Here is a 115,343-nt window from a genome sequence, read left to right as displayed (position 1 = left end):
CGAGTGCAGCGGTCAAACGCCAGCTCTCGATGCCACCGACAGGATGCTGTTCAAACCACCACGCAAAAAACGCGACCGAGGGAACCGCCGTGTACTGCACAAGGTGGACGAACGCGAACGCCCTTCCACGAAAGTGCGCCGGGACCAGCTCACTTACATAGGTATCGATCACGACGAGTTCGACACCAACGCCGATTCCCGCGATGAGCCGCCAGAGATTGATCGCCTGGGCGGAATCCTGAAACGCCATGACAAGCGTCGCCACCGAATACCATAGCAACGAAGCTGTAAATACAGTCCGGCGCCCGAACCGATCGGCAAGACCGGTCAACAGAAATGTTCCGACGAACAAACCTGCAAATGATGCCGCCACGAACGCGCCCAGCCCGGTGAAACCGAAAAACGACGCTGTAGTCACCGAATACATTCCGCTCTGGACCAGACCCGGTCCGACGTAGGCGGTCATGAAAAGGTCGTAAAACTCGAACCAGCCTCCGATCGAAACCAGCAGTACCAGCATCCACACGGGCCGCGTGGCGGGAAGCTGATCGAGACGCTGGTTGATCCGCGAAGCAGATTCGCCCGCATGGCCAGACCTCACCTGAGCGTCCGTCATTGCCTGAGACGATATTGCATGCATCAATGCTCCTCCTGGCGCTTTGGCATGGCGCCGAGTTTAGGGTGATCGTCACCCGGATTTGGTTTTGTAAGTGCAGTCGCGCGACGACGGCAACGCGTCGAGCCGACATCTGCTGTAACGATTCGTCGGATTACGCTGAAGCTATGCGCGATTCGCTGTTTATCGCTGCGCCCTGATTCGGACCGAGGCTTTCGGTCCAACCGCCCCAGCCAAGCAGTTCAGCATCTCCATTCCACTTGCCTACCAACTGGATGCCGAGTGGCAAACCATGACGGGACCGCCCGAAGGGAATATGCAAACATGGCCAACCGAGTACCGACCAGACCACGTTGAATGCAGCGGAACCCGTAGCCGCAAGTCCGAGCGGTGCTTCGCCCGGCACGCTAGGAGTGAGAATCAGATCGGCGTCGCCGAAGTGCATACTCCACGTATTTCTTAACGAAGACTGAAGGTCCTTCATCCCACGATACTGACTGCGTGAGATCGCAAGGCCCCGCCGAACACAAGTCAGCAATACTTCACTGAGCCCGCCGAGTGCCACGCTAGCGACTGGCGCCAGACTGCGCGCAAACTCGTACTGCATGATGGTTCGATGTGCTTGTGCCAACAGTGTGAATTCACGTGGAAAGGCAATCCGAGTACAGGTTGCACCGTGATCAATCAGCGCGCGTTCGGCGGTCACGAGTACCTCTCTTGCATCGACGTCCAGAGCATGCAGCGACGTGCCACATATCATCGCGACTCGCGGACGTCTCGTCGGCGATTGCAACACGCGCTCGTCAGACAGCAGCACGTCGGCAATAGCACCAATGTCGGTGACAGACGTTCCGTACCATCCGATCACATCCAGTGATTCGCACGACACCTTCATGCCGTCTCGCGGTACAACACCGAATGAAGGTTTGAAACCGGTCACGCCGCAGAATGCCGCGGGCCGGATGATGGAACCACCTGTCTGCGTGCCGATAGCCACTGGCACCATGCCGGCAGCAACCGCTGCGGCCGAACCACTGGACGAACCCCCCGGCGTGCGCTGGAGGTCGTGGGGGTTACGCGTCGGTCCCGGGTGTTTATAGGCAAATTCGGCTGTGACGGTCTTACCGATCGGCACTGCGCCTGCGGCACGCAACATGCCCACGCATGCGGCATCGAACTCCTCGGCGCGACGCTCGGAAAGCTGCGCACCGAACGCGGTTGGCATACCGGCAACATGTAGCACGTCCTTGACGCCGATGGGCACGCCGGCGAGCGGTGCTGTCGTATCTACTGCACTTGCTGCTTCAATTATGTTCGGACGTGGTGCGACGCAAGCCCACGCATGTATTTGCGAATCCAGCGCTTCGATCGATGACAACGACTGGCGAACAAAGGAGTCTCTCGGTATCTCTTTTCGTCGAACCTGTCCTACGATCTCCCGCACGCCTGGATGTCGGATTTCACCTTCCATGTTTCCGTTCCTAGGTTATCTCGCACCACCTCTTGTGATGCTGTCCCAAAGCGTATATAACCAATTATTCATAGTCCAATTCATAATGCAGACGCATTTATGTCGAAATTTGAATTAATGGCAGCGGGCGTCGACGCGAAACTCGTCGCGGCATTCTGCGTAGTGGCCGAGGAATTGCATTTCGCGCGGGCGGCGGAGCGCCTTTTTATGAGCCAGCCGGCACTGAGCCACCAGATCAGACGGCTCGAGGAAACCGTCGATGCGGAGTTGTTTATCCGTACCACGCGTTCGGTCCAACTGACGCCGGCAGGCGTCGTGATGCTCGAGCATGCAAGGGAGCTTCTGAGGGACATGGAACGCATGGTGCGTCGTGTCAGGCAAGCGGCGCGCGGAGAAACGGGTAGGCTATCGGTCGGACTGACACCTACAGCGGCATGCTCTCCGCTCGCGGAGGCACTGCATCAGTACCGACTGGCAAACCCAGGAATTGAACTGGACCTGCATGAGCTGAACTCCGTCGAGATGCAGAGTGCGTTGAGACTGAGAACAATCGACGTCGCGCTGATGCGGCCCACCGCAGTGGACGCAGACATGCGTGTCGAAGTGATCTATCGTGAGCCGTTGTATGTGGCGATGCGCTCTGACCATCCGTTGTCGGCAAAATCCCGTGTCGATCTGGCAGATATTGGTAGCTATCCGCTCGTCGGATACCGGGCCGATGCCTCGCCCTATTTCCGACATCTCATTCACTCGGCCTTCTCGATTGCACGCGTAATCCCTTCGTTTCTCCAGGATAGCGTATTGCCGACGTTGCTAACGCTAGTCGAAGCAGGCGTCGGCCTTGGCGTCGTGCCGGAGTCGGTCATCAGCGCGCGCGGCGGCAATCTGGTCTATCGCAAGTTGCCCAAGCGCGAAGAATTGACCGCGAAGATCGTGGTGACTGAATGCGAAGCGCAGCCGAATCCCGCAGCACGACCATTCATCCTTTCCATTGCAAATCGGACACACAAACCGATACCAAGGAAGAGCACACAAGTTGAATAATCAGGCGTTATGACGACCTCAGCGAATCTCCCGTATCGTGGACGGCAGAGCTGGGCCTTGCGCGTGCCTCCCTCGACGGGCTCACGTCGACATCCCGCTACATCGAGTCCACTCTCCACACACCCGTTGCTAGGGTTACCCCGATGAGAACGACCGCTTTAAGTTCGTCTTTGGCCGCTCGCGTCCCCTTTGTCGAGCGTCCCTTGATGGCCCAGACTGTGTCAAAACGCATTTTTGGAGCGTTAAAATTTTCCATCCGATAGCGGGGGGATGAGCAAGATGAAACGCTTCGTTCAAGGCGACAATCGTACGCAAAGCTTTCTCCTGCCAGAAGCGCTTGATGACTACGTGACGGACACGAATCCTGTGCGCGTAGTTGATGTCTTTGTAGATGAGCTTGATCTTCATAAACTCGGGTTTGAAGGTGTCGAACCAGCGTTGACCGGTCGGCCGTCGTATCACCCCGAGGTGATGCTTAAGATCTATATCTATGGTTACCTGAACCGTATTCAATCGAGCCGTCGCCTTGAACGCGAGGCTCAGCGCAACGTCGAACTGATGTGGCTCACGGGCCGCCTGGCGCCGGACTTCAAGACCATTGCGCGGTTCCGTAAAGACAACGGCAAAGCGATCCGCAGCGTCTGCCGTCAGTTCGTCGTGCTATGCCAGCGTCTGGACCTCTTCGCCGAAGCGCTCGTTGCGATCGACGGCAGCAAGTTCAAGGCGGTGAACCATCGCGACCGCAACTTCACCAGTGCCAAGCTCGAACGACGCATGCGCGACATCGAGTCAAGTATCGCTCGCTATCTCGCGGCGATGGACACAGCGGATCGTCAGGAGCCTGCAATCGCGAAGGTCAGGACAGAGCGACTGCAAGACAAGATTGCGGCCTTGAAGGAACAGATGCGAAGCCTCAAGCAGATCGAGGTCCAACTCACCGCGGCGCCTGACGCACAGGTATCGCTCACAGATTCGGATGCCCGTTCGATGAAGACACGAGGAACGGGAGTCGTCGGCTACAACGTCCAGACGGCGGTTGACGCGAAGCACCATCTGATCGTCGCGCACGTCGTTACCAATGACGGCATTGATCGTGATCAGTTGACATCGATGGCGAAGCTTGCCCATACAGAGATGGGTGTCGACAAGCTCACCGCAGTTGCAGATCGCGGCTACTACAAGAGCGAAGAGATACTCGCATGCCATGAGGCTGGAATCACCGTATTTGTACCGAAGACAGTGACATCAAGCGCGACAGCCCATGGCCGCTTCGGCAAGGACGATTTCATTTACGACCCACAGACGAACGAATATCGCTGTCCGGCAGGCGAGCGGCTCATCCGGCGATTCTCGACCGTTGAGCGCGGCCTGAAACTCAGTAAGTATTGGAGTTCGAATTGCCAGCAGTGCTCGTTAAAAGATGCCTGCACGCCAGGTCCTCAACGCCGGGTGACACGCTGGGAGCACGAAGCCGTACTCGAAGAGATGCAGGCGCGACTTGATCACGCCCCTGAGATGATGCGAATCCGGCGGCAGACTGTCGAGCATCCATTCGGCACGATCAAGGCATGGATGGGCGCAACCCATTTCTTGACAAGAACCATCGAGCGTGTGAGCACGGAGATGAGCTTGCACGTGCTCGCGTACAACATGAAGCGGGTGATCAAGCTACTCGGTTCAGAAACGCTTATGAAGGCGATGCGGGCGTAGCGCCCGCATCGGGTTGCTGAGCCTGGGAAAAATGCGTGGTTGTGATTTGACGTTTGTGTTCCCGCACTTCACCTGCCGCGACCTGCGCCGCGACAGACTTCGTCAATTCCCAGCGGCTAAGCGTTTTGACACAATCTGGGCCGATTGTGCTCGTTCAGGCTTTGCGCACCCGGGCCGTTCATCCTGCGCCAGGGAGGCGAACTGCAACAGCCACCGAACTCACATCGACCGCCATCTGGATAGTTCGATTCGGATACCAATACTGCCTGGACGGACGTGGCGAACAAAATAGTGGATGACAATGTAGCTCCCATCAACTTAATGGGAGTCTGTCATGGGAAGCAATCAAAGTCGTGAGCCCTGGAATAAAGACAAGTTGATCGGTCAGAAGCCGCCGCTGAAGCCGAAAGATGTCTGGGCGATCCGAATTCACCTTCAGAATGCGCACGCGATCCGCGATTTGGCGTTGTTCAATCTTGCGATCGACAGCAAGCTGCGCGGGTGCGACCTCGTCAACCTGCACGTTCACGACGTAACTCACGGCAATCAAGTACTGCCGCGCGCGCTGGTTATGCAGCGAAAGACCAAACGACCCGTGCAGTTCGAAGTTACAGAGCCCGCTCGTACTGCGGTCGCAGCATGGATCGAGACGGCCAAGCTAAGGTCCGATGCGTATCTCTTCCCGAGCCGTCTTTCTCGGTCACCGCACATCTCAACACGACAATACGCCCGAATGGTACATCGGTGGGTCGCCGCGATCGGCCTTGATCCGACAGCCTACGGAACACACACGATGCGCCGGACGAAGGCTACCTTGATTTATAAGCGGACGAAGAACCTCAGAGCGGTTCAACTGCTGCTTGGCCATAGCAAACTTGAAAGCACCGTTCGGTACCTTGGCATAGAGGTTGATGACGCGCTCGAGATCTCCGAGCAAACGGAGATCTAACAACAAGCTGCGGCCGTAGGACGGCAGTTTTTTCTGCGGCCGCATTCGCGCGTCGAGCGACACCGCCCCCTTTCGTTTAGGGTTGTTCAACGCCTGCCAGCGAAGCGCGGTGGCACATTCACATTCCTGCGGACCATGGCAGCCACCGAACGCCCCTAGACAGCCGTACGCGTTCGTACAAACCGCCGGAAAGCTGCCATTGAGAATTCCGATGGGCTCTCGGAGGCACCTTCATCGTACAGGTGCTATCGGCCAGTTCGAGACGTTCGAAGACAGTTTCCGATCGTCCGCTCCTAGGTGAACAGGTGACTCGTTAAAACGACCCGCCGTTATCCTCGTCGTTCTCAATCTGAGGATCATTGCTGTCGCGGTAAATTGCGAATTGAGGCTCACCTGCCGCGAGCGGCTGACTCCATGCGAGTCAGCCGCAGCGCCCAAGTGCTTACTTACACCCAAGCGACTGGAATGCGGCCGTCGTCGTGTACGAAATGGTGGGTAGATACGGACCTATAACAGTGGCTTCATCTCCCGGGGTTTTGGTGTTCTGGATGGCGTTTGAGAAATCCGCGCTAGCTAGCATGTTGCGCATGATTAAGAAACCGTCGTCTGTATGGCCCATCCCATCGCCGGCGTTCGACCACGCGATGAAACCGCGCCCGCACGCCGCTGTCGCGTTTGACGGCCGGTCGGCAGAGCGGCTCACAACGATCGTGTAGTTTCCGTTTGAGTCGACAGGAATCTGTTCGTCATACAGACAGGCAGTTCCCTTCTGGCTGTAGAACTCGTTTGTGCAGATCGACCAGTAACGCACCTGTCCAGTTGTCATGGTGGGGGCGTTATTGAACGTTTTCGGCGCATTGGGCACACGCCCCTGCAGAACAACAACTGCGCCGAAAGCACGATTGAGCAAGGCGGTAACGTACGCATTATCGAGGTTGGCGAAGAAAGAAACCTGGCGAACCGGATTGCCGCCGCATTTGCCTAGAAACATACACTGCAAGCCGTATTGGGTGTTGTACTGAGTCATCCAGACACCGGGATTAAAGGCCGGGAAGCCGGCCGGTTTGCCCGTCTGGTCGCGCAGAGACGTATAGGTTGCGGCTGGTATCAACGGCGAAGCAACCACGGTCTGCGACGGCGAGAGTGCATTGCACGCGTTTGCACCGGTGAGCACCGTGCCGTCCGCCTGCTGTACCTCCAACTCTGGAAGTCCAACGCCGCCCGTGGCATCGGCGCCTTTGTCCGGGACATAGACCCGATACCATACAGTGATTGTCTGGCCATAGTCGCTATCCGCATACAGCGTATTGGGCGCAGGAGTTCCGGCCTCGGACGTCGGTACTACCTCGACCGTAAAGTTGCGATTTGTCGCGTACCGGGCAGCGCCTCCGATGAACGGATTCGTTGAACCAGCATCAGGCGCTATCTGGTAGTCAGTCAACGCGACGGCCGGCGAATTGTCGGTTCGGTAGCTATTAAAGGAAACATACCGCGAATAGGTGAACTGCCCTTTCAGAAACACGCGTGCTCCTGATGGTATCTTGAACTGGGCAGCCCAGTATTGTGCACCGGCATCCGGATAGGCTTCGTTGACGTCCGTCGGCGCGGTGCCAACCGGTCCTTGCCACAAGCAGGTGGACATTGCGTGCGACGCGGAAAAGCTGGCGGGAAGCGGATGTGCGACATCGACACTATCGCCACCGCAACCTGACAGCAAGACGGTGCTGACCAGTATCGATCCACTAAGTACAACTGATTTTATCAGTGAAGATGCAGATGTTGTTTTTTCCATAGATTCTTGTCTCCCAGTTTGTTGTGCTAACTCCCGCTTTATCCGCGCTTGCTGCTGAAACGGATGCCACCCTCGATATAGTCGAGTAGATACCGGTCAAGCCGGTCGATACTTGTCGTTTCCAATGGCCAATAGGCCTCGAGTCCGACGTCGACGACCACATTCAGCGCGGTATTGAACGCAAACAGCGCTTTGACGCCAGCAGCCTCGCGCCCGTTTTCTGGCACTGCGCGAAACACCAGATCGTTCACGCGTTCCGCCACGCTGCGCCACTCGCGCGCAATTATTTCCTTTCCGCGCGGGCCGGACCCACCGATCATCCGGGCGAGAAACTGCAGACTGGCCATGCCATCGGGCGAGCTCGAGATGTGAACGATTGGACGCACGATTGCTTCCACCACGATCGACAGCGAAATCGGTTCGCTCTCTTCAGTTCCGGTTCGCGCGGCGTCGAGCAAAGTGCGCACACCGTCAAGGTACCGGTTGAGCGAATGCTGGATGGCGGCATCCACAAGGCCCCACATATCGCCGAAATAGTGATACACGGCGTTCTGGCTGCTTACCCCAGCGGCCTTGTTGAGCGTGCGAATGGACACCCCTTCAATACCGTGGTGCGCAAACAGTGGAATCGCCTCTTGCACCAGGCGGGCTTTCGGGCCGGCTTCCGGGTCAGCGCGCTGAGCGCGTGCGTCTTGTTTCGTCGTCATCCAAGGTCGATAAGGTGCGTGTCAGGGGGCAGTCTGGTACGTTTGTACGGGTACGATCGTACCAACAGCGACTACTCTTGACGCCAGGTACTTTCCCGATGGCGTGTTCGCCACGGATTTTGGGCCGCCGAGCGGCATTATTGAAGCAAAGCGCATTAACCGGGAGTCGAAGTGAGGGAACTGTCGAAAACTGACGCTGGAGATTTCCCGCGAAGTTAAATAACCGGTATCGTCTTAATCGAAAACGGCTTCACGAAGCTTGTCCGGGCACCCGGGGCACATAAAGCGCAATGTCCACGCCCGTTGCCCGTCGATGATGAAAGGCATGTCCGGCACGCTCATGCGACGCAACAGAACGATGACTACTGTCTGGAGCTTGAATGAATCGCCTTCCGCAAGTCTGGTCCTGTCTCACTATTTCCCTTGCGTTGTCAAGCACGTACGCGCTTGCAGCACCACCGACGTACAAGATGACCACGCCAATCCCGCCGGAAATCACCACACCCGACCGCGTTGAAACGCGGATTGGACAACTCGATTTTATCGACGGTGTGCCCACGCCGGAGACAGCGCAGAAGGTCTATGACAACCTCGACTTCACGCGCGGTGTCGAGGCGTTTCTCAACGGCATCCCCGGGGCGTCTCTCGTCGCGCTTCGAGCTGGCTTGAGGGAAGCCGGCGCAGTAGGCAACACGATCGGGGTGTTCGCGTCCCTGATGGACTCGAAATCGTTGTTTCTGACGGCAAACACCGAGACAGTCTATTTCTGGAACTGGATGGATTTGAAGGACGGTCCAGTTGTGGTCGAAACGCCTCCTAATATTCTGGGCGTCGTCGACGATTTCTGGTTCCGTTATGTCACTGACCTGGGCAATGCGGGGCCAGATAAGGGCAAGGGAGGCAAGTTCCTATTCGTGCCACCCGGCTACAAAGGCGAATTGCCAAAGAGTGGCTATTACATCATCAAGTCTCCGACCTTCGGCAATCTGCTATTTGGCAGAGCGTTCATGAAGAACGGCGATCCGGGTCCCGGCGTTGCCAGCCTGAAGGCACATCTACGTGTCTACCCGTTATCGCAAGCAAGCGCGCCCATGCCGACCAATTTTGTGAATCTTTCTGGCCGCGTGATGAACACGGTTCACGCCAACAACATCAAGTTCTACGACGAGGTTAACCAGATCATTCAGGAGGAGCCGGCGGGCGCATATGGTCCCGACATGACCGGACTCTTTGCCTCGATCGGAATGGAGAAGGGTAAAGCCTTTGCACCGGACGCGAGAATGACGAAGATTCTCACGGATGCCGTAGCCGTGGGTAACGCAACCGCACGCGCGATCGACTTTTCGAATCGCGACAAAGCGGTGCTGATCTATCCGGATCGCCACTGGAACACACCGTTCGTTGGCGGAAGTTATGAGTGGTTGAACCATGGCGCGCGCAACTTCGATGCGCGGACAATGTTCTTCTATGCAGCAACCGTTGATACCCCCGCAATGGCCGTTGCGATGCCGGGCATCGGCTCGCAATATGCCGCCGCCAATTTTGACGCAGCGGGCAAGCCGTTCGACGGAGGCAGGGACTACACCCTTCGCGTCCCCCCGAACGTGCCGGCGAAGGATTTCTGGTCCGTCGTCCTTTATGACACCCAGACGCGGTCCATGCTGCAAACCGACCAACAGTTTCCAAGTTTATCCAGTGAAAAAGGACTCCTGAAAAACTCGGACGGTTCAGTGGATTTGTATTTCGGTCCGAAAGCGCCGACCGGCAAAGAGAGCAATTGGGTTCAAACCATTCCAGGAAAAAGCTGGCTAACAATTTTCCGGCTTTATGGTCCGCTCGGTCCGTGGTTTGACAAGAGCTGGAAGCTCAACGACATCACCGAGACTTCGTATTAAGTTGGAAGGGGCGACTTGCTAAAGATTGCGAGTCGCCGCCATCGCTGCATGACGGCTCGATCCCAATAGACAAACAGACTATTCATGAAAAATGCACTGATTACCGCCTGCGTTGCGGGCGTTGTTCTCGCGGCTGTTGGCACTGCTCTGTCACAAACCGTCGCGGCTCAGCCATCAGGCGCGACGGTTCCAGTTACCGTGGACAACTTTGTTCGCGCGGAATCAGACATGTATGTCGTTGCATTGGCAAACAGGGGGGGGCTGGGAAAGCTGCTCCATCGCCGGGAGCCCGTATCGATCGAGCATCAGACTGTCATCAGGCTGAATCGTGACACGCTCTACTCGTCCGGTGTCTTCGACCTCGATGCCGGGCCAGTGACGATCAAGATGCCTGATCCAGGCAAGCGCTTCATGGCGATGCAGATCATCAACGAGGATCACTATGTACCGAACGTATTCTACGGTGAGGGAACGCATACGCTTACCCGAGAGAATGTAGGTACGCGTTACGTCGTCGTCGCGATACGAACGCTTGTCGATCCGAATAGCCCGGACGACGTCAAGCAGGTCCACACCCTTCAGGACGCGATCACGGTCAGCCAGAACGCGCCGGGCAAGCTGGAGATGCCCAACTGGGATGCTGCGAGCCAAAAGAAGGTTCGCGACGCGCTTCTGGTTCTTGCTTCCACGATTCCGGATTTCAAGCGAGCGTTCGGCACCAAGGAGGAGGTCGACCCTGTACGACGCCTGGTCGGCGCTGCGGCAGCATGGGGCGGCAACCCGGACAAGGACGCAACCTACCTCAACTTCACGCCGGCAAAGAACGACGGAAAGACCGTCTATCGGCTCTCGGTCAGGGACGTTCCCGTCGATGCCTTCTGGTCGGTGAGCGTCTACAACGCCAAAGGGTACTTTGAGAAAAACCCGGCAAACGCGTACTCGATCAACAACCTCACCGCGAAGAAAGGTAGCGACGGTTCGATTACGATGCAGTTTGGTGGCTGCGATGGACAGGTGGCCAATTGCCTGCCCGTTGTCGCCGGCTGGAACTACACGGTGCGACTGTACCGCCCACGCGCCGAAATTCTCAGCGGCGCCTGGACTTTTCCAGAGCCTCAGCCGGTCAATTGATCTAGCTAGGTGACCGCGGTGGCGGAGCGCATTCGGTTTAGACGCAAAAAGGCAGCGGCCGTACCCGTGCTCAACTTGCGCCGGCGGGTTCGTCCCGTCCGCAAGCCGTCAAATGAATAGTCTGTCGGTCGGTCGTGAGATTGGTGGCGGTGAGACCTCGCAACCGACGCATTGACTTCTCAGGATCTATCAGCCAGAACGCGGCAACGCTCGCTGCAAGAAGGATGGACCCAAGAATCAGGAAGCCGTGCTCAAAGCCGATTGCGCGGCCATGCGCGGCGCCGACAAAGCGGCCCATCAGCGCGGGTGCGATCAGACCGGCGAGGGTCGCGACTGAATTGTTGATTGCGAGCCATGCGCCGCGCTGCCGGGAAGGCGTGACTTCACCGATCATCAACGGGCCGAACAGAAAAATAAGTTGCCCAAGGCCAGCTCCAGTGGTTAGGCATACGATCTTCATCGTGGCACTCACATCAGTCGTCGTGCCGAGAAACGCAAGCCCCGTTAGCGCAATGGAACCACTCGCCATGAACCCGCGCGAGATGCGCGACGACACGCCTTTGCTGAAAAGGTATTGAGAAAACCACGACATCGCGAACGACGCCGGTATCGAAGCGCCGACGATAATTGAAAACAGCCAGCCAGCTTCGGTTGCCGAATAACCCAGGCCGAGCCGCAGGTAGGCGGGGAACCAGGTGAAGCAGAGCGAAAGGACAAGAAATCCGACGAACGAAAGAACGAATGTTCCTAGCAGCGTCCGATCCGCGATAAGCGTCCGATAGGGTACGCGTGAGCTGTCCAGCGCAGGCGCACCGGCGGATTGCTCAAGGGGATGCTCATCGACCGTGCCTTCGGCACCGAACACAAACCAGAAGACCGCCCAGATCACACCAACGACACCCAGCGCGAGGAACGCGCTATGCCAGTCATAGTGGATCATCAGCCACGTGAGGCAAGGTCCCGCCACGAGCATGCCGGTGTTGGCGCCTTGCTGAACGATGGCAGTCGGGATATTGCGCTTACTGTTACCAAACCACTTGTACGTAGCGTGAATGGCCAATGCGAAGGCCGGCCCTTCGCCAGCGCCCAGTACGATGCGGCACGCAATCAGTAGCGGAAACGACACGGTACCGACCAGTGGAAATTGCACCGCGGCCCATACGAGCGAAAGCAGCATCAGCAGCCATTTCGTTTTGATCCGGTTGGCAGCAAAGCCGAACAGGATGCCGGAGACCGAAAACAGAACAAAAAAGCTGCTGCCGACGAGGCCCAATTGTTCGGGCGACAGTCCCAGGTCATGCATCATCGGCACGGCCGCAAGGCCAATCACAGCCTTGTCGGCGAAATTGATCAGCATGAACAGGAACATCATGACGACCACGACCCATGCGCGCCATGGGCTTGTTGACTGGAACATGTCTCCTCCTTGGTTTTATTCCTGAACGCCGGTCCGGTCTCAACTCGCCATGCTGTTCTGGTCAGTGCCCGCGTCGCCTTCCTGAGGTTGCACGCGGCGAATCGGCGGATAGGGAAAACGTTGTTCGAGATGGGCTGCGCTCGGTATGTAGATACGAAGCATGATGTAAAAGAATCCGTTCGGCGCGGGTAGCCAGTTGGATTGCGTCGATGCGTCAGCCGGTGGCGTCGCCGATAAGCGCAATGACAGCCCATGCTGGTCGTAGCGCAATTGGGGTGAGCGGTCACCGATCGAATATCGGTCGATCATGTTGTCCACCAGCATGCATGATGCTTTGTCGTACATCGTAATCGACCAGAATGCCTGTGACTGCGGAAGTCCGTCAGGCGGGAACGACAGTTCGTACGTATAGCGTCCGTCGAGCGGCCGCCCTTCGCTGTCGCAGTCGGCAGCGACGTACATGGCTTCCTCCACGCCGAGCGCACCGATGTAGTTCCGGCTGACGCGCGCGCGCGTCAAGTAGTCGTCGCCGAACGAGGCGCGAACTTCCACCGGCAGGAACCATCCACCGCCGAGCGCCGACGGCTGTAGCACGCCCAGTTCACCGATCACCTGGTCGAGTGCGCTGCCGAGTGCTGCAAGCGTGGGCGCCTCCAGCGTCGCTGCGTCGATGTCCGCACCGATGCCGACAGCGGCATAGCGTGCAACTAAGGTAGATTCCGCTGCAGGCGGAGGATTGCGCGCGAGCGCTGCGTTGACTACGGCAGCATAAAGGCGCGGATCGCTGACAGCTGCCTGCCGCGCCACACCGACGTCGAAACGCCGCTGCGCGGGTTGGCCGCCGAGCGTCGACAACACGAAGCGGTCCTGCAGCGCGTGAACGGCCGCCAGATCGTCCGCTCCGTCGACCAGTATGCGACCTATCAGCCAGACGTCTGGCGTGGGACAGACGATGGGCGTGAGATCGTCGTCGGCGAGCGGCGCAACATCGCCGTAGTGCAAAAGAAAGCGCCGCGCGCCGTTGCCGGTCGTGCGCGTGCCAATGGATTCGAACGGGTTGGTGTAGAAGTCCAGCAGACCGAGCACGTAGTAGCGACCCGCCGTGTCGGGAATCTCCAGTACGAGCGGTTCGTCCCGGATGTCCAGCCACGTACTGAGGTATAGCGTGTCATTGTTGGGCGTCACGACCTGACGGTGCTGCGGACCCAGCAACTGGCGCCCGCGCACCAGCTGATTGACCCAGCCGATTGTCGAATCCGGACTGTCGCCGGCAAATTGGCCGCTGTCGTCGCGGCGCGGGCACATCGCAGCGCGCGCTCGCGCCATTTCGAATAGTGGCAGCGTATAGAGCACCGCATCGCGGGCGAGTGCGGTGATGTTTTCTGTTGCAGGACAAGACATGGATGCCGCTCCGGCTATGGACGGGAAGGAGTCGGGTCAAGCCTACCGGGACAGCCAGATAACGGAATTAGGGTTTCGCTATGTTAAACACAAGCGAGGCGCCCGCTGCCTATACTTTGCGCTCCGCAGGCTTGTAAAGGGATCCCGAAATCCCGCGCCTCCCCGTGCGCTCCCGCGCACGCAAGCAGATTCTCATGGAGTTTCTCGAATGACCATTGGCAATGCACAGCAGGAATGGGCTTACGTCGCAGGCGTTCAGGCATTCGTATACGGTTATCCACTTGTCGAGATCGTGCGCACGTGCGCGCTCATGACCGCAGTCGACGAGCCGCAGAACAATGGTCGCGCACCGATCAACCAGTTCTCGCATTGCTCGCGGCCGTGGACACACGAGGACCGCGATGTGGTCACGCCGGCCAATGATCTGCTCTACTCGATGGCCTGGCTGAATCTCGCTGACGGCCCCGTCATGCTGACGACGCCGGCGCAGACCGGGCGTTACTTCGTGATGGAATTCGTCGATGCATACAGCAATAACTTTCACAACCTCGGCCCACGTGTGATGGGGCCGTCGGCGGCGACCTTCGCGATCGTCGGGCCCAACTGGTCGAGATCGCTTCCTCCCGGCTCGGTCGAAATCCGCTGCCCGACCAACCTCGTGTGGGTGCTGGGACGCGTGCTGATCGACGGTGTCGAAGACATGGAGGAAGCGCGCGCTTTCCAGGCAGGCTTCACCCTCAGCGCGACGGCGCCATGCCGCTTGCCGCGTGCGGTTACAGGCTACCGGGCCTGGGCTGAGTCCGGCGTGGAGTTCTACGCGAACCTGGCGAGAGCGATGGCCGACAATCCAGCGCCTGCGGTGGACACGGGACTCGTCGCGCAGTTTTCGCGCATTGGCATCGCACCGCATCGGGAGTTCGACGCCGGTGCGCTCGGAGAGGCGCATGGGGCAGCCTTGCGAAGGGCGGTTGCGGCAGGTATCGAAATCGTCGAACGTCACACCCGTAGCCGTCGCGCCCGCCCATGGTCGATCAACTATGCGGGCGGCCGTTTGGGCACAGACTATCTGGCGCGAGCATGTACTGCGATGAAAGGTCTCGGCGCGCTCGCGAGCGAGGAGGCGCTCTATGCGCTGGGCGACTTCGACAGAAGCGGCGAGCAGCTCAACGGCGAGCATTGCTATGTCCTGCACTTTCCTGCTGGCAGGCTGCCCCCTGTGGATGCCTTCTGGTCAGTATCGATTTACGGCAGTGATTTCTGTTTCGTGGACAACCCGATCCGGCGCTATGCGATCGGTGATCGCTCGCGTGATTTGCGCTACGGCCCGGACGGCTCGCTCGACATCCTGATCCGGCACGCAGAGCCGCGGCAGGGTATTTCGAACTGGCTGCCTGCACCCACCGGCCGGTTCTATCTGATCCTGCGCCTATACCATCCGCGCGAAGCCATCCTGTCGAAGGACTATACGATTCCACCGGTAGAGCGGGTCGACGAGGATGCACACCGGTGATCTGAAATGCAGCCTGTCCGCCGGCGGGCAGGCTGCGCTGTCGAACGGCGCCGTTATGTCCGCCGCTACATCGTTATGCTGCTTCTTCATGCCCGGAGGTCGTTGCAGAAAGGTCGTCGCGAACGCCATCAGCGCGTGCGTGAAACTGCTGCAAACGGCGCACCGACCGTTCCGGATTAAGTAGCCAGATGCCGAGCAACCCGCACGGAACCAGGATGCAGCCCAGTACGGCGAAACCATGGCTGAAGCCCTCAGTGATACCCTGCGTGTCGCCGACGAAGTGCCCCATCAGCGCCGGCGTGATCAGGCCCGCTAGCGTACCGAGCGATGCATTGATGCCGAGCCAGGCGGCGCGCTGTCTGGTCGGTGTGACTTCGCCGATCATTAACGGACCGAAGAAAAAGATCAGCTGGCTCAGCACATTTGCCGCGCTCAGGCACAGTACCTTGAGTCCCGAACCGATCGGGAGCGTGGTGCCTAATAGGGCGAGACCTGCAAGCGCGACTGACACGCTTGTCATGACGCCGCGCGATAGACGCGAACTCACGCCTTTGCCCGCGAGCCATTGGGAAAAGAAAGACATCGCGAGTGTGGCCGGAATGCCGGTGCCGACAATCAGCGAGAAGATCCATCCCGCTTCGGCAGCCGGATAACCGAGCGCGAGCCGCAGGTAGGCCGGAAACCAGGTGAACCCTACCGACAGCACTGAATAGCCGACGAAGGTCAGCAGAATGCAGCCCACCAGCGTCGGATCGACGATAAGCCGCCGGTAGGGAACGTGTCGGTACGACTGCGGAGCCGGATCGGATGACGCTGGATCAACTCGCTCGTCGATCGTGCCTTCGGCGCCCAACATCAGCCACAGCACCGTCCACAGACATCCGGCGATGCCGAGTACGAGAAACGCCCGATGCCAGTCGTAGTGAATGATCAGAAAGGTCAGACTCGGTCCGGCCAGTAGCATGCCCGTATTGGCGCCTTGCAGCACGATCGCACTCGGTATGCTGCGCTTACTGTTATCGAACCATTTATAGGTCGCGTGAATGGCGAGCGGATAGGCCGGCCCCTCGCCCGCACCGAGCAGAATCCGGCAGACGATCAGCAAAGGAAACGAAACCGTGCCGACGAGCGGAAACTGCACTAACGCCCATGTGAGAGCGAGCACCGCCAAGAGCCATTTCGTCTTGATGCGGTTGGCGGCAAACCCAAACAGCACACCGGCCGTCGAGAACAGCAGAAAAAAGCTGCTGCCGACGAGGCCTAATTGCTGAGGCGTCAGCCCGAGATCATGCATCATCGGTACTGCGGCGAGACCGATGATGGCCTTGTCGGCGAAATTGATCATCATGAACAGGAACATCATGGCGACTACGATCCATGCGCGTGATCGAGTGCTTATGTGGAACATGTCTTCTCCCTGGATCTGATTGCTGCGAACACGCAGTGCAACGACCACGCGCCCGGATGGTGACCGGTTATCGGCTCCCTGCTTGAAGCGTAACCAGCGGACTCAGAATCGCTGCTGCAAAGCGAGGCGAACTCCGATCTGATGGTTCGTGGCAGACGGACTGAAGCCGCTGATCGAGGCGACTGCGGGTTGTCCGAGCGAGTCGCGGCCGCTGGCCCGCTGAAGCACGGTCAGCAGATAGACGCTGGTTCGTTTCGACAGGTTATAGATCGTGCCGAGGTCCAGCTGCAGATATTTGGCGCCGCCGTCTCCGTTCACCGAGTTGCGATCGGTGTAATGGATTGCGCTGGCGAGTAGAAGCGCAGGCGTGACCTGCGATCTCACGCTGAATTCCAGACTCGTGAATACCGCCGTGCCCGTATATTTCAACGGATTGGGGCCGGCCGCCGAGCCCAGATCTTCGAAACGTGTATTCGTTATCACAAAGCCGAGTGTGACCGGGCTGAACGCATACTGCACACCCGCTCCGGCGAGCTGGGTCGTTCTGGCCGACGCATAGCCGGCGTCAACAGGATAGGACTCAGGCGCGGTGGGCGAACCGAATGAGCCAATATTGTTCGAGGTGGCGGGACCTTTATTGGGCGTCGTGCCGTACAAGGAAAGATTTGGATCGCGCGCATTGAGATAGCCGGCTGCCAGCGACATGGAGCCTACGCTGTAGCTTGCGCCGAGCGACCACAACTGATTCTGTGTGACGCTTCCTGCAACGCCGCCGAGGCTGTACAGACCAGCGGCCGCGAAGCCGCGATAATCCGGCGTCCTGAATTTGATGGCGTTGTTAACCCGGCTTGTGTTCCCCAGGCTATCGACATCGTCGGGTTGCGCCCCCATGTAGCCCGCCCATTGCCCCCCCGCAGTCAATGGCTGCAAGAAATCGGTGTACGTATCGTATTGCCGGCCCAGCGTGAGTTTGCCGAAGCCGCCCGAGACGCCCACGTAGGCCTGCCGTCCGAACTCGGCGCCGCCCTGGGCCAAAGCTCCGTTATTCAGCGTGAAGCCGTTTTCAAGCACGAAGAGCGCTTGCAGACCGCCGCCGAGGTTCTCGACGCCGCGCAATCCCCAGCGGCTTCCGGCCACGCCGTTCGCACTGCCATCGCTCAGCGCGAACTGGGATGCACCGCGCGGGCCCGCTGCGGGTCGAGCGGTTTGCGCGTTGTTCACGTAGGTGAGTCCGACGTCGATGATACCGTATAGCGTGACGCTGCTCTGTGCACGCGCGCTGAGGACGAGGGTGCCCAGCACCCAGGCGAGATGACGAGTTTTCATTGACGAGTCTCCATGGTTCGATTTTGTGTTTGTGTGGGTGAAGCGAACCCGAACTGCACGGTGTCGCGCGTCTCACCGCATGCTGTGGCATGAAACCGGACGCGCGGTTCTTCCGCTCTAATCAGACCGTTCAGCTCGGCGATCGCGCGTATTGTTTGAGTACGCGTTGCGCAATGGCGGAGCGATGAACTTCGGACGCGCCGTCAAAGATGCGGAACGGGCGCACCTCGCGATACAGCACCGAGAGCACGCTGTCGCTGGAAATGCCGAATGCACCGGTCATCTGCACCGCGCGGTCGACCACCCGGCCAACGGCTTCGGACACGAAGACCTTCGCCATCGAAGACTCCTGTTTGACGGAGACGCCTGCATCCAAACGGGTCGCCACGTCGAAGGTCATGGTTCGGGCGGCGTACAGATCGATGTGCGAGTCGGCGATCAGCGTCTGCACATTCTGATGCTGGCCAAGCGGCTTGCCGAACGATTCGCGCTTGCTCACGTAGCGCTCTGCGATTTCGAGCGCCCGTCGAGCCGCGCCGATGAACCGCATGCAATGCGTCAGACGGGCGGGTTCAAGCCGAAATTGAGCATGTGCGAAGCCGTCGCCCACTTTGCCAAGCACTGCGTCGTCGCTAACCACGCAGGATTCGAAACTTAATTCGCAATGCGAGCTGAGGAAGCCGTCGAGTGCGTCGATGACGCGGACCATCCTGTATCCAGGCGTGTCCGTATCGACGATAAACATCGTGGGTCCCGAGTCGGTCTGCGCCATCACGATGGCGAAGCCCGCGCCGAGCGCGCCGCTGATGAACCATTTACGGCCGTCGATAACCCATTTGCCGTTGCGCCGCACGGCGCGGGTCTGCAGCATCGCTGGGTCCGATCCCGCGCCCGGCGGCGGCTCGGTCATCGCGAAACATGATCTGGTCGAACCTGCTGCCAGCGGCTCCAGATAACGCATCCGTTGAGCGCTGGAGCAAAGGCGGTCGAGCATGAGGATATTGGTTTCATCCGGTGGGCCAGCCTGTAATGCATGCGGACCAAGCACGCTGCGACCAGACTCTTCGAGAATGACTGCACGGTCGCGGAATGACAGCCCGAGTCCGCCGAGTTCGCGTGGGATTCCCGGCCCGAGTACACCCACCTCGCGCGCCTTTTTCCGTAACGTGTGGATGAGTTGGTTTTGCGCCGCGAAGTCGTGCGTGAGCGACGCGTCTTCGCGCGTGATCACTTCTTCGTTGATGAAAGCGCGAGTGCGCTGGCGGAGGGTTTCGAGCGTGGCAGAGGTCGCGTTCATGCGTGCGCCTCCAGATCGAGTGTTGCGGAAGCCCGACTGACCATGAGCGCATCGACCGCGCACGAAGCCTGGCCTTTGGGCCGCACGATGAACGGATTGATATCGATCGACTCTATGCTGGTGGTGTTGGCCGCGGCGAAGCGCGACAGCGTGGCCAGGGTTTCGGCGAGCGCGTCGATATCGACTGCGGGTTGGCCCCGTACGCCGCACAGCACCGGCCACGCGCGAATCTCGCGAATCATCCGGTGTGCCTCCGCGACGTCGAACGGGGCCTGCCTGAATGTCACGTCCTTGAGTACCTCGACGAGAATGCCACCCAGCCCGAACATGACGACCGGGCCGAACACGGGATCGCGTGTTACGCCGAGAATGCATTCGGCGCCGTCCTGGATCATCGGCGCGACGAGCACGCCTTCGATATGCGCGTCCGGCACGGTGCGCGACACGCTCTCCATGATGCGTGCGAATGCGGCCCGTACCGCCTGCGAATCGGCGAGCCGCAGCGCGACCCCGCCCACATCAGATTTGTGCGCGATGTCGGCGGACAACACCTTCAGCACCACCGGAAATCCGAGCGCGGCGGCCTCGCTTGCTGCTTCGTCAGCGGTCCTCGCCACGCGGCTCGACACGACCGGGATGCCGGCGTCGGCCAGCAGGTGGAGTGCATCGGCTTCGTCGAAAGGCAGACGGTCGGTGACGATAGGTTCAGGTAGCACGATCGGCGCCGCTTGCCGCTCGAAGTTCCGGCTAAAGGCGTGCAGCGCGGCGATCGCGCGCACGGCCACGGCGGGTTCTTCGAAGGTCAGACAGCGGTGCTTCTCGAGAAAATCGCGGTTCTGCTCGTCGAAGAGGGATACGACCGCAACGGTCAATGCCGGATGGGCGGCGCGCACACGTGCCCACAACTCAGTCACGAGCGGTCTGTGTTGCGGCGAAATGCCTGTGACGGCCTGGAACGACACCATCGCGCCGTAGTGGCCATGCTCCAGCATAGTGTCGACCGCGTCGCCTAGCAGCGCGGGCTCGTTGAGTATCTGGCCGGTGATATCGACCGGATTCACCGCGGACGCGAACGGTACGCGCTTGAGAATCGCCTGTCGTCCAGCTTCCGCCAGCGGGGGAACGCGGAGTCCGAGCCGGTCGGCTTCATCGACCATCAATACGCCGGCACCGCCGGAAATCGACACGATGCCGAGCGCGTCGGATTCGGGTAAGGGCGCGACTGAACACGCATAGCCGATGTCGAAAAGCTCGTGAATGTCTTGCGCACGATACACGCCGTATTGGCGCAGCACGGCGTCGTAGATTTCGTCGCAACCGGCAAGCGACGCGGTGTGCGACGCCGCGGCTGCGGCCCCTTGCGTAGTGCGGCCGACCTTGCACATCACGACAGGTTTGCGCCGGGCGCGCGCCAGTTCGAGCGCGGCGCATAGTTTCTGGCCGTCGCGCGCGCCTTCGAGGTAGCACAGGATCACCGATGTCGCGGGGTCGAGCGCCTGCCACGCGAGCGCATCGGCGAGTTCGATGTCCGCTTCATTGCCCGTCGATACGAAATGACTGATGCCGAGACCGCGACGCTGTGCAAGCATCAACGCGAAGATACCAAACGCACCGCTCTGACTGATCAGCCCGATATTGCCACGCAGCGGCGCGGCGATTTTCAGCGCGGGGGTGAACGTCGCGTACACGTTCTGATGATTGTTGACGAAGCCGAGGCAGTTCGGTCCAAGTAACCGGATCCCGCTTTCTTTGACGAGCGCGCGTAGATCGTTCTGCGCGCGCACACCGTCTGCGCCGGTCTCAGCGAAACCGGAGGAAAACATCACGATCGAACGTACACCGGCCGCCGCCGCGTCCTCTACGGCGGACATGACGCCCGATGCAGGCACCGCGCAGATGGCCATGTCGATCGGCGCGCCAATGTCGCGCAGCGTAGGATAAGCCTGCAGGCCCTGAATACACTCCTGCTTCGGGTTGACCGGATAAATCGCGCCGGGATATCGCTGGTTCAGCAGGTATTCGACCGGCAGGCCACCGATTTTGGCAGGATTCGACGAGGCACCGACGACGGCAATTGATTGGGGATTGAACAGCGGCCCGAGCGCCGCCTGCTGGCAAGATGATAAAGGCATTGATACCACTCCATTGGAACTTTAGGGGTGGGTCGAGCCTAACAACCTGACAAGATGCCGATACTAGGGTTTCGCTATGTTAAACACTCATGGAGGCCGGACGGCGAATGTGTTGCAATGGGTGCAAGCGCGCTTCGCGCGCATTTTCCGTGCGAAATGATGGCTCCGAGTCCAGTCCGTAATCCTCAGTTCGCCACGACCCTCGCTCATGGCCTCGCGTTGTTGAATAGCTTCAAGGTGGGCGATGCGATTCTCAGCAACAAAGACTTCGCCGAGCGCACTGGTCTCTCGAAGGCTACGGTGTCGCGGCTGACGTACACGCTCGCCATGCTCGGCTTTCTGCGCTATGACAACACCGTGCGCAAATATCGGCTGGGCTCTGCGGTCGTGTCGGTGGGTTATCCTTTTCTGCTGGGTCTGCGTATCCGCGAACTGGCGCGACCACTGATGAAGGAGCTTGCCGATGCGGCGCGCGGTTCGGTTTCGCTCGGCATTCGTGACCGCTCGCATATGGTGTATGTCGAGACTTCGCGCGGCCACGATTCGCCGGCGTTTCGTCCGGATACCGGTGCTTCGCTGCCCATTCTCGCTTCCGCGATGGGCCGGGCCTGGCTGGGCCACGCCGAGCCCGAGCAACGCGCTGCAGTGCTCGAACAGGTTCACGTCCGGGATCCAGCGCAATGGGACGCTTACCACGCCGGCCTGGAGGGTGGCCTGCGTACATTTAATGAGTGTGGCTTTGCTCTCAGCGAAGGCGATATCGAGCGTGAAATACATGCGGTCGCTGTACCGATGCGCGAACCGATCAATTCTGAAACTTTTGTTTTCAATTGCGGCGTGCCGCACCTGCAACTGACCAGCAGGACACTCGTCGACGAGATCGCTCCGCGCCTTGCGGCGATGGTGGACGCACTCGACCGGCAGCTTGCGTCGCAGCACGCGGTCGGTGACGAAGCACGAACCTCATTCAATCCGTCGGCTGAGCAGGCGTCCATGATCTCATTTCCCGACGACGACGATCGACAATTTGCGTTTACACTCGCGCGCGGTCTGGAAATCCTGCGCTGTTTTCTACCCGGTGAAACTGCGCTCGGCAACAAGGATTTTGTCGCGCGTACGGGTTTGTCGAAAGCAACAGTGTCCCGGCTTGCTTATACTCTGACCGAACTTGGCTACCTGCGTCATGACGAAGTGGCGCGCAACTATCGGCTCGGTGGCGGCGTGCTTTCGATGGGTTATCCGCTGCTCGCCAGCATGCGCATTCGCCAGATCGCGCGGCCGTTCATGCGCGAGCTTGCACTCCAGGTGCGCGGGTCCGTTTCGCTTGGCATGCGGGACCAGTCGAACATGGTCTACATCGAGTGTTGTCCGCGTGATAAGCGAATCCATGCGCGGCCCGACGTCGGTGCGGTGCGTCCGATTCTGCGGATGGCGATGGGACGGGCATGGCTCGCGGCTGTGGCGCCGCAGGAACGCGACGTGGCGCTGAACCGGCTACGCATAGCCGTGCCCGACCAGTGGCAACAGTACGGCGCGCAGGTGCAGCAGGCGCTTCACGATTACCATGAAACCGGCGTTTGCTTCTCCTATGGTGATATGCAGAAGAACGCCTACGGCGTCGCTGCGCCGTTGTGTGCGCCGGTCGACGCCGAGACGCTGGTGTTCAATTGCGCGGTGCCGGCACAATCCGCGCAGGGACGCCGGCTGATCGACGATATCGCGCCACGACTCGTGACGATGGTCTCAAACGTCGAGATCGCGGCTGGCCTGCGGTAGGGCATGCGGCGGGCGTCTGTTTATGCCGAAGGGAGCGCCACCGCGCCTCGGGCCGTTTTGCACCGGATGACCGCTTGCCGCGAACACCACTTCTGTTTGTCGAGTGAAGTTCGATCGCAGATTTCGCGCGAATTGCATTCGTGAGTGGCCGGTACCGACTTCCGAGCAGACCGTCATGGATGCTTGCCCATCGGCTCAATTGGGTCGCAAGTACGCATCCGCTTGCGGTGCGACCGGTCACTCGCGACCGCCGACCTGCGAATGTCAGGAAAGCGACCCGTAGCCGCCTGACCAACGCCGATAATCGAATGACGGCTCCGGCCGATAACACGACGAACAAGATCGTGGGCTGAACGTCCCTTAACGGAGGATACTGTTGAAAAAGTCGTAGCGCGTCGCCCGAACACCACGAGCGAAAAATTCGACCTCTCAGATCGCCCCACAAACCGCTCGCGAGCATCGGTTAAGGGTAAAGCGACCCATGAAAACCGGGTTAGAACGACCGTCACCGACTTTTTCAACAGTATCGGAGTGAAGCGGCCGTTCTAACGTCCGCCTCAGTATGCGGTCGACCGGCCGTTCATGGCCGGGTACTGCCTCATGCGATTGGCATGGACTGCTCGCATCTCATGTCGCCGCGATCGGCAGCACGCGACCCATTGCGGCCGGTCATGCTATTTTGGGGCCATCGGCAAGTAACTGAATAGTACGGTCATCCGTGCTGGCTTCCCGTCGACCGTTCGGCCGAAGCGCATGTGTTGAATGTTCATGGAACGGGACTGTGATTCGAGGAGCGACCAGTCCTATTGGATATCGGTAACACATGTGTCTGCAGCTACCAGTGTTCGCGACGATCCATCTCCTTTCGAATACGGCACCGGCGGCTGCACGGAGCCGCCGGTAGAGCCTGATTTATTTAAGCGCGTCAGCGATATCGGGCGATACCGGCTCGGGCGCTGCATGAGCCGTGCTGACGAGCGCGCTACCCGCGATCACGGCTTGCGACTGAATCGAGATGCTCTCCCGCAGCGTGCCACCCGCAGTGGCCACATGCGAAGAGGTGAAGGGATTGCCGCGCGCGATGTAGTCGTCGATATCAACTTCGATTGCAAATATGCCGCTTGCGCCATTGCTTTCGACAACCAGCCGGACAAAATTGACGGGGACGCCCTTGAGGTCATCGTCCAGTATCCGGTTGAGGATCTGGTCACGAACGATTGACGAGCTTGCGGGACTCTGGTCGGCCTGGATGGTATTGCGAATATGGACTATGGCAAGGCGGTCCGGTGTGTCGGCAAAGGCGATTCGATACTGAATCGCGCTTGGCCGGCCAGATTCGTCCGGATAGACGAGTTCCAGAAACGGCGTTTGATAAGGCATGCGAAACTCCACGAGAATGGTTCTACCGGTTCGGTCGAACGGGCAGAACCACCCTACGGATCGCATCTGGAAGTCAAGTTGCTAACGCACTTACCTCAATGGTTGCTCGCAGACGCGTGACCGTGCGCTGACTGGTCAGCCCGAGAAACCGGCTCACTTCTTCGTTGGTACGCCCGGCTAGGAGTAGGCGGCGCGCAAAGGTATTGCGCAGCACGCGCGGACTCATGTCAGGCGCAGTGAAACCGATCGCGTCGAGCGCGTCGCGCACGATGCCGCCCAGAAGAACATCGTTGATTGGTCTGTCGGTGGTGCGCGGTGCTGGAAAGAGCAGCGTTTCGTCCGGAGCTGGGTGATATCGCTGCCAGGCAAGCAGCGCCGGCGTGCTGAAATCGGGGAGCGCTACGATGCGATCGAGGCGGGGACCGCGCTTTGGAACACACAGATGCGGCCGCACGCCGTCGAGGGTTATGTGACTTGCGCGAGTAGCCCGCAGTTCCGCGGCGGTGATACCCACACCGAGCAGAAGGGCGACAACGGCCCGGTTCCGGGTCATGCGAGCGTCATCGCTCGCATCGGCCTGGACATACGACTGGAGCGCCGCGTCTGCGGCGGGATCGAGAAAGAGCGGTTGCGGTTCGTCATCCGGCCACGCAGCGGCCGCCAGGAAAATCGCCGCCGGGTTGCTCTCGCGTACGCCGACGACGGCAAGATGCCGGCACAGCCTGTCGATGAGTTTGGTGTAGCGCAGGCGCGTGGTGGTGCCGGGTGCGCAGCGATTGTCGACGTCGCTGAAGAACGACTCGAGGTGCTCTGCGCCGAACGTGGCCAGCGTCGTGTTCCGGAGGGAAAGGTGCCGCACAAAGCGGTCGAACATCGCCTTGTGCTGGACGATCGAGCGCCCGGAGAAGGGACGGCGGTCCGCCCCTGCGGCTTCGGTCGCCTGCCAGGCGAGATACGCAGCGTGCGGGTCGGTATTCCACCAGATCGGGATATCCATAAGCCTTGTACCTTATATACTGGATTGGCGTCCCCCCCAACCAGGCGAATCTGCGATTCGCCATCCTGTCTATAGGGAGAAGGGGTACTCCCGCTCCCGTAAACGCTCACCATCGCCTGCAGGCATTCTCTTGGTCCGCCTTGCACGATCCGCACGGCACACGACACCATGAGATTGACCGGAAGCTCGAAATCCTCAACGAGAGAGCCGCGCCCGCACACCGAACCCGCAGCTGTCCCGATTGACGGCACGCGATGGAGCAAGGGAGCAAGGGAGTCAGATGGTCGCGATAGCCCCAGATGTCTTTCCCAAGCGCCGCTGCGAAGCCAGTCTCAAAAGCGGTGCCGCAGTCCGGTTCGCCGGTGCCGCGAAAGTCGGCGACGTTTGCCATCACTACATCCGCACGCCGGATTGCCGCAAGATTCGCGCGATATATCCACCTCGCTTTCGCCACGGGCGACAATCCAACCGGCGCGACCGAGTCTAGCGGAAAAATGCCCTCGAAGCCAAAGCTGGCGCACAGGCGTTGCAACGAGCGACCGTATTCAGCTGCGTCAACCCTGAAAACATCGAAGCCCGCAAGGTAGATCCGCTTGCGGTCCGCCGCATTCGTACCCGCCGTCACTCTTTGATGCGGAAGAGTTCGAGGTCCTTGCCCTTCAACCACAGCGGTGCGCGGCCGCGGCCGCTCCAGGTGTCGCCCGTTTCCGGATTCCGGTACTTTGCTGCAATAGCCTGGCCGCTGCCTTTGCGTCGTTTGCCGAAGATGTCCTCCGGGGTGAAGCCGAAGTCAGCGACCGTCTTGCGCACGTCCTCCAGAGCGGCCGCTGCCTCAGCTCGTCGGGCCTCCTCGATCTGCTTTTCCAGCATGTGTTTCTGCGCCAGCAATTCCTTGTATCGGACCATCGTGCGAATCTCCGTTCGTGGGTAGTGGCCGGATTTTACCTGGCTTTGCATCATGTCAAGCCGGTACCGTCGTTAGCGGAAGATCTCTCTGCAACAGCGGCGCGCGTATTGGACGGTTGGCTAGTTGTCGGGCGCCACCATTCCTGAAAAGTCCACCCTTGAATTTAAGACGTTTTTTCGAGAAGAATGGCACCGGCGGATCAGCACATGCCACGGAACGTGAAATATCCCTCGAGCTCTGCCGCCTTAAATAAAAGAACCCAACGCACGCGAGCGAAATCCACAAGGCCTCGTTGTCGCAGATGGATTCGCTGTCAGACGGCCGCGACTGATCCCTTGTCGCCGGTCAGCGACAGGCAAAAATCGGCCAACTACGGCCGGTGGTTCATTGTGCTCGGACGACCGCTCGCATAGCAGCTTCGGACCGTGACGATCGGTTCGGAACTCCACTGATGCGTTCTTTGCACCAGCGAGATTGCCCGCAGCCTGTTCCTCGGGGCCGCCTTATTGTCGGGATCGCCCCCCCGGTTTTCGCGATCGGCGCAGCACGACTTGAAAAGCCGACCGCCAGCATCTAACGTTCTTCGCAGGCTCCCGAGGTGACGGCCATGGCAAGAATCGAAGCAAAGCTGGTGGAGATGGGACTGACGTTGCCGCAGACGCTACAGATGCCTGCAAACGTAAATATGTCATTACCATTTGCATGGGTGCGCGTGAGCGGCACACGGGCTTTTGTCTCAGGACACGTGCCGCTCAACCTCGATGGGACGATTGCGCAACCGGTCGGTAAGGTCGGAGCCGAAGTTTCTTCAGACGAAGGCTACGCAGCAGCACGCCTTGTGGCGCTTGCACAGTTGGCGAGTCTTCAGAAGGCGCTCGGGGATCTGGATCGCATTACGGCCTGGGTACGCGTCTTTGCAATGATCAACACAGCGCCCGGTTTCGACCAGATGCCACGGATCGCAAATGGCTTCTCGGATTTGATCCTTGAACTGTTCGGGCCGGATATCGGTATGCATGCTCGGTCAGCCGTCGGCGTCGCGCTCCCTCTAAACGTGCCCGTCGAATGCGAAGCGGAAGTTGAGATTGACGGACTGCGCCTGTAATCCAGGATTGCCGCCGAGAGCCGGTCTCATAAGCACGTGTAGGAACCATCGTCTCGGGTCGATCCAAGAACAGACAGTCAGGGACAGCATCTGGGTGACTCAGAAGGGTCGTTCAGCGACGGTCGCGCAGCCGGCCGAGTCCTCGCAGGAGGTGTCGGCCGCCCGGATTTTTTCACGAACTGTGTAAGTAGTTTTTCACTTACCTGGCACAGATTTCACTTTGTGTGGCACCCGGCATCAGCGGAGATGCGCACGGCCTATGCTTGTCGATGTGGCGCTCCGGGGCGCCGCGGAACGATTCCCGGCGGCGACGGGTATAGGGCGGTCCCTGGCGAAAGACATCCCCCGATGATCGCCCACGTCCTCAGACCGCCTTGCTCGCCGGTGGACTGCGACCAACCGAGTTGTTACGACTCGAAAGGCGGCGCCTCTTTGAGCCACTCCTTCAGTTCGACCCGCTCTGAAAACCTGGGAGCGGCAAGCCACGCCGTCAGTTCGACGCTCCAGTTTTCCCACGCGTTTTCGTCGAGTTCGAAGTCCTCGTCGAGCCGGTCGCCGCCGTCCTCCCGCAAATACAAGCCGACGACGTGGCGGCCATCCCAATAGGCGACCGCGAAATCGGTTAGCTCGGCAGTCGTGCCCCTCGGGAGGTCTCGGAGGAACATGCCTAACTGCGCCACGAACGTGTGATAGGTTGCTTGCGTCATATTTTCCTCCCTACATCAACGCACCGGCTCCACTTCTGCCTAAGCATACGTCCGGACCGCCACCTGGTCGCCCCTTTGCACCTGCTCGACGGCGGAGATCTAGGGGCTTCGACTAGCGTGCACCGCTGTGCCGTAGCATAGAACCTCGGATATGCCCCTTGCGATTTCCGTTGCATCGTAGCGCATGCCGACGATCGCGTTTGCGCCTAGAACCTCGGCCTCCGCTACCATGCGTTCGTAAGCGTCCCGCCTCGCCCGCTCGCACAGCGACGTGTACAGCGTGATATTGCCGCCGAATATAGTCTGAAGAGACGCGCCAACGGCCCCCACAACGGATCGCGACCGAACGACGATTCCCCGGACGATGCCAAATGAGCCTTCTATCCGGTACGACGGGATTTCCAGTGTAGTAGAAACCAGGTGCCGTTCAATCACCGCTTTCTCCTCGTCGGGCGTGTCTTTCCGTTCGCATGTCAGTCAACCTTGACGACTTCGAGCTCGTACTCTGGCATCCAGTCGGAGCCAGCGCCACCGTCGCTGGTCACGACGCCGTTATCGAGTTGGTCGCGGATCTGTTCCTCAAATTCTTCGAGCGAGGCGCAGTCCATTTCTTCGAGTTCCGCATCCGAAACTTCAATCCTGATGATCACGTGTCTCTCCTTTGCGCCGGACCCACCGGCTTTTCCTAGCTGTCCGACAAACACGCTCGATGGAACAACGCGCCTAAGCCGTTGAGTTCGATGAACCAAAAGTCGAAGCCGGCTCCCTTCGCGCCTTTGAACTCGTTATTCCACGGCTCGTTGGTGTACGAAGCGATGCCCAAAGACACCAAATGCTCAATGTAGGTGTACACCAAGTCGGGTTGCGCAAGTTCTTCGGGGCGAACAGCAACGGCTTCAAGGTGTTGCTTTTGATTATCCGACAGGCCCGAAGTGTTAATTAACGCTGCCCTCTCGTCTTTGAGCAGGACGGCTACGGCCTTCTGTGGCGGTCGCATGTAGGCCGATGTTTGAGCAGCGGCGATTTGCTGGATCAACACGGCTTCGTCTGGCGCGAGCTGGCTAACGATTTGTACGAATGCAGGATGAGCCTCGCCGACTCGCTCTCGATCCATCGCACGAGCCAGAAGGCTAACGAACATATCTCCGACGATGCTTTCCTCGTCGTGGAATCTAAGCTGCTCCGCAATCGGCAACGCCAGCGACTCAATCGGGGCGATTCGCCGATCTTCTGGTACGCGATCAATAGATTTGCGGAGATGTTTCGACAGCCTGTCTTGAAGGGCCGCAGTGTATTGCAGCGGGAAGAGCACTAAGCGAAGCGTCTTCACTAGGTCCTGGCCTATCTTTCCCGTTTCCTTCAAAGCGCCCGATACGGTGTCGTCATAGGCTGCCTTAGCGACCTCTGGCGGGATCGCCTTAATAAAGTCGAGTTCATCCATGTGTGTTCCTGTCGCTGTTTTCCATGCTGCGCGGCCGTAACCGCCTTTCCCTGTTACCTGCCATCGCGAGAAGGAAGACGTGTGACGCCGCGCAGCAGAAGACCGCCCCAAACGCCTGCGGCGATGCAAGCGAGGATCACGTACTTTGTTGGGAGACCATAGCGAAATTCCATCACTGGGTAGTACGCTCTACACCACGTACTGCCTGGCTCGTAGTCGCAGGGGAACGTGGGGATGTATAGCACCTCCATGAACCGGGTCCAGAAACCCAGATCACCGGACCAGCCGGCGGAAAAAAAGAACGCAGCTATGCCGAACACGAAAGCGCCCGCGATAACCCATGCTCCTACCTGCCTGTTCCGGTCCATGATTGCCCCTTAGTTACTCGTCGGCTTTTCCTAGCCAGTAGCGGCTCTTAGTGTCCGGTACGATTGTTTCTGTTAATCCGTGGCGGCCAGTTTCGCCGGACCCACAGAGGTCAGCGATTGGTAACGCTGGTCTTGTGTCATCGGCGGTTCATCTGGATGAGTCGCTTCTTCATCCGTGAAGAGGAACGTGCCCGAGAGAATATGACTCGCAATGTCATACGCGACCGTCTTGTCGCGAGTGTGCAGATATGTCGCTATTCCGGGGTAGTCACGATCGTACATGCCGACCAGATACGGCTTGTGATCCGAATGACTGATGAAGCTGCGTTCCATCATGAAACGCACCCGCAGATCGTTACTGCCGTGAAAACGCACGACCTTGGCGTAACGATGCAGGAGAGACGTACCGCCATGCTTGTGGCCAAAGTCGCCGTGCGTACGGAAATGCACAGCGTCATAGGTCGAACCCGATTCCAGCCGGTAGGTCAGCACACGTTCCCATTCCCGATAGCCCGTGTTGAGTATCGAGTTGTTGGAGCTATGTGCCAGTCCCAGCAGAATGCGACCGATCTCATCGACTCGGAGATCGGTCAACGAATCCCAAGGTTGGAACTCCAACCCCAAGCTTTCTTCGATAAAGTGTTCTTGCTTCGGGTACTTTTGATCAGGGATATTAGTCAAATCCATGGTTTTTCCTTTGAAATAAAATCGTCCCTCACAGTTCTACGACCTTGGCGAGACCACGCGCGGCACGAGCCCGCGGCCAAGGCTCCCACTTGAGGCTACGGAAGTCGATCGGCAGGTCGCTCGTCGACGCGTAACGCACCGGATTACTGCCACGCGGCGTCCACACGCCCGGCTTGTTCACTCTAGCGAAGCGCGTCACGCCGACGACGATGCGCTTTTCGTAACCAGGCTCCTGGAGCATGTAGATGCCTCCGCCGATTTCCCCGACGAAGAACGCTGCCCCGTGCTCCTCGTTCCCCTCGGGCGGATCTTGGTGATCGTTGCGATTGCGTGTGGCGATTACATATTTGCATCCACTCACTCGCCCGGCGTTGGCGACCCAGTATGCAACGCCTCCGCGGCGGACAATTTCGTTAATGGAGTTGGCGGTCAACACCACGAATGCATTTTCACTTGTCTTTGCCATCGTTTTCCTTGGTACGCGACTGGGGCCGCTTTTCCTGGTAGCCACCGGCCATCACCGCGCTCAGCAAAGCAGCGCACGTGAGGGGCAAGACCGTCAGACGCCATTTGCGTAGGCTGATGCCACATGCGCTCACCGCAATGAGGCCGACGACTTCAACGGCACGAATGATGTTCAAGGTGGTCGCAACCCTTTTCCTAGTCGGTCCGTTTGTTCAACCGCGAAACCAATTCAGCGATCATCGGATCTCGATCATCGATCGTCAGGTCGATGCCCTCAGACTCACCAACGGCACTAGACACCATGCGCAGAACCCGGCTGTGCGGCACGATCGCCAGAATAGGATTTCGAATGACGTGCCACGACTTCATGCGCTCATAGGCTGGCGGTATTCCAAGTTCACGCATAGCGAGCGACATCAGCAAAAGCTCCTGTACTTCGCTCAGGTTAAGCCTCGTGAGGCCTCCGCGTAAGTCCTGACAGATTGCTAGAGCGCGACCGACAACCTTGGACTGTGTGGCATTGTCCAGCTGGCCGAAGGTTAGCTTTGCAACCACAGCATTGTTCGCAGCCTTGATCGTCCTTCCCAAGCGAACATACCATCTCAAGACGCTGAGAATGGCGATAGCAACTAGAACGAAGATCAAGGTACGTATCTGCCAATCCTTTAAGTGTTGCGACTTTTCCTAGATGGGGTCATTGGGCAGCCACATCAGCGCTCCATCGCTCTCGTTGCCGGCGATGGTCGTCCAGGTGCGCCCTTGCTCGTCGACCGCTACACAGCCGGGTTGCCAGTGCTCCGGATTGCGCAGCTCGTTGACCCAGCTTTGCACCTTGCCATCAAACAGCACGATCACGCCACCTCGCCCGACATACCCGTTTTCCTCTCGCCAGCGGCGCGCTACTTCGATCAGTGTCATAGGGCTTTTCCGAATCCTTAATGAGCTTCCATTGTAGGATCACCATGATAGCTGCCTAGGAGCTTCGAATACTTCTTTGCCAATCCTTCTCTTTGGAGCAGAAGAAGGCCGACAAACATCCGCGCCGTCTGGTCCGTGATGACCTGAGCGCCGGTCGCGATGCGCTTCACGCTGACGTCCGACAAGCCCAGCGCGGCGGCTGTTTGGGCGTGGGTCCATCCCAAGTCTGCCTGGATTTCCTTGAACTGTGCTGGCGTCACTGACTACCTCAATCTATCGCGAGCTATGGGTATCATGATGATGCGGAAGATCGTTGCGAAAATCCACCGACGAAGTATCACAGTGATAACGACAGTCCCGGCTAATTCTTGAGGCCACACAACAGCTTGGCCCACACGCGGCACCTCCAGTAGCGTCTTTTCGAGATCGGAATGAGTGCGTTTTGCTGCCTGTTACGAGACGGTTTGTCGCTTACGAGGTTGAAACGGGTCGCAACGGGCCATGGTTCGGGCGTTCCTCGGAAAACGCGCCGCGCGTCGCGCCGCTTCTTTGGAGCGCTGACGCGCAACCTGAGGAGCATAGCTCTGCAGGGCCGAGCGGATCCCGTGGCACAGCCGACGCTTGCCCGCTCATTCTTCTACATGGGCGCGACTGCGGAGTCTCCGAGCAATCCCGCCAAGGTTTTTGCGTTGCGTTGTCCCTGGTCCTCGAAATTGTTGTTCAGCACCACGTGCGTGCGCGCCGCAAGCGCGGATATCCTGTTGATCTGATCGGCGAGTTCCGCAAGCTCCTCGTCGCTGTAGTCGTAATTGAAACGATCGCTCGCAGCGCTGGCGTCCTTGATGTTCCAGGTCTCGTGATTGCGGCCATGCAGTCGCACGAGCGCCAGTTGATCGTTCGTGACTTCCCACACGGACGGGATGCTGTTGCCAGAGCCTTGCGGCTCGTCGACGATCACGTTCACCAGACCGCGCTCGCGTTCAAAGGCGAGGGTGGACGCCGTGTGTTTTTCGTCGAACCAGGATTTATTGCGGAACTCGACGGCCATCGTGTAGCCGGCCATGACATCAGCGCAGTGCGCGACGTGCTCCATGTCCTTCGGCGCGCTCGTCACCCACGGGGCGAACTGGAAATGCACCGCGCCAAGCTTCCCCGCTGCACGTAGCGGCTGGATCGCTTCCAGATAGCGGCGCCACAGTTCGGCCCGAATGTCGTCGGGCACGTCCTTGTAATACAGGTTCTTCTTGCCGTTCTGGGGCAGTGCGGGCTGCATGTCCTTCGGGAACATGTCGCGGGCCGTCTGGTGGCCCGTGAAAAGACGAAAAGCTTTGATATTGAACACGAAGTCTGCGGGCGTGCGCTCGACCCACAGAACGGAGTTTGAACCGCTGGGCATCGCGTAATAGCTTGAGTCGACCTCGACTATCGGAAACTGGCTCGCGTAAAAGCGCAAGCGCGCCTCGGCGCTTGTGCATCCAGGCGGATAGAAGCGCTTGCTTTTGATCAGCGTCGGATCGGTCCAGCTGGCGGTGCCTACACGTATGTTCATGCCAGGTCTCCTCTAGCGGCTTCAGCAGAAGTTGCGGCTTACGGTGTGAAGTTCGCCCAACAGGTCAGATACATCAACCAACCGGTGAGCGACCAGGTGTCTGACCTCGCCCTGGCGTTGCCACACGCCATACACGGCGAGCAGCGACGCACCGAGAGCCTCGCGGCGGAATTTCTCAAGCACCGACTCCCACACGATGACATTCACCGAGCCGGTCTCGTCCTCGAGCGTCATGAACATCACCCCGTTCGCGGTACCGGGTCGCTGCCGCACGGTGACGATGCCGCAAGCACGCGCGAGCTGCCCATTACGATATCGCATCAGCGCGTCGGCCGGCACCAGACGATTTTCCAACAGCCGCGGTCGCAGGAGGGCGAGGGGATGGCGGTTGAGCGTCAGACCAGTGGACCGGTAATCACCGATGATATCTTCACCTTCGGTGGGCGTCGTGAGTTCCGCCGCCTCTTCCTCGCGCGCGGTACCGCGCAGAAGGTCGCGATCCGGCACGGCGGCCACAGCACTCCACAATGCCTGCCGGCGATTGCCCGCAAGCCCCGCTAGTGCGTTTGCGTCGGCGAGCACCTGCAGATCGTGCCGGTCGAGTTGCGCGCGATTTGCCAGATCGGTAACCGTGTCAAAAGCGCGGACAGCTCGTGCGACTTCAATGCGCGCGGCAGCCTCAGCCCGCATTCCACGTACAAGCGAAAGTCCGAGACGCACCGGTGCCATTGACTCATTGCCCTCGAGCGATGAGTCCCAGTTGCTCACCGTAACGTCGACGGGAAGCACGCGGACCTTATGCCGCTTTGCATCCTGCACCAGTTGCGATGGCGGATAGAAGCCCATCGGCTGGCTGTTGAGCATCGCACACAGGAAAGCTGCTGGCTCATGCCGTTTGAGCCACGAACTCGCGTATACGAGCAGCGCGAAACTCGCGGCATGACTCTCTGGAAACCCGTACTCACCGAAGCCTTGAATCTGCGCAAAGATCGACTCCGCGAACTCCCGATCGTAGCCGCGCTCGAGCATGCCGTTCACGATCCGGTCGTAGTAGTGCTGCAGACCGCCCTTGCGCTTCCAGGCGGCCATCGCGCGGCGCAACTGGTCGGCTTCGCCAGCGGAAAAGCCGGCAGCGAGCATGGCGACCTGCATGACCTGCTCCTGGAAAATCGGCACGCCGAGGGTACGGGCGAGCGCCTTCTCCACGTCCGGGCTCGGAAACGAGACGGGTTCGAGCCCCTGCCGCCGACGCAAATAAGGATGCACCATGCCACCCTGCACCGGGCCCGGCCGCACGATCGCGACCTCGATCACGAGGTCGTAGAAGACACGCGGCCGCAGTCGCGGCAGCATGCTCATCTGAGCACGCGATTCGATCTGGAATACGCCGACCGTGTCAGCACGGCAAATCATTTCATATGTCGCCGGATCTTCCGGCGGTATGTCCTGCAACTCGAAGGGTTCGCCTCGTTGCTGCGCGACAAGATCCAACGTTCGGCGGATCGCGGATAGCATACCGAGCGCGAGAATATCGATCTTCAGCAGCCCAAGCGCTTCGAGATCGTCCTTGTCCCACTGGATCACGCTTCGATCCGGCATCGACGCATTCTCAATCGGCACGAGGCGCGACAGCTTGCCTCGCGCGATCACGAAGCCTCCGCTGTGCTGCGACAGGTGCCTCGGAAAGCCGAGCAACTGCATGGCGAGCGTCGCCCATTGCTGAACCATCGACGTTTCCGGGTCCAAGCCGCTTTCGGCAAAACGCTTGAGCAGGTCCTGACTCGAATCGAACCAGTGATGCGCTTTTGCTACACGGTCGACGATATAGGGGTCGACACCTAGCGCCTTGCCCGATTCGCGGATCGCGCTGCGCGGCCGGTAGGTCGTGACGGCAGCTGCGATCGCCGCGCGCGTGCGCGTGTACTTCGCGTAGATGTACTGGATGACCTCCTCACGTCGCTGATGTTCGAAGTCGACGTCTATGTCCGGCGGCTCGCCGCGCTCTTTGCTGATGAATCGCTCAAACAGCATGCTGCTGCGCGCGGGATCGACTTCGGTTACCCCAAGGCAATAGCAGACTGCGGAGTTGGCGGCCGAGCCACGCCCCTGGCAAAGAATCCCCGCGTTGCGGGCGAAACGGACGATGTCGAAGACGGTGAGGAAGTACGGTTCGTACTTCAGGTCGGCGATCAGTGCGAGCTCATGCTCGATCTGTTCCTGCACGCTGTGCGGGACGCCTGCGGGGAAGCGCCGGTGCGCACCGACATACGTTTCCTGCCGCAGATAAGCGGTTGGCGTCGTTCCGTCCGGCACCAGCTCGTCCGGGTATTCGTATCGCAGTTCATCGAGCACAAAGGAACATCGACCCGCAACGTTCAGCGTTTCTGCGAGTGCATGGCGTGGATAAAGATTCGCCAGCCGCAACCGCGAGCGAAGATGCTGTTCCGCGTTCGGCGCGAGATCAAATCCACACTCGGCGACCGGTCGTCCAACGCGAATCGCCGTGAGTGTGTCCTGCAAAGGCTTGCGCGAGCGGACGTGCATCAGAACGTTGCCGGTCGCGACCACGGGCACCTCATGATGTCCGGCGACAGTTTCTACGACGTCGCGGTGAATATCATCCATTGCGCGCGCGAGGAGCGTCAGCGCGACCCACGTGCGCCCAGGAAAAGTCACCGATGCCCACTCCACCTGAGCCTCGAGCCTCGCCGCAGTCGCCGGAAAATCCGGGACTACTATCACGAGACAGTCGGACAGGCCGCGAAGGTGAGGGTAGGGTGGTTCACCGTGATCGAGATCACGCGGTGTCAGCAGATATGATCCCTTCGCGGTGCGCGTCCGTGCGAGCGTAATCAGTTCGGACAGGTTGCCGTAACCCTCCCGGTTCTGCGCAATGACAATCAGATTGATCGCAGGCGACCCGTCGGCATTGGTCAAGCAAAACCGAGCGCCAACCAGCAGTTTGATGCCGGCCTCTTTCGCGGCGACATGCGCACGCACGATACCGGCGAGCGAACATTCGTCGGTGACCGCAATCGCTTCGTATCCGAGTTGCGCCGCGCGCACCGACAGTTCTTCCGCATGCGAAGCGCCGTGCAGAAACGAGAAGTTGGAGGAGCACTGCAACTCGGCATAGCCAGGCAGGCCGAACAACGAGGTATCCATGGATAGTCAGCCAAATAGCCCATGCAGATACCAGCGTGCTTCTTCATCGTCACGACTGCCGACACGCTCCCGATAGATCCAGTAGCAGACGGCATCGTCAGATTCAGCCACGAAGTAATCGCGAGTGACGAGTTCGCCACCGAACCACCCGGCCTCGACTCGCTCGCCAGGGGAGACCATGCGTAACGGCGTTCCGTAGAACGGGCGATGCGCGCGCATCAGCAGCTTCACCGGCTTCTCAAGCAACCAGAGCGGCCGCGGCATATCGCCGGGCGGCGGTGCCCATTTCGTCCGGTCTGATAGCGGCACCCAGCGTGCGGCCTCTTCCGGCCGGTGATCAGCTGCCGGTGCTGGTCGCAGGACATTCTCCGCGCCCAGACGGGCGACGAGCAGCTCCATCAGCCGCGCATGATCCGCCGACGAGCCGCCTGGATCAGGAAACAGGGAATCAGAGGCGGGCGCCGCGGCCTGAACGTCGCGCGTCTCAATGCTTATCGCGATCACGGCGGCGGCCAGATCGACGCGCGACAGCCGCTCGCGCAGCAGCCGTACGAGGTGATCCTCGCGCCAGGTCGGCTCGGCCAATGCTATGTCGATGGTCGTTGGTTCGATCGCCGCGCGGCCGCGTTCATGCTCAAGCACAACGAAAAACCTGACGATCGCCAGTTGCTGGTTCACCAGCCAGCCAGTCATCTGCACGATCAGTCGACGCGCAGCAAACAGACAGGCCTCGGCGTGTTCGATGCGATCCGGCATCTCGATGCGCGTCGCGAAGGTCGGCGGCAGTTCAAGCCACTCGTGCACCTCGGGCGCGGTGCCCGTCGCACGATCCAGCAGATCAACCAATGCGGTGCCGCAACGCTTCCTGAGCCCCGCGCGTGGAAGCCGCATCAGTTCTCCGAGCGTCTGGCACCCGATCCCGGTGAACCAGTCGGCGTATTTTCGGGCGGGTGGCAGCAACAGGATGGGCAGGGCTGACAACACCCGCGAGAGTGAGCGCAGCGAGAGGGCGCGACCGCCGCCGTTTCGGGCGAGCAGCCACGCGCCTTCGCCGGTTGGCGCCACGCCGAATGATGCGGTGACGCCAATGGTCTCGGCGACACGCTTCATCGCCTGTAGGAGCGCACGCACTCCTCCGAAGAGTCGCAGACTTGCGGAGACGTCGACCAGCACAGTGTTTTCAGACGCGGGCGCAACCTGTGGCGAAAATTGCAGAAGCCCTGTGGCCAGCGCAACGGTCGTGTCGTGCTCGCGTCCTGGATCGCGCTCGCACAAGCGCGCATGCGGCGCCAAGGTCAGCACCCCTCCTTTGCGCATCCCCGGCCGCACGCCCGCGGCACGTGCGCCGCCATCGAGCGCGACGACCCGCTCGCGATCGAGCACGACCACGCCTGCGCCCGTGTCAGGCGACCACTTCGGCCGGAACACTTCGAGGTACAGCAACGGGAGATGGACGCCGATCCACACTTGCATTTCGATTTACATTCAGGATGGGCGAGGGGGAGAGTGGTGCAAAGAGTGGATCATCGCGCCGTGGCCCACGCCGCTTGACGAACTCCAGGTTCACGCCATCGCGCGCCGGACGAATAGCGAGTCTCAGTGGCGCCGGCGACGCGTCACTCGCCGTTGCTAGCGGACGCATCATAAAAAACAACGTGTCGGACGCTTGTGCGGCAAGATGCAGCCTTCGAAGTGACTCCGGCCGGACGTGGGTTTGCCAGAAAATCAATGCGGCACACGTCCCGGCACGCAGAACCTGTTCAGCCGCCCACAGTGCATCAGCTGTCTTTTCAGCGCGCAACACCCGCACATGTTCGGCGGACAGACCCCACCACGCCAACGCGGCAGGCTGCACGCGATGCGGCGGTTGCAAAAGAATCACAGGTCGCCCCGCGACTGCGGCGAGTGCGGACCGAAGAAGGCGAATTTCACCGCATCCCGTCTGCTGGATGAGGAGATCCGTTAGCGTCCCCTGGGGCCAGCCACCTCCTGGCAGTTCCGCCGCTAATTGCATGTGGCCGCATGCGACTACGCGTGTGTGGCCGCCTCCGAGTTGGGAGGCTCGCCACAAAGCCGGATGAAGGCTTTCCGGTGAGATCAGTGCCGAACGCATCGCACACCCCGAGTACTGTATAAAAACACAGTATAGCGCGTAGCAAATCAAATTGATCGACCATCACCAGATGGCTTCCACGCCTTGGCAATGGCGACAGCTTATGCATTGGCGTATCCAATGACTATTGGGGCCAAATCTGTCGCGTGGTCGCTCCCATAACCGTTGCGCGTACGGACACGTGTTAAATTCTCGTTCAAATCACCTGACAATTTGCCATTTGCCCGCCTCTATGTCCTCAAAGAAAGCTCTCATCGCCATCGGCGCGGCCCTTTGCCTCGCAGGTTGTTCAAGTAAATCGGACCTGAACGAAACAAATTTAGCCGCTGCTGTCAGCAGGCACTTGAGCTCAGCACCGCCGCGCTGTATCGCGAACGTCGATTGGCCATTGCTGACAGCACACAATGCAAAGGACCCGTTCAGCATGGTCACGCAAGGAAGGGCATTAGCCACGATCGGACTTGTCACCGAAAACCCCACGCCAAGCTCCCCGGGTTACGTTTTGTTTTCGTTGACTGACGAAGGCAAGAAACTCCTCACCAAACAGGAGATTCAGCCGGACCCTGAACATTTTGTGCACGGTGCTTTTTGCTACGGGCGGCCCACACTCGGCAAAGTGAGTGGCTGGGAGCCTCTAGTTAAAGTTGCTGACTATGAGGGCACAACGGCGCACTACACATACACCGTGAGTAATGCGCCCGCGTGGGCAAAGCGACCGGAGATTCAAAAGGCGTTTCCACAGCTTGCGAATGATTTGAGCGGGAATGGACAGGAAAAGTGGCCCGTCCAGCTTGTAAATGGGCAGTGGGAGCCGCAGTCGATGTGAGCAGTTCCGGATTCCTGTTGAACGATTGAATACGGGGTCGTCTCAAGATTCGGAGATTTGCGCACGCGTGCGACGTGGAGTCGCGCCGGTTATTGTCTCGGCCCGCAAGGAATGGTGAAACCCATTGTTCCCTCGGCGATAGCCGCCCGAACAAATGCAAACCGCGGCCGCAGGCAGGCCATCGGCGCACGTACCCGGTTCGCCGTCCAGCGTCACCGCCTCGGCCAGCACGGGCCGCGAAATCGCCCTCGCGGTCGCTGCATTGACAACGCCGTGCGCGAGTGCGTCGCCATGACTTGCCACCAATGCACGCTCGTCTGATTGAATTCTTTTGCGATCCGGCACCCACCTTAATATTCAATTCGCATTAAATCAATTTCCGATTTTGCAATTCCTCATAATTATCTGATTGCTTTGGCAGTATCGTCATACGTAAAATCGCGCGAGAAAGCAGAAATAATCAGATAGAGAGGCGGTATGAGCACGCAGGACGTAATCGGGGCAATAACTGGCGGACTGTCGCAACAGGGCCGTCTTCTAAAACTGGATACTCCGGCTGGCAACAACGTATTGTTGCCCCACCGTGTCGCCGGGCGCTCACGGATCGGCCGCGATTATTTCTTCCTGCTCGACTGCGTATCTACCTCGGGCGACGTTCAGCTCAAAACGCTGATCTCCCAAGCCGTTACCCTCTGGATCCAACAGACTGATGGGTCTTATCTGCCACATCACGGCTATGTGCACACGGCTCGCCGGCTGGGAGCAGACGGAAATCTTACAAGCTACCAGTTGGGCTTTTCCTCGTGGATGCACTTCCTGAAGTTCCGGCGCGACCAGCGACACTGGCAGGACAAGGCAGCAGACGAAATCATCTCGGACGTGTTCAACCAGCACCCGCAGGCAAAGGGGATGTACCGTTTCGCGCTGTCGAAACCGCTGCCGGCGCGCTCATATTGCCGGCAGGACGAGACTGACTGGAACTTCGTGCACCGACTCCTGGAGTCTGAAGGCCTCTATGGAATCTGGCAGCAGGCAGCCGACGGCAAATCGCACACACTGGTCATCACTGATCGCCTCGAAACACTCGAAACTCTCTCGCCGGCGACGGTCGGGTTTTATCGTGCAGGCGTGAGCAGTGAGGCCGACGCGCTCACCCAGTGGTCAGGCACGCGGACGCTTCAATCCGTGCTGCTGTCGACGCGCACCTTCGACTACAAAAGCCCGTCTACGCCCTCCAGTCCCAAAGGTACGTCGGTGCCGACGATGGCGAATCAGGGTGCGCTGCCCGCGCAAACCGAAGTCTACGAATATACCGGTGGCTATACGTACCCGGAACAGGACCGTGGCGATCAGTTGTCGAAGATTCGCATGGAGGAATGGGAGTCGCAGGCCAAGCGCTTTCACGGCGTGGGTAGCCTGCGCGCGATGGACGCGGGCCGGCGCTTCACACTGACCGGTCATCCCGAGCATGACCACGACGCCGCGGACCAAAACGAATTCGCGAGCATCGAAGTCGAGTGGGTCATCGAGAACAATCTTCCGCTCGCCGGACACGAAGCGAACTACCCGCACAGCCTGAATCATCAGCTCGCGCAGGCCCGCACCGACGATCCTGGCCAGAACTTCAGTGTGAATCACGTGGACGGCTCCACCGGGTTCTACCGGGTCGCCATTGAAGCGCAGCGTACAACGGTGCCGTATCGTAGCCCGTTCGAACATCGCAAGCCCGAAGCGAAACTGGAATCGGCGATTGTGGCCGGGCCGAAGGGACAGGAGTGCTACACCGATGAACTGAACCGGGTGAAGGTGCTATTCATCTGGGACCGACAAAACGAAGGCGACGAACGTGCATCGTGCTGGGTGCGTGTGGCGCAGTCCGATACCGGCGATGGATATGGTGGCGTGCACATGCCGCGCGCGGGCGAAGAACTGCTGATCGGCCACATCGGCAATGACATTGACCGCCCGATTGCGCTTCATCGCGTCTACAACGGCGCAAAGAAACCGCAATGGCATTCGAACGGTCTGCTTTCCGGCTATCAGTCCCAGGAATACGGCGGAGGCGGTGGCTATAACCAGCACGTCATGGATGACTCTACGGGTCAGCCACGGATGCGGGTCATGAGTAGCCACGGCATGAGTGGTCTCCATCTCGGCTACCAGATCGTCCAGGACGGCAATTCACGTGGCGCGTACACGGGCAGCGGGTTCACCCTGCGCACCGACAATGCAGGTGCCGTCCACGCGGGCGAGGGACTGTATTTCAGCACGCATCAAATCAGCGCCGACGGTCAGCCGCTCGATACCACCGCGCCGCGCGAAATCCTGGCGCGTGCGGATCTACTCGTCGAGTCGTTGTCCTCCGCGAGTTCTACCGCCAAGGCCGAGGATATGAAGCCTGGCCGCGAAGCGCTTTCACAGTTCGCGAAGGCGACCCAGCACAGCAAGGCGGGCGTGGCCAAAGGCGGTAATACGGCAGGCGGCGGGACAGGAAACGCAAATGCCTTTGCCAAACCTGTCATGCTCGGATCGAGTCCAGAGAGCATGGGTTTTACCACGCACGCGTCGGCGCAGATGGTCGCGGACGAGCATCTGAATTTCGTCAGCGGCAAGGACACGTACTGGGCCGTGGGCAAATCGCTGGTTGCGAGCGTCGCAGAAAAAATCAGCGTGTTCGTCCAGCGTGCCGGTATGAAACTGATCGCCGGAAACGGTGCGATCGACATCCAGGCGCTCACCGATCAGCTGCGATTACTCTCCGAACTCGGCCTGACGCTCAAGAGCAATAACGGCAGCATCGAGATCGACGCGAAGACCGAGTTGATGCTCAAGTGCGGGGGCTCATACATCCGTATTACCCCCGAAGGAATTGAGGACGGCACGCGCGGTGCACGCACAATCAAGTCGGCGTCGTTCAGCCGGCAGGGTCCGAGTTCGGTGGCCGAGCATATGAATAGCCTCGAGAAGCCGGCGTTCAACGATAAGTATCTCTTGCGCGACCGGATCACCGGCGACCCGCTCAAGAACCACCCTTACGAGATCGTGCGTGGGGATGGCACACGCCTGAGCGGAGTCACGGACGAGCTGGGCCATACGGTCGAGCAGAAAAGCACCGATATCGAAACCGTGGTGATCCGGGCGCTGCGGCCCAGCACGAGCAAAGCATAAGCGAGAATCCATGAGCGAAAATCAGCCCGACAATTCGGGTACGCAGGGGCAGCCGTCCGGCGACGACGATGCCGAACAGGAAGTCGTCCGCCTCGCGTCGCAGACCGATGAGGACGGCCACTCTTCCGCCCAGGCGCCCTTGACGCCGGCCGACGACACCCGCGCCAAGGAGACCTTGCACGATCTGCGCCCCATCATTCCCGTGATTTTCATACCGGGCGTGATGGGCTCGCCACTTGCCGCCAGGGACAGTGGCGACGCGGCATGGTCCGCACCAAATACCGACACGATAGGTGCATCACTCGGCGCGTTGTGTTCGCTCATCGCGGGATGGTTTCGCAGCGCGTCGTCGCGCGAAACACTTTTCGATCCCGAGAGTGTCATGGTGACGCCGCTCGGTCCGATCGTCGACCTTGGGGAGAAAGACCCGATTACCGAGAAGGAGGCGCGACGCCGCGGCTGGGGTTCGGTCTATAGGACCGGCTATCAACCTGTCCTGCTTTGGCTCGAGCAACAGTTGAACAACCCGATGCTGCTCGGCAAGCCAGAAGGCGCGTGGATCGACCCCGATCCCGAGGGCGAGAAATGGGCACTCCATCCCGTGCTGGGCACCGATCCGAAGACCTACGGCGCCATTGCTGCAGCAGGAAAAGGCCAGGTGATCGCACCGGACTCCGCGGAATTCAAGAAATTCGCCAAGTTTCGCTATCGCGTATATGCGATTGGATACAACTGGCTGCAGTCGAACGACCTTTCGGGGCGTGACGTGGTGAATGGTCAGGACGTCCCCGATCCGCAGACAAGGAAGACGACACGGCTGATGGGCGTTACCGAGATCTGCAAGGAAAACGATACGGGCAAGGCCATTATTCTGACGCACTCGATGGGTGGGCTGGTGGCCCGCTTCGCGGTGTTAAACCATGGGCTCGAAGGTCTTGCGCACGGCGTATTTCATGGATGTCAACCGGCCACCGGTGCTCCTCTGGCGGCAAAGCGTTTCAAGACAGGCGGCAGTCCCGAAGGCGGTATGAATGGTTTCATCAATGGCAGTCTGCTGGGGCGCGATGCGGACGAGTTCATGGCGGTAATGGCGAACGCACCGGGACCGATGGAGCTGACGCCGATGCCGGATTATCACAATGGCGCGCCGTGGTGGATTTTTGCGCGGCCCGACGGACAGGTGGTCATGCAGTTCCCGGAGCACGGCGATCCGTATAACGATTTGTATGTGAATCCCAAGTGGTACGGTTTGCAGCCGCCCGACAAACAGCTCGATCCCGCTGGGATCGTCAAGACGCGGCTCAATGCAGGCGGGCTTCAGACAAGCCTATCGGATTATTATCGATCGACTATGGAGACCGTTGTAAAGAACCAGAGCCATTTGAAGAATCATTACCATGGCAAGACATATGTTGCCTACGGCGAGGGCGGTCTCGACTTTAGGCCACCACAGTCGAGCGCGACGACAGAGGCCAGCGACACGAGCAAGCCTGGCATCGAAAAAGGAGACCCGACGAAGAATCTGTTGACGTGGGGTAACGCAATCTGGACCGGAGATGTGCCATCGGACGTGCAGGCGCCTGAACTTCAGGCCGCAGTGTTGCTGCACGACTCGGGCAAGGGCGAGATCCGCGTGCTTCTGGAGCAACGCAAACTGAGCATCACGTTCACCGTCCAGAAGACGAACACGTTGCCGGACGTGAATGCCAAGACTGACTGGTCGCAGGTGGCAACGAAGACAGGAATCATCCGCGGCGACGGTACGGTGCCGGTGTGGTCGGCCGATGCGCAGGCGCGCGGGTTGAAGCCTGAGGTGCCTGGCGATCCGGCCAAAGGAGTTCAGATGGCGTTCGTGCAGGGCGGATACGAGCACATGACCAGCTACGCGCACCCATGGACTCACTGGGCGATACTTTACAGTGTGGTCCAGATCGTCAACGACATCTAGGTGCCGGGAACATGTTAATGGTTCGCCTCTTTCGCCCCCTCATTCTGCTGGCAGGTCTTTGCGCCTGCTCTCTTGCGCTTTCCGTGGAACCAACGATGAACAATCCGCTGCTGTCCAAAGTGCGCCCGTGGTGCATCGGCCGCCTCGTATTCGACCGGCCCGCGTCGAGCGAGATTTCGAATCAACATTACGCGTACAGGGGAGACAAACTCGAAACAACTCACAATGTCTCACTTGATGTCTATCGCACCAAAGTCGAGGCGCGGGAGAACGAACTGCGTACGAAGCAACGCTATAACCCCGTCAACCTGGATGAGAAAACCGGGAAGGCCTGGCTGGAGAAGGCATTTTCGCCGGTCAACGATTCGCGGTTTTTTATCTACCAGGAAGGCGTGGCGAAAGTCGAGATGCCTTTCAGAACGGATGGTTACCTCTTTGCGGACCACACACTCTTTCATACCGCCGGCCTCATGGGAGCGTCGGCTCTTGGTAACTCCGAGAATATCTACAGCGACACCTACAGGCGCATCAAGGCGCGAGACAACTGGACAGTGCCGACGGAGTCGGGGTTTTGCTTCGACGGCGGGATCGTCACCGGATCGTCGACCTACACGGAAGAAGTCAGCCAGTCGTTTGCGCTGCTGCCGGGCCGACCTGCACTGCTCCTGATCAAGATGCGAGATGCGGTCGAGCAGGATCAAGGTCAACCGCTCACCAAGAATCTGTCCGAGCTTCGCGCACAACTCGATCGAATGCCTGGCAGCTATCGCATCCTGCGCAAGGGCAAGCGCGTGGTGGCCGGCATGGACGCCGAAGAGGTCCTGTTTGCGCTTCAGGACGGCCCGATTACGGTCTACCGTTTCTATCTGCTGGCACCGGGCAATCCTGCCACGCTTGCGCAACCGCATACCTCGATTGAACTGCTGCTGGGCACGTCTTCACGGAGCGACCTGCCGCCTGATCAGGCAACGTCGCCGGTCGATGAGGCGGGAGCTCTGCAGATATGGGACGCCCTGCTGAATAGCCTCCGGCCGCGACCGGGTGCAGTGTAGGAGCGTAAGATGCGGCGTTACGACATTGTGAAAGGCGACAAAACGACGGTGGGTGGCGTCGTGCAGGGTGGTGACGGTAACGACCTGCTCGGCGGGCGCGAGCAGGCCTACGAAACCGATCCCGTCCTGTGCCCGGTCTGCAAGACCGTTGGGTTGATCAAGTGCGAGGGCGCGCGCATTTCCACGACAGGACCAGACGGCCGGCAGGCGGCACTGAGCGATGATCTGTGTGTCTGTCAGTGCACACCGCATCCGCGTCTTGTGCCGTCGCAAACGACGTCTTACGTTGATGTGTAGGCGCAGCTGCACGCTGACCCAGCGAACCGATAACGACTACCAAGGAAGGTGACGTGATAATGAAGCGCATATTCAGTCTTATGATGCTGCTGGCGATCGTGGCAACCATGGCGGGTTGCGCGTCGCTAAAATGCATTCCGACGTGCTGACGTGCTGACGTGCTGACGTGCTGACGTGCTGACGTGCTGACGCCGTAGACCGTATTAGAACTGTCGCTGTTGGGCCGATAAATTTGTTCAGCGAAGTGGGATCTCAAACTTAGCTTAATATTTTTTCCCGGGAATCCTGCATTGGTGCTCCAGGCCGTTCGCCGTTACGTGAAGCACGACACCTATGCCGACGGATCTTTGGCCTGCAGCTCCGCACGTTCACGTGCTCGTTGCTCCGGCGATTTGTCGATCGCGATCGGCATGATCGGCAGCGCGACGATGTAGTCACCGGTGATCGACCTTTGGACGGGTGCCTTGGCGCGGGATGAGGTTGGTACCTTTGGGAGAGCGGCGGCGGTCACCCAGGAAGGAGTAGTTGAGGGCGCTGGTTTTGGCATCGCTGAACTCGCGGCCGTCGCCGGAGCCGATCTCGGGCTCGCCGGCACTGCCATTGCCTGCGCGGCAGGAGGTGCAGTCGATGGTTCAATCGCGTCGAGTGCTTCCTGGCGCTCGGACGCAGCGGCGCGGTATGCCGGCGATTTTGCCGCATGGTCGTCCAGCCATCCTTTGACGACGAACGCAACCCCGGCCGCGAGCAATCCTCCACCGAACAGCACGCCGATGAACGTGGCGTTATTCAGGAAGCCCAGACCGACGAACGACACGAGACAGCACCAGCCCCACACTTTTATGTACGAGGGACCAACCCCGACAGCGAGTCGCGGCTCAAACCTCGTCTCGACCTCACGACGCAGCGCGGCTCTGCGGTCCTCCTCAGCGACCGCTTTGCATCGGGCTTCTGCCGCCGTACCGGCCTCAGCCAGAAACGCCTCCCGACGTTTTTCCTCTTCGACCCGCGAGAACTCATCCTTCGCAACCCCGCTGGCGGATCGTTTGACTGCGGCTATCGCAACCTCACGGGAGCAGCGGAACCACTCCTTGCCTTCCCGGTGGGCGCGCAGACGCAGGTGGGCTTCGTGTTCGACGGCGCGAGGGTCGGGCACCCGGATGAAGTATTCGACGTCGACCGGGTGTGGGGAGTGCGTCCCGTTGAGCCGTGCAGCGCGTTCTGCCGGCGTGCGGGTGGTGTACCCGACCTTCACCAGCCCGGGCATAGCCTTGTTGGACATCACGTAGACGTAGCCTTCCATGTCGCCCTCGGTCAATGCATATCCGCCGCCGACTTCCAGATACCGGCCAGCTTCTTGTCGCCGTCGGATTTCGCCGAGGCAGCGCTGGCGAGCGCCTGGTGGAGCGCCGCCACGTTCGCCCGGTAAGCCCGGACGGCGTTGACCAACGTCTTGCAGGACCCCTGATCTGGAACAACGTCGCCGACCTTCACGGTGGCCCCATCGCCGAGGCATGTGCCTTGATACTTGGCAATGTGAGCGTCCAGCGTCGCCTCCCGTTCCTGCGACTTTCGGGTCGCGTTCGTGATCCCGCCGTCGACGGTCTGCACCTTCCCTTGGTCGAACTGCATCTGGCCTTGGAGGAACTGGGCCTGCCCCTGCTCGTAAGTCGACCCCCGCATGAGGCGCTGGGCACGCTCCAGCTTCTCCGTTTCCGCGGTGACCGCGGTGGGGTAATAGTTGACGATGGTCGGGGTGTTGGCTATGACTTGGTGAGCGCCGGTCATGAATGCCACCAAGTCCTGCAGGAGCGAGTTCACGTCGACGTTCATAGCCTGAACGCGCCGCTCCCGGTCCCGTTGAGCGATCACAGGAGCCCCGGCCGCGTTCAACTGAGTGACCACTGCGTTGAAGTCCGCGGTCTCGCCTTTCACGAAATGCTCAACCGCCGTCTGGGCGCCCTGCGCTACGGTCAGGTCGATGCCGTCGCTGGTGACGGTGCCGCCGAAGTTCTGGCCGACCGGGAACGGGGTGGCCTGCACGGTCAGGGTGAGGTTGGTCCCATCGACCGAGCCGGCGATGTTGGCAGTGCTCGTCGCAAGCGTCCCGTCGTTGTTCAAGGAAACGTTGCGGGTGGTACCGGTGAAGTGGTGGTCGGGCGTTTCGGTGATTTGAAGCAACGTAGCGCTTTTCGCGGTGCGCGACACGTACGTGCCCGACACCGAGCGCTCTCCGCACCCGGCGAGGAGCAGGGTGGCGCCGGTGATCGCTGACAGGCATACAGCCACGCATGCCCGCTGGTCTATTCGTTGGTCTCTCATCCCGCCCCGGTGGTCTGTTCTTTTGTACGACAAGTATAGCCACTCCCCGGGACGCGGAAGAATGCGGAGAGGGCGCGTACCTCGTTCATCCCCCGCATTCAGCTCACGACTCGACGCGAAAAGAGATGCGGTTCCGCCTTGATCTCAGCCCCGCATGATGCGTATGCTACGACAGACCGTCGAGCATCCCTTCGGCGCAGTCAAGGCCTTAATCGGTCCCCCAGTGTCAACCGGCCCGCAGAAATGTCGAAGTCGATACGCATTTCAGATGCGTCACCTACGCCTCGCGTAGTCCGATGAACGACCACGTCAAGACGCAAACACGGTTGATCATGGACGGGGACATTGGCACAAAGAATACAGGGGCGCGACTGCTCAAATACAATGGATTTTCGTGAGAAGACGGGGATTTCATTCGGTCCCACCGAGGCTTACGCGCGACGTCATCTGCGTATCGCGCCCATTACCGGCACGTCGATTCGACTATCATTACAGGAGGCACGCACAACGCCCACTTCGCCGTCTCCGTTGCGGTCATTAATTGACGGCGCGACTCTGAGCCTCGAGGAACTGCGCGGCCTCCTGCCTTCCCTGCATTCCGTGACGTGGTCATTCGGAACGAGCGACGGTTCCGCGGCCCACGAGCTGACAACGGTTTCCGACGGGATTTGCGTCGCGCTGACCGTCGATGGCCCGTCAGATGCGCTAAGCCGACTTGCTCTGGAGGGCACTCTACGCGGAATTGCTGCTCGCTTGGTCGTCGCGCTTGAGTATGGTTTGTAGCAGATCTCTGGCGAGACCGATCACGAGTTGAAACGCCCGACACCGCGCGAAATCCGCAGGCGCTCGCGGCGTCGATCAACGAACGGGTCAGGCTCCTGTAAATGCAGCAGGAAACCGTTGCCGCAGCACCGGAAGGTTGCTTCGCTGCTCGGCGAGCAGCGATTCAAACCACGTCCGAACGTCTGCGATCCCGACGGCCCTAAACAGGTCGCAGACCGCAGCGGTAGCACTGTTTGACGCAGGAAGTAGCAGAATCGCGGTGCCGGTGGCCAATACGCCGGGGATCGGTAGGCTATATGCGCTCCCCAGAACAGCGGCGCATTGTCGACGAAGCTTTAACACAAGTCCTTCTGGAACCGCGAGTGGAACGAACAAAGCAAGCAACCAGTCGATAACACCTTCATTGAGTTCGATCACCTCCAGCCTCGCGCGCAAGGGGACCGGTCGCTGCAGCTGTCCCGCAATATATGCAGCGCCCGCGAAATGGTGCGAGCCACCGGCGTTGTAGAGGAAAAGCCTGCCGTCCCACAACCGCATCCCGAGCCTGTCCGTCGTCCGCGGTTGCACGATCCTGACCTCGTGGTGATCGAGCATCTGGTGTAACCCTGCTTCATCAACAGAGGCCTTTTTATAGGTTGAGAAATCGAGGCCAAAATCTTTCACTGACGCGAAGTAACGATGTTCGGACCTGCTGTTTGATATGCCGTCGATGTCGGTTATATCGAAGGCGAAATCGGCCACCGTCCGGCTGTTGGCGATGCTGCCGGCCGGGCAGGTCACTATCCGGCTACGCAAGCCTGTGGGCGTCAGCCAAAGACCTTCGAGGCTAAGTCCGGTCTCATCGTATTCGCGGACGAAGTCAGCCCGGCGCAGCGACCCACCCCATATCCAGGGACCACGCACGTCGAGTGCGACAGGCAGCGTTGCCGGGTCGAGCAACCGCAGCTCATCTTGCAGAGCGAGCCAGGCCAACATTCGTGCTTTGTGGTCAATCGAGGGCCGTTCGACCGTGCGGCGCCACCATGTCCAGTTTTCACGTTGCGCAACGGCGCAAGGGACTGTGGCCAAAGCTTCCTTTGAAAGCATCACTGGCGAATCGGAGTATTCGAACATTCGTCAAGAACCTTTCACAGCGGCCCGAAGAGCCGCTCCAGCACAGCGTGCAATGATGCGAGCCGCACGAATGCACGGCGAGGAATGTCTCTCTGCCCGGGGCGCTCCACCTTGACGCCCGTGGCATTGGCCTTCGTGTGACTTGCGGTTTTCATCTCTCGGATATCCGGCAATGATTCTCCCGGCTCGTTCCCGTACCAAAGGAACGAGCGAAATTCCAAATCTTCGGCAACCACAATCCAGAGAATGCAACCGCTCGGCTTTTCCATCAGCTTGAGGCTTGCGGTAACACTGGCTCTCTTCCCGCCTTCCACCGAGACTTTGAGTTGAATGTGCCGCACAATGGCGCGGTGGCTCATAACTAGGTCGTAGCCGCCGGCATCAAACTCGGAGCGCAATAACTCGACGTCGGTGATATTGCGCCTCCACAGCGTACGAAGGGTTTCGCCGACAAACATGTGCTCGACGATCCGTTCACGCAGCACCGAATGCACGTAATGCCGCTCACTGACAGCGTTTGCGTTTGCGTTTGCGTTTGCCTTGGCCATTGGCCTATCCATAGCCGACACGTCCTTTTCAGCCACTTCTCGCACTGGCACGCGATCCGTGGTTCAACCTAGATCGTACGACGTCGCTTCTACCACCGTCCGAAGTTCGCTATCTCTTCTCGAAGTTCTGTCCTTAAAGGCTCCTCGAACCGCTCGACGTCGCCCTTGAGCGCAACGAAATAATCGCGCCCCCCCCATTGTTTTACGAGCCGTCTCAGAATTTCGCCTGACTCGCCCGCGTAGTGGGCGGCGAGCAGAAGATCGCCAGGCGGCCACTGGGACGTCATGAATGCGCGCACCAAGTCGCGCCGCAGCGTCTTGCAGCGGTCCCAGTCACCGAAAAAGAAAGTTGACGCAAACCACGGTGGATCGTTCCCTCGACGTAACTCCTCATACACGACCGGGAAGGAGGTCACGACCAGCGGACTGGCAGGTGCGCCCGGAAACCGAAATGCGTACTCCAGCGCTGTCCAGGTTGCGGAAAGATGCGCCTTATAGTTCACCAACTTCGCATCATCAATCATCGACGCCCAGATTCTTGTCGCTGAATTGTTCAGCGACGCAACGGGTAATCGTGCGAGGTGGCCACTTAGATTATCTATCTGCGCTAACACCTGATCCCTTGAATCACCCGACAGGGCCGCCAGCACGGCCAGATTTTCGCCGACGGACCGACGGCCTTTGAACGGCTGTCTCGCAAACTCCACCACCGTAGGCATCTCAACTATGCCGGCGTTCACCACCTGAACAATCGTTGGGTTCAGCTCGGCGCTCGACTCGGCGAGAGCTCGCTGCACCAGCGATCTTGCCAGGTCATACTGCAATGGACTTCCGACGATACTTAGAATTCGCGATCCGACTGATATGGCATCCTCAATTTCCAGTTTTGCCGCAAGCAGTATCCGCCCGACCTGCGGAGCGTGTTGCTCCGCAAACGACCGCACAACGCCCAATGCTGTCGCTGCAGTCGATTCCTCCTGCAGTGTCCGACGAAGGTCGGAATCGTCGGCCGCGTCTACCATTGCCGCTAGCAGTAGCGCTGCGCGGCCGGCGCTCAAGGTGTCGTTATTGGCGACCCACTCGATGTCGCTGCTGGTCAAGGACAGTGACTGGCTGAGGAATCTGGTGGACGAGGGCGTTTCCGTTAACCGTGCGGTGAAGTTGTGCAGGTCGCGTCGCGTGACCTCGTCTCCCACCGCATCCAACAGAGGGGCGTCGAACTCCGGAATGCCAAGACCCGTCGTCGCCCCGACCGTGGCCACCGACCAAAGAACGGCATCGTGGTCTGCGCCTCGCATTACACAGCGCAATATTGTTGAGTGATGCGGTCGGACGAGGAGTGGCACTATCCGCTGTCGCAGTCGTTTCTGGACATGCGACTCGCAAAACTCAAATGCGCGAAAGACGATGTTGATCTGTTCGCGCCATTCATCATGGTCGCACAGTGCGACGAGCTTACTCGCAAAGCGTCGGCTGCACGCGCCAACTTGCAGCACAAGCTGTGGAACCGCGACCTGCGCCCCTTCGCTCTGGTCACTCAAAATGCCAACAGCCTCAAGTCCGTCACCAAGTCCAGCAAGGGTCAATGCAGATGCCGTTGCGTGATTCTCGCGGCGTTGTAACAGGTACCGCAGTGCCTCCTTGGGCGCGGAAACAGCGAGCTCGGCAACGGTGCGACGGGCGCAAGCGGCAATACGGTGCGGTAAGCGCACCTGCGCGAACTTGCCCAACAGTGTGTCGATGAACTGAAGCGCATCGAATACCTGGTGCGTGGATGGCGTCATCTCAATCGATCGAACTACGACGGGGCTTAGCTGCCCGATTGTTTCCGACAAGAGATTTCGTGACGTCAACACATCCAGAAGCCCCAATGTCGCCGACGGCGACTCAGCCTTTTGTGCCCAAAGCTCACTCCAAAGAAGCGCTACGCGCAGTTCAGCTTCCTCTTCTATCCTGTCAAGCTGAATCAAACTGACAGTCGATGGATCGAACAGACTCGGCCTCGGGGCGCGGAAGAGTCGCTCGACCAGAGGTTGCGTCCACCGATGCCGAACGGGTCGCGGTACGACATCAATCCGCCGACCCGAAAAGTTAGAAAAGCGTTGACGCGCAGTGATTGGAGCGAACGACAGATCAAAGTCTTTGCCGTCCAAAAGCCGTGGCGCGGTGCAGAACGTCGATAGACTGAATTTCCGTTTTAGCGAAGGAAAAAAAGAAACCAGCAGCCGTTCGGCAACAACCTCTGCATCTGCAGCGTCGAACATGACAATCGGGCGCCGCGTTTCGAGAAACAGCGCTTCAACCAGGTCGCCGAGTCTGGGGTCGCTAGCCGTCGGCAGCCGTTTCGAAGAGGTGGGCAGAAAAGACACGTCCACCTTTGAGACACCACGATCAAACGGAACTAGCAGCGCCAGAAAAGAAGCGAGCGACTGCGCCGTCGACCAGACGGAGATAGGAATGAACACGCTTCTCGTAAGCACGCATCCTGCCCTAGGAGCAGACAGATCCTGCCACGTCCTCGCAAGAACGTAGTGGCTACCGCTCGGTAGCGGATACGCCGTCAGGTACGGCTCGAAGGTCTCGCCGGGGCCGAGCGGACCGGATATATCAGATAGCTGATCGACGGCGTCCTGATCCTCTCTGACCAGCTCCATAGAGGAGGCCAGCAACTCGTGTCCTCGCCGGTAACCATGCAATTGCTGACTAATCAATTCTTCGTTCATTATGACCATCAGCCTGCAACAAGCCATGCGACCGGCAACGTTATGTCATCCGAACGTTCGCGGTTACCCTGGCCATCGCTGACCACGTATCCGGACTTCAACAAATCGCCGTCGACGAAGCTCTGGCGAAACGCTTCATCGTCAGTAAGATCGCCGCCCACAATGCTAACGCCAAAGACACGCACCTCCAGCCGTTCCGTATCCAGAATGCGCCCGGCAAAGAGCGGGTATTGCTTCCTCAGATATTCGCCCGGACCGCCAGCACTGGTGTCGGCGTCAAGCAGGTCCCACGCGGTAACGACAACCGCGACACGAGGACGCTGAGAGGGGGGCGGTTTGATAAGCGTATGCTCGAGAAAGCGAACGAGTTCGCAGAGAAATACCTGTGTAGGTATCTTGGCGGCGTCGCCCTCGTCGCCATGCAACTCAAGGATCCTCTGCGCTGTTACCCAATCCATCGGCGCGACGTTTTGATCTGAATGAATGCGGACAAAGAGCAATGCGCCAGTGGACGCCTGCAGTTTGCTCATCCAGTGCTCACGAATCTCGAGCGTTTCGACCGCGTTCTTCCATAATTCGCCGAGCACGTCGGGTACGGTCAGTTCAATTTCTTCGGATGTCGCGGAATCCGCGAGGGTCAGAGAAACCGAAAAATTGGTTCGCCGCGTCTCAAGGTTCTTATCGGAGCGCGGTGCGAACCCGCCTTGAAGCAGGTGGCTTAATATTTCCTCAACATATTCGATGTCGCCGGGAGCCCGAGCCGCCCGCAGTCGCCCTTTGCCTGCATTCACAGCGGCCCATAAACGCCCAAGATAATTGGTCTTGCCTGAATCCGGACCGCCAACGAGCACCACGGCTTGGGATGTCATTTGCTCTGCTCTCCATTACGATAGCGCAGTGCCCACCGCAGCGGGGTCGAGGCCTTCGCGTCGGGCCACGTTTTGACGGCCTGTGCCGCACCACAAACCGATGTCCTGACCAAATCTTCGATCCCATGTCCGGCGGCGACCCCGTTGCCATGCCCGAACGACGCAATCTCCACGATCTCCAGCGGAACTCCCGATTGCGCGGCTGTCTCAATCACGTGCTCGATAGCCCCCGAATCGATCGCTCCCATGTCGCGCCGGGTAATGACGAGTTTGACCGGCGGAATATGTGGGCGCAGATATTCGGAGAGACGACGAATCAGCAGCGATGTTCGGTGTGCGGTGAGCCGTTGTTTCCCTGCATCGCGCAACTGGCGGCCGTCAACCATGACCCAGATGCAATCCGCAGCCTGAAGAAACGCGAACCTGTCAATTCGGTTTGTATCAATGAGGGAATTTGACCATTCGCCCGGGAGGTCTGGCAGGAGCATGTCGATGCAGGTTCGATCGCGCTTGTCCCGCAACCGCACGTGCAGGAATCCAGCGGCGCGGCCATCCGCTTGAACGGTATGGGAGGTCATCTGATCCGGCGGCTCCCCAGAATTCCAGCGGCGTGCCCCCCGGCTGATTTCGTCGAAGGCCATCAGGCTTCGGCTGTCGGCAAATTCGAAATCCCTCAGTTTTGCGCTTGCCAGTAGCAGATAGAGGCTAACGAGCGATGCGGTCTTCCCGGCGTCCGGCGAGCCCAAGATTCCGATAACGTGACAATACTTTCGCCTCATCAGCGCCGCAGCGTCGTCGAACGTCATTGCAAGAGCTGCAGGAAACCGTGCGCTTGTCGTTAGATCAGGCAGAACTTGCAGCTGATCCGTGAGCGATGCAGTCGCACTAGTTGCCCCTTGATCAAGCCGCTCCGGACAAGCGTCCGGCCTGTTATTCAAAAGGCAAATGCCCGTTTCGGCGACCGTGCAATTCTCCTTGCCGCAATTCGTGCCCATTCCTAAACCCCGGGGTGAGGATCTTCTGTTAGCTCGAGAACTGCGGTCTCGAGCAACGCTCTCGCGCACCAGTCCGACAATGGGCGTGTTGTTTCGGCGCCAGTTGTCGCATTGCCTTTGCCCGTCGCGATCGCGCAAGTAAGCGGAAAAACCAGTGAATTCTGCTTTGCACGTGTCAACGGGTTTCCCGTCAACGAGAGTCGGGAGCGAACCGGTGCGATCTCCGTGAGCAGCTCTTCCAGAGACAACGCTCGATCCTCTCGTACGTGCCGAAGCGCCAGGTGTTTGTGCGCGTCGGCCGGCGGTCTGCGAACGATACGCCCGATTTCGATACCCGCAGCGACCGCCGTCTGGACTGTCGACGCAGTCGACAGACTCTGTCCAAGCAAGCTACTCCGGTCGCCCAAGGCCCACCAAAGGATGTCGAGTTCTTCGCGATCCAGAATCGCGTTTTTCCGTAACGCGTCGATCGCGCCGCGCATTCCTTCGTTTATGGCTTCCTCAATCTTGGGAGCCTCAGCCGGGTTGGGCCATCCGACCGCGATCGCCGGCACTTCCGAACGGCGACGAGCGCTCTCCGCCACCGCAGCGACATGTCGCATCGCGATGTCTCGCACCTCGGCGCACAATAGCTCCAGCTTCGGCTCATTATTTGCCGGGAGGAATGACAGCGGTGACCATAAGCCGACGGCGAGTACGACGGTGGAGGTATACCAGTTCTCCCCGACGCTGGCCGCATCCACGGCTTGACCGGCCGCAAGTAATGCGCAAACCAACGCTTCCAATTCGTTCCCTTCGAGGACAAAGGCCGAACTTTCGTCCTTGATCGCCGCCTCGATTTCCTTTGCGAACGCCTCCGGCAACGACGGAGACGTCGCCCCGACCGCAATTGAATTGCCTATCGCAAATAGTTCACCGAGCTTCGTCGCGGCGGAGAATTTTTTGGCGAGCACAGCGATCGCGGCTTTCCGCTTGTTGACTAGATCGTCAGTGGGATTGGTGTCGAAGATTCGGACGTGCTTCGCGATGTCGAGCATTTTCGGTCCCTTCCGTTGATTATCGATTTTCTAGGACTTCATTTATGGCGTGCTCGAGTTCGTCGAGCCGTCCGCTATCCCGAAATGTTTCCAGGGCGCGCTTTTCGATCGGATGCGTCAGCATCTCACTCCAGTCGTCTGGCAGCGCGCGCAACTTCACAAGTACGGCAATACGATTGCCTGGACTCAGATCCCGGAAGAATCGCAGCCGTAGCACCGCGAAATGGTCGCTCACGTGGTCCACTCCTTCGCGCGCGTCTTCCGCGGCGGCTTCAGGCCTGTGCGCCGGCGGCCCGTCCGGAACGGTAATGGCGCGTGCGACACTTGTAACTTCGGACTCCATCGGGGCAGCAAGAGGGTGCCTCCTGAAATTCGGGCATCCAAGGTTGAACGTTAGCTGCTCGCCACCGGCGCGCTGAACATCGGCCCGAAACATTTTGTCGTCATCCGACCATGCGCGTGGGTTCACTATCACCCGTAATCCGTCGGCGGCGGCATCCCACTCGAACTGAAGAACGCTGAACGCATAGTTATAGTTGTCCGTGGCCTCCGGCGGCACCGTCGCGCCGGCGGCCAACACCAGCAGATCAGAACCGTCGCGGCCGCCCTCAACTCGAACAGACGGATTGTGTTCATGACCGGTGATAAGAACCCGCGCCCGGTTGCGTACATACCGTGCGGCGTCATTGGAATCTTGCAGCCAGTCGAGTGGATGGTGGGCAATCAGCACCACTTCTTCCCCCGGGTTCATTGGCACGATCCGCTGGCGTGCACCCAGTAACAGCTTACCCTTCTCGTTCTTGAGGGCGCCGCAGATTAACGCCGTGTTCAGACCAATGAACCGGAGCAAGCGATTTGGGGCAACCTCTGCTATCCGTGCGCCGGCGTTACCGCCCTCGAAATCCAGCGGGCACCCATACGCCTCAGCGAAAGGGCGATACGCCTCGAAGCGGCCATAAAGCATCTCACGGTCGAGGGGCTGGCCCAGGATCAAGTCAAGCTCGGCCTCCCCCTTTGTCGCAATCTCCTCGAGCGCCCGCCTGGTCATATGCGTGATCTTCACGCGGTCGATGTCATGGTTGCCGGGAACAACCTGAATTGCGGTGCTCAGGCATCCTGCTGCCGCCGCGACGCGGTCGAGCCAGATTGCCGCTTCGTCATACTCGTCCGGCTTGCCAGCGTAAACAATATCGCCCGACACGATTATCCCGTCGGCGCGCTGGCCAGGCAGGCCCCGCACGAAATCACGGACATCGTCGATCAATCTTTCCTTGACATCGTTGTGGACAAAAACGGTGCCGCCCACTTCTTGCCCGAAATGGATGTCGGACAGATGAATATAGGAAAGACTCATCCGTGATCCCCTAGCTCTAGTTCGACATTGATTTTCGAGGGCCACGATAGCAGATTCTGGCCACCGTGTTTGTACCCCCGACATGCATAGACCAAGGATATGGACGCCCTCGCGCTGCCGCAGCGGCGCTCAGACGTCTCCATCCCCGTGTCGTTGTCAAACCGCGGGCGCCTCATCTGCCGGTGGCTGCACCCGAAGGCGGTCATCGAGCAAGCGAGCGAAATCCGGGTGTCTGGCAAACGGCGTCTCGGTTCGCGCTACGCCGCCACGCAGTTCCGGCAAGACACGAGAGGAAATAGCTAACGCGGTGTGGCCCCTGTGGCGTCGCGACGGATACACAAACCCATCCGGTCGTATCGTTTCGTCGACCGACTGCATCGCAACATCCATGTAGTACCCAAGCCACTGGCACCAGTCATAGTCAGGGCTCGAAAGGTCGTCGTAAATGCCGAGACGACTGGCAACAGAGCCATTGAGATTCCAGAGCCGGAGCGGCCGCGGAAAGCTCAGTTCAGCGATGATGCCGTGCTGTACTGCGAACGGGTCCATATAGAACGTTCCCGGTCGTGTCACGTCATTCTTGCAGAACTGCGCCTCCCAGATCGCCGTTTCGACCATGTGCGCCATGTACAACCACCAGAACGGCATCTCAATGCCGCCCGCATACAGTTCAGGCGGCGGCCCGAAGCGGTACGCTCGCGCCACGCTCGTCGGCAGGACACTCTCAGGTAGATACGCAGCGCGGTATAGCTGCGCCTCACCTCCGACCGCAAAAGGTTCGTTGGTGAGGCACTCCTTCAATTGCACTGGCGACGGCAAGCGCTCGCGCAGGTACGACGGTGGTTCAACGGATGGTTTTATGTTGTCGCTCATTGGATAGCCGTTCAGGCGGCCATGCTTGCTCCCGGCCCGCTGATCAGCGCAAGGACCTTACGCTGACGTTCGTTTGCAGGCAGTTGCAAGAGTCTTTGCTGGCTCGGGTGCAAGGACGCGCGCGTCTCGAACGGGACACCAGCCAATACCTCTGCTGGCGCCAGTTCGTTCAGCGCGTCCTGCGCCGTAACCAGGAAAGCATGGACCTCAGTTCTCAACGCCCCCCGAAGGGCGAGAAGCACGGGCGACAACAGTTCAGGAACCGGTCCAGCGAATTGCCACGCGGGAAATTCGCGACCGTTACTCTGGCCTGACGGCACGACGCAATAGAACTTGTTCGCTTCTACATAGCGATACAGGCTCGCGAGCGACATACGCACCCTGCGCTGCTCGATCACCTCCGAAGGTTTCAGGTTGACAACAGGCAACGAGGAAGACCGCGCTTCGGATCCGTCGGTGTCACCGGACGCCAGAATCGTCGAGAAGCGCAGTTCCAGAACGTGTCGCAGCAGATCCCGGATTGAACTGTCCGCAAGCTCGGGGACTTTCACACGCAGCGTCCCCTCGATATCAGATGCGAACGACTCCGCTACATCCCGGACCAATTGGCGGGCATCACCCGCATAATTACCCGTGAGTGCGGCCCGGATCTTGAGATCCGATGCTTTGCTCCGTTCTTTCGTTACCTGTGTCATGAAAGCCTCCTTCAGGCAAGTTGCGGGGGCGCGCCGAGTGGATTCAAGCGTTTCGCAATGGCAGCTGAACTACCTGTCTCGGTTGTCGGCTTAATAAGTCGCTGCAGTAGGGACAACCGGACAGCCGCGAGCCGTTGTGCCAGCCGACGCGCGTGGGCAACAAGCGAGTTCAACTGCTCAAGCCAATATTCCCGCGCGAGCCAACGGCTTGAGAGACAGATCCCGGCGGCCGTGAGGTAGTCGGCTTCGTAGCGTAGTCGCGAGCCGAACAACTTTTCGATAGCACGTACGACCGGCGACTTTGTGCGTTTTTCGACCTTTAATCTGAACAGGTTGGACCAGAACTCGTAGACGTTTGCGAATCGACTTAACGTGGCCACCTCACCGTCGGAGCTGAGCTCGCTGTCGTAGTCCGGATCGATGGGATCAACCCATTCGTGAAGCGCAAACCGTCCCGGCGGAGCCTCGCGCAATGCGTATTCGCCCGGGAGAGGCTTGGCCCTGAGGCAATAGCCAGTCGCAGACGCGTCGCTCGCCAACTGTGAGTTGAGCAGGTTGAAGTTCAGTAACACGGCAGCTATCTCCCGAAAGCGGATGAACCCATTATAGATGTTTTCTCATTTTTCGCAATATTATTGTTTTTCGCAACATGCGTCCCGCAACGCGCCTCCGTCATCGGCGCCGGCCGGTGCGCCTGGGTACATTCCCGAGCCTTATCCTCCGCGTGTCCGTGGGAGAACATCCTTATGCCGAGCGACGGTTTGCCGTCGTGGAAGAAAGTTGTCACTTCGCTCGCGGAACGAGGGTGTCAATGCTCTAATGCGAACACCCTCTGCGCGGGGCAACTCGGCTGCTGGAGCGCTGGAGTTTCCCAGCTAAGTTCAGACCACTTCCGAGTGCATTCGGCCGGTACCCAGCCTGCACAGTCTCCGGGCGCATATGCCCAAGTAGCGGGACAGGCGGCGTCGCTCGCTTCGTGTCGGTTTCTCGATTAGTCACCGGCCACTCACCCGCCGATCATGCACGTCATGTGTTCGTCCATACGGGGAAAACTTGATCGCACGCACTGCGAGCGCATAAAAAAATATCATTGTCCTCCGGACGAAAGATGCGAGTGAGGCGTTTTGCTAACCGTTTCCTTTCTATCTCATAAATGAATCTTTAATTCGCAGTTTTCGAAGTAAGACAACAGTTCACCTCTAATTGAGAACCGCCACCAAGCTAATTGTGAGCGCAGTGGAATGCTCTTGCAATTGTGGATCAGCGTACTAAGCTGCACCAAAGTGATGTTGATCGACGCTGTAATAATCAATAAGTACTTAAAAGAGGTGGCGAGATGCTAACGCGTCGACAAATCAATTCAGCGGTGGTCGCGGCACCATTTTTTGAGCCGGCTGCGTTGTTTGCACGCACCAACAAGTTTTTTGGTGTTCCAACAAAGGACATTCAATATCCGAAAATAATCGCAGCACCTACCGAGCATATTCAGGGAATTTATCCAGCGCAACCTTCAGACGAATCTGAAGCCGCAAATATCCTCCTGGCTACTCCTTCCGGGCCGACCGCTTTCGACGTCGCCAGCTACTTCGTGAGTGGAAAAGTACCTGCGGATTACTTAGAGCAGCGACCCTACTCGGCGTCCTGGAATCCGTTGATATTGGACTTCTTTACCGCTACGAACCTCCGGGCATCCAACGACCTGGTCCCGTGGTGTGCTGCTTTCGTTCGTTGGTGCTTGTACCGTGCCAATAAGAAACACGGCGACAGTCCAGGTTCGCAGTCATTTCTGAATGACGGCTTTCCCCCAGCATCTCAGCCAAACATTGGAGACATCGTCGTCTTCACCTGTCATCGAAAAGACACAGGCGCAGATACGGGATTGGGGCACGTCGGGTTTCTTGCGAGTATCCCCAAAAGCGGTGCTTTTAATGTCCTCGGCGGGAATCAGTCAAAAGCGGGTAATTCAAGCTGTATTTGCATTTCCTCTTTCAAGTCTGATTATCCGATGACTCGCTGCTTATCGGTTTACTCAAACGGAAAATGTAGTGAGCCGCGAGTGGAGGTCAATCTCAAATTGAATCGCTTCCTCAAAATTCCGTAAAAGATCCTTTGTTGAATTATTTTAGCCAAAAACTCCGCGAACGCGTCACACTCTGGAGGACCAGCCAGGTCGAAATGCGGTGCACGTGGAGAGGAAAATACCTAAAAAAGAGGACAAAATGATTTCTCGCCGCACGGTTATCATTATTTCCCCATTGTTCCTGGTGGGTTGCTCCACGATGAGAGCGACCGTTTCTGCACCGCCGCTCAGCGATACGTTGATCAATGATGCTCAACTTGACGCTAACAATAATCTTAGCTACATCGGCAAAGTGGTTCTCGATTCTGAACAGAAATGCAATCAATTCATGGCGGACTTGAGTGCTGCAGAAAATAGCAGTAATGCCGGACTTGATATGGCCACTACTGTTTTCAGCGCGTTGGCAACGGCGTTTACCCCTATTTCGACTATCCACGCGCTCACGGCGAGCGCGACGATCACAAGCGGTTGGAAGACGGCAATCAACACCGACATCTATGCGAAAGCGGGGATCGCAACCTACGCACAAGCTATTCAGGCTTCCTACTATAAAAACTTAGCCGACTATGTGAGTAAGTTGCCGACTGACCCTAATGCGCCAATTGTCGCGTCCTTGGAAGTGTCGAAAATTCAATCGATTCACCAGCAATGTAGCCTTGGTTCCGCACAGATGACGGTTAGCGCGACGATCGGAGCTGCAGCCGCGCAGGCACCGACACCCACACCCACGCCCATACCAGCGCCGACACCCACGCCGACACCCACGCCGACACCGACACCCACACCCACACCCACACCCACACCCGCAGCGACAACGGGGGCAGTTTCAAATGCAAGGCAGATTGTGGTCAAAGGCCCGTTTTCGATGGGTGAGGTCGCTGTTATCACGGCGACATCAGCTCAAATTAACCAATCCCCAGCTAGTGTTCGATATCTGGTCACAGACAAAACATCCGTAACGGACGTTGCCAAGGGGATAGCTCAAGCGATCACCAGTTTTCCTTCGCTAAAAGCAGCGAACGTTAGCGCAAACGCCGTAACCAGCGGGGCAATCACATCGATCCAATTGAACTATCCCAACGGGACCGCAATCGTATGGAACCCTGACCCGCCGACGCAATTTCAGCTAATTGCCCCAATTGCGCCGACAAATCAGATCACTAGGACTCCGATGTATATTCCCGGCGCGAGTCTACTTTCGAAATGAGTCACACACGAAAGGCGCTCAGTTAAGGGGTGACTCTGGCCAACACATGGTCAACTTGACAGCACAATTCGATACAGTGGCATTGAAGTCAGCGACGCACTTGAGATGGCGAACAGACCGAAGTCCGCGAGGGATGCGGCCGGACAGTAATGCTCGCTGTCCGCAAGCTAAGGTCGTTCGCACCACCCCGCTGGCGGTCACGGGAACGCCGGTTTCGCCGAGACAACTACCGTTCGCGCTGTAACGATCTGACCGCGACTGTTCTTGACAGCGTGCTGATATCGAAGCGTTGAACGCGGTGCGTTGAATTCACGCGCCGTTGTGGTGACGCTGATCGACAACGACCATTGCCGGGACGCTCGGCGGTGCGAGCCGCGACGTGGCGCAGGTAACTTTCTGTGGCGGGGCCATTCAGTTTGGTGGCAGCCGCCAGGATGCAAATTGCAGCGCTGCGCTCGCCATCGGAGTCGACGTGCAGGATGTTCGGTGAAGCAACGAATGGAAGCAGCTAACCGCGCAATGAGCCCGACCAAGTCGGTTTCGCCGGTACACAACGACGTGGGCAGCGGACACAGCTTATGGCCTCGGCGCAATCCCGCGCTACTTGTCGGCTAACTTGGCGAGAACGATCGTCGCACAGTTCCCTTTCACGAGGATACTGCGCCAGATCGAGAACTCCCCGAACGAAAGGGGACGACTAGGGCCCTTATCAGACTCCAGATCGGTCAGTAGCTTGCCCCAGCCCGGCCTTTCAGGGAGGCTTTTGGGCTCCGCTCGAGCTATCAATGAAGTCTCTCAAGCCCGGCACATCGCGGTAGTGCACCCCGCCACTGCGAATCTTCGATGAACTTTGCGGCTTCGCTGCGGATCAGGTCCTTCGTCAGCGGCCATTGGCCACGAATCCTATGTGCCGTGCCCGGAAAGACTAGCGTTGTAGCAGGATCATTCGCCGAAATGCTCCAGGCGCTAAGTTCGGCCAAAAGCGCACGCGAGGCCTCGCCGATCTTGTTCGACGGGCCACTGTCCCCTACGACGGCATACGCAACATGTCCATGCCACGCCACGACTGCGAGATCGCCGGCTGCCCAGGTCGCCTTCATGGGCAGCTTTAATCCACCCGGCATTACGATAAACGGGACCTGTGTGGCGTCCGCGTAGTCCGACTGCACATTAGAGTTGTAGGGTGCCCCGGGTCGCATCAGCGTGTTTGTCGTCAAGTAGAATCCCGTCTCCTTCCCGTTCGCATCAACCTGCTTGACCGGCACTCCGCAACCCATATCCTTGGAGTAGTTGTAGCCACACGATCGTAAAGGGCTTACTGCTACGCCGTACCAGCGCATGCAAAGATGATCCGGCCCGCACGGCGGAAAACCCGCATCCCGGATCGTAATGTAGTCATGCTTGCACAAAGCGGTCTCGCTCGTTTTGCCATCTGACGAGACGCCGGACAGCTTGCCCTCACTTCCGCCCTTGGCATATCGGTTATATAGCTGCCTGTCATTTTCATGGAATTCCAAAACGTCACCGCCATCACAAATGGCGTCCATACCTGGGTCACGACCGCCATCAGCCATGCCAACATGGTATGCCTTTGGGGCACCGTCCTCATCGCGCTCAACCCCCGACATAAATAGCACAGCAGCAGGAGACTGACTGATCAGGACGCCATGGCCATCCAGAAAGCGCGGCAATGAGGACGATTCCGGCGCTGAAAGAGGACAGGTTTGGGAGTACGCGTCCGATAGGACCAGCATATTCACGGCTAGGATGCCTACGATACAACCTAGATTCCTGATCATGGCAATTGACTCCGTCAGTCGGCGAAATGTCGCGGGGGCAGCGTCCAACTACTGATCCGAACCTAACGTGGCCGCCAAGGCGTCTCAACCCCGCCAATAGCAGCCGCTTGAATGTTAGATACACCTACCGGCCTTTTGGCCTCCATGCCCAACGTTCACTCAGCAGGTGGACCCTCGAAGTTGGCGCGAGTCACCGCTGATCAAGTTGCTAATATGACCAAGCATTCCTCTTGCCGTGGCGTTAGCGTATTGCCCGCGACTCTACAGCGGATGTCCGGTCAAGCCCGGCACCTGCCGTTGCTAGCACTGCGCCGCGCAGGACCGTTCAAGCTTGGCAGGGAGCGTTCGCCCCACCCGACATCCTCAGGCTGGACGTTGAAATGCCAGCACCGCTGATGGACGCCCGAACCTGCCCTCACGCTGACGCTTGGCCATGAGGCATGCGGCATCCATCGAACCTGGGTCTGACGGATGCCATCCCGGCTTGTCGCAGATAAGCCAGTCCGCGCGATCGGCATAGCGACTGTCATGTTCTCTTATTTCGGCACTGTCGTATTGAAAAGAAAGGCGAGCAGTGGATCAGATTCAACCCAAGCACCGCCAAGGTACGGGCGATGCTGGCATCCGAGCAGACAGCCAGAGCTTGCATGCGCCCGACGCGCCCATGAGTCATTTCGGCGTCGAGCACGATCGCGCGGACGCGGCCGGCTAAACGTGTCAGAACGAGCGCGCCCAGAGGTGCGCGCTCATCGATGCGACGCAACGCCGGCCCACGCGTCCCGTGTCCAAGTTTCGGCGGTTCTCTGACTCAGGCGCTGCACCTTGTCCACAATCTCAGGCAACTTCGCAGCCCAGTAGGCCCGCTCTCGCTCAAGGACTAGGTGCCGCGCCGATTGGACCATTTTCGTTAATGCGCGATCCATTCGATCAAGCCACAACGTGAGATCGGATTCGAACACATTGCCCGCGTTCTCTGGCCGCCAATCCGCAAGGGGAGTGAAGTCAAGGTTCAAAAAAAGCGTTTCACCGAGAGCCTTGCTGAGGCGCGAGCAGTCCACAACGAGGTCGCGCAATGCGCTAACACGATCTGCACTGTCGACCGGCATGTGAGGATCTCTCCGGTAGTTGAGCTTGTGGAAGTGATGGAACGCGCTTTGGAAGCTGAGCAACTCGCCAATCGCAGCATCCCGTCGCTCAAGGTTCTCCTCAGCTAAAACATCCAGATAGAAGGAAGGGTCGGCTCGATCCAAAACCTGAAACTGCTTATCGAGGCGGAAAGGGACTGGCCTCTCCTCCATCAGCGTCTCATAGTGAGCACGGATATACGATTTTGCGGAAACATAAAAGGCGCTTCGTTCGCTGACATCCGCAACAACCAACATCACGGCATTGTTCTGCCGGAGCCAGTAATGTGTGCTCGAAACCTTGACGCACCGATAGGTCAATCGCCCGTCCAGCGTCCAAGGGATCGCATGCAGGCCCTTGACTTGAATCAGGGCCTTCGGGCCAGTCACGAGGCCCTGTTTCGAATACTCAATCTCGAAGTCGAGTCCGTAGTCCCGTTCGATTTTTCGTTGAATCCACTCGGGAACGAGCAGGGTCCGAAACACGAGTTCGGCCTGTTGATCGGTGACATGCGCATCCGGAAACTGAGGAAGAGGAATGTCGTCGGGCTCGAACGGATCTGTGGAAACCATAGCGGTAAAGGGTGGCTTTTAGTCTGTTGGCGAGGATCTAGTGTCCCGTTCCGCTGATTCGCGAACAAAGTCTGTGTAGCTTTTCGAGGATGGAATCAGCGGAAGCGGTCCACATGAATGGTTTGCAGTTTTCGTTGTAGTGGGAAACGAACTGATCGATACGCGTGATCAGTTGTTTGACCGAGCCAAACGAGCCTCTGCGGATGGCCTTGTCGGTGATCAGCGCAAAGAAGCGTTCGACCTGATTGAGCCACGAACTGTAGGTAGGGATGAAATGCATGTGCCAGCGGGGCTTTGCTGCGAGCCACGCCTTGACCTTGGGATGCTTGTGACTGCCATAGTTGTCCACGATGCAGTGCACGTCGAGTTCAGCCGGTACGGCCTTGTCGATTTCGCGCAGAAACGACAGGAACTCCTGATGCCGATGGCGCGGCTTGCAGGTGGCGAGCACTGCGCCATTGAGTACGTTCAGGGCGGCGAACAGTGTCGTGGTGCCGTGACGAACGTAGTCGTGGGTAACACCTTCGACGTAGCCGAAGCCCATCGGCAGCATGGGTTGCGTGCGTTCGAGCGCCTGGCATTGGCTCTTCTCGTCCACGCACAGTACCAGTGCGTTCTCCGGTGGGCTCAGGTACAGGCCGACCACGTCGCGCAGTTTCTCGATGAAGAATTGATCGGTCGAGAGCTTGAAGCTTTCGCTGCGATGCGGTTGCAGGCCCAGCAGCTTGAAGTAACGGTGCACACTCGTGGGCGAGATAGCCGTTTCGGCGGCGATCGTGCGCACGCTCCAGTGCGTGGAGCCATCCGCTGGCTTGGTGTGCAGGGTCTTGTGAATCAGTTGAGCCAGCCGCTCATCGTCAATCGTGCGCGGCTTGCCGGGGCGCACTTCGTCATACAGCCCGTTGATGCGATGCTCCAGGAACCGGATACGCCACTTGCCCACCGTCGCACGCGTGAGCTGAAGACGCTGGGCAATGGCGCTGTTGGGCTCCCCGGCAGCAGCAGCCAGCACGATGCGCGCACGCGTCACCAGCGCCGCCGAAATCGAGCGCGAACGCGCTATCGAAGTCAGTTGCGAGCGCTCATCTTCACTCAACACCAGTTCGGCCTTCGGCCGTCCCATCGACATGCTGGTATCTCCCGTTCCGTTGATACCAGCATGCTACGTGAACATAGATTAGTTAACAACAGAACGGCACACTAGCTGCGCGTTTCCTTCGGCGCGGACGTGCACTTTCTGTCTCAGACTGGAGCAGTGTATCGCGGCACACGTTCGGACAACGAGCCGATTCTGCCACACCCTCCTGTCGGCGAGCCGCGGCCAGCCATCGCACGCGGGCTCCGTCCCGCCTCAGCGCGATCGCGACCCGTCCGCCCCCGTCATGACCGCAGCAAACGAGCTTTTCGAGAGAGGCGGACGCGAACCCAGGCCCGCCGTCGACGTGAATGCAGGCAGCGCCGTTATGCGCGAGTAACGCCAGACCCAAACAGCGCTCGCCAGCGAGAACCGTTCGGCCGCGACCGATTAGACACCTGATGAAGGCGCCGTCATGCTTCCCTGGCGGACAAATGTGACTGTCCATAACGACACGATCCCGATTTGTCACCATGCGAAGATTCGCATACGCTGATGATTTCTGTCCGGCGGCCGCCGACGTATGAGGAGGCTTTATGTCCAAGCGAGCACGTTGTCGAGTCCTTACGTTGGATGGCGGTGGCATCAACGGCGCGTTCACGGCAGGCGTCCTTGCGCAGTTCGAAGAAACATTGGGGCGGCGGGTAGTTGATCACTTTGATTTAATCGTTGGTACATCAACTGGAGGCATACTGGCGATTGGTCTCGGGATGGGAATTCCCGCGAAAGAAATCGAGAAAATGTACTGCGAGCGGGGTCGCGAAATCTTTGGGGCCGATGGCTATCTTGAACGCAGCACGGCGGTATTACGTCATTTTTTCCGGCCAAAACATCAACAGGAAAATCTCCGCAAGGTTTTATTAGACGTGCTTGGAGAAAGGAAGCTCGGCGACTCGTTGGTCAGGCTGGTGATACCCACCTTCGATAGCTCGAAGGGGACAGCATGTACGTTCAAGACCGCTCACCACGAACGGCTTCGATATGAATACGACAAACCCGCAGTCGATATTGCTATCGCCACAGCGTCGGCCCCGACGTATTTCTCGGCGGCCTCCATAAGGGATCGGCAGGGAATTGATTACATTGATGGTGGAGTCTGGGCTAACGATCCGGTGCTCGTCGGCATTGTGGAGGCAGTTCACTTCCTGGGACGGCCTTTGTCGGAAATTGACGTATTGAGTGTCGGCACTACCAATGAGTTGATTTATTTTTCTCAGAACCGTCATGCTGGATTGTTTGGTTGGAGCAAGTATCTAATAAATGTGCTAATGGCGGGCCAAGCGACAGCTGCTCAAGCGCAGGCTCGGCTTTTGGTCGGAGATCGCCTCCAGCGTATCAACTTGCCCGTACCAGAAAAGATTCCGATGGATCGTGCGAGTAATGCACAGTCCCTCGCCGGACGCGGTCGAAGTGTGGCTAGGGCGGAAGGCCAATTGAAAGTAGCTCGCGAGCGATTTTTAAACGGAATACACGTTGAGCCATTTGTTTCGATCTACCGATGAGATAAGGGCTGAACTGGCAGTCATTCGAATCGGCCATGATGCAGGCGATGGGTACCCGTTGGCTGGCTGATCAATTAACGATCTAGCAGCTATTTCCCCATTCAAAACGAGGAAAAATGCTTTCAGAGCTTTTCTTCGCTCAGCCCGTAGCGATGTGTCAGCGGCGAGAGACGCCAAAGCTTTCCCGTATTCATTTTCCGGTCGCCCACGAGCGAACCGCTCTTGGGCTTGCGCAGATCCGAAAGGCGCGAGCCCGTTCGGCGTTGCGGTCGTCCAGCGCCGCGGGGCACGATAGCGGTCCAGCCATGGAGCACCCGTCCTGCTTCCGGTCTTACCCCATGTGCCGCTCAACCGGCGTACAGTGCCAGTTTCGCAATTCTCCACGCGCAACCTGCCGTTAGCCACCATTCATGCGCAATTCATATGCATCCTTTCAAAATTAAGCGCGTCTCCCGCGTGCGCCATGCGTCGGCTTCGACCCAACCGCCTACCGGTCAGCAAACTCCGGCACCCCTCCGCACCATCCTTGACGTCGTGGACGAGCTGTTGCCGCGCGGCACACGAACGGGCGTGCCGGTCGGGTCGGGGGCCAATCCGATGCTTGACCGGATGGCACGACTCGGACTCTGTCCGCAATGGCCTGCTGATGTCTTCGCCGTTGCGGCGACGTTGATGGACCTGACTGGCTGTTACGCCGAGGCGTCGCTGGTGGACGGCGACTTCCGGCGTCATGGCAGTTATCTTGTCGAGGTGATCGACGCGGCGAAGGCATGGAGAAAATCCGGTGATTGCCCGGCTGTGGTGGAAAAGTGGTGGGAAGATCTGCTGGTTGTTCACGGTTCCAAGGGGCTGGGCAGTATCGGTGCGCCGGAAACCGGCTTCTGCCCTGTCGTGTCGCTTCTGATGCGCCTGCTCGCTGTGGCGGACGAAGCGTCGGAGGGTGTGGGCTGGTTACCCCGGGCCGGCGTGAGCGGCGAACTGTCAGTTGTCGTGGAGCGCGCTGCAGCATCTTTTATCGATCGGGCAGTCGTCGCACCCGATCCGGTGGCGACGCTACCGCATGTACCGCTGTCTCTCTGCGAAATGGTCCCGCCCGACAAGGCGACGGTCCTGCCAAAATCGCTCACTCCATCGGTCGGCTGCACCATCCGTTCGATGAGTCACTACCTTGCGCTGCTGCCGCCCGCATCGGTCGTGGAATCGCAATGGGTTCTGCCCGACAATGGGCCCTCGACCGATACGATGCGGCTGCTGGTAATTCCCTACCCGTTTCGCGTTGACGACGAAAGCTTTGTCGCATCGGGTCCGCAACGGGACCTCGGCAGCAAGGCCACGATGCAGCCGTACTTTGCGCTCTCGCCGACCTGGCTTGAGCAGCCCAAGCCTGTGACCGCGGACATGCTCCGTAATGATCTGATCGCTCCGCTGGTGGCAGCGGCTGAGAAGAAATTTGGCGCGCGCACGATCGACGGCGTGCTTTTCCCGGAGTGCGCGCTGAGTGCCGGGCTGGCGGAAGAACTCCTCGCGGTCCTCGCGGCGCGGCCAATTCCAGGGCTAAAGTTCCTGATCACCGGGACGGTCTTGGCTGGAGCCCCCGGCAGCGACGTCGCCGACGGCCAACCGGGACGCAATCTGGCCAAGACGATGCTGTTTGCGGATGGACCGGCGAGCGGCGAGGAAGCGGTGGTGTGGGATGACTCGCACTCCAAGCATCACCGGTGGGCGCTTGATGATGCCCAGGTCAAGCGGTACGGCCTGACCGGCATTAGCGCACCCGACAAGGCGAAGGTGTGGGAGCACATCGCCGTCGGCCAGCGCAAACTGCCGTTTCTCGCGCTGCGCGATGACCTTTGCATGACCGTGCTCATCTGTGAAGATCTGGCCCGCGCCGACCCGGCAATGCCGGTGGTAAGGGCGGTGGGGCCGAACCTCGTGGTTGCGCTCCTGATGGACGGCCCACAACTCTCGAGCCGCTGGCCCGGCCGGTATGCCACGGTGCTCGCCGAGGATCCCGGCTCATCGGTGCTGTCGATTACATCTGCGGGAATGGTCGACCGGTCGAACCTCACCGAGCGATCGCCCGCGCGCGCGGTTGGACTCTGGCGCCACGAGCGGGGCTACAATACGGAGTTGTACCTTCCGTCGGGGCATCATGGCTTGGTGCTAACGGTAAGGGCGGACAAAGATGAACAGTTTTCGTTGGACCACCGCAGCGACCAGAAGGCAACCCGGCGCTGGACGCTTGATTCGGTGACACCGCTTGCAGTCAAGGCCGACTGGTTCTAATGTGAAGGTACGGTTGAACGTAATAAGGGAGCGCAAATGGACAACGCACGACTGAGCAAGGCTGAGCGTGGCGTTTGGGGTCGCCCGGCCACCGAAGAGGAACGCGAGCGGCTGCAGCATTTTGTCGTGATATTCCGCCGGCAGGCGGCGGAACGTCGACCGAGCGACGTAGAAAAGCTTCGCTCGATTGTCCGTCGCTACGCGGTCACGCACGGTATTTCGCCCGAGATCGTCGAACAGGTCGTCACAGCCAAGGCGCCGCGTCGTATCGGGCCGGTGAGCGTAACCGGGCGTCGACCGGCGAAATATGCGTCGGCGAAGCGAATGCAGGCGAAAAAACGGCGCGCCAAGCTGGATCTGGCGTCGCTGGGCATGTAGGAAAGACCGCTGGTTCGCCAGCGGTTTTTTTCGCCGGGTCTAATCCTGATAATTGCCATTTATCAGGATTGCGCGATGAAAAGAGGGCGCGACCGGAATCACGCCAGCGAATATCGAGCGGCTGCAGTAACGGGCTGAATTTCCAGCCGAATTTGGTAGCTACTTGGTAGCCTTTTGTTATCTATTGGCGACCATATTGAACGGGAAATTCCGGAGGCAAAACCGGTCGGCTGGACATGTAGTCGGCAGGTTGCATAGATCTGTTCGTGTCCGCGCCGGTCAGGAGAGTTCCATATTTTTAGACGGGAAATTTGACTGCGCAAGCGATCGCCAATCGTCACGATGTTGAGTACGAGGAGATGTTTCCGCAAAACGCGGGAACAATTTTATGCAGGCCAATGCCGCCGTCGGTTTGCATAAATTTGCTTCAGCGTGCCGCAAGTGGGACTGGGGCCCGCGGGGGCGCTGGGAACAAGTTTGCTTCAAGAGATTTTGCACAAAACTGTTCCTCCGATGAGCGTTTGAGGCAATTTTGCAACTTTCCCGACGCCCCACGCAGGCTATCGAATTTTAATTCCGACGAAAGCACTCCCGCTTGTGGTTGCCTATGCGGCGAGGGGAGGTCGAGCTTTTGGTATCGAGCGGCGCTTGTTCCACGTCTAGAGGCTAGGAACAAATTTCCGCAAGAACCGGGAACAGTTTTATGCAAACCAACGCGCGCCGGCGATAGGCTGTAAGGATTACTAAATTTTACATAAAAAGAATGATCAATTTTTATGAACTGACTAGTCCAAATTGTGCACTATTAGGTGTGGACCGCTTGTCGATTGGTTCCGCCACTTGAACACGTGGGACCTCCGACCAATGCGCTGTCTGGCCTGCGACGGATGAAGCGGGCGAAGCAGGGCAGGGCGACGCATTCATGGTGACCAATGCCGCAGCGTATTTTATCGGCGGGCAAATCACGCCTCCTGGCGACAGATCACAAGGCTGCTGGCTGAGTCAGGACTTTGCACAAGACTGAATTTGGTCTATATTCGGTCTGTAAGGGTGACGAACGGAGGATCAGACATGCGCCTGGCAGACCACGTAAAGCCAATCAGCTACCTGAAAAGCGACGCAGCGCAGATCGTCAAGGATTTGACGGCTTCTGGCGAGCCGCTGCTCATTACGCAGAATGGCGAGGCGAAGCTCGTCGTGCAGGACGTGCAGAGCTACGAAGACACCCAGCAAACGCTGGCGTTGCTCAAGATCCTGGCCTTGGGCCAGAAGGACATCGAGCAGGGAAAATTCAAGGATGCTGATGAGTTTCTTGCCGAGCTCGACGACCTTGATAGGAAGGAGAAAATCCGCTGATGGGGCAGGCGAAGCTGAAGCTCCTGATTCTCGACAAGGCGCAGGAGGATACGAAGGATTTGCGCCGCTACATCCTCAAAAGCTTCGGTCCCGAGACGTGGAAGCAGACGTCCGCGGAATTGACCGTCACGTTTAGCAATATCAGGCAGTTCCCACAGAGCGGTTATGTCCCGGCTGAGCTTGCAGATTTCGGTGGTCTGAATTTCCGGGAAGCCTTGAGCGGACAGAACCGGGTTATCTATGAGGTGCGCGACGACACGATTTACATTCACGTCGTCACCGATACGCGCCGCGATCTACGAACGCTTCTCCAGAAACGACTATTGCGTTCTCGCTGATAAATTCAGCTTTATAGGTGGGAGTCTTCAAGCTGTAGTGCCGAGCCACTCGCCAGATGGTGGTACACGCGCACTCCCGAAAAAGCTCACCATAGCGGAGACTGTTGATTTCCAATACGCAACTAACGGTCGGTGTCAATTGCATACACGTCAAAGCACAAACCCGCCTGCAGCACGTCAGCCGTCTGAAGAAATGACGAGCACGCACGTCGCCGGCAGTTATCGATAATGGATGCCTGGTGAAGCTGAACCGTTGCGTTATTGACGATTGCGCTGCTTTCGACTTCTGGTAGATTAATCGCTGAGCGGTGCAGTACAAATACAAAGACCGCGAATGATATTGTCGAGGTACGCCATGGAAGTTCTTGATCGCGCGCCCGCCGTCTCGCAGGACGGACGCGTCGTGGTTTTCATGCTGTCGATCCGCGGCCGCGAAGTCGAAGGCGCAATTGCGCGTGACGCACTCGAAGAGCATTTCTGGCTGCCGCGTAGCGCCGACGTGACGCGCACGCTCAAAACATTTGAAAACGGCCGCAACCGCATTGTCGCGGTCGCACAAAGAAAGTTACTTGCGCGGCCCGACGAGCCGCTGTGGCTGACCGTCAACGACTTCGTGGCCCGGTGACCGACCGTGGACTGACGATGACCGTTGTGTCGATGCGTGTCTGATGAGTACACAAAAAAAGCACGACCGTTCAATTGTGGATAAATTATGTTATGTCAAATTAAAGTTCTCTAACTTGCTCATCCCGGACTACCGTCGGTTTGCAAAAAACTGTTCCCGCTTTTTGCAGAAATCTGTTTCTAGCCTTTAGGCGTGAAACAAGTGCCGCGTGATACCGCGGGCCCAGTCTCCCCTTCATCGCACGGGGTAATCTCAAGCATGAGCGCTTTCGTCGGAATTCAAATTCGGCAGCCTGCGGGAGGCGTCGGGAAGGTTACAAAATTGCCCCAAACGCTCGTAGGAGGAACAATTCTCTGCGAAGCTTCCTGGAGCAAATTTGTTCCCGGCGCCTCTGCTAGCCCCGATTCGACTGGCCGAACGCAGCAACAAAGTTACGCGAACCAACGGCCGCTCTGTTAGCCTACTCGGCTCGCAGTCGAGCGATTGGATGCAGCGATCCGGTGGACCGAAGCCTGGTCCGGTAAAATGACTGGCGCGTATAGCGTACCCTGACGTCCGGTAGGGTTTTTGGAGCCGCACAAACAGGTGGGGACTAAAAGTGACCGTACGAACGGCTTTGATAGCCGCCGTAAGCGCCGCTGGCCTCGCGTTGCGAGTCAAACGTAGAGATCCACGACCAAGAACATGAACTTAATCCAATCGGTTGAACGAGAACGACATCACGTAGTCGTGGACACTTTCACGCCAACGTGGAACGAATTAATCACGCAGTATCGATCGGGCGACGTCGAGATTGACCCTGCATATCAGCGCGCATTTCGTTGGAGCTATGACCAACAGACTACTTACATTGAGTCACTGCTCTTAAATATTCCGACTCCACCAGTTTTCCTAGCTGAGAAGCCGAATGGAACGTTCGAAGTCATCGACGGGCTACAACGGTTCAGCACCATGGTTAAGTTCTTCGCGGCGGAAATCTTTGATGACGAAGCGACCCCAAGTGAAGATGCGTCAGTTGAGAACAACATTAGAGTCCCCTCGATTCTCGCAGACGCGCCAATACTCGGGGGACTTCAGGGAATTTCTCGCGCGACGCTTCCCGATACTTTAGTTCGCACGCTGCGATATTCCCGAGTGCAGGTGATCCTCCTTAAAAAAGAATCAAGCAGTATCGCACGGTACAACGTATTCACTCGCTTGAATCGAGCTGGCACAACGCTCTCGAATCAAGAAATCCGAAACTGCTCAGCTCGTCTTTTCGAAAGCAATTTCGCAGACAGGCTCAACGCAATTGGAAACGATTCTGTCGTGAGGACAGCTCTCGGACTTTCATCGAAGGAAGCTAGTTCTATGGGGGCGCAAGAGAATGTTCTACGGCTGATAGCGTTCGGCAACTTCTCACCGCCCACAAAAAGTATCGAAGACTTTCTCGACGAGGTGATGTATCAAGCTGCCGGCGGAGATTTTGACTTCTCCGAAGATATGGAGACAAAGATTAGGAAGACATTCGAACTTCTGGCTGAGGCTTGTCCCCGCGGAGAGGCCTTCAAGTTCTATCGAGGTGATCGGTTTCAAGGAGCTTTCAGCCCTAATCTATTTGATATTGTCGCCTGCGGGGTGTTCAAAAACTTGGCCAAATGTAAGAAAAAAGGGACTGAGGCAGTGCGAATGCGCATAGAACAATTGCATGGTCAGGCCAAAACCTTGGAGTTGACTGGAGCTGGTTCGAATACCCGCGCCAAGATGATGGGACGAGTCGCGTTCGGAAAAAGCTGGTTTTCTTTTTAATCGAATATGCCACGTCATTTACAACTTACTTCGGCGCGTCAGGAGATTAAAAGTGCGCGGATTCGACACAAAAAAATGCTGGATGATATTCGCTTGCATTGCATCAACAATAACACGGAGAAGGATTCGTTTTTATTCCTGATGGCGGTTCCGGTCATATATGCGGCGTGGGAAGGTTATTTTAGATTGACGTGCGCTATCTGCTTGCGACGGCAGTGCCACGTTGGACAGAAGGCGAAAAGGTACAGTGGGAAATATGCGGCGCTCTGGTTGCAAAAAGAGGGATTCTTCGATTCCTTCTTGCAAGGGTTGTTCAATGCGATGCAATTTGGACGTGTGTCAAAGAGGGTGAATGCCGGAAAATTCTTAGCCGTATCTGAGTTCTCCGGAAAAATGAAAGAATGGTTTGACACGCCCATCAGTCATCTATCTAATTTTGATGAACTTGTAATGACATACTCGAATGTCAACAAGGAAGTGGCGACACTAAACTGCGACATAATCGGATTGGATGTCACAAATGTCGACTTTTCGAAGTTGAACGAGCTGCTCAATCGGCGTAACGAGATCGCCCACGGCGGTCTCTTAGACTACCCTCGTGAAAATACAATATCCGACCTGCTGGATTACACATCTAGCTTAATCGATTCGTTTCACGCGTCGGTAGAGACTTGGCTTGCTAATAGTTGACGAAATCAGAGCGGATATGTCTGCTCCGACGGAAACGACAGCACTTGCGGATTTACTATGTCTTGACGACCAACGACTGCAGACATCCATACTTCTTGCGAAGTGTGCACAACCTTTCAATATCGGCGAGGAAAAACCTGTCTGCCAATTCCCACTAACGCGCGACTAGCCTTCACAGTCCCTGAACGTGAGAAATATTCTTCTCGACCAAGGCAATAGCGCGTTGTCGATACCTTCTCGTAAGGATCCGAGCTTGTTGCCGCGCTCCTGCCTTCGAACGCCGGCCATGAACGCTTGGAGCAACGATGGGCCTATACCTGCAAATTTTTGCGGCGAACTGCAACTTAATTATTGTATAATTTGCCTAATTAGCCCATTTTGCCTAGAGGAGGACATGTCATGAATGCCCTGAAGCAGGCGCGTCCGGCCAGAGCCGCTCTGGCGAAGGCGATCGAGAGCAAGGTCGAGCGCATGGACATGGCAAGCCTGTTAAGCCTTGCGGCCGCATTGAACGTCTCGGTACCGGCATCGGCTAAGGCCAGTCGCGGACGCGAGCGAAAAATTGCGACGCGGTCGTCCACGCCGACGGGCAAGGTTCTACGAGGTAGTGGCATAGGCCCTGTCGTCTCGGCCGCGGAAGGTGTCCGGCTGCTCAATGCGATCACGGTCGATGACGAGGCCGCGGACTGGGTCGAGAGCGACGTCGTCGGCGCTGGAGAGTTGGTCAACCGATTACAAATCTCGCGCGGGACGCTCGATAACTGGCGAAAGGCAAACAAAATACTCGCCTTCCGCAAGGGCCTTCGCAACTTTCTCTACCCGCTTCGACAGTTCGAGCGACGGAGGCCTGTTGACGGTCTCGACGTCATCACGCCACTGTTCGCGTCACCCGAAGAAACGTGGGAATGGCTGGTTACTCCCAACCGCATGACCGACGGCAAGCCGCCGATCGACAAGCTTCGCGAAGGCGATGTCCTAATGGTAAAAAGCGCGGCGGAAGGCGCGTTTGACTATACGTGAAGATCGTCACCTCTAAGCTGCGAGCGCGGGTAGTCGAAGCCAGCATCGACAACTGGCCGCGCATTTTGCCAAGCCGGCATCGCTCTACGCCCGCGAACACGGGCTTCGGATCGAGCCGCTTCTCAAGCCCTTCAGGAGCGTTCCGAGTGCTTTATGCTGCTGACAATTTTCCGACTGCATTCGCGGAGGCAGTTGTGCGCGACCGTTTCGAAGGCAAAACGAGGCGCTTCCTCTATCGCCCGCACCTGGAACAAATGTGCGTGACGTCGATCAGTTCGAGCCGAGAATTGGCCCTGCTCGATCTGCGAGGTGCCGCGCCCTACGAAGTTGGGATCGATACGGACGCCAATCGCGCACGCACTCACGCTTCTGGGCAAGCTCTGTCAGAAACAGTGCATGCTGACATGAACGATATCGACGGCATTCTCTTCAACTCGCGCTTGACCACCGGCGACTGCGTGGCGATTTACGATCGTGCCTTCGCGGCGCTCTCGGGCACCCCGCCGGTCGCGTTGGTTCAAGCAGCGCTGTTGCCGGCTGAGCTAATCCGGCTCGGCATTACGGTTCGCCGGGAACGCGGATACGTGACTCCATGATGCTGATAATTTCGATGCACGCCAGTGCAAGGGGCTACTGATGGCGCCAAAGCTTCGCATTCTCTCACCCAAGCGCAACAAGCGGCTGCAGACTGGCTGGGAGGGTTTCTTTCCCTATTACGCCGGCTTCCCAGAATTGTTCGCGCGCGAGTTGCTGCAAAGTGCCAAGCTTCAGAGCGGCGCGGTCATTCTCGACCCCTGGAATGGCAGTGGTACCACCACATACGCAGCGAGCAGTCTCGGGCTGACCTCGGTCGGTATCGATCTAAACCCGGCGATGATTATCGTCGCGCGCGCGCGGCTGCTGCCGCCAAGCGAGGCCGACCATCTTCAGCCACTGGCTGCAACCATCGTGTCGCACGCCCATTCCGCGCTGCCGACTCTGCACCCGAACGATGCCTTACTCTGCTGGTTCAAACCCTCCGCGGCTTCATTCATCCGCGGCATCGAGCAGAATATCCGCCGCAGCCTAGTCGGCAGCATGACCAAATCGCCTGAGGGTGTCCATCTCGATAGGATTTCCGGCACGGCAGCGACGCTCTATGTTGCGCTGTTCGCCGTTTGCCGTAAGCTTGTCGCACCGTTCCGCTCATCAAACCCGACTTGGCTTCGCATACCGAAGCAGACCGAAGCGCGCATTGCGGTGTCCCGGCAGACAGTTGCACGCTGCTTTGAGGAGAATGTAAGGGACATGTCGGCAGCGTTGGCATCGAAATTTGATGCAGACACGCCGCGTGCCGGAGAGTGCGAAATCAACCTCTCCGACACGGTCTCGATGAAACTGGATCCAGGCAGCGTCGATTTCGTTCTGACCTCTCCGCCCTATTGCACCCGAATCGACTATACCGCGGCAACGCGAATCGAACTTGCCGTGCTGGGGCCGCTGCTCAGCACGGACGCGAGAGCGCTCGGCAAACAGATGATCGGCTCGACCCAGGTGCCGGGCATCTCCATAGATATCGATGAAAAATGGGGGAAAACATGCGCCCGCTTCCTCGAAACGCTGCAGAAGCACCCGTCGAAGGCCTCAGGCGGATATTACTATCGTACTCACCTTGACTATTTCGACAAGATGTCGCGGTCAATCGGACGCATGTCGGAGGCGCTGAAGCCTGGCAGTCGCGCAGTCCTCGTCGTGCAGGATTCCTACTACAAGGACGTGCATAACGATCTGCCAAAAATCATTTCTGAAATTGCGGGGCGACATGGTCTGAGTCTCAAGCGGCGTGAGGATTTTCATCTGCGCTCCATGTCCGACATCAACCCGGGCCGCCAGTCGTACAAGCGCCCATCGGGCGCGACCGAGTCAGTCCTCTGCTTCGCCAAATAGCGTTGATATGGCCTTAAATTTCCGAGGCCATGGACAAATCGCTGAGTAATCAATGGCTTGGACGCGCATAAGCGAAGACAAGCATGGTATTGCATGGAAGAGCGTGGAAGACTATACTGGGTGTATGTCCCGTGCCCTATCCCTTGCTGATCAACTCTCGCGCAATGCCAAGCGGCAACAGGACGCCTATGCCGAGCTGACCAAGGCGCTGGGAGCAAGGGATCAGACAGGTCGAGAGCGGGCGCAAGCGAAGATCACCGAGCTGACGGCCGAATATCAGCGTCTCTCCGATGCGCTTCGCTTCAGTGAACTCGAAGCGCGCGAAATCGCGACGCCCCGCGCGCGCAAGCCCGGCAAGCCGCTTCGCGAACTCGCGCTCGATGCCCTTGACGACCTGGGTGCCCCGGCTCCGCCAGCCCTCATCGCCGACCTGACCGCCGCGCTCACCGGCGATCGGCCTTCGCCGTCGCGCTTTGCTAGCCTCAGGCGGGACGAAGAAAATGCAGCGCGCCGCAATCTAGCCGCGCGACCAGCATGGATCGTTCCAGCGATCAGCGCCGCCGAGCTTGCCGCCATTCCCAGGTTGCTCACGAGTTCCACTTGGAGCTTGGAGCGCCGCATCATCGGCTCGCGCAGCATGCGCACTGACAATTTGCGGATCGCGACCAGCCTCGCTCGCCGGCTCGCCCACCTTCACGAGATTGGAGCGGCAGAGGCAAAGAGCGTCGAGCGACTGCTGTTCCCGTTCGCGCGGTCGATCCCGGGTGCCAATGACACAGGTCAGCCGATCGATCCCAAGCGCGTGACCGAGGCTGCCCAAGCCGAACTGACAATGCTTGAAGAGGCTGACCTCTCCGAACGACGAGCTGCTGCAGCCCGGCTTTTGTCGAGTAGTACCTTCTTCAAATTCTGGGGGCGCCCCGTCATGGTTGATACCAAGGCGGCCGAGAGGGCGATCCGGTGACGCCCGCCAACGCGCGCCTTGCCCGCCTTCGCGGTGGCATTCCGGCCGTCGAGGTCGGTGCGCGCGGAATCGAGAGCGTGGCACGCAACGCCGGCTGTACCCGGCTCCGTGCCATCGTCATCTCGGGTCTCACACCGACCGAGGTTATCAAGCACGTCTTCAATGCCGAGCCCGACATCATGTCGCCGTTCGCGATGACCCTGAGCCAAGCCTATGAGCGCCGTTTGCTGGAATATGGCGGGGCTTCGCTTCTGACCGCCTACCGTGAGAAGGGGCATTTGGCTCCAAGCGAGGTGAAGATCTCGTCGGTCGCGGATCACGCTCCAGGTGACGGCGCGCTCGCCCGCCAGCGGCGTGAACTGGAAACCCAGCGGCTGCTGGACATGAAGCACGCGGGTAACCCGCTCGCGCCGAATCTCATTCTCAATCCTCGCCTGCCGCTGGCACTGGTCGGCGTCACACACGCGATCGAACTCGACTATATGGTCGCGAGCGATGACGCGCGCTCCTATCGGGTTGGCGTCATCAAGTCCTACGCCGATCGTGGAGGCAAAACCGACAAGGCGGACATTCGTGCGGCCTGCCGGGAAGCGGCGGTGGGAACGCTCGCTTTGCGCCAGCATCTCGATAGCCGCGGCCATGATCCCGATCTCGCCGGTGACCGCATCGATATGGTGCTTCGCGCGCCGGGGTCATTCGTGCCACGACTATTTGCGTCGATGCGAGCCGAGTCCGAAATCGCTTCGCTCGTGCGGGCGTTGTCGGCCGCGCCCGCCGACCTCGACGAAGTCGAGCAATTAGTACCTGCCGGCGCGAGCTTTGCCGATCGACACGTGATTGATCAGATCCCTAACAATTACCAGTCGAACTGCAAGGAGCATTGCGCTTTGTGGGAGCGCTGTCGCGCACAGGCGCTCGCCACCGGGCAGCCGATCATTCTTGGTGACGCTGCCGCCGAACAGCTGGCTGCAGCGGGCTCGATTACACGAGCGCTCGACTTGCTCGACGGCCGCGGCCGGCCACCCGATAACCGTGCCGAGGCCGCTCTCGCGACAGAACTCCGCGCTGCGGCCTTGCTGCTCGATAGGATCTCCAATGGCTGACCTTGTCCACGTCGCAGCACGTTTGCGGGCGCTTCAGCGCGGCCAGGCCGTGCCGATCGTTTCGCAGCGCCAATTGGTGATACAGCCCCACGCGCGCATCCTGACGTTGCTCGCGATGGCGGGTGAAGATACTTCCGTGCATGCCGCAGCGCTTGGTCGATTCGGCCATCCGCCCGAAATCAATGTTGTCGCCGATCCGCGTCGCCGTGACGATCAATATGCCCTGCTGCGTTGGCTGCTGCCCTTCTTCGAACAATACTACGCCGAATGCTTGGCCGGCGGCACCTTCCCGCAGATCTGGGTATCCTCTGCTGGCGCACTGGGTCATCTCGACACGCTCGCCGACCGCCTTCGCTTCACCGACGAGGACGATATCAAGCGGCTCGGCACCTTGTGGACCTATGCTGGCGAGCGTTCGCCGGTGGCCGGGCAGCAGGCCCTCATCGGCGCGACGACAGCACTCAGGGCGCACTATGCGACAGGGCAGCAGGAAGCTGAGGATGAGCACCTCGGATCGCTGTTGACTTGGATCGAGCCGCCCGCCGGGCGCGATATCTTCGCTGCTGTAGCTACCGCCGAAACACAGCCAATGGCAGTGAAGACCGACCCGCGGTTCGATCGAAACACGCTGCAGCCGGCGATTGAAGATTATAATCGCGCCCGCTCCGCCGGCGAGCATGAGTCCGCGATCGCGTTCCACCATACACGCATCCAGCATATGCTCGAAGGCGTGATCCGTCCGGTCTATGCTGGCACCCAGCGGGCAATCTCGCTGCTGACTGCACCCCGCTGGCAGCCGAATCCCGCGCTCGATGCGCTGGCCGATCAGGAAGCGCGGGAGTTCGCGCGTTTCATGGAAGCGCGTGAGGCAGGCTTTCATCTGCCGTATCACGACAGACCGAAGGCGGGCGCCATGAAAATGGTCTCACGAGAGCGTGCTGTGTCCAACCTGGAAGCAGGCATGCTTCGCCATGACCGCGCCGCGCGTGAAAAGGGCGTTGTCAGTGGAAGCGTGCTCCGCGCGCAGGTGGTCGACATCGGGGAAGAAAAGATCCGCCCCCGCATGTTTGAATATGAGCTTGTGCTGTCCAGCCATCAGGACAGCCTTCACCTTCGTACCGGCGATGAGCTGTGGACGCTGGATGACCCAAAGATATCACTGCGCATCGACGATGTGGAACGGCGTGGCCCCTTCACGTGGGTCACCGGCACGGTGCTCCACGGCAAGAATGCGGTGAAACGCATGTCGTCAGGCATCACGCTCGATTTCGGACCGGAGGCACCCCACTGGAAAGGCATTGGCAATGAGCTGAACCAGATGAGTGCGCGACTGACCAACGAGCCCTGGACGCATGGCGATACGACGCCGGCACCGACCCCGGTCAACCGGCCCATGCCAGCAAATCTGGTCGCCGCGGTGGAAAGCCTCGCATGACCGAGCCCTTCGATCCACAGGCCGCGGCCGATGCGGCTCTTGAGCGAGTCCTCGCCAGCCAGTGGCACGGTATGCCCGCAGTGGTGCTGCGCTCACCTCCCGGCGCCGGCAAGACCGGCGTCGCGCAGCGCGTCGCTCTTCAGAGCGCCACCATGCTCGATCAGCGCTGCATGGTCGTCACCCAGACCAACGAGCAGGCGTTCGATTTGACGCGCCGGCTCGCCGGCAACGCGCAATCGCTGCCTATCCATCTGTTTGCCCGGCGCGGCCTCACTCTGCCGGCGGACGTCGCAAGTCTCCCCAATCTGGTGGTCGTGCATGACGTACCGAGCCTGCCGCAGCAGCCGTCAATCACGATCGGAAACGCCGCGAAATGGTCATGGATACAGACGGCCGAGTCCTGCTTCGATGTCCAGATCGTCGATGAGGCGTTCCAGCTTCCGGACTATCGTTTCCAGCTAATCTCGAACCTTGCGCCACGGCACGTGCTGATCGGCGACCCGGGCCAGATCGATCCCTTCGTCAATTGCGAGATAGAGCGCTGGCGCTGTGACCCGGCAGGCCCACAGGTCTCATGCCCAGCAGCGCTCGTGAAGCGCCATCCATCGGTACTTCAGCTCGACCTGCCGGTCTCACGCCGCCTCAACGCCGATACCGTCAGCCTCGTTCAGCCAGCCTTCTACCCGGACATGCCATTCCGGGCGATGAGTCAGGATCGATCGGTGCATTTCTCGGTCGCCGGGATCATGCCATTCGACGCCGCGCTCGACTCGGTTGCGGCCGGGTCATCGATCGTCATGGTCGAACTGCCCGCGCAGATCACCGGAGAGGCGGATGGTGAGCTTGCACAAGAGCTTGTCGATTCGATTGCGAGGCTGCTGCGCCGGCGCGCCTGGATGAGCGATGACGGTCAGGTCTTGGAAGTGACGCCCGACAAGATCGGGGTTGTCTGCGCGCATGTGAGCCAAGTCAATGCCCTGCGCGAACGGCTGAGGCCTGAAATGGCAGGCGTGTTCGTCGAGACCGCCAATCGCTTCCAGGGGATCGAGCGTTCATTCATGTTCGTGCATCATCCCCTGTCGGGAAGGGCTGATGCAACCGCGTTCCACCTCGACGCGGGCCGTCTGTGCGTCATGCTATCAAGGCACCGCATCGGGTGCTGGGTTTTCGGCCGACAAGGCATCGACCAACAGCTGATTCGCTTCTCGCCGGCGGGTGACCGTGCGCTCGGTATCGATGACGATCCCGAATATCGCGGTTGGAGGGCCCACCTGACGTTCATGGCCGCGCTTGCTCGTGCCGGGCGCGTATTTCCCGCAGTAAACGGGCTGGTTCCGTTGCCATCCTATTAGGCAAATTTGTTCCCGTTTGTCAGATGTGTCATTTGAAGGATTGTTTACCGTCACTGCGGGTCATCTTGAGTAGTTGGCGTCTGTGATCGCAAATTTAGCTGGCGTGGTTGCCAACCATTGCTCAGGATTGGCGCGAACGCGCTAGCGATCTACTGCGCCCGTTTCACCTCATTGCTGCGCAAATTTATCGACGTGGATGACTCTGTAGCGCGCCCAAGTTTGTTGCGCATCACGGTGAGTTCGGCGCCGCTCGATAGCGCGAGTCGCAAGTGTGTGACGCATCCTGTCCATACCCAAAGACATTCAAGCTCCACGCAGGTCGTGCGCACCGTTAGCAACTCCGCGCCGCACAGCGGGCCGCGGTGTACGGCGCATGAATGTGGCATCAAAGTCATGCTCTCCCGCCGTAGCTGTCAGCAAGCTGCGGACCGATCGACATACACTGCGGGAGATTCATCCAAACGTTATTACGACCTTGGAAACAGCGGCTTCCAAGGTCGCTCCTGTACTGACCCGCCGCTCCAAAAGATAGGCAAAGTGTTGTTCGGCGTGGCATTGTGAAAGACAACCAAAGCACCCATGGAGCCATGGCCAAGAGGAGCACTTGGAGAAAGTTCTCTACCAATCTGCTGCAACACGTCTTTCGCAAAGTTCCGATCGCCCTCCGCCTCGAAAATCCCCGCCTCGTCATCGCAGGCCCTAAGGTCGTCGCCCAATACCGTTGCGGCAGAGACTTCAATTCCAGGAAACTCAGCACGAACTGCTTCAAGAGCCTCTGGAAACGCAAACATAACATAGAGGCAAATACGGCCATCGGTTACGTAATGATCCCAAACGTCTTTCGAGACACTCGATTGAAACTTGTGCATGCCCTTGACCAAAGTTCCGCCGGTCCCGGCGAAGTCGTCTACGATTGTCACCAGTGCGTCGGCGTCGGCATGCGAACGCATCCATCCGTCCAGTTCGACAGCCGGTGTACATTTTCCCGGGCGCAACATACTCTTGGCTTCTCTCGCCATGGTAGCGCCACTCTTGTGTTCAGCGTCGACATAGCCTATCGCGAGGTTATCGCGCCGCGCCTTGATAATAGTCCATGTGCCGTTACCAATATTTCGGCGCTTGGCGATAACCATTTCCTCAATCTTGGCCATTCCTCGAGCACGCATTCCTTCATTGATGAAGCCACGCTCTGCGACTCGTTGAAGCAGTAAAAAGGCAGTTTCGATGCGACTGTCGTCGTCGAACTGGCGCAGCCACGACTTGATCTCGGCGACATCTTTTTGCTTGCCGCAATAGATCAGCCGTTGTGCCACTACCAGCATGTCGTCTTCGTTTATCGGGAATGCGCTGTCGGCAGGCTCAAGCTTAATCGCCTCCGTTGGCTCGCTATCTTCGGCCTTGCGCTGGGCATCCTTGTAGGTAGTCCAGACTGGTATCAGTTTGGATCGCGCATTTTCGCCGAGCCACTCTCGAAATATTTGCAAAGAAATTACTTGGCCGTCGCCATCTTTCAGCTGCTGAAGTACGCTGCGTTGTAATAGCCGCGCGCACGCCCGGCGTAGTTCGGTCGCGGTTGCGCGATCTTCGGCGGCAATCGGCAATGCTTCTTGCACTTCCATGAGTTCATCAAGTGCCTCGTATCTGCCGCCAAGGGCTGAAACACAGCACAATGCAACGCAGTTTTCAGCACTCTCCCTGCGCTTTTCTTCGATCTCAAGAACAGGGTTGTCTTCCCAAAGATGCGAGAAATTCGTCGCCCCGAGAGACCTTAAGAGTTGATGCCTCACCGCGGATGTGTCGTTCGCATCAACGAATGTGCGGTGTTCCTGCAAGCATCGCTCGAAGAGTTGAAAACAAAAATTATGAATATAAAATGGATTGCCGGCAGTGTAGCCTGTAATGAAGCTGACAGCTTCAGCATCGAATTCGATAACTCCTTTCACCGGTTCTTCAATCAACGCACGACAATCGGAAGGGTTGTCAATCCGGTCGAGGCGTACATTCGTCCATTTATTCAAATCGGTTTGATGACGCGAGTAGATGGCGTCCATTCTCTCGCTGCCAACAAAGAAAAACGTCAAACCGGCCTCCGAGGCTGATCGAAGGCCCTTCATAAACTGTCTACCGCGTTCGCCGGTATAAAAGGCTGAGTCGAGATCATCAAACTCGTCAATGATAACGACAAACTTGTGCGCGGGCATTGAGGCAGACAGATGCTCAACGAAAGGCACCAAAAGATTGATGCCTGCACCGAACTCCGCTTCAGACGGCACGTCTACTCCAGCCTCCGCCTTGTCAACGAGGCGACGGGCGATTCGATGGGCAAGCTGACCTTCGTGCAGCGATGCCAACTCCCCCATACGAAGCAGTATGCAGGTCGTGTCTGCACGTGCCGACAGCTTTGCAGAAAGCACCTGGAGCAGAGAGGTCTTGCCTATTCTTTTCTGGCCCCAGACAAATGTGGATGTTCCTGCCATCGCGGCTAGCTGCAACTTCCCTAGAGCTGAGCTGCGACCGTACAGTCGGTCGGGTCGGCGGATAGGATTGAGCGTATACGGTGGATCCGCCAGTAGCGCCTCCCAGTCGGGTTCCGTGACTTGTTGCGCGATAAGTAACTCGTCCTTCGCTACGGCTGCCTTCCCCATACTTGTTACGCAGGCCCATTGGATCAAAATACGAAGTTCACTGCGCGGCTCCGACAAGACCAGACGGAATCGTACAAGCTGTTCGCCCCCGGGTGGCACATCGAAGGGTCCCATCGGCTCGTTGACCGTCAATTCGAAAATGGCCCCGTCCCCGTTCGCCACTGGTTGCAATGACACGTCGCGGGCGTGTCCCTTGCCCTGATTCCGAAGTGAGAACGATAGGTAGATGTCGGATCCGATGGCCCTAAGATCCGCCTTAGTGCTTGGATTTCTCAACGATAAGGCTGGTGCCAGCGCAACTTCGCCGCGAGATGTCGCTTCCTCAACGAGGGTCGTCAAATGATCCAAGACGGGCTGCACCAAAGCCAGCCAAATCCGGCTGCCGAGGCGAGGGTCGGGCGAGATCGGACGATGAATTTTTATATTTTCGAGGTACTCTGGCGCCCGCCGGATGACCTCTGAATCTTCATTGCGCTCATATGCCTCACAGAGTTTGCGAAAGGCAGGCCCAATCAAAATATCCAAGTCACTTAAGAACTCTCGTTCGGCGGCCACAAGCATCGGCTGGAGACGATGTGCCAAACGCAAAAGATCGATGGACGCAACCTTTGCCGTCGCCGGCGTCGTTCGCAGAAAGCGGGTCACGGATGCGCTTCCCTTGGCAAGCAATTCCTCTAACTTGGCAAGCGCGGCCTTGCATACTTCGGTAGGAGATCGTTTTCCTATGTCGTATACCGCGGCGATGTCGTCTTTCAGCTTGAATACAAAATCCCGCTCTGCCTCATTTAATTCTGGGTCCGCTGCATCGATGCGATGTATTGCATTTACAAATGCGGTTGCAAGATTGTTTCTCGAGAACGAGTCGAAACGCTCAGTCAACTCTGCGAGCGAAGCTGGTTCGAGGAATAGCCCTCGCGGAGCGGCCCATGCGCTGACGATTCGAGCAAGGATGCCCTCTTCTTGCCCATCAGCCGCACTGGGGAACTGCTGCGCGAGCAGTTCACCGACTGTGAAGCCATCCCCACGGTCCTTGGCCGCAGCTAGCGACTCTACCAACGCATCCTTCGCCTGGTCGGGTTCCAAAGACGTCTCTGCCGCTACGGATATGCTCGATGCCTTCGGATTCAGGCGAGAAAAAAACTCATGGAGGCGCTGCCGGACTCGAAGAGCAAGTTCGCGGTTCCAAGGCAGTTGCAGTTGACTCGGAAGATAAGTCGTAGCAAGCCCAAGTTCCTGCCATCGCTGCGAGCTTGCAAGTTCACCGCCCTGCAGTTCAGCGCGGTGCTCAGTCAGGAAGGTGCGGCGCCATTCGCCGAGTTCTACTGAGGTCAGAGTGGGCATAACCGGCAATTCCTCACCCCCTTTCGACGATCTCGCGAGCCCCCGACGCTCGTCCCAAACGTAGGTTTGAGCGCTCGTGTAGTCCATCACTGCTGTCCAAAGGTCATCCCGTATACGACCGTTGCGCCTTAGCATCTGTTCGGGAGTTTGGTCTACTGGGCGCTTCGTCGTGAACCGTTTGCTAGTGAAAGCTGTCGTGCTGCCCTCGCTTTGCTTAGACGAACCAATGAACTTGACCTCCCTGTGCATCGTATCTTCGCTAAGTACGACGTCAGGCTCAAGCATGGCAACAAAGGAGCGCATGTCTGTTGCGCCGAATTCCTTCGGATCGAATCTGCGGTCCGTCACTTGCAAAAGACGGTTTTTCAATACCGCCAAAGACATCGTTGTCGTGCCTGCGCCCATCTTACGTTGGGCCTGCACGAACGCAACTCTGACTAGCTCAAGCGCTTCATCCTTTGTTTTCAACGTCCTCTCCCATCACCGCGTTTTTTAACTTGGCCAAGCTTTCCGCTAGGACCCTCAAGGGTCTTGATTCAGTCGGCGCAACGGAATCATATTATGAATGCTTCGCGCGTCCGCTGGGATTATCATCCGAAAGAAATAGCCCGCGTTTGCTGGCTCGCTCTGTCCCGCGGAACGGCGCGCATACAGCCTTGGCAAAGATTCGCGGCAAACACGCTCCAGAGTCACACGCTGGTGATGCGCGCCACACCGTCTTCGACGAGACTCGCGATCAACGGTTTGTCCGGGCGCCAGCGGCTGGGCGTCACGGGTAGCCGGCGATCGAGAAGATGGCGCGAGCGCCGTGCGGGCTAGTGGCGGCAAAGCGACTCTGGCCGCCTTGCGCCCTTTCCCGATAACCACTGAACCGGTGGTCGCCGCGCGCATCCGTCTCGACATCGCCGAGCGTCGCGCCAACCAGTTCGCTCGCACGCAGACCCACTGCATAGCCGAACGTCCAGGACAAAGCACAGCCGCTGGGCCGCGGTGGGCGGCCGGCCTTAGGACCACTCAAGCCCGTTGACGATCGCGAGGATCAGCGGCCACTCCCCGTCAGTAAAGACATGCGACGTGTTGAGCACGCCAGCGCGGGCGCTGCCCCGCACCTTCACGCCGGCAAACGGATTCGCAAGCAGGCACTGCTGCTCGATGAGCCACCGGAACGGCGCGCCCAGCGCGGACAGGGCGTAGGCGGCCGAGCGGGCCGACAGGCCGCCCGAGGACGAGCGCCAGCCGAGTGCACTGCGTGGCCGGACCGGTCCCACCCATCCTTCCCGCGGCGTCGGTCGACTCAGGAATGCGCGATAGGCAACCGCGTCCTCTGTCGCGAGCGACAACCACGCCTGCACCGCCTAGCAATCGCTGTCCGCGTCGAGTGTGCAGGTCGCGTGCGGCGCACAATAGGTGCCGGCCGAACCGTCGGCCTCGCGCGGCAATCACAGCTGCTCCCACGGCACGATGCCTCTGGCCGACCAGAGGGCATTGAACGCCCTCGCTCGCTCTGTCAACACCGGTGTGCGGCGAAGAACGCCTCGATGCGTAGCGCACTGGTGGGACCGAGCCCGGAATGGCTTTCCACCGTTGCCAACGGTGGAGGATGCGTACGATGAGGTCCGCCAGTGTTGCAATGCCGTACGCGCGCAGGGTGGCGACCGCGCGTGCTAGCAGCCAGATACTCGCAAACGCTCACGCATACGAATGCGTCGCGGGTTGCCCCCCGGGCAAGAAAATCTGAATGGTCTACGGTCGGTGGCTCATTGCGGTAGATTGACTGAGTCACTGAAGTGCCCGGCACAGGCATAGAAGCCCTGCTTCAATGCCAACACAGTCGAATAGCCATCTGCGCCAAGTTGCTGCGCCGAACCGACATTGACGCAACGGCATGCATGCCTAGCAAGCGCCGGTTCGCGGGAGAAGCAAGGTCAATAGCGATCTGGATACGGTATCGGATTCGAGTATAGAGTGGTGCCGCCCGTGAACCGGGTCAACGTTTCCGCCGGAATCCCTTTCTCGATTAAAGCATTCGTAACCGCATTGTTTCTCGTCGTTGAGCATAGAAAAGAAAGCAATCTATAGAATCCGAACAACGACACGTGTCCCCACTCGTATTGAGAGCCTTCAAACGCCAAGTAAGGAAAATTCTTCGGTATAAGGCATCCAGTCAGCTCACAACTGTTACTTCTGCTTTTAGAAAAAGTTAGACGTGGCAACCTCACCGTTTCGTGATACAACCTTCCCGTTATGTGCCCGAGCGCAATTGCTACGGCCTCGATTTCCTTGTATGTTCCACCAAACAACGAACAGGTAAGGTCCATATCCTCGTCACGCGTACCGGTCGCGAGGACGCCAAAGTACGAATTCGTTGCTGCCGGTAAGAGGAGATATCGGTCCTCCAGTACGCGATAGTATGTCTCGCTATCGAGGAAGCGCGACATTGTCAACGCTCCATGCCTGAGTTCGACGAAGCGACGCGCTTCGCGCCCGCGCGCATCTCGAAGCGCGACGAGTGGAGAGTAGTACGGTAAGTCGTGTGGCTGCTCGTCGCGTCTATAGCCGAGAATGCAACGAACATTGCCGACCAGGTCAACCGCAAGCGTTTCCGTAGACCACTTTGAAAGGTCGATATCGGAACCCTTAACATATCCTTCTGGTATGTCAATTTCTTGTTTTTTTTGATGCCTCATCGTGTCTGTCCAGTGGTAGAAAATAACCGGATATGTCGATACCAATCAAGAACACCAAGTCGGCCGCACAACCAATCGGCGGACAAGCCCTGTAATTATCGAGCCGCCATGCTCCATGTTGCTATCTTGGCAGAAACGTTCCTGGATATCATAACGTCGACAGCTATAGCTCGCACAAGATCCGTGCACGATAAGCGGAATGCGATTCTGATTGACTGCAGCCCACTTCAAGTCGCGCCACGATCACGGCTACCCCATCTCAAATTCAGAGGAGATTCTCGTGGTCCATCGGTATCCCCGACGTCACTTCACGGCCGTACTTCTTCGAGTTTGCAGCCGCCTAGACAACCGCGACGCAGCGAAAATTGAGTGGAGCACGCGGTTTCCCTTTGATCAGCGTCAGTGCCAGTTGGTCAGAGTTCAGAGGATATGGGCGTTCGGTTCCTACGCGCGTGGGGCAATGGACTGTGGAGACCTTGACTTGATCGTAGAGGTGAAAGCTGAACAGGAGCCGCCGGCATCAGCGGTCTACCGCACCTTCTTCGGAAGCACCCCAGACGTGCGAATATATCTAGGCACGCCAAAAGCTAACCGTTCGGGCCTCGAAGTACCGCAAGCGATACTCATCTGGGACGGACCAGGACACGATTGGAGGGCGTCGATTGACCGGATAGTGGAGGATCCTGACGCAACCCGCTTCAACAGGCCGCTCGACAACCTCCCATTCCGCGCGGAACAGTTGGGTGTTCCTCCCGACGTACTTGAAGAGATCGTAGCGGCCGAGAAGTGCGGAATTGTCAAATGGGCAATGTCGCCCCTTCCCACTCGGCTCGATGCGGATCAGCTAGGACGCTCTGGGGAACGGTTCATGCGTCGTGTGAACCTTGCCGGAAAGAAAACTCAACAAGTTGCGGCCCATGTGCTTGCCTTTATGCGGCCGCGAGAACACTGGTTCGGCTCGGCGCCAGCTTGGGATGGCAATAACATCACTTGGGGCGGTTGCAAGATTCTGATGGGTTATCCCTACGTACCACTTCACTGGCTCGATCGACTGGGAGTGTTTGAACTCGTCATTGCGCCGCATATCAGTCGAAGAGGTCCTAACGGAATATGGAGTATCGCCAGAGGGGAAAATCACCCACTCGTTGAACGGTTAAGAGGTGTCGAATTCTTCATTTTTGGCTGGGGCGGTGGCGTGCCACCTCAGCATCTGATATACGTTACGGATAGCGATAGTTTCGACAGCTCCTATCTGGTCGAACTCTTCCGAACTGAGGAAGCGGCAAACGGTGTGGATATTGATTGGGGAAACGAGGAACCAATGACTGTCCAGAAAGTCTCCGGTGACAACTTGCTGGCGTTGCTCGCGACGGCCGACGTCGTCTCTATCGACGGACACGAATATGCGAGATCGTTACGCGGGAAGGCGGCCTGCGAATTAGACGAAGTCACGGCGGATGAAGCTTTACTAGACCTCATTGCGGTGGCGCCGCAACCGAAGGCCGAGCCATGAACGTGGGACCGTGTGGCCGGTCCGCAGTGAAATCGCCACTATTGTGGAGAGCAAAAGGCAGTGATTTCATTCGGCTCTCCTAAGTCGTTGCGCTCGAAAGTGAACACGTTTGCTAACGTATTGATTCTCGCCTGACCTGAGTAATCGTTCGTCATTTCAGGTTGGTGGCCGTCCAACAGGTCGCAGAACGTGGTCGATCCTGCGTATTCTTGGCGATGACGATCAGTCTACGAGCTGAGCTCCAGCTACATGACCGCGCGCGACCTTCGACAACCGTCGGTGAATTCCGCCGAGGACGCCGCGGGCCGACTGCCCTGCCCCAATGCGGTCCGGCAGGTAGCGTTCCACGGCTTTGCGGACCGGCATGCCGGCGTACCAGGCGCGCAGCATGGTCAGTTCATCGGCATCGGGGAAGTCCGTAGGGCGAGGTTCGGGTAAAGGTGTCTGGCGCGTTTTCATAGGTACCAGTTTGGCACAACAGTGATGCTATTGTGATAGGAATACTTATTTTAATAGACCGATTTTTGATGACAATATTTTTTGAGCATCACCAAGGATAGATCCACATACCGCTCCATAAGCAGGCCTTAATGTTTTGAAGTCGTAAGAACGAAACATTTTATCCATGACGTGCAGACCACCAAAGTGGCCACCGGGCGAGTACTTTTTGCGCGCGTGTTCGTCGAAAAATCCGCAGGTGCTACGGCAAAATAATATGTTTAACTTAGCAGTTGTCGCGCGTGCACGCCCAGCGCCGAACGTTCGCCCGTTCATCGCGAGTCGGTTCAGCACTGGGCCATCTCACTGCGCCCGAACTTCGATGGAGACCCGCCTGTCCGGTTGCAGGCAAGCGATGACTGCCCTGCTCCCGCCGTCCGGACATTGGGTTGTTGAGTCACGCGACCCCACTCCCGCCACATGAATCACCTCACCGTCGAGCCCATGATTGATCATGTATTCCCGTACCGTCTGTGCACGCGCCAGTGACAACGGCTGGTTGACCGTGTCTGGCCCGAGGCGGTCGGTATGGCCGACGACCGAAATGGACTGAACACCCCTTCGCTGCTTGATACGCGCGATGACCTGCTCGAGGTTGGCCGCCCCGCCCGGCAATATCGAAGTCAGGCTGGACTGCCCGAAAGCAAACAGGGTATCGGTTTGCAGCACGAATTGATCAACCGTTTGCGCCACAGGTGCGACCGGCTGCGAGGCCGCTGCAGCCGGGGTATCCGGCGCGTCACCGCACGCGAAGGTAAGCCGCCGCGTGACATCGGCTTCGTCGTTATCCGGCTGGAGGCGCCCAATCTTCTGCACCGCCCGAACCGGTTCTCCGTGGCATATCTGCCGGGCCACCTTCATACATGTGGCGGGTCCTTCGAAGATCCCATGACATTCGACCTGATGGAGCCTGGAACCATCCGCGGTTGTGACCGTATAAGCGTTAAACGTTGGCCCGGAAGCACTCGAACATCCCGCAAGAAAAACCAGGCTCAGCAATAAACTCCATCCAGAAAGCTGCTTCATTATGTTCTCCATACTGTTTTTTCGTACGTCCGGTTCGGCGCACGATCACGTTGTCCGCATTTGAACAAAGGCCTCTGCGCTCTACCATTGCATCGCCGCGCCCATCCCGAAGGTCGTGCCGCCAGGGCTCATACCAACGCCTGCTTTCATCTTGATGTTTTCGGTGATACGAGCGGTTCCCCCCAGCGCGACGGCCTGATAGCCGCGGAAGCCCGCCGTGCCGATGCCAAATGACAACGTTTTGTCCTTGTCGACCTCCGGAATCATCGTCAATGCCGTCGCCGCGGCGATGCCGGAATAGGCATTGCGCGCGACGGAGTTGATTCCCGATTGCAACTGATCCACCCGTTGATCGGTATAGGCATTGGCCTGCGCGAGCCCCGCATTGAGCTGGTCCACGTTGACTGCGTCCGTTCCCTGCGTTCCCGCAGCTACATTCGCCACCTGCCGCGTATCGTTAAGTGAGCCGACGGATACCACGTTGCTTCGGCCTCCGTCCGTGCTACCTGAACCCAGCGCCACCGAGTTATTCCCACTCGCGGCCGCGCCGACGCCTACCGCGGTCGCGCCATTCGCGCTGGCTTGCGAACTGTTGCCGACCGCCGTGCTATTCGAGCCGGAAGCTACCGAGCCCTGCCCGCCCGCCGAAGAATTCGATCCGGTGGACGCGGGTGAAGAACCAGGAGTGGACGCGAAGGGGGCACCGCCGCCCCCGTTTTGATTGTTGATCAGCGTGGTCAACTGCGTGGTGACTGCGGCAAGCTGGCTTACGTTCACCGCGTCGGTTCCGGCCTTGCCTGCTGCCACACCGGTGATCTGCCGATTGCCGATATTGACCTCACCCGCGGATGACTGCGGACTGCTCAATCCGTACGCGATGTAGTTGCTCAACGCGCCAACTGTCGTCACCGATCCCGCGCCCAGCGCAACGCTGTTGGCCATCGACGCGCTCGCGCCAGAGCCCATCGCGACCGCATCGATGGCGCTGCTTTGCGCCCCCGAACCGATAGCAATGCCGCCTGCATTCGCAGACTTTGCGTTCGCCCCTTGTGCGATCGACTGGGCGCCACTTGCGATGGAGCCGCTGCCGAGCGCAATCGCGTCGGCCTGTGCCGCATTCGAGCTTTCGCCGATCGCGACGCCTCCCGGCGCTGTTGAATCGACGATGGCGCCGTTGCCGATACCCACGCCGTTGTCACCGTTGACCACCGTCGTCGGTCCGACCGCAATCGACTGCGCGCCGACCGCCAGCGAATCCGCCGCCGTCGAATTCGCGTGAAAGTACATCTGTCCGGACACGGCGAACGACGATAGCGCGCCCGCAAGCTGTCTGATCGTGACCGCATCTTGTGCCTGCGTGCCGTCCGCGACGTTGGTCAACTGGCGATAGGTGGTGCCGGCGGCGCTGCCGAAAGACACTGCGCCGAGCAGCGTTTGATCCGACGTGTTGAAGGGAATCGCATGGGTGCCATTCGCAATTGAACCGATACCAGACAGGACCGCGCGATTGGACACCGATCCCGAGCCGATCGCGACTCCGCCCGCCACCGATGCGCTCGACAGGGCACCCAGCGCAAGCGCGTTGTCCGCCTGCGCGGCAGCGCCGTTGCCGCCGGCGAAGCTGCTCACGCCGCTTGCGATTGCCCCCACGCCCGCCGCCAGCGCATTGGTGCCGGTGGCACCATCGTTGTTGTAGTTGCCGCCCTGCGTGCCGCCATCGTTGACGCTGTAGTAGTGCGTCTTGCTGGCCGTCACTACGCTGGCGAGGCTGCCGACCGCCTGATCCGTCGCGTACAGCTGCGAGCCGTTCACCGCGTCGGTACTGCTCGCGTTCACCCGGCCTGCCGCCACGTTCGTCACCGTACGCTCGTTACCCGCGCTGCCCACGCTCACCGTGCTCGTCGGTGCAGTCCCCGCGTACGTGTAGGCCGTGCCGTTGATCGTGTCGCCGGTCGTTGCCACTGTCGCAGCCGTGGTCGAACCGCTGCCCAGCGCAACGGCATTGGCGTTATTGGCCGTCGCGCCCTGACCCAGGGCCGTGCTGTTGGCGCCGGCCGCGGTGGCGGCCACGCCCGCCGCAAGCGCGTTGGTGCCGGTCGCGCCGTCGTCGGCGTAGTTGGCACTCTGGGTACCGCCGTCGTTGACGCTGTAGTAGTGCGTCTTGCTGGCCGTCACTACGCTGGCGAGGCTGCCGACCGCCTGATCAGTCGCGTACAGCTGCGAGCCGTTCACCGCGTCGGTACTGCTCGCGTTCACCCGGCCTGCCGCCACGTTCGTCACCGTACGCTCGTTACCCGGGCTGCCCACGCTCACCGTGCTCGTCGGGGCAGTCCCGGCGTATGTGTAGGCTGTGCCGTTGATCGTGACACCTGGCGTTACCACCGCCGCGGCTGTTGTCGATGCGCTGCCCAGCGCCACGCTATTGGCGAACGTCGAGCTCGCCCCGGCGCCAAGCGCTACGGCGTCCGTGGCGCTACTCTGCGCGCCTGAGCCCACAGCAACACCGCCCTGGTTGGCGGCATTCGCGTTGGCACCTTGCGCGATCGACTGCGCACCGCTCGCGACCGCACCGCTGCCGAGCGCCATTGCGTCGGCCGCGGCCGAATGCGATTGCTGGCCGATCGCGACGCCGCCGGGCGCCGTCGCATCGACCACCGCCCCGTTGCCGACACCAACGCCGTTGTCTCCGTTGACGACGGTCGTCGGTCCAACTGCAATCGACTGTGCGCCCACGGCCAGCGAATCGGCCGCCGTTGAATTCGCGTGAAAATAGTTCGTGCCCGTCACCGAGAACGATGACAATGCGCCCGCGAGTTGCCTGACGGTGACTGCGTCTTGCGCCTGCGTGCCGTCGGCGACGTTGGTCAACTGTCGGTAGGCGGTGCTACTGCCGACGGACACCGCACCCAGCAAAGTCTCGTCGGAGGTATTGAACGGAATCGCATGGGAACCGTTGGCGATCGATCCAACCCCGGGCAGAACCGTGCGATCTGAAACCGATCCCGACCCGATCGCCACGCCGCCGACGATCGAAGCCGTCGCTTGCAGTCCGAATGCGGTTGCGTTGTTCGCCAGCGCCTGGGCACCGTTGCCCAACGCCGTGCTGCTTGTCCCCGAAGCCAGAGCGCCGACACCTGCAGCCAGGGCGTTGACGCCGGTGGCGCCATCGTCGGCATAGTTGGCGCCCTGCGTGCCGCCGTCGTTGACGCTGTAGTAATGCGTCTTGTTGGCGGTTACCGTCGAGGACAGCGTGTCGACTGCCTGATCAGTTGCATACAACTGCGAGCCGTTCACCGCGTCGGTACTGGTCGAGCTCAGCCGGCCGGCAGCAACGTTCGTCACGGTGCGTTCCGCGCCCACCGTGCCGACACTCACCGTACTCGCCGGCGTGGTGCCGGCAAACGTATACGCCGTGCCGTTGATCGTCGCGCCTGGCGTCCCCACCGCTGCGGCTGTCGTGCTTCCTGCACCCAAGGCCACCGCGCCGGCATTGGTGACCGTGGCGCCGGAGCCGATCGCGACGCCGTGCGTCGCCGCGGCCGACACCGTTGCAGCGTCGCCGAACGCGACGGAACCGGCATTGTTCGCTTGCGATGCGTTGCCCAGCGCGACGGCGCCCTGGCCTGTCGCTGTATTGGTATTGCCGAGCGCCACCGCGCCCTGGCCATTGGACGTATTGTTCGCGCCCATGGTTATCGCACCGGTCCCGGTTGCCGAGTTCGGATCGCCGATGGCGACCGCGCCATTGCCGCTGGCCGTATTGCCCACGCCGATCGACACGGCCTTGCCGCCTGTAGCGGTTGCCGTCTGACCAATCGCTATGGCACCGGCAGAATTGGCTATCGCCGTATTGCCAAGAGCGATGGCATTCGCTGCCGAGGCATTTGCGTTCGTGCCGCTCGCAAAGGAATTGCCGCCGGTCGCTTTCGTACCGTTGCCGATTGATACATCGTTTTGGTCCGTTGGCGACCCGGAAGCACCCGCCGTACTATTTTGACCGATGGCAATACTGCTATCGCCATATGCATTTGAACCGGTCATCGCAGCAAGAGCAAACGATCCGGCAGCCACGGAATTTGATCCAAGCGCCGCTGAATTGTTGCCCGAAGCCAGCGCGTTCACGCCTACGGCAGTACTGGACACGCCAGATGCCGTCGAAATCTCTCCGAGGGACGTCGAACCGTTCCCGGAAGCTCGTGCCGAAAAACCCAAAGCCGCACTGTATAAACCCGTCGCAGTCGCGCTATCGCCAAGGGCAATCGTACTTTGGTTTGTCGCTTGAGTCTGTTTGCCCACCGCTGTACTGCTCACCCCCGAAGCCAGGGCACCCACGCCCGCAGCCAGGGCGTTGGCGCCGGTGGCGCCGTTGTTGTTAAAGTTGGCTCCCTGCGTGCCGCCGTCGTTGACGCTGTAGTAGTGCGTCTTGTTGGCCGTCACCGTGGTGGACAGGGTATTGATTGCCTGGTCCGTCGCGAAAAGTTGAGAGCCGTTCACCGCATCCGTGCTCGTGGCGCTCAGTTGCCCCGCCGCCACATTCGTGATCTGACGCTCGGCCCCTGTTTTGCCCACGCTCACTACACCTGCCGGCGCACCGCCGGCAAATGTGTAGGCCGTGCCGCCAATGGTCGCACCTGTAGTGGGGACGGCGCCGGTTGTCACCGTGCTGCCCTGGCCCAGCGCAACATTGCTGCCCGCAGTGCCCGTCGCAATGCTTGCACCCTGGCCCAATACCGTCGCATTGGCATTACCGTTGTCGGTAGACTGGTTGCCCAGCACCGTGGAGGATGCCCCCGTCGCGCTTGCCCCGAAACCACCGGCACTGGCATTGGCTCCGCCCGATACCGGTTGCACTGCTGTCACGCTGTTGTTCGATACAAACGGACCAGACTGGCCGTTGACGATTGACGTCACATTCTGGTTCGTTGCAAACAACTGCGACCCGTTCACCGCGTCCGTGCTCGTTGCGTTCAATGCCGCCGGCGCCATGTTGGTGATCGTCACCGGCGCTCCGGCACCCGCTCCGCCCGTCGCACCCAGGGTGATCTTGGTGCCGCCCGCCGCGTCATACTTGACCGCGATGTTCGCCGTGTTATCGACATTCGCATTCAGTGCCGTCAAAGCACCTGAAACGGTCGTCTGCGCTGTGGGTCCCGTCACGGCCCCGGTGTTGCTGACACTGTTGACGGGCTGGCTGAAGCCGGTGATATTGCCAGTGCCGGGACTGTAGCTCGCACCTCCGCCCAGCGTGCTCGCAGTGGTCGTGCCGAGATCGTTGACACCGGCTACCACCGAGTTCAGCTGCGAGCCGTTGATTGCGTCGGTGCTGGTGACTGAGATCACGCCCGCCGCCACGTTCTGCAGTTGCCGCTCCTGACCCGCGGCACCGACCGAGACGATGCCATTGGCCGCGCTGGCAATGCCTGCCGCCGTGCCACCATAAAGCGCAGTGGTGCCTGTATGGGGCGCCGCCGTCGTGCTGCCGGCGCCCAGCGCCACGCTATTCGCATTGCTAACTGTCGCGCCCGAACCAATCGCCACGCCCCTGGATGCCGTCGCCTGCACGACAGCGCTATCGCCTAACGCGATCGAACCCGCGTTGTTCGCCTGGGACGTGTTGCCAAGCGCCACAGAACCCTGTCCGATGGACACATTGGTATTGCCAAGCGCCACCGCACCCTGACCGTTCGCCGTATTGTTCGCTCCCATCGCCACTGCGCCGGTGCCGGTGGCGACGTTCGGATCGCCGATGGCCACCGCGCCATTGCCGGTTGCCGTGTTGCCGACGCCGATCGACACCGCCTTGCCGCCCGTCGCGGTGGCTGTCTGGCCAATCGCCACCGCCCCAGCCGAGTTGGCCGTCGCTGTGTCGCCGATGGCAACGGTCGAGGCTGCCGATGCCGTTGCGGCATTGCCACCCGCGTAGGAATTGCCACCGGTTGCTTTCGCGCCGGCACCGATCGCCGTGTCGTCGGTTACCGTACCGCCCGAGACGCCTGCAACCGCCGACACACCGACCGCTGTCGATCCAGGATTGAAAGCGTTGGCCGCACTGCCCGCGGCAGTGGAATTGACCCCTGCCGCGTTCGTGTCGCTGCCGATGGCGGTGCCATGACTACCGCCCGCCTTGCTGGCAATCCCTATTGCGACGGCGTTCTGGCCACCGGCGGAGGTGACAGCAGCCCCCCCATACGCCGAACCAATTGCAATCGCTCCGATACCGGCTGCGTTGGCACTGGTACCCACCGCAATACCTGCCTGGCCGCCTGCGTTGGCATTGAAGCCCGCGGCAAAGCTGCTTTGACCAACCGCCTGTGCCTGCAGCCCGAACGCCGAAGCCCATTGCCCCGCACTTGCGCCCATGCCGAAGGCAGTGCCTCCGTCACCGGTCACCGTGGTAAAGGCGCCATACAACGTGACACCAAGGTGAGAGCCGCCATCCGCCGAACATCCCGCAACCGTCGAGTAATAGCCGTTCCCGTCAATCTGGGCGCGGTTGGTGTAAGTGGCCACGCCGTCAGGTCCTGTTCCCGTGCCCCCGATACCTCCACAGGCGGAGCCGCCCGTGAAGGCGATCGTACCTGCCATTGCAGGCAATGGCCCTATGAGGATGAACGATGTGGCAATGACGGAGAGCGCCAGGACTCTGATTCCCGCCCGCCAACTGGATGCGCCGTTCGCCCTGTCGGCTGCACACGACACCGCTGACGCAACAATCTTATGCCGTGCAGACTTGCACCGCTTCCTGGGCGAAGCAGTCTCAGGAACTGCTGTCCAGGCACCGATAGAATCGTTCCACACACTTCGATATACCTTATTCATTTTGGATACCTAAATTATTTATTCACCAGAATACGGCGTCATAGTGCCTCCTTCGCCGGCCGGGTTTTCTATCTGGCTGGGCAAAAAGTAGAACGAGAAACCGTAACGCCTCCCAAAACGGTCTAACCCAACTCGACTACTACCAGATCGTTTGAAACAGCAACACCAATCAAGCTGTCGCGCCCTCAAGATGGTGAGCGCCACGGCCATTCGCCAGTGACATCTATCAAATTAGCCATACTAATTAATGCATTAAATCGAAAACCCCCTGATACTGTGCGTCGCGTTATTCACTTGAGTTGCACGGTCGTCGTGATGACGACTGCTTTTAAGAGATGATCACGGCATTCAATACGAAGGAACGTTCTGATAAGTCGAACGCACCCAATCGCCTTGATTTAAAAGCGAAGTCGAATGACGGGCTTTCCGTTTCCCCCTTTCCCTATGACCAGCCGTCTTCAGCTGCTGCGCTTGAACAATCGCTTTCCTGCTAATTAGCGGATCGTCTCCAAAGCGTGTCTTCGTTTTAATTCATTTTTTCTTTTTACTCCATATTCACGAGACGTCTGAACGACTGCCGTGAATAACTGCCTACCGGATGCATATGCGTGGCATGGCACTTGTTCGATCTCTGACTCCTTCTGCCCTTCTCCTCCATACATAGCGCAACGCGGCGACGAGTATCTGACATGACACGCACCGGCCGGCTGAGTGCCGCTTATATTGGCTTATTCTCTGGTTTTAATTTGCCGTTTTACCCATATTCTGGGACATATTTACTAGTGACCTCTTTGCCGCTAACCAGAATCAACACAATAGTTTTCAACGCGGCTGTCAGACGGACGAAATGTTGCATTCACTTACAAGATGTTTCACACAATAGGATAGAACTGCTCATTTGTCGAGAAATGTCTAATGAAAATTGGTGACGCTTGTCCTACGCGCAGGCTGCGCGAGATCTTGGCCTTTCCGTGTCTGGCCGACTTGCATTTGCCGCGAAGATCCGCTCGGCCCGTAGCCGAGCAATGAAAAGTGAAGTCAATGAAGAACGCAATCGCCAGGAGGCATCACAGCGGACGGCATTGTCAGGTTGCGTGACCCGTGGGATAAGATGGCGCGATGAAGAAATCGAAATCGCTCTATCACGGTCACCGTTTCCCGGTTAGTGTCATCAGCTGTGCTGTTCGATGGTATTTCCGCTTCCAGTTGAGCTTGCGCGACATCGAGGAACTGCTTTTCGAGCGCGGCGTGATCGTGACATACGAGACGATCCGATGCTGGTGTGAATGGAATGAACGGCCCCCGCCAATCGGTGAGGATATCCAGGAGGTGCCTCCTCACTCACAGGCCGACGGTATCGAAGTGCCAAAGCAGGAGGATCATAAGGATCTTCCCAGGCAAACCGGAGTGGCGATCATGAAACGTACGATCGTGGGTGTGGATATCGCGAAGAACGTGATGCAGGTTCATTGGGTTGTTCGTCAAAGCTGCGGCCCGACTGAACAACCGCGCAGAGAACAGTCATCAACCGACGCGCGAACCCGAGCGTCGCATGCGAGGCTTTCGCGACCCGAAACGCACGCAGGCTTTCCTTTCGAGCTTCGGTCCGATCCGTCAGCACTTCGCACTGAAACGGCATCTACTGCGCGCTTCTCTCTATCGCAAACAACTCGCGGCGCGATTCGCTGCGTGGTGCGACATCACCGAAGTCGCCCAAAAATCCGTCCTACGCCTTCTGAGGACGCTCTTTCCCGTCGTCTTTTCTCCTCAGCCTCGACAGGTTGACAAAGCCGTCTAAACGAATGAAGCCTGATCCAACGCTCACAGTTTCGCCAGTGGCGGACAAATTGGTCTCACTCACCGCCAAAATTCCGCTGGGCCGCCTCTTGCGTGAATACGTATTCACAATATACTCGTTGTACTGATTACAAGCCTTCCTCGAGGAAACAGTGAAATCACGCGGCCAGAAGCGAACAGTAACGAGTCATGACATCGCGCGTCTGGCCGGCGTCTCGCAGCCAACGGTATCGCGTGTGCTCACGGGCAACGACCGCGTGAATCAGGAGGCCCGCAACCGCGTTCTAGCGGCCGCCCGCGAACTTAAATACCGTCCGAACGGCAATGCGCGTGCCATGCGTACTAGCCGAACCGGCAATGTTGGAGTTCTAGTTTCTCGTCTCACCAACCCGCTTTACCCGGAAATGCTCGAGGCCATAGGGCGACGACTGAGTGCTCACGCTCTGCGCATGGTTATGTGGAGTACGGAGGAAATCGACGAGAAACTCGCGATGGATGCGATCCATGAAAGCCTGGTCGACGGCGTGATCATGACGACGGCGACCGATGCAAGTTCCCGCCTTTACGAAACGCTTGAACTTAATGCCCCGGTAGTGCTGATCAACCGGTCGGTGGAACGCTGGGCTTGCGATCAGGTCACGAGCGACAACCTCGAGGGCGGCGCCATGGTCGCGCGCTACTTCTCCGACGCGGGACGCTGTCGCATTGGTCTGCTGGGCGGCCCAGCGGCGGCATCGACGATCCGCGAACGGCAGACCGGCTTCCGGCTACAACTTGCCGGAAAGAACTCAATCCTGCCAGCGGCACATTGCATAGACGTCGAAACCTTCTCGTATCAACAAGGCTATGCCGCAGCGAAGGAACTCCTGAGGCGAACGAGCCAACGTCTGGACGCACTTTTCTGCGTCAACGATATCCTGGCCATCGGCGCGATAGACGCGGCGCGTTCGCTCGGCATGTTGGTTCCGGACAATCTGTGGATTGTCGGTTATGACGATATTGAACAGGCATCGTGGGACGCCTTCGATTTGACCACGGTGCGCCAGCCGCTCGGTGCCATGGCGGATCAGACGATCGAATTCCTGCTCGGTCGAATGGCAGGGCACGCAGGCCCTCCACGCCGTCAGAGCGTGGCTAACGAATTGATTGTGCGAAGCTCCACTGCATCATGGCAATCAAATACGTCACGCTTGAAGCAATGACCGGGTAAGCATATTCGAGCACGCCTGACCCAAGCGGGACGTGGCGGGCTTGATTTGAATCTTCAACGCTTTAAATTCGCAATCCTAATTATGAATGAAAGGTCCAATATAGTTCCGCCTATCCGCCAAGCGCAGGACTTCGTGTCGGAACCGGCCCGCAACATTCCGGTCCGCTATCGTCCCGATGTACTGGTGGTGGGTGGTGGCCCCGCCGGCATTGCCGCCGCCACGGCGGCCGCCCGCTCCGGGGCGTCCGTCCTGATCGCCGACCGCAACGGGTATCTCGGCGGTGCACTGACCATGGTGACGCTCGGCAGCATCTGTGGTTTGTACGCAGTGTCGCCCGAGCGCATCACGCCGGTAGTTGGCGGTATCGGCATGGAGATCGCGGAGCGGCTGCAAACATCCGGTGGCAGCAACGGCCCGCTGCGCTGGCTGGAGACCGCATCCCTGCCCTACGATCCAAGTACCTTCAAACTGATCGCCGATGACCTGATCGCCGGATCAGGTGCCCAGGTCGCGTTCCACTGCAGTGGTGTGGCGGTCGTAAAGGAAGGCGCCCGGGTAACGGGTGTCGTCTTCGAAGGTGTCGATGGCCGATGGGCTTGCATGGCTGCGGCGATTGTCGACTGCACGGGCGACGGTACCATCGCGGCGCTTGCAGGCGCTGATTTCGAACATGATGTTGTGAACGGGCAGGCACCCACCACCATGTTCCGTTTCGGCGGTGTCGATGTTGCGCGCGCCAGACAGATCTCGCGCCCCGAACTGCACGCGTGTCTCGAACGAGCGGTGGCGAGCGGCCTGACTCTACCTCGCACCGCTGGCGGCGCATTCAGCAACCAGCCGTATGCGATGCATCTGAACATTACGCGGATTCTGCGCGAGGGCGTGCCTCCCAATACTCTCGACACGCAGGAAATAAGCGCCGCGGAGGTAGAGGGACGGCGGCAGTTACGTGCCTATCTGCGCGCTTTCCGCGAGTTCGTGCCGGGTTATGAGGAATGCTTTATTGCCGACATTGGCGCGTCAATCGGTGTGCGCGAGAGCCGCCGCGTCGCGGGCGACTATCGGCTCACGCTCGACGATGTCCTGAAGGAAGGTCGCTTTGAAGACGCCATTGCCTGCAGCGCCTGGCCAGTGGAGGAGCATGGCGCAGGGCGCGGCACTCGCTGGGTTTTTCTCGCGCCGGACACCTACTACCAGATTCCGCTTCGCGCACTGCTCCCCTCGGGCCTCGATGGCCTGCTGGTGGCCGGCCGTTGCGCGTCGGCTTCTCACGACGCGCACGCGTCGATGCGTGTAGCCGGCGTGTGTTTCGCCATGGGCGAAGCGGCCGGCGTGGTCGCGGCGATGGCGTCGACTGCACAAATCCCTGTGCGCGGCGTCGAGTTCGCCGGCGTACGCGCCGAGCTGATTCGCCGCGGTGCTTTCCTTGGCGACGACAGCGTCGCTCACACGGCCTGACTTCCATCTCATTTCACACATAAACGCTCTGCCTGATGAACACAACCTATCGATCCAATTTCGCACCCGGCACCACTCGCTGGGCCATCCGTCGCGCACAATGGCGTGCCCTCGGCATTTCCGATGCCGACATGGAAAAGCCGAAGATCGCTGTGATCAACACGTCGTCCGAGTTATCGATATGTTTCAGCCATCTCGACGAAGTCGCCCGGATCGTCAAGCAGGCGATCCGCGATGCCGGTGGTCTGCCGTTCGAAATCGGCACCACCGCGCCCAGCGATTTCATTACCGGTGCGGGACGTAGCGGCCGCTATCTAATGCCGTCGCGTGATCTGATTGTCAACGACATCGAGGCATCGGTTGAGGGGGCAATGCTCGACGGCATGGTGTGTCTGAGTAGTTGCGACAAAACCGCGCCTGCACATCTGATGGCTGCTGCGCGGCTGAACATTCCTACGGTGCTGGTAATCGGCGGCTACCAGGGCTGCGGCCGGATCAATGGCGAAAAAGTCGATATCGAGGACGTATTCGAATCCGCAGGTGAACTGGCGATGGGCCACAAGACGATCAGTCAGGTCGAGCAGATGTGCGAAGTCGCGATCCAGGGGCCCGGTGTGTGCGCCGGAATGGGTACGGCCAACACGATGCACATTATGGCGGAATCGATCGGCATGACCTTGCCGGGAAGCGCCCCAGTGCCCGCAGGCAGTCCGAAGATGCTCGACCTCGCAGCGCAGGCCGGACGCCGGATCGTCGCGATGGTCGAAGAAAACCTGCGCCCGCGCGACATCATGACACCGGCTGCATTTCGCAACGCCATCACGGTCGGTCTCGCCGTCAGCGGCTCGATCAATATGCTGCGTCATTTACAAGGCGTGGCCGCCGAAGGCGAAGTCAATGTGAACGTGTACCAGTTGGTGCGGGAACTCGACGGCGCGGTGCCGTTACTGTGCGCAATCAAGCCGAACGGTCCGGGCCGGATCGAAGACCTTGACACCGCCGGCGGCTCCGCCGCCGTCATGACCCAACTAGGCGAGCTGCTCGATACGAGCGTGCTGACTGTTACCGGAAAGTCCCTCGCCGACAATCTAGTACCGCACCGGGTGCTTCGGCCGGACGTCATCGGCAGTATCAAAGAGCCGGCGGCCAGGGGACCTTCGATCGTCATCCTGATCGGCTCACTTGCACCCAAGGGCTCAATCATGAAGCTCGGTCTTGGCGATAAAGCCGATCGCTTCAGCGGGCCGTGCCGCGTGTTCGAAAGCCAGGAAGCAGCACTCGATGCACTCGACGCGGGCCATATCCAGGGCGGTGAGGTTGTCGTTTTACGCCGGCTAGGGGCACGCGGTGGCCCGGGCGTTGCCTCCGCTTCGTGGTTCGTCGCGGCAGTCAACGGCGCGCAGCTCGGTTCGGAGATCGCTGTGATTACCGACGGTCAGTTATCGGGCTTGAACCGCGGCTTCACAATCGGTCAGGTGATGCCCGAAGCCGCGGACGGCGGCCCGATCGCCTACGTGCAGGAAGGCGACATCGTCACGATCGATGTGACGCGCCGCTCGGTCGACCTCGACGTGTCCGCCGAGGAGCTGGCCAAGCGAAAGGCCTCAGCCGTCCCGCCTAGGACGCCCGCGCCGCGCGGCTGGCTGCGGATCTATCAGCACCTGGTCCATCCGTTGTCGGAGGGTGGTTCATTGGTGCCCCGTGACTAAGCGCATTTAGCGCGATATCGACACCGCGCGCATCGCACCGATCACGTAGCACTGGCGTTGAAACCCCAACGCCACCTGACCCGCACAAAAAATAAACGGAGACTCTTACATGCATCAATCGATGATCATCATGGCGATCGTAGTAACGTACATCGCGCTCACTACGTTCGTCGGCACACTTTCGGCGAAATACACCACCGACACCTCGTCCTTCATGAGCGCAAAAAACATGATGGGGCCCTTCGTGGTCGGGATACTTCTGATGTCGGAATTTGTCGCCACAGGCTCGACGCTCGGCACGGCGGAATCGGCGTATTCGCATGGTCTTGCCGCGTCCTGGAACGTCATTTCCCTCGGTATAGCCTTTGTACTGTACGGATTCCTGCTAGCCCCGAAATTCCAGAAGACCGGTGAATACACGATTTCCGGCGCGTTGGCGCAAGCATACGGTCAGCGCACGCGAACTGTCGTGTCGCTCATCATGGTCTATGCGCTCGTGGTCGTGAACGTCGCGGCATTCACGGGCGGCGGCGTGATTTTTGCGGCCATTCTAGGCATCTCCGTGCAAGCCGGGGTATCCATCATCGGGGTAGCATCCATCGTGAACGTGACGCTCGGCGGAATCCGCGGCGTGGGTGTCTCCAATCTGATTCACATGTTTTTCAAATTCGTGAGTCTGTTCGTGCTGGCTGGTTTCGCCTACGCGACGTTGCGACACGATCCCCTGGCGCTCGCTCGCATTCCCGATAGTCTTTATTCGCTGCACGGTATTGCCCCTAACACGCTGCTTTCGTGGACCGTATCGAATATCGGTGCAATTTTCGCGACCCAATACGTGATCCAATGCATCAGCTCTCTAGGAAGTGCGGCTCAAGCGCGCCGAGCCAGCTTTATCGCGGCGACATTCTTCATTCCCGCCGGCCTGCTGGCTGCCTTTATCGGCATCGCCGCACGTGGCATTTTCCCCGGCATCCCTGCCGTCCAGGCACTGCCCGCCTTTTTCGCGGTGATGCCGCCCTGGCTTGCGGGCGTCGGCGTCATGGGCATTGTGGCGGTCACCTTCGTGACCATTCTGGCGTGCCAGGTCGGGACCACTGCGCTGATCATGTCGGACTTCGTTATCCCGTTGACCCAACCGCGTGAGGAACGGAAGCTGGCTGCTACGCGTGCGGTCTCCATTGCTGTTGGATTACTGCCCATTCCCTTTGCGCTGTTCGTACCCGGTCTGCTTCACACCATCTTTTTCGCCCGGGCGTTACGCTCCAGCATTGCAGTAGTAGCCGTGTTCATGTTTTATCTGCCGGCATGCAGAAATGACCGGACGGCGTCCGCGGGACTGATCTGCAGCGTCGTCGCGACCTCTATCTGGTTCGCGCTCGGCGACCCCTGGTTCGACGACATTTATATCGCGATTCTTGTACCCGCCTCCTTTCTGCTGGGCGGCAAGCTGCTAGGACGCCGATCGGCACGAACAGTCTGAGGGGACGCGCACATGGCACGCCACGCTCAAACCTGAACGAGAAGCGGGTAGCGAGGAGTCGGGGGCCTAGAGCAGGGTTATCTGGTCAGCCGCCCGCTTAACTCGGAGGCCTTTGCCGAATTCATGCTGCGTTTTTGATAGCGCCAAACGGAAATTAGGTTCGCGCGCTGTTGACGCGGTGAGCACCGACTCAAACCCTCGACACACCCCGACCTCGGATCAGGATCGATCGCCCTCTCACGCTACGTCTTACGCGCTAAACAACCTGCAGGCGGCCGCCATGGAGCTCAAGCCCTTCACGTGACCAAACGGCTTGACAAACAAGTCCCCATAGACCTCTGTTCACTCGCGGACAGTCTATCGTGGCGCGCATCGAGATCGCTCTTGCAAACGGGTCGGCGTCTGTCGCATGTTCTGCGTGTCGCGTTATCGCTCGGTCAGGACGAGGCTCGCACTCCTGCTGCGCGAGCGCGTCTGCGCTCAGTGTCATCGAGATGGAGCTGCATTGCGCGGGACGCGCCTGACGCATCACCAGCGACAATGGCTTCGAGAATGGCGCCATGCAGCGGCAAGGAAACCCGCCGGTTTTCTTCGGGCATTTGATTGGTGATCCTGATCGAGGCAGCAAGTGTCGTCCGAATCGCTTGCACGATAGGTAGCAAAAACTGGTTCCCGCTCGCCTCGAGAATAGCCGTATGAAACTCGAGATCCGCAGCGGCGAACGCCTCGACGTCACCCTGTGACGATTCCATCCCCGCGTAAGCCCCACTAATTCGCTCACGCTCCGCTGACCCCGCGCGTTGCGCCGCTGATGCCGCCGCTGCCGGCTCGACGATCCGCCGCACTTCCATCAACTGCTGCAGCGCCACGTCGGCCACATTGGATTCGCCGTGCCATTCGAGCAGGCTGTGGTCGAGCTGGTTCCATTCCGAGCGGGGCAGCACGGTGGTCCCGCGTCGCTGCCGCGGATCGACGAGCCCCTTCGCCGACAGCACTTGCAGTGCTTCTCGCAGCACGGTTCGGCTGACCTGGTAGTGCGCCAGCAACTCGCCCTCCGTAGGAAGGACGTCCCCAGGCTTCAGGTCGCCGCATACGACGCCGCGACCCAGATCGTGGACCAGTTGATCGCGCAGATTGCGCTTCAGATGAGGACGTTGCGTGCCCATGTCTGATATGTGACAGGCGACGCGGAGGGACAGCGTTGTTTCCTTCAAGACATTCCTGCGTCGCCCCATGCGTTTCCCACTTCAACATGCCAGGCGGGGCGGCACGCTAAGCATATCGCAAGCGGCGAATGCAACCCGAATAAGTCCAGTGGTTTCGCGGCACACCAAGAGCTTCGGTCAGCTTCGCTTTGACATGATTCGCGTCGCTGGATGTATGCTCCTGTGGCGGAGAGGAAATGCCTCGGCTCAAATCCGGCAGCGCGCTCAGCGCATCAATGGCTTGAGCGTGGAGACCTTAAGAGCGGGCGACTGGCCATTCATGCCGGTACGGATGACAACCCCCTCAGCTGCAACTTCAGTGTTCTGCAGCCGACTGGCGTCTTCACGCGCGACCCCCTCCAGCTCCCAAGACCCCGTCGTGTCGTACACCACAGGCACCGTGAACGGGTCATTGCCGCGAAGAACCAGTTTTCCAGACACTACGAGATGCTGCCCGACAGCAGGCTGTGCAGCGCACGCGCAAGTCAGCAGGGGAAGCAGCAACGCAGGGATTAGGCGTTTTAGCATCGGATTCGATATCGAAAGCGTCGCAGGAAAGAACTGCTCCCCTGTGTAGGGGCGTAGCGATTAAATCATGTTCGACGCGGTCAGTCGACAACAACAGTCAGCGTTGTGCCCGGAGGAACGCGCACCGTCTCCTGGTAGGTGCCCGAAACGCTTGAACGTTGGACCGGGAAGCTTGCTAGACCTTGCAGGACGCCCGGCACAGCTGCCGAAATGTTGCGGGCCAACGCGCTCGGGTCGATTTGCGATAGCGTAAAGCCACCTTCTGCACGTTGCCCGAAGCTGTAATCAGGGAAACCTGCCGACAACGGAATCTGGCCTTCGACCGTGGCGGTCATATGGCGCAGTTCAAGCGCAACAGTCATACCCGGGCTGAACTGGTTAAGAACATCGTTGAGGATGTCCATCGACGCAGTCTTGTTTTTGTTCGTCAGCAAAGCCTTGTAGAAATTCAGGCCCAGCTGGCGATTCAGGAATCCGCCGAAAGTGCCAGCAACCGAGTAGCTGTCGCAGTCGGTTCCCATCGGTGTCCAGACGTTCAACGAGCAGTTGTACGAACCCTGACCTTGCCACCCCACATAGGAGAGGTATCGGCCATCACGAACCGCGTTGTGCGTGTTGTCGATGTTAAAGCTCACCCAATCTTCCATCATCATCGCCGACATTTCTTCCAACCACGTTTCGTAGGCATACTGCGAGCCCATCAGAATCGCGCGACGATAAAAGTTCTGCATGTGTGTGCTTTCATGAGCCATCGTCGTCTGCATTGCCTGCAGCCCGGCCGCGGCTCCCAGATACAGCGTTTCCGAATCCAAATACTGCGAAATGGACTCGTTACTGTATGCAGCTTGACCTGAACCTTTCTTGAAATTGTTAAGCCCGTGGAAGTACCCAACCATCCCGTAAGGCTTAGAATCGGGGTTAAAGTTGAACACCACGAGGTCGATAGGCTGGTTCGTGCCATCAATCATAACCGAGCTATCGTTGGGACCATACAGCTTCCCACCAACGCTGGTCACCATGTCGTACACACCACCTGCCGAAGCGTACTTGGAGAGCAGATTGTCCACAATCGCCTGGGTCATCTTCCCTGTGCCCCATTCGCTCGACTCGACCCACACATTAACGGTCGTACCGTCAGCTGTCTTTGCCGTGGCGCGCAGGTTCGTCAACCGCTGCGAGTAGTCGCTGTCATAGAAGGAGCGCGTATCGCCCATGTTGTAGGTCACTACCGAGCGCAACGGAGCAGCGGATGCTGCCACTAGCGCCGAGTTCCAAGGACCGCGCCACTGGCTTGCAGCGAGGTCTGCCCAGCCCTTTGCGTTGAACTGCGCGATGGCTGAAACCTTCGGGTCTTCGCCAGGACGCGTCGCGGAAGCTGGCAAGAGTGATGCCGATACGGCGCTCATCTCACTGCTGCTCGCGCGAATTGCCGGCATCGCCTGATTGCCGCCTTCGTTTGTGAAGACGTACGTCAGTTTGTTACCCGACAGTCCGCTGATCGCCACTGGAACATCGACGGGGGCTGTGCCCGCGTTGATTGCTTGCCACAGCCCAGTGCCGCTGCCCGAGTATGCTGAATCGCTGCTTGCGCCGCAGTTGCTGCACGCTGCATGGAGCTTGCCATCTGCCGATGGTGAAACGGTCGTCGAAGGGCCGCCTGAGCCCGAGCCACCGCCCGTGCTACTGCCACCTCCGCTACTGCCACCGCCACCACCCCCACATCCAGCGACACTCAAAACGACAGCAATAGCTGCCACATACCCCAAAAACGACTTCAAGCGCGAAGTGCGCATTCTTCTTCTCCATGGTGGTAAGCCGGTGCTGATGTCCGAGGCCTGGGAGCCGTAACCTGTTGTCCCAGCTCCGGGTGGGTACGTTCCAAAAAAGCACCGCACCGTGGTTATCGACAACTTCCGGGCCATACTTGAGGCGGAATACCGTAGCCGCGTCGCTTCGGATTTTTGCAGCCCTCCCAAATGCCTAGCTACGATGTTCAGGCTTAGTGCCTATGTGGCCGAAACCAACTGTGCCTATAGCCAGCCGGGATGCCGGGGCATGACGGGAAGCAGGTACTGATGGCGCGGCAGTGTGACCAAGCACGTCAAAGTGCTGATTTAGGGTTCTGGCCGTGCCGGCTACGCCGCTGGAGTCTGCCTTACGGGCGAATCTTTTCCCGCTGCTTCTGACAGGCGTTGCACAAGCGATGCAGACGGGCTTATCGCGCAACACCGTGCATCGCTATGTCAGGGATGGACAGGCGAGACGGTACGCCGCGTAGTCGTCCCACATGATCGTTGCCGGAGTGCGCCCCTGACCTCTGATCGCCTTCGAGAAGAAAACCTTTGCCGCAACCACATCGCTCCTGGCGCTAAGCCGGAAATCGACCGTCTTGCCCGCCCGGTCACCGGCGCGGTAAAGATAGGCCCATTTGCCACGGATCTTCACGTAGGTCTCGTCAACTCGCCACAACTGCCCGGCTGTCATGGCCTGGCGATTCCAGCGTTTGACGAACAGACGGTACACAGTCCGTTGAGCGAGGGGTCAACCGCCATGTATGAGGGGGCAGTGCGGAAAGCTGAGATGCCATAGAGGGAGCTTGTAGCCCTATCGGGCAATCAAATTACTTCCAGAGTCGCACCTTTCTTCCGCGCACGGAACTCCCGCCAGCTTCAAGGAACGTCGCCAAAAGGCTAAGAACCATCGTCCGTCCGTAGAAAAAACCCTGCCCAAACTCAGTTCCGGACCGATTGACTTCGGTGTGGTGAATGGCGCTCTCGACTCCCTCGGCAACCGCAATCGAGCCCAGTTCCCGCGCGGCATAAACAAGAGTTGCCAGCCGTTGCCGTCGCTCGCCGTCATCAAGAGCCAGTACGCTCCTATCAATCTTCAACAGATCAAATTGAAACGCCTTGTGAAAGGTCCAGTACGCGCCGACATTGGTTACCCCGGACATCGCTAACCTCACCCCCTTGGCTCTCAACGTGGTGACCGCATCAAGGACGCCTTCTGTTGGCGTCGCACAGTGTTCTTCGGGCATTTGCAACACCAGATGGGAGAGGATCGATCCTGCCGACCCGATCACATCTGAAACGAAGGTTGGACTTTCGACATGCCTGGCTGCAACCTTGATTCCGATGTGCAGCGACTTGGAAGCCACTAACGGCCCGAGTTCGCGAACCGCGGTCGAAAGAATGAAACGAGTGAGGGGGCGAATAAATGGCTTCTTCTCGATACAACTCATGTAGTGACTCGGGCCCAACCGCCCGTATTCCACGTTGTCCCATCGGATCAACGCATCGACCCCCACGCACCGTCCTTCGCGCAGACTAACCAATGGCTGATATTCCACGCGGAACTCCCCCTTTCTGAGGCCTGCCTTGGCGGCACGAACAAGCTTGGCATCGGGTGTTAGGTATCGCTGATAGACCGCCCGGAAGCAAAGCATAAGCAGGCATGTAAGCGCCAGCCACGAAACCAGCCACGCTGCAATCCCCACCAACACCCGTCGACTCACGCGTGTGCTGACATTTACAGCCGGACGAACAGTCGGCTCAAGCTTTGGCTGCGCCGATTCGGGCGCGCTGCCAGGCGCTGCTGCCACGGCGCCTCGATCGCAAGCGTGATCGTGCTCGCATCCGATAGATTCAGCCCCAGCCTCCTCGCCTTCAGGTGGTGAAGGATTGACAAATTCCGGGACGAGACCAGTGAACCTGGAACCAGAGGCCTGCGCCGGCGAACCGCTGGTATCGGACGCATTAGTATCAATGAAGGCCGTCGAGAGATCCGTGAGCGGCTGCGGAGCATCGGTTAGCGCATGACTTGATGGCGAACGTCGAACGCCAGCTTCGCGCTGCGGCGCGCTTATGAAAGAGTTGCACGTTGACCCGGCGAAATCGACGAGCTTCATTGGAGGTGCAGTTGCTCCACCCAATGTCGCTGGGATAAGAAGCACTTGATGATTTACGCAATCGGTGCCAGATTTCGAAGGTTCTGCGGCCTGCGATGAGGCAACAGGGTCGGACACAAACTCTCGACGTTCCTGTGCATAAGCGCTTGATATATTTAGGAATGCATTTAAAACGATGGCAAGCAGGCACTGCTTGCGCCCCCGCTGAAGCTTAGAGACAGACGCCTCGTCAAACCTCGACGATGGTAACTCCGGTTCTGCTTTCATGGTACAGCTTGACCCTTCCTGGTTGGTTGTTGTGTATCGCATCCGTGCCAGTTCGCATCTCCCAAGCAATGAATTTTTGCGATACCTCGCAATCGTTTGCCCGATGGTCAAGAGCATGTCAACTCGATAAACTGGCACGCCGGTTTATTGCCCTGCGACTCGAATGTCCTTGGGGTCGAGGTAGTATCTGCGAACAGGGAAGCGCAGCCGGTTAGCTAGCCGTCTGCCATGAATCGTGAGTCGAAAGCGTAAACGCACGGCCTTTGAGGCCTCTGCGTCGGCCGCCTGTAGACAACGCGGTCGGCCAGCCACATCGGGCGTAGCACAGCGCGTCCCATCCGACCGACAGCCACGTTGCTTTACATGCGTAACTTACCTCTCGTCTCCTCACCCCCCGGTAGCGAGGCGTTAATCTGCGTCGACCAGCCCGAAACCACCGGTCCGCATGCTGGTCCGGACCTGTCCAATGAAGCGGCCGTTTTCCACGCCGAGCGCGAACGTTGAACTTCGATCGTCCGTCGGACTAACTCGTCCGTGGAAAATCCGGACACTTCGTCGACGGCTGGGCAACCTCGACTAATCCCGCC

85 protein-coding genes and 6 pseudogenes (1 of these 91 running past the window's edge) are annotated in these 115,343 nt (G+C 59.0%); 37 read left to right on the top strand and 54 right to left on the bottom strand.

Features of this window, described 5'->3' with window-relative positions:
* Nucleotides 1–640, bottom strand: the 5' end (the start) of a protein-coding gene (locus tag PQQ86_RS39405; protein ID WP_408279666.1) for an MFS transporter. 794 nt of this gene lie to the left of the window's left edge; 640 of the gene's 1,434 nt are visible here — the first part of the coding sequence; it begins with the start codon at nucleotides 638–640; the stop codon falls past the left edge of the window.
* A gap of 130 nt (nucleotides 641–770) precedes the next feature.
* Complete coding sequence (locus tag PQQ86_RS39400) at nucleotides 771–1,994, bottom strand: amidase (protein ID WP_408279665.1); 1,224 nt, start codon at nucleotides 1,992–1,994, stop codon at nucleotides 771–773.
* A gap of 192 nt (nucleotides 1,995–2,186) precedes the next feature.
* Here PQQ86_RS39400 and PQQ86_RS39395 point away from each other — a divergent pair, with 192 nt between their 5' ends.
* The 3 genes from PQQ86_RS39395 (at nucleotide 2,187) to PQQ86_RS39385 (ending at nucleotide 5,790) form a co-directional block, all read left to right on the top strand.
* On the top strand, nucleotides 2,187–3,131 hold the full coding sequence (locus tag PQQ86_RS39395; protein ID WP_408279664.1) for a LysR family transcriptional regulator: 945 nt from the start codon (nucleotides 2,187–2,189) through the stop codon (nucleotides 3,129–3,131).
* Between the two features lie 279 nt (nucleotides 3,132–3,410).
* A complete protein-coding gene (locus PQQ86_RS39390; RefSeq protein WP_408279742.1) occupies nucleotides 3,411–4,841 on the top strand; it encodes an IS1182 family transposase in 1,431 nt (476 codons plus the stop codon).
* A gap of 334 nt (nucleotides 4,842–5,175) precedes the next feature.
* The gene (locus PQQ86_RS39385) at nucleotides 5,176–5,790 is read left to right on the top strand and encodes a tyrosine-type recombinase/integrase (RefSeq protein WP_408279663.1); all 615 of its coding nucleotides are present in this window, start codon (nucleotides 5,176–5,178) and stop codon (nucleotides 5,788–5,790) included.
* 442 nt (nucleotides 5,791–6,232) lie between these two features.
* Here the strand turns inward: PQQ86_RS39385 and PQQ86_RS39380 are convergent, their stop codons facing one another.
* Together PQQ86_RS39380 and PQQ86_RS39375 are read right to left on the bottom strand one after the other, a co-directional pair.
* Nucleotides 6,233–7,582, bottom strand: a complete 1,350-nt coding sequence (locus PQQ86_RS39380; RefSeq protein ID WP_408279662.1) for a hypothetical protein — start codon at nucleotides 7,580–7,582, stop codon at nucleotides 6,233–6,235.
* Between the two features lie 38 nt (nucleotides 7,583–7,620).
* On the bottom strand, nucleotides 7,621–8,289 hold the full coding sequence (locus PQQ86_RS39375; RefSeq protein WP_408279661.1) for a TetR family transcriptional regulator: 669 nt from the start codon (nucleotides 8,287–8,289) through the stop codon (nucleotides 7,621–7,623).
* Between the two features lie 380 nt (nucleotides 8,290–8,669).
* Between PQQ86_RS39375 and PQQ86_RS39370 the strand changes: the two genes are divergently transcribed.
* Both PQQ86_RS39370 and PQQ86_RS39365 read left to right on the top strand, forming a co-directional pair.
* Entirely contained in the window at nucleotides 8,670–10,184 is a 1,515-nt protein-coding gene (locus PQQ86_RS39370; protein WP_408279660.1) for a DUF1254 domain-containing protein, read from the top strand.
* 84 nt (nucleotides 10,185–10,268) lie between these two features.
* Nucleotides 10,269–11,315, top strand: a complete 1,047-nt coding sequence (locus PQQ86_RS39365; protein WP_408279659.1) for a DUF1254 domain-containing protein — start codon at nucleotides 10,269–10,271, stop codon at nucleotides 11,313–11,315.
* A 70-nt stretch (nucleotides 11,316–11,385) separates the two neighbouring features.
* On the opposite strand, the gene PQQ86_RS39360 is transcribed toward PQQ86_RS39365, so the two are convergent.
* A complete protein-coding gene (locus tag PQQ86_RS39360) occupies nucleotides 11,386–12,732 on the bottom strand; it encodes an MFS transporter (RefSeq protein ID WP_408279658.1) in 1,347 nt (448 codons plus the stop codon).
* A 39-nt stretch (nucleotides 12,733–12,771) separates the two neighbouring features.
* Entirely contained in the window at nucleotides 12,772–14,133 is a 1,362-nt protein-coding gene (locus tag PQQ86_RS39355) for a DUF1254 domain-containing protein (protein ID WP_408279657.1), read from the bottom strand.
* Nucleotides 14,134–14,341: 208 nt separating this feature from the next.
* Between PQQ86_RS39355 and PQQ86_RS39350 the strand changes: the two genes are divergently transcribed.
* Nucleotides 14,342–15,643 carry a DUF1254 domain-containing protein gene (locus tag PQQ86_RS39350; protein WP_408279656.1) on the top strand — a complete coding sequence of 434 codons (1,302 nt, stop codon included), beginning with the start codon at nucleotides 14,342–14,344 and terminating at the stop codon, nucleotides 15,641–15,643.
* Nucleotides 15,644–15,716: 73 nt separating this feature from the next.
* On the opposite strand, the gene PQQ86_RS39345 is transcribed toward PQQ86_RS39350, so the two are convergent.
* The 4 genes from PQQ86_RS39345 to PQQ86_RS39330 all read right to left on the bottom strand — a co-directional run bounded on the left by PQQ86_RS39345 (nucleotide 15,717) and on the right by PQQ86_RS39330 (nucleotide 21,806).
* Nucleotides 15,717–17,051, bottom strand: a complete 1,335-nt coding sequence (locus PQQ86_RS39345) for an MFS transporter (RefSeq protein ID WP_408279655.1) — start codon at nucleotides 17,049–17,051, stop codon at nucleotides 15,717–15,719.
* 102 nt (nucleotides 17,052–17,153) lie between these two features.
* On the bottom strand, nucleotides 17,154–18,377 hold the full coding sequence (locus PQQ86_RS39340) for a porin (RefSeq protein ID WP_408279654.1): 1,224 nt from the start codon (nucleotides 18,375–18,377) through the stop codon (nucleotides 17,154–17,156).
* 130 nt (nucleotides 18,378–18,507) lie between these two features.
* Complete coding sequence (locus tag PQQ86_RS39335) at nucleotides 18,508–19,674, bottom strand: acyl-CoA dehydrogenase family protein (protein WP_408279653.1); 1,167 nt, start codon at nucleotides 19,672–19,674, stop codon at nucleotides 18,508–18,510.
* Nucleotides 19,671–21,806, bottom strand: a complete 2,136-nt coding sequence (locus PQQ86_RS39330; protein ID WP_408279652.1) for an acetate--CoA ligase family protein — start codon at nucleotides 21,804–21,806, stop codon at nucleotides 19,671–19,673. The genes PQQ86_RS39335 and PQQ86_RS39330 overlap by 4 nt, the downstream gene beginning before the upstream one ends.
* A 156-nt stretch (nucleotides 21,807–21,962) precedes the next feature.
* Here PQQ86_RS39330 and PQQ86_RS39325 point away from each other — a divergent pair, with 156 nt between their 5' ends.
* A complete protein-coding gene (locus PQQ86_RS39325) occupies nucleotides 21,963–23,582 on the top strand; it encodes an IclR family transcriptional regulator (RefSeq protein ID WP_408279651.1) in 1,620 nt (539 codons plus the stop codon).
* Nucleotides 23,583–24,494: 912 nt separating this feature from the next.
* Here PQQ86_RS39325 and PQQ86_RS39320 read toward each other — a convergent pair.
* The 4 genes from PQQ86_RS39320 to PQQ86_RS39305 all read right to left on the bottom strand — a co-directional run bounded on the left by PQQ86_RS39320 (nucleotide 24,495) and on the right by PQQ86_RS39305 (nucleotide 26,865).
* Nucleotides 24,495–24,962: a hypothetical protein gene (locus PQQ86_RS39320; protein ID WP_408279650.1), complete on the bottom strand. Its 468-nt coding sequence runs from the start codon at nucleotides 24,960–24,962 to the stop codon at nucleotides 24,495–24,497.
* Nucleotides 24,963–25,035: 73 nt separating this feature from the next.
* Complete coding sequence (locus PQQ86_RS39315) at nucleotides 25,036–25,959, bottom strand: tyrosine-type recombinase/integrase (RefSeq protein WP_408279649.1); 924 nt, start codon at nucleotides 25,957–25,959, stop codon at nucleotides 25,036–25,038.
* 106 nt (nucleotides 25,960–26,065) lie between these two features.
* Nucleotides 26,066–26,584 carry a nucleoside 2-deoxyribosyltransferase gene (locus PQQ86_RS39310; protein WP_408279741.1) on the bottom strand — a complete coding sequence of 173 codons (519 nt, stop codon included), beginning with the start codon at nucleotides 26,582–26,584 and terminating at the stop codon, nucleotides 26,066–26,068.
* A complete protein-coding gene (locus PQQ86_RS39305; RefSeq protein WP_408279648.1) occupies nucleotides 26,581–26,865 on the bottom strand; it encodes an H-NS histone family protein in 285 nt (94 codons plus the stop codon). Before PQQ86_RS39305 ends, PQQ86_RS39310 begins: the two co-directional genes overlap by 4 nt.
* Before the next feature lie 608 nt (nucleotides 26,866–27,473).
* On the opposite strand from PQQ86_RS39305, the gene PQQ86_RS39300 reads away from it, so the two are divergent.
* The gene (locus PQQ86_RS39300) at nucleotides 27,474–27,971 is read left to right on the top strand and encodes a RidA family protein (RefSeq protein ID WP_408279647.1); all 498 of its coding nucleotides are present in this window, start codon (nucleotides 27,474–27,476) and stop codon (nucleotides 27,969–27,971) included.
* A 407-nt stretch (nucleotides 27,972–28,378) separates the two neighbouring features.
* Here PQQ86_RS39300 and PQQ86_RS39295 read toward each other — a convergent pair whose 3' ends face one another.
* The 14 genes from PQQ86_RS39295 to imuA all read right to left on the bottom strand — a co-directional run bounded on the left by PQQ86_RS39295 (nucleotide 28,379) and on the right by imuA (nucleotide 39,384).
* Complete coding sequence (locus PQQ86_RS39295; protein ID WP_408279646.1) at nucleotides 28,379–28,678, bottom strand: hypothetical protein; 300 nt, start codon at nucleotides 28,676–28,678, stop codon at nucleotides 28,379–28,381.
* A 99-nt stretch (nucleotides 28,679–28,777) separates the two neighbouring features.
* Entirely contained in the window at nucleotides 28,778–29,113 is a 336-nt protein-coding gene (locus PQQ86_RS39290) for a YbjQ family protein (protein ID WP_408279645.1), read from the bottom strand.
* 38 nt (nucleotides 29,114–29,151) lie between these two features.
* Nucleotides 29,152–29,328: a hypothetical protein gene (locus PQQ86_RS39285; RefSeq protein WP_408279644.1), complete on the bottom strand. Its 177-nt coding sequence runs from the start codon at nucleotides 29,326–29,328 to the stop codon at nucleotides 29,152–29,154.
* Between the two features lie 35 nt (nucleotides 29,329–29,363).
* A complete protein-coding gene (locus PQQ86_RS39280; RefSeq protein WP_408279643.1) occupies nucleotides 29,364–30,119 on the bottom strand; it encodes an Abi-alpha family protein in 756 nt (251 codons plus the stop codon).
* Between the two features lie 440 nt (nucleotides 30,120–30,559).
* Entirely contained in the window at nucleotides 30,560–31,174 is a 615-nt protein-coding gene (locus PQQ86_RS39275) for a hypothetical protein (protein ID WP_408279642.1), read from the bottom strand.
* 28 nt (nucleotides 31,175–31,202) lie between these two features.
* Complete coding sequence (locus PQQ86_RS39270; protein ID WP_408279641.1) at nucleotides 31,203–31,415, bottom strand: hypothetical protein; 213 nt, start codon at nucleotides 31,413–31,415, stop codon at nucleotides 31,203–31,205.
* Nucleotides 31,416–31,623: 208 nt separating this feature from the next.
* Nucleotides 31,624–31,815, bottom strand: a complete 192-nt coding sequence (locus tag PQQ86_RS39265; protein ID WP_408279640.1) for a hypothetical protein — start codon at nucleotides 31,813–31,815, stop codon at nucleotides 31,624–31,626.
* 19 nt (nucleotides 31,816–31,834) lie between these two features.
* A complete protein-coding gene (locus PQQ86_RS39260; protein ID WP_408279639.1) occupies nucleotides 31,835–32,284 on the bottom strand; it encodes a hypothetical protein in 450 nt (149 codons plus the stop codon).
* Between the two features lie 39 nt (nucleotides 32,285–32,323).
* Nucleotides 32,324–32,557 (bottom strand): hypothetical protein, encoded by a 234-nt coding sequence (locus PQQ86_RS39255; protein ID WP_408279638.1) that lies wholly within the window; start codon nucleotides 32,555–32,557, stop codon nucleotides 32,324–32,326.
* 17 nt (nucleotides 32,558–32,574) lie between these two features.
* Nucleotides 32,575–32,817, bottom strand: coding sequence for a hypothetical protein (locus tag PQQ86_RS39250; RefSeq protein ID WP_408279637.1), 243 nt, complete (start codon nucleotides 32,815–32,817; stop codon nucleotides 32,575–32,577).
* A gap of 377 nt (nucleotides 32,818–33,194) precedes the next feature.
* Nucleotides 33,195–34,106, bottom strand: a complete 912-nt coding sequence (locus PQQ86_RS39245) for a DUF72 domain-containing protein (RefSeq protein WP_408279636.1) — start codon at nucleotides 34,104–34,106, stop codon at nucleotides 33,195–33,197.
* A 21-nt stretch (nucleotides 34,107–34,127) separates the two neighbouring features.
* A complete protein-coding gene (locus tag PQQ86_RS39240) occupies nucleotides 34,128–37,271 on the bottom strand; it encodes an error-prone DNA polymerase (RefSeq protein WP_408279635.1) in 3,144 nt (1,047 codons plus the stop codon).
* Between the two features lie 6 nt (nucleotides 37,272–37,277).
* Nucleotides 37,278–38,744, bottom strand: coding sequence for a Y-family DNA polymerase (locus PQQ86_RS39235; RefSeq protein WP_408279634.1), 1,467 nt, complete (start codon nucleotides 38,742–38,744; stop codon nucleotides 37,278–37,280).
* Nucleotides 38,674–39,384, bottom strand: a complete 711-nt coding sequence (imuA, locus tag PQQ86_RS39230; RefSeq protein ID WP_408279633.1) for a translesion DNA synthesis-associated protein ImuA — start codon at nucleotides 39,382–39,384, stop codon at nucleotides 38,674–38,676. Before imuA ends, PQQ86_RS39235 begins: the two co-directional genes overlap by 71 nt.
* 232 nt (nucleotides 39,385–39,616) lie before the next feature.
* Between imuA and PQQ86_RS39225 the strand changes: the two genes are divergently transcribed.
* The 5 genes from PQQ86_RS39225 to PQQ86_RS39205 all read left to right on the top strand — a co-directional run bounded on the left by PQQ86_RS39225 (nucleotide 39,617) and on the right by PQQ86_RS39205 (nucleotide 46,675).
* Nucleotides 39,617–40,210 carry an SEN1982 family lipoprotein gene (locus PQQ86_RS39225; protein WP_408279632.1) on the top strand — a complete coding sequence of 198 codons (594 nt, stop codon included), beginning with the start codon at nucleotides 39,617–39,619 and terminating at the stop codon, nucleotides 40,208–40,210.
* A 477-nt stretch (nucleotides 40,211–40,687) separates the two neighbouring features.
* Entirely contained in the window at nucleotides 40,688–43,378 is a 2,691-nt protein-coding gene (locus PQQ86_RS39220; RefSeq protein ID WP_408279631.1) for a type VI secretion system Vgr family protein, read from the top strand.
* A 10-nt stretch (nucleotides 43,379–43,388) separates the two neighbouring features.
* Nucleotides 43,389–45,326, top strand: a complete 1,938-nt coding sequence (locus PQQ86_RS39215) for a lipase family protein (RefSeq protein ID WP_408279630.1) — start codon at nucleotides 43,389–43,391, stop codon at nucleotides 45,324–45,326.
* Nucleotides 45,272–46,378: a T6SS immunity protein Tli4 family protein gene (locus PQQ86_RS39210; protein ID WP_500862399.1), complete on the top strand. Its 1,107-nt coding sequence runs from the start codon at nucleotides 45,272–45,274 to the stop codon at nucleotides 46,376–46,378. Before PQQ86_RS39215 ends, PQQ86_RS39210 begins: the two co-directional genes overlap by 55 nt.
* Before the next feature lie 9 nt (nucleotides 46,379–46,387).
* Nucleotides 46,388–46,675 carry a PAAR domain-containing protein gene (locus tag PQQ86_RS39205; RefSeq protein WP_408279629.1) on the top strand — a complete coding sequence of 96 codons (288 nt, stop codon included), beginning with the start codon at nucleotides 46,388–46,390 and terminating at the stop codon, nucleotides 46,673–46,675.
* A gap of 331 nt (nucleotides 46,676–47,006) precedes the next feature.
* On the opposite strand, the gene PQQ86_RS39200 is transcribed toward PQQ86_RS39205, so the two are convergent.
* From PQQ86_RS39200 to PQQ86_RS39145, 12 genes are all read right to left on the bottom strand, one after another.
* Nucleotides 47,007–47,975: a GIY-YIG nuclease family protein gene (locus PQQ86_RS39200; protein ID WP_408279628.1), complete on the bottom strand. Its 969-nt coding sequence runs from the start codon at nucleotides 47,973–47,975 to the stop codon at nucleotides 47,007–47,009.
* An 11-nt stretch (nucleotides 47,976–47,986) separates the two neighbouring features.
* Nucleotides 47,987–48,895, bottom strand: coding sequence for a hypothetical protein (locus PQQ86_RS39195; protein ID WP_408279627.1), 909 nt, complete (start codon nucleotides 48,893–48,895; stop codon nucleotides 47,987–47,989).
* A 969-nt stretch (nucleotides 48,896–49,864) separates the two neighbouring features.
* On the bottom strand, nucleotides 49,865–50,890 hold the full coding sequence (locus tag PQQ86_RS39190) for a DUF6685 family protein (protein ID WP_408279626.1): 1,026 nt from the start codon (nucleotides 50,888–50,890) through the stop codon (nucleotides 49,865–49,867).
* A 14-nt stretch (nucleotides 50,891–50,904) separates the two neighbouring features.
* On the bottom strand, nucleotides 50,905–51,438 hold the full coding sequence (locus PQQ86_RS39185) for a hypothetical protein (RefSeq protein ID WP_408279625.1): 534 nt from the start codon (nucleotides 51,436–51,438) through the stop codon (nucleotides 50,905–50,907).
* 89 nt (nucleotides 51,439–51,527) lie between these two features.
* Entirely contained in the window at nucleotides 51,528–54,161 is a 2,634-nt protein-coding gene (locus PQQ86_RS39180) for a GAP1-N1 domain-containing protein (RefSeq protein ID WP_408279624.1), read from the bottom strand.
* Nucleotides 54,162–54,169: 8 nt separating this feature from the next.
* Nucleotides 54,170–55,030 (bottom strand): TRAFAC clade GTPase domain-containing protein, encoded by an 861-nt coding sequence (locus PQQ86_RS39175; protein WP_408279623.1) that lies wholly within the window; start codon nucleotides 55,028–55,030, stop codon nucleotides 54,170–54,172.
* Complete coding sequence (locus PQQ86_RS39170; protein ID WP_408279622.1) at nucleotides 55,027–55,836, bottom strand: TRAFAC clade GTPase domain-containing protein; 810 nt, start codon at nucleotides 55,834–55,836, stop codon at nucleotides 55,027–55,029. The genes PQQ86_RS39175 and PQQ86_RS39170 overlap by 4 nt, the downstream gene beginning before the upstream one ends.
* Before the next feature lie 191 nt (nucleotides 55,837–56,027).
* Complete coding sequence (locus tag PQQ86_RS39165; protein WP_408279621.1) at nucleotides 56,028–57,062, bottom strand: GTPase-associated system all-helical protein GASH; 1,035 nt, start codon at nucleotides 57,060–57,062, stop codon at nucleotides 56,028–56,030.
* 19 nt (nucleotides 57,063–57,081) lie between these two features.
* On the bottom strand, nucleotides 57,082–58,416 hold the full coding sequence (locus PQQ86_RS39160) for a metallophosphoesterase (RefSeq protein ID WP_408279620.1): 1,335 nt from the start codon (nucleotides 58,414–58,416) through the stop codon (nucleotides 57,082–57,084).
* 156 nt (nucleotides 58,417–58,572) lie between these two features.
* The gene (locus PQQ86_RS39155) at nucleotides 58,573–59,289 is read right to left on the bottom strand and encodes an RES domain-containing protein (RefSeq protein ID WP_408279619.1); all 717 of its coding nucleotides are present in this window, start codon (nucleotides 59,287–59,289) and stop codon (nucleotides 58,573–58,575) included.
* Between the two features lie 11 nt (nucleotides 59,290–59,300).
* Entirely contained in the window at nucleotides 59,301–59,984 is a 684-nt protein-coding gene (locus PQQ86_RS39150) for a hypothetical protein (protein WP_408279618.1), read from the bottom strand.
* An 11-nt stretch (nucleotides 59,985–59,995) separates the two neighbouring features.
* Nucleotides 59,996–60,556 (bottom strand): hypothetical protein, encoded by a 561-nt coding sequence (locus PQQ86_RS39145; RefSeq protein WP_408279617.1) that lies wholly within the window; start codon nucleotides 60,554–60,556, stop codon nucleotides 59,996–59,998.
* Nucleotides 60,557–61,320: 764 nt separating this feature from the next.
* Here PQQ86_RS39145 and PQQ86_RS39140 point away from each other — a divergent pair.
* Nucleotides 61,321–62,085 carry a CHAP domain-containing protein gene (locus PQQ86_RS39140; protein ID WP_408279616.1) on the top strand — a complete coding sequence of 255 codons (765 nt, stop codon included), beginning with the start codon at nucleotides 61,321–61,323 and terminating at the stop codon, nucleotides 62,083–62,085.
* A gap of 118 nt (nucleotides 62,086–62,203) precedes the next feature.
* Nucleotides 62,204–63,271, top strand: coding sequence for a hypothetical protein (locus PQQ86_RS39135; protein ID WP_408279615.1), 1,068 nt, complete (start codon nucleotides 62,204–62,206; stop codon nucleotides 63,269–63,271).
* 782 nt (nucleotides 63,272–64,053) lie between these two features.
* Here PQQ86_RS39135 and PQQ86_RS39130 read toward each other — a convergent pair.
* From PQQ86_RS39130 to PQQ86_RS39120, 3 genes are all read right to left on the bottom strand, one after another.
* Nucleotides 64,054–65,070, bottom strand: a complete 1,017-nt coding sequence (locus tag PQQ86_RS39130; protein ID WP_408279614.1) for a hypothetical protein — start codon at nucleotides 65,068–65,070, stop codon at nucleotides 64,054–64,056.
* A 746-nt stretch (nucleotides 65,071–65,816) separates the two neighbouring features.
* Complete coding sequence (locus PQQ86_RS39125) at nucleotides 65,817–66,767, bottom strand: DUF4365 domain-containing protein (protein WP_408279613.1); 951 nt, start codon at nucleotides 66,765–66,767, stop codon at nucleotides 65,817–65,819.
* 37 nt (nucleotides 66,768–66,804) lie between these two features.
* A complete protein-coding gene (locus PQQ86_RS39120; protein WP_408279612.1) occupies nucleotides 66,805–67,896 on the bottom strand; it encodes an IS630 family transposase in 1,092 nt (363 codons plus the stop codon).
* A 542-nt stretch (nucleotides 67,897–68,438) separates the two neighbouring features.
* On the opposite strand from PQQ86_RS39120, the gene PQQ86_RS39115 reads away from it, so the two are divergent.
* From PQQ86_RS39115 to PQQ86_RS39045, 15 genes are all read left to right on the top strand, one after another.
* Complete coding sequence (locus PQQ86_RS39115) at nucleotides 68,439–69,404, top strand: CBASS cGAMP-activated phospholipase (RefSeq protein ID WP_408279611.1); 966 nt, start codon at nucleotides 68,439–68,441, stop codon at nucleotides 69,402–69,404.
* 423 nt (nucleotides 69,405–69,827) lie between these two features.
* On the top strand, nucleotides 69,828–71,690 hold the full coding sequence (locus PQQ86_RS39110) for a hypothetical protein (RefSeq protein ID WP_408279610.1): 1,863 nt from the start codon (nucleotides 69,828–69,830) through the stop codon (nucleotides 71,688–71,690).
* A 36-nt stretch (nucleotides 71,691–71,726) separates the two neighbouring features.
* The gene (locus PQQ86_RS39105; protein WP_408279609.1) at nucleotides 71,727–72,068 is read left to right on the top strand and encodes a hypothetical protein; all 342 of its coding nucleotides are present in this window, start codon (nucleotides 71,727–71,729) and stop codon (nucleotides 72,066–72,068) included.
* 1,071 nt (nucleotides 72,069–73,139) lie between these two features.
* The gene (locus PQQ86_RS39100; protein ID WP_007182990.1) at nucleotides 73,140–73,424 is read left to right on the top strand and encodes a type II toxin-antitoxin system Phd/YefM family antitoxin; all 285 of its coding nucleotides are present in this window, start codon (nucleotides 73,140–73,142) and stop codon (nucleotides 73,422–73,424) included.
* Nucleotides 73,424–73,762: a type II toxin-antitoxin system RelE/ParE family toxin gene (locus PQQ86_RS39095; RefSeq protein ID WP_408279608.1), complete on the top strand. Its 339-nt coding sequence runs from the start codon at nucleotides 73,424–73,426 to the stop codon at nucleotides 73,760–73,762. The genes PQQ86_RS39100 and PQQ86_RS39095 overlap by 1 nt, the downstream gene beginning before the upstream one ends.
* A gap of 355 nt (nucleotides 73,763–74,117) precedes the next feature.
* A complete protein-coding gene (locus PQQ86_RS39090; protein WP_408279607.1) occupies nucleotides 74,118–74,387 on the top strand; it encodes a DUF1488 family protein in 270 nt (89 codons plus the stop codon).
* Nucleotides 74,388–75,116: 729 nt separating this feature from the next.
* Nucleotides 75,117–76,175, top strand: coding sequence for a GmrSD restriction endonuclease domain-containing protein (locus PQQ86_RS39085; protein WP_408279606.1), 1,059 nt, complete (start codon nucleotides 75,117–75,119; stop codon nucleotides 76,173–76,175).
* A 75-nt stretch (nucleotides 76,176–76,250) separates the two neighbouring features.
* Nucleotides 76,251–76,865: an MAE_28990/MAE_18760 family HEPN-like nuclease gene (locus PQQ86_RS39080; protein ID WP_408279605.1), complete on the top strand. Its 615-nt coding sequence runs from the start codon at nucleotides 76,251–76,253 to the stop codon at nucleotides 76,863–76,865.
* A gap of 399 nt (nucleotides 76,866–77,264) precedes the next feature.
* Nucleotides 77,265–77,885 (top strand): antitoxin Xre/MbcA/ParS-like domain-containing protein, encoded by a 621-nt coding sequence (locus PQQ86_RS39075; RefSeq protein ID WP_408279604.1) that lies wholly within the window; start codon nucleotides 77,265–77,267, stop codon nucleotides 77,883–77,885.
* Nucleotides 77,882–78,481, top strand: coding sequence for an RES family NAD+ phosphorylase (locus PQQ86_RS39070; protein WP_408279603.1), 600 nt, complete (start codon nucleotides 77,882–77,884; stop codon nucleotides 78,479–78,481). Before PQQ86_RS39075 ends, PQQ86_RS39070 begins: the two co-directional genes overlap by 4 nt.
* 40 nt (nucleotides 78,482–78,521) lie before the next feature.
* Nucleotides 78,522–79,811 (top strand): DNA methyltransferase, encoded by a 1,290-nt coding sequence (locus PQQ86_RS39065; protein ID WP_408279602.1) that lies wholly within the window; start codon nucleotides 78,522–78,524, stop codon nucleotides 79,809–79,811.
* Between the two features lie 52 nt (nucleotides 79,812–79,863).
* On the top strand, nucleotides 79,864–80,775 hold the full coding sequence (locus PQQ86_RS39060; protein WP_408279601.1) for a hypothetical protein: 912 nt from the start codon (nucleotides 79,864–79,866) through the stop codon (nucleotides 80,773–80,775).
* Nucleotides 80,772–81,878, top strand: coding sequence for a hypothetical protein (locus PQQ86_RS39055; protein WP_408279600.1), 1,107 nt, complete (start codon nucleotides 80,772–80,774; stop codon nucleotides 81,876–81,878). The genes PQQ86_RS39060 and PQQ86_RS39055 overlap by 4 nt, the downstream gene beginning before the upstream one ends.
* Nucleotides 81,871–83,313, top strand: a complete 1,443-nt coding sequence (locus PQQ86_RS39050) for a hypothetical protein (protein WP_408279599.1) — start codon at nucleotides 81,871–81,873, stop codon at nucleotides 83,311–83,313. Before PQQ86_RS39055 ends, PQQ86_RS39050 begins: the two co-directional genes overlap by 8 nt.
* Nucleotides 83,310–84,665, top strand: coding sequence for an AAA domain-containing protein (locus tag PQQ86_RS39045; RefSeq protein WP_408279598.1), 1,356 nt, complete (start codon nucleotides 83,310–83,312; stop codon nucleotides 84,663–84,665). The genes PQQ86_RS39050 and PQQ86_RS39045 overlap by 4 nt, the downstream gene beginning before the upstream one ends.
* Nucleotides 84,666–85,132: 467 nt before the next feature.
* Here the strand turns inward: PQQ86_RS39045 and PQQ86_RS39040 are convergent, their stop codons facing one another.
* The 3 genes and pseudogenes from PQQ86_RS39040 to PQQ86_RS39030 all read right to left on the bottom strand — a co-directional run bounded on the left by PQQ86_RS39040 (nucleotide 85,133) and on the right by PQQ86_RS39030 (nucleotide 91,338).
* Nucleotides 85,133–89,119, bottom strand: coding sequence for a phosphoribosyltransferase-like protein (locus PQQ86_RS39040; RefSeq protein ID WP_408279597.1), 3,987 nt, complete (start codon nucleotides 89,117–89,119; stop codon nucleotides 85,133–85,135).
* Between the two features lie 230 nt (nucleotides 89,120–89,349).
* Nucleotides 89,350–90,325, bottom strand: a pseudogene (locus tag PQQ86_RS39035) (phage integrase family protein); the annotation flags it as partial.
* Between the two features lie 251 nt (nucleotides 90,326–90,576).
* A complete protein-coding gene (locus PQQ86_RS39030) occupies nucleotides 90,577–91,338 on the bottom strand; it encodes a hypothetical protein (protein ID WP_408279596.1) in 762 nt (253 codons plus the stop codon).
* A 481-nt stretch (nucleotides 91,339–91,819) separates the two neighbouring features.
* On the opposite strand from PQQ86_RS39030, the gene PQQ86_RS39025 reads away from it, so the two are divergent.
* Entirely contained in the window at nucleotides 91,820–92,851 is a 1,032-nt protein-coding gene (locus PQQ86_RS39025) for a hypothetical protein (RefSeq protein WP_408279595.1), read from the top strand.
* A gap of 255 nt (nucleotides 92,852–93,106) precedes the next feature.
* Here the strand turns inward: PQQ86_RS39025 and PQQ86_RS39020 are convergent.
* The 4 genes and pseudogenes from PQQ86_RS39020 to PQQ86_RS39005 form a co-directional block, all read right to left on the bottom strand.
* Nucleotides 93,107–93,310 (bottom strand): annotated as a pseudogene (locus tag PQQ86_RS39020) (integrase); the annotation flags it as partial.
* A 342-nt stretch (nucleotides 93,311–93,652) separates the two neighbouring features.
* Nucleotides 93,653–94,375 (bottom strand): OmpA family protein, encoded by a 723-nt coding sequence (locus tag PQQ86_RS39015; RefSeq protein WP_408279594.1) that lies wholly within the window; start codon nucleotides 94,373–94,375, stop codon nucleotides 93,653–93,655.
* A gap of 81 nt (nucleotides 94,376–94,456) precedes the next feature.
* A complete protein-coding gene (locus PQQ86_RS39010; protein ID WP_408279739.1) occupies nucleotides 94,457–100,885 on the bottom strand; it encodes a hypothetical protein in 6,429 nt (2,142 codons plus the stop codon).
* Between the two features lie 192 nt (nucleotides 100,886–101,077).
* Nucleotides 101,078–101,194 (bottom strand): annotated as a pseudogene (locus PQQ86_RS39005) (ESPR domain-containing protein); the annotation flags it as partial.
* 1,119 nt (nucleotides 101,195–102,313) lie between these two features.
* On the opposite strand from PQQ86_RS39005, the pseudogene PQQ86_RS39000 reads away from it, so the two are divergent.
* The 6 genes and pseudogenes from PQQ86_RS39000 to PQQ86_RS38975 all read left to right on the top strand — a co-directional run.
* A pseudogene (locus PQQ86_RS39000) lies at nucleotides 102,314–102,475 on the top strand (IS6 family transposase); the annotation flags it as partial.
* Between the two features lie 186 nt (nucleotides 102,476–102,661).
* A pseudogene (locus PQQ86_RS38995) lies at nucleotides 102,662–102,933 on the top strand (IS6 family transposase); the annotation flags it as partial.
* Nucleotides 102,934–103,143: 210 nt separating this feature from the next.
* Entirely contained in the window at nucleotides 103,144–104,193 is a 1,050-nt protein-coding gene (locus tag PQQ86_RS38990) for a LacI family DNA-binding transcriptional regulator (RefSeq protein ID WP_408279593.1), read from the top strand.
* Between the two features lie 141 nt (nucleotides 104,194–104,334).
* Nucleotides 104,335–105,660: an FAD-dependent oxidoreductase gene (locus PQQ86_RS38985; protein WP_408279592.1), complete on the top strand. Its 1,326-nt coding sequence runs from the start codon at nucleotides 104,335–104,337 to the stop codon at nucleotides 105,658–105,660.
* A gap of 35 nt (nucleotides 105,661–105,695) precedes the next feature.
* The gene (gene ilvD / locus PQQ86_RS38980) at nucleotides 105,696–107,369 is read left to right on the top strand and encodes a dihydroxy-acid dehydratase (protein ID WP_408279591.1); all 1,674 of its coding nucleotides are present in this window, start codon (nucleotides 105,696–105,698) and stop codon (nucleotides 107,367–107,369) included.
* Between the two features lie 121 nt (nucleotides 107,370–107,490).
* Nucleotides 107,491–108,849 (top strand): sodium:solute symporter family protein, encoded by a 1,359-nt coding sequence (locus tag PQQ86_RS38975; RefSeq protein WP_408279590.1) that lies wholly within the window; start codon nucleotides 107,491–107,493, stop codon nucleotides 108,847–108,849.
* A gap of 437 nt (nucleotides 108,850–109,286) precedes the next feature.
* On the opposite strand, the gene PQQ86_RS38970 is transcribed toward PQQ86_RS38975, so the two are convergent.
* The 4 genes and pseudogenes from PQQ86_RS38970 to PQQ86_RS38955 all read right to left on the bottom strand — a co-directional run bounded on the left by PQQ86_RS38970 (nucleotide 109,287) and on the right by PQQ86_RS38955 (nucleotide 114,756).
* Nucleotides 109,287–110,015, bottom strand: coding sequence for a FadR/GntR family transcriptional regulator (locus PQQ86_RS38970; protein WP_408279589.1), 729 nt, complete (start codon nucleotides 110,013–110,015; stop codon nucleotides 109,287–109,289).
* A gap of 647 nt (nucleotides 110,016–110,662) precedes the next feature.
* Entirely contained in the window at nucleotides 110,663–112,375 is a 1,713-nt protein-coding gene (locus PQQ86_RS38965; protein ID WP_408279588.1) for a M30 family zinc metallopeptidase, read from the bottom strand.
* 451 nt (nucleotides 112,376–112,826) lie between these two features.
* A pseudogene (locus PQQ86_RS38960) lies at nucleotides 112,827–113,093 on the bottom strand (DDE-type integrase/transposase/recombinase); the annotation flags it as partial.
* Nucleotides 113,094–113,202: 109 nt separating this feature from the next.
* Nucleotides 113,203–114,756 carry an EAL domain-containing protein gene (locus PQQ86_RS38955; RefSeq protein ID WP_408279587.1) on the bottom strand — a complete coding sequence of 518 codons (1,554 nt, stop codon included), beginning with the start codon at nucleotides 114,754–114,756 and terminating at the stop codon, nucleotides 113,203–113,205.
* Nucleotides 114,757–115,343: the final 587 nt, after the last annotated feature.

Origin of the sequence: Paraburkholderia sediminicola, assembly GCF_046026675.1 — a bacterium.
GTDB lineage: Bacteria > Pseudomonadota > Gammaproteobacteria > Burkholderiales > Burkholderiaceae > Paraburkholderia > Paraburkholderia sediminicola_F.
The sequence above is the reverse complement of the archived record's forward strand: the minus strand, read 5'-3'. Positions and strand labels throughout refer to the sequence as shown.

What these genes read in the sequence shown, in the direction of transcription:
- PQQ86_RS39220 (WP_408279631.1), top strand. Translation starts at nt 40,688, where the DNA reads ATGAGCACGCAGGACGTAATCGGGGCAATAACTGGCGGACTGTCGCAA.
- PQQ86_RS39090 (WP_408279607.1), top strand. Translation starts at nt 74,118, where the DNA reads ATGGAAGTTCTTGATCGCGCGCCCGCCGTCTCGCAGGACGGACGCGTC.
- PQQ86_RS39330 (WP_408279652.1), bottom strand. Translation starts at nt 21,806, where the DNA reads ATGCCTTTATCATCTTGCCAGCAGGCGGCGCTCGGGCCGCTGTTCAAT.
- PQQ86_RS39135 (WP_408279615.1), top strand. Translation starts at nt 62,204, where the DNA reads ATGATTTCTCGCCGCACGGTTATCATTATTTCCCCATTGTTCCTGGTG.
- PQQ86_RS39165 (WP_408279621.1), bottom strand. Translation starts at nt 57,062, where the DNA reads ATGCTCGACATCGCGAAGCACGTCCGAATCTTCGACACCAATCCCACT.
- PQQ86_RS39180 (WP_408279624.1), bottom strand. Translation starts at nt 54,161, where the DNA reads ATGAACGAAGAATTGATTAGTCAGCAATTGCATGGTTACCGGCGAGGA.
- PQQ86_RS39190 (WP_408279626.1), bottom strand. Translation starts at nt 50,890, where the DNA reads ATGTTCGAATACTCCGATTCGCCAGTGATGCTTTCAAAGGAAGCTTTG.
- PQQ86_RS39350 (WP_408279656.1), top strand. Translation starts at nt 14,342, where the DNA reads ATGACCATTGGCAATGCACAGCAGGAATGGGCTTACGTCGCAGGCGTT.
- PQQ86_RS39340 (WP_408279654.1), bottom strand. Translation starts at nt 18,377, where the DNA reads ATGAAAACTCGTCATCTCGCCTGGGTGCTGGGCACCCTCGTCCTCAGC.
- PQQ86_RS39380 (WP_408279662.1), bottom strand. Translation starts at nt 7,582, where the DNA reads ATGGAAAAAACAACATCTGCATCTTCACTGATAAAATCAGTTGTACTT.
- PQQ86_RS39045 (WP_408279598.1), top strand. Translation starts at nt 83,310, where the DNA reads ATGACCGAGCCCTTCGATCCACAGGCCGCGGCCGATGCGGCTCTTGAG.
- PQQ86_RS38965 (WP_408279588.1), bottom strand. Translation starts at nt 112,375, where the DNA reads ATGCGCACTTCGCGCTTGAAGTCGTTTTTGGGGTATGTGGCAGCTATT.
- PQQ86_RS39305 (WP_408279648.1), bottom strand. Translation starts at nt 26,865, where the DNA reads ATGGTCCGATACAAGGAATTGCTGGCGCAGAAACACATGCTGGAAAAG.
- PQQ86_RS39120 (WP_408279612.1), bottom strand. Translation starts at nt 67,896, where the DNA reads ATGTCGATGGGACGGCCGAAGGCCGAACTGGTGTTGAGTGAAGATGAG.
- PQQ86_RS39300 (WP_408279647.1), top strand. Translation starts at nt 27,474, where the DNA reads ATGGCAAGAATCGAAGCAAAGCTGGTGGAGATGGGACTGACGTTGCCG.
- PQQ86_RS39065 (WP_408279602.1), top strand. Translation starts at nt 78,522, where the DNA reads ATGGCGCCAAAGCTTCGCATTCTCTCACCCAAGCGCAACAAGCGGCTG.
- PQQ86_RS39170 (WP_408279622.1), bottom strand. Translation starts at nt 55,836, where the DNA reads ATGACGTTCGACGACGCTGCGGCGCTGATGAGGCGAAAGTATTGTCAC.
- PQQ86_RS39355 (WP_408279657.1), bottom strand. Translation starts at nt 14,133, where the DNA reads ATGTCTTGTCCTGCAACAGAAAACATCACCGCACTCGCCCGCGATGCG.
- PQQ86_RS39335 (WP_408279653.1), bottom strand. Translation starts at nt 19,674, where the DNA reads ATGAACGCGACCTCTGCCACGCTCGAAACCCTCCGCCAGCGCACTCGC.
- PQQ86_RS39320 (WP_408279650.1), bottom strand. Translation starts at nt 24,962, where the DNA reads ATGCCTTATCAAACGCCGTTTCTGGAACTCGTCTATCCGGACGAATCT.
- PQQ86_RS39015 (WP_408279594.1), bottom strand. Translation starts at nt 94,375, where the DNA reads ATGAAGCAGCTTTCTGGATGGAGTTTATTGCTGAGCCTGGTTTTTCTT.
- PQQ86_RS39130 (WP_408279614.1), bottom strand. Translation starts at nt 65,070, where the DNA reads ATGATCAGGAATCTAGGTTGTATCGTAGGCATCCTAGCCGTGAATATG.
- PQQ86_RS39240 (WP_408279635.1), bottom strand. Translation starts at nt 37,271, where the DNA reads ATGGATACCTCGTTGTTCGGCCTGCCTGGCTATGCCGAGTTGCAGTGC.
- PQQ86_RS39390 (WP_408279742.1), top strand. Translation starts at nt 3,411, where the DNA reads ATGAAACGCTTCGTTCAAGGCGACAATCGTACGCAAAGCTTTCTCCTG.
- ilvD (WP_408279591.1), top strand. Translation starts at nt 105,696, where the DNA reads ATGAACACAACCTATCGATCCAATTTCGCACCCGGCACCACTCGCTGG.
- PQQ86_RS39060 (WP_408279601.1), top strand. Translation starts at nt 79,864, where the DNA reads ATGGCTTGGACGCGCATAAGCGAAGACAAGCATGGTATTGCATGGAAG.
- PQQ86_RS39225 (WP_408279632.1), top strand. Translation starts at nt 39,617, where the DNA reads ATGTCCTCAAAGAAAGCTCTCATCGCCATCGGCGCGGCCCTTTGCCTC.
- PQQ86_RS39095 (WP_408279608.1), top strand. Translation starts at nt 73,424, where the DNA reads ATGGGGCAGGCGAAGCTGAAGCTCCTGATTCTCGACAAGGCGCAGGAG.
- PQQ86_RS39325 (WP_408279651.1), top strand. Translation starts at nt 21,963, where the DNA reads ATGATGGCTCCGAGTCCAGTCCGTAATCCTCAGTTCGCCACGACCCTC.
- PQQ86_RS39255 (WP_408279638.1), bottom strand. Translation starts at nt 32,557, where the DNA reads ATGACACTGATCGAAGTAGCGCGCCGCTGGCGAGAGGAAAACGGGTAT.
- PQQ86_RS39235 (WP_408279634.1), bottom strand. Translation starts at nt 38,744, where the DNA reads ATGCAAGTGTGGATCGGCGTCCATCTCCCGTTGCTGTACCTCGAAGTG.
- PQQ86_RS38970 (WP_408279589.1), bottom strand. Translation starts at nt 110,015, where the DNA reads ATGGGCACGCAACGTCCTCATCTGAAGCGCAATCTGCGCGATCAACTG.
- PQQ86_RS39275 (WP_408279642.1), bottom strand. Translation starts at nt 31,174, where the DNA reads ATGGATTTGACTAATATCCCTGATCAAAAGTACCCGAAGCAAGAACAC.
- PQQ86_RS39155 (WP_408279619.1), bottom strand. Translation starts at nt 59,289, where the DNA reads ATGAGCGACAACATAAAACCATCCGTTGAACCACCGTCGTACCTGCGC.
- PQQ86_RS39030 (WP_408279596.1), bottom strand. Translation starts at nt 91,338, where the DNA reads ATGAGGCATCAAAAAAAACAAGAAATTGACATACCAGAAGGATATGTT.
- imuA (WP_408279633.1), bottom strand. Translation starts at nt 39,384, where the DNA reads ATGCGTTCGGCACTGATCTCACCGGAAAGCCTTCATCCGGCTTTGTGG.
- PQQ86_RS39050 (WP_408279599.1), top strand. Translation starts at nt 81,871, where the DNA reads ATGGCTGACCTTGTCCACGTCGCAGCACGTTTGCGGGCGCTTCAGCGC.
- PQQ86_RS39365 (WP_408279659.1), top strand. Translation starts at nt 10,269, where the DNA reads ATGAAAAATGCACTGATTACCGCCTGCGTTGCGGGCGTTGTTCTCGCG.
- PQQ86_RS39140 (WP_408279616.1), top strand. Translation starts at nt 61,321, where the DNA reads ATGCTAACGCGTCGACAAATCAATTCAGCGGTGGTCGCGGCACCATTT.
- PQQ86_RS39185 (WP_408279625.1), bottom strand. Translation starts at nt 51,438, where the DNA reads ATGGCCAAGGCAAACGCAAACGCAAACGCAAACGCTGTCAGTGAGCGG.
- PQQ86_RS39075 (WP_408279604.1), top strand. Translation starts at nt 77,265, where the DNA reads ATGAATGCCCTGAAGCAGGCGCGTCCGGCCAGAGCCGCTCTGGCGAAG.
- PQQ86_RS39205 (WP_408279629.1), top strand. Translation starts at nt 46,388, where the DNA reads ATGCGGCGTTACGACATTGTGAAAGGCGACAAAACGACGGTGGGTGGC.
- PQQ86_RS39175 (WP_408279623.1), bottom strand. Translation starts at nt 55,030, where the DNA reads ATGACATCCCAAGCCGTGGTGCTCGTTGGCGGTCCGGATTCAGGCAAG.
- PQQ86_RS39105 (WP_408279609.1), top strand. Translation starts at nt 71,727, where the DNA reads ATGGACAACGCACGACTGAGCAAGGCTGAGCGTGGCGTTTGGGGTCGC.
- PQQ86_RS39210 (WP_500862399.1), top strand. Translation starts at nt 45,272, where the DNA reads ATGGACTCACTGGGCGATACTTTACAGTGTGGTCCAGATCGTCAACGA.
- PQQ86_RS39295 (WP_408279646.1), bottom strand. Translation starts at nt 28,678, where the DNA reads ATGACGCAAGCAACCTATCACACGTTCGTGGCGCAGTTAGGCATGTTC.
- PQQ86_RS39280 (WP_408279643.1), bottom strand. Translation starts at nt 30,119, where the DNA reads ATGGATGAACTCGACTTTATTAAGGCGATCCCGCCAGAGGTCGCTAAG.
- PQQ86_RS39345 (WP_408279655.1), bottom strand. Translation starts at nt 17,051, where the DNA reads ATGTTCCACATAAGCACTCGATCACGCGCATGGATCGTAGTCGCCATG.
- PQQ86_RS39200 (WP_408279628.1), bottom strand. Translation starts at nt 47,975, where the DNA reads ATGGAAGGCTACGTCTACGTGATGTCCAACAAGGCTATGCCCGGGCTG.
- PQQ86_RS39125 (WP_408279613.1), bottom strand. Translation starts at nt 66,767, where the DNA reads ATGGTTTCCACAGATCCGTTCGAGCCCGACGACATTCCTCTTCCTCAG.
- PQQ86_RS39245 (WP_408279636.1), bottom strand. Translation starts at nt 34,106, where the DNA reads ATGAACATACGTGTAGGCACCGCCAGCTGGACCGATCCGACGCTGATC.
- PQQ86_RS38955 (WP_408279587.1), bottom strand. Translation starts at nt 114,756, where the DNA reads ATGAAAGCAGAACCGGAGTTACCATCGTCGAGGTTTGACGAGGCGTCT.
- PQQ86_RS39115 (WP_408279611.1), top strand. Translation starts at nt 68,439, where the DNA reads ATGTCCAAGCGAGCACGTTGTCGAGTCCTTACGTTGGATGGCGGTGGC.
- PQQ86_RS39370 (WP_408279660.1), top strand. Translation starts at nt 8,670, where the DNA reads ATGAATCGCCTTCCGCAAGTCTGGTCCTGTCTCACTATTTCCCTTGCG.
- PQQ86_RS39395 (WP_408279664.1), top strand. Translation starts at nt 2,187, where the DNA reads ATGTCGAAATTTGAATTAATGGCAGCGGGCGTCGACGCGAAACTCGTC.
- PQQ86_RS39150 (WP_408279618.1), bottom strand. Translation starts at nt 59,984, where the DNA reads ATGACACAGGTAACGAAAGAACGGAGCAAAGCATCGGATCTCAAGATC.
- PQQ86_RS39385 (WP_408279663.1), top strand. Translation starts at nt 5,176, where the DNA reads ATGGGAAGCAATCAAAGTCGTGAGCCCTGGAATAAAGACAAGTTGATC.
- PQQ86_RS39360 (WP_408279658.1), bottom strand. Translation starts at nt 12,732, where the DNA reads ATGTTCCAGTCAACAAGCCCATGGCGCGCATGGGTCGTGGTCGTCATG.
- PQQ86_RS39215 (WP_408279630.1), top strand. Translation starts at nt 43,389, where the DNA reads ATGAGCGAAAATCAGCCCGACAATTCGGGTACGCAGGGGCAGCCGTCC.
- PQQ86_RS39270 (WP_408279641.1), bottom strand. Translation starts at nt 31,415, where the DNA reads ATGCTCCAGGAGCCTGGTTACGAAAAGCGCATCGTCGTCGGCGTGACG.
- PQQ86_RS39100 (WP_007182990.1), top strand. Translation starts at nt 73,140, where the DNA reads ATGCGCCTGGCAGACCACGTAAAGCCAATCAGCTACCTGAAAAGCGAC.
- PQQ86_RS39160 (WP_408279620.1), bottom strand. Translation starts at nt 58,416, where the DNA reads ATGAGTCTTTCCTATATTCATCTGTCCGACATCCATTTCGGGCAAGAA.
- PQQ86_RS39080 (WP_408279605.1), top strand. Translation starts at nt 76,251, where the DNA reads ATGCTGGATGATATTCGCTTGCATTGCATCAACAATAACACGGAGAAG.
- PQQ86_RS39110 (WP_408279610.1), top strand. Translation starts at nt 69,828, where the DNA reads ATGCATCCTTTCAAAATTAAGCGCGTCTCCCGCGTGCGCCATGCGTCG.
- PQQ86_RS39315 (WP_408279649.1), bottom strand. Translation starts at nt 25,959, where the DNA reads ATGGATATCCCGATCTGGTGGAATACCGACCCGCACGCTGCGTATCTC.
- PQQ86_RS39375 (WP_408279661.1), bottom strand. Translation starts at nt 8,289, where the DNA reads ATGACGACGAAACAAGACGCACGCGCTCAGCGCGCTGACCCGGAAGCC.
- PQQ86_RS38975 (WP_408279590.1), top strand. Translation starts at nt 107,491, where the DNA reads ATGATCATCATGGCGATCGTAGTAACGTACATCGCGCTCACTACGTTC.